The organism is Acidovorax soli, assembly GCF_014207955.1.
Classification (GTDB): Bacteria; Pseudomonadota; Gammaproteobacteria; order Burkholderiales; family Burkholderiaceae_C; genus Acidovorax; species Acidovorax soli_A.
Genome location: NZ_JACHLK010000003.1, coordinates 111,811 through 225,586 on the forward strand (window position 1 = coordinate 111,811; position 113,776 = coordinate 225,586).

The following is a 113,776-nucleotide window of genomic DNA, read 5'->3' on the forward strand; positions in this document are numbered from 1 at the left end:
GCATCCCGTCGGGCACGCTGCCATCGTCGGGCGTGAGCAACTCGAAGGCAAAGGCCTGCAGCGCGTCGCCGGCCAAAAGGGCCTGGGCCTCGCCGAACTGCACGTGCACCGTGGGCTTGCCGCGGCGCAGCACGTCGTTGTCCATGCACGGCATGTCGTCGTGCACCAGGGAATAGGCATGGATCAGCTCGACGGCACACGCGGCCCGAAGGGCCGCCCCGTCGGACACGGCATGCGCAGACGCCTCGACCTCGGCACCGCTGCAGACGGCCTCCTCGGCCGCCAGCACCAGCAGCGGGCGCAGGCGCTTGCCGCCATCGAGCACCGCATAGCGCATGGCCTCGCCCAGGCCGGCCGGCGCACCTTCGCCCACCCAGCGCGACAGGGCATGCTCCACCCGGGCCAGGTGGCGCTGGCTCCAGCCGGCCAGGTCAAAAGAAGAAGAAGAGGGGGTATTCACGGAAGGCGCGGCGCTCATTCGGGGGCCCAGGCGTTCAGGCCCGTCTCGTCAAGCACCTTGATCTGGTCCTGCACGGCATCGAGCCGCTTGCGGCAAAAGGCCAGCAAGGCAGCACCACGCTGGTAGCCCGCAAGCATCTGGTCCAGCGGCAGCTGGCCCGATTCGATGCGGCCCACGAGCTGCTCCAGCTCTTCCAGCGCCGCTTCGTAGCTGGCAGGTTCTGCAGGGGGCGCGGCGGTGGCGGAGGCCTTGGGCATGGGTGGAGGCGGTGCACAGGCACCGCGAATGGAAAAACCGCTGATTTTAGGCCCAGCGCATGGCGTCCCTGCGCACGGCTTTCCGGTTTGGAGAGCGCAGCCGGTCACCGCGGCAGCGGCGACACAGACCACCCTGCCCCATCCGGGTGCGGGCCGCAGCCCAGGCGCCAATACACGCAGGGGGGGTGCGGGAATGGGGGGCAGCGAATAACCCCATTGGCTATAATCCCATTCTCGTCCAGCCGGCCTATGAGCCGGTTTCTTTTTTCTCCAGATGTGCCAAGCGTGGCACACCTCCCTGTGGGGAGTCTTTAGGTCAGGTCATCCATGTCTGATTTAAGTCTTCAACTGCAGCAGGCCGCAAGCCAACTACCAGTTTCAAGCTATTTTGACCAGGCGCTGTTCCAGCGCGAGCTGGACACCATCTTCCAGCGCGGGCCCCGCTATGTGGGGCACCAACTGTCCGTGCCCCATGCGGGCGACTACCACACCCTGCCCCACGAGGCCGAGGGCCGCGCGCTGGTGCGCAATGCCCAGGGCGGGGTGGAGCTCGTCTCCAACGTCTGCCGCCACCGCCAGGCCGTGATGCTCAAGGGCCGTGGCTCGCTGCACACCCAGCAAAAGGGCAGTGCCGGCGGCAACATCGTGTGCCCGCTGCACCGCTGGACCTACAACGCCAAGGGCGAGCTGCTGGGTGCGCCGCACTTTGCCGACGACCCCTGCCTGAACCTCAACAACTACCCGCTGCGCGAGTGGAACGGCCTGCTGTTCGAAGACAACGGCTACGACGTGGCCGCCGACCTCGACGCCATGGGCCCGCGCGCCGACCTCGACTTCGAGGGCTATGTGCTCGACCACGTGGAGCTGCACGAGTGCAACTACAACTGGAAGACCTTCATCGAGGTCTACCTCGAGGACTACCACGTGGGCCCCTTCCACCCGGGCCTGGGCAGCTTCGTGACCTGCGACGACCTGCGCTGGGAGTTCGGCAAGAACTACTCGGTGCAGACCGTGGGCGTGGCCAACCGCCTGGGCAAGGCCGGCAGCCCCGTGTACGAGCGCTGGCACGAGGCCCTGCTGAACTACCGCGAAGGCAAGCCGCCCAAGCACGGCGCCATCTGGCTCACGCTGTACCCGCACATCATGGTGGAGTGGTACCCGCATGTGCTCACCGTGTCCACACTGCACCCCATCAGCCCGACCAAGACGCTGAACATGGTGGAGTTCTACTACCCCGAGGAGATCGCCGCCTTCGAGCGCGAATTCGTCGAGGCACAGAAGGCCGCGTACATGGAGACCTGCATCGAGGACGACGAGATCGGCGAGCGCATGGACGCCGGCCGCAAGGCCCTGCTGGCGCGCGGCGACAATGAAGTGGGCCCTTACCAGAGCCCCATGGAAGACGGCATGCAGCATTTCCACGAGTGGTACCGCTCTGCGATGGGTGACGCCGTGCCAAAACGCTGAACAGGGACACAAAGCCGCCCGAGTAATCGGGTTCGCCTGAAATGCTCTCATTACAATAGCTGCCAGTGCTTGTTTTTCAGGCACGGCAGCTATTTTCACTTTCGACTCCCGATTTCCCCATGCAAGCCCTCTGGATGGTGTTGGCCGCGTTCCTCTTTGCGAGCATGGGGGTGTGCGTGAAGATCGCTTCGGCCCATTTCAACTCGGCCGAACTGGTCTGCTACCGCGGCCTCATCGGCATGGCCATCCTGTGGCTGCTGGCACGTTCGCAGAAGGTCACGCTGGGCACGGCCTACCCGGGCATGCACGCCTGGCGCAGCCTGGTGGGCGTGGCCTCGCTGGGTGCCTGGTTTTATGCCATCGCCCACCTGCCGCTGGCCACGGCCATGACGCTCAACTACATGAGCAGCGTGTGGATCGCGGCCTTCCTGGTCGGCGGCACCTTGCTGGCCTGGCGCCCTTCGGCCGCCACGCCGCGCCCGGCCCTGCAGGGCACGCTGATCGTCACGGTGCTGGCAGGCTTCGTGGGCGTCGTGATGATGCTGCGCCCCAGCCTGGACCAGAACCAGGCCTTCGCGGGCATGATCGGCCTGCTCTCAGGCCTGTCGGCAGCGTTCGCCTACATGCAGGTCGTGGCCCTGTCGCGCCTGGGCGAGCCCGAGTCGCGCACCGTGTTCTACTTCGCACTGGGCTCGGCCGTGGCCGGCGGCGGCGCCCTGCTGTTCACCGGCGTGTCGGCCTGGCCGGGCTGGCAGGCGCTGTGGCTGCTGCCCATCGGCATCCTGGCCGCCGGCGGCCAGCTGTGCATGACCAAGGCCTACGCCAGCGCCAAGACGCAGCGCGGCACCCTGGTGGTGGCCAACCTGCAGTACTCGGGCATCGTCTTCGCGGCCCTGTACAGCGTGCTGCTGTTCGGCGACGTGCTGCCGCCCATCGCCTGGGCGGGCATGGTGCTCATCGTGGGCAGTGGCATCGCCGCCACCGTTTTGCGTGCCCGCGCAGCCCCCGGAACCCCGGCAGAAGAACATTGATACGACTGTGGGCACCCACCACGGACACAATGCAAGGCATCCCTTCCGTCGATTGACCATCCGCTGCCATGACCTACACCACCCTGATCTCTGCCACCGAACTGCAATCCCTGGTCGCCAGCGGCCAGCGGCTGATGGTGTTCGACTGCAGCTTCGACCTGATGCAATCGACGGCCGGCGCACAGCAGTACGCACAGGCCCACATCTCCGGCGCGGTGTATGCCGACCTCAACGAGAACCTGAGCGCCAAGCATGGCGTGCCTGGCGCCTCGGGCACGGTGACCGCCCAGGAGGCCGACAAGCCCGCATCGGGCGGCCGCCACCCCCTGCCCAGCCGCGAGCGCTTTGCGATCTGGCTGTCCAGCGTGGGCTTTGCCAACGACATGCAGGCCGTGGTGTACGACCGCCAGGGCGCCAACTACTGCGGCCGCCTGTGGTGGATGCTCAAGTGGGCCGGCCACGATGCCGTCGCCGTGCTCGACGGCGGCCTGCAGGCCTGGCAGGCCGCGGGTGGCGCGGTGGCCAGCGGCGAGGAGCCTGCGCACTTCCAGTCCAACTTCGAGCTCCGGGAGCCGCTGCGCCGTCTGGCCACGGCCAGCGATGTGCTTGCCCACCTGCAGCAGCCTGGCCAGACGGTGGTGGATGCCCGGGCCGCGCCGCGCTACCGCGGCGAGGTGGAGCCGCTGGACCCGGTGGCCGGCCACATCCCTGGCGCGCTGAACCGCCCCTTCGTGGACAACATCGGCCCGGACGGCAAATTCAAGCCCGCTGCGGTGCTGCGCGCCGAGTTCGACACCCTGCTGCAAGGCCGCGATCCGGCCACCGTGGTGCACCAGTGCGGCAGCGGCGTCAGCGCCCTGCCGAACCTGATCGCAATGGAGGTCGCCGGCCTGGGCAAAAGCGCCCTGTTTGCCGGCAGCTGGAGCGAATGGGTGAGCGATTCTTCGCGCCCGGTGGAACGCGGCTGACCTGCTCCGGCACGCCCGGTTGCTGCTTTTTGCAGCAGGCCTCTCGCTCTGGTGGGTAGTACCGCGCCTTCGGTTTTTGTAAGGCAAATTCCTACACGGACTGCCCCTGAACCAGACACGCTGCACAGAGCAGCGCCGACTTAATTTCTGATTGGCCTGGTTTCACAATCCATTTCAACGGATCACGCAAAACATGCAACCCGCATGGCAAGGCGAAGACCCGGGAACTGGAACAAAGGAACCCTGCCATGACGAACGAACAGCTGCTCGCCGAAATCCGCGAAGCCAACCTGACCTACCTGATGCTGGCGCAGAACCTGATTCGCCATGACAAGGCAGAAGCAGTGTTCCGCCTGGGCATGAACGAAGACGCTGCCGATATTCTGGCATCGCTGTCGGCCGCCCAAGTGCTGAAACTGGCCTCCAGAAACACGCTTCTTTGCAGCTTCCGCGTGGACGACAACCTGGTCTGGAGCTTGCTGACCAACCACACGGCCAAGAAGGTAGGCAACGAAGCCACCAACACCCTGCACGCCAACATCCTGATGGCCAGCCGCGTGTCGGAAGTGCTCTGAACACCCCGCCCTGGTCCTCTGTTCCGTTCCGTCGCCTGTCCACCGTTTCCCTCGAAAGCCTGCCATGACCACCACGACTGCCGCCGCCAAAGCCCCAGCCAAGAGCGTCCTCAACGAATCCAAGCAGATCGAGCGCGCCGCGATGCTGATCGGCATGGGCGCCCGCATGCAGGTCTTGGAGTCGGAAACCACCCTGTCCTACGAACGCCTGATCCGCCTGTACAAGGAGATCGCCGGCAAGTCGCCGTCCAAGGGCCAACTGCCCTTCTCGACCGACTGGTTCCTGACCTGGCAGGAAAACATCCACAGCTCGCTGTTTTTGAACATCTACGAGTACCTGTCCAAGGGCGTGGACCTGGATTCGGTGGAACTGCTGACCAAGGCCTACCGCCTGTACAGCGAGCAGGTCACCACCGCCGAGATCGAACCCCTGCTGTCCTTCACCCGCGCCTGGCGCCTGGTGAAGTTCGTGGACGCCGGCATGCTCACCCGCACCCAGTGCGCCGACTGCAAGGGCCACTTCGTGACCGAACTCTATGAAAACCGCCACTACACCTGCGGCCTGTGCAACCCGCCCGCCCGTGCCGGCAAGAGCAAGAACGCTGGCGCCTTGATGTTGCACTGATCCCCTGCCCAGAAACAAGCACCCGGGTCGCCCAAGAACACCAAAGCCCCGCCGGCTATGCCGCGCGGGGCTTTTTTGCTTCGGCAAGCGCAACGGATCTACCTTGCCGCGAGCAGCGAGCGCACGTTCTCGTCGATGGGCATCGCATAGTCGTGCGCAGCCACCACGGTGTTGCCCACGGGGTTCACGATCTTGAGGCTGATGAACAGCGTGGTGGTCGATGCCGCGTACGTGCCCACCACCACGGCCTGCGCGTCGTGCGCGCGGCTCACCTCGCGCACCTCGCGCGAGAGCAGCAGCTCGCCCGTGCCGCGCTGCATGGCCACGCTTTCGCGCAGCTTGAGCTCGGTCACGCGCAGGCCGCGCTGCACCAGGCGCGAGCCGATCTGCTCGGAGAAGATGCGCCCCAGGCGCGAGGATTCGTTCAGCCGGTCCACATTCACCAGCGTGGCCACCAGCACGGCATGGCTGGGGTCCAGCGGGGCCTGCTGCAGCAAGGCATCGGCCGCGCGGTGGTTGCGCTCGATGCTGCTGGGCGTGATCAGGTCCATGAGCCCGCCGCCGCTGCCGCCAGCCTTGTCGCCGTAGTAGTACGAGGCACAGCCCGAGAGGGCCAGCACAGGCGCCAGTACCGCTGCAGCGCGCAACACGGTGCGCCGCCTCATGGTGCACCCCACAGCGCAGGGGGTGGGCTCACCACCTGCCAGGTCTTGACCGGGGTGGGCGGTGGCGGCGGAGGGGGCGGTGGCGGCGGTTGCTGCACCTGGTAGAGCACGGCATCGTCCTGGTCGATGTAGTACACGTCGGAAGTGCGCGCCAGGTAGCGATCGCCGCTTTCCAGCGAGGTCGTGATGAGCACCTCGGTGCGGGTGGGCCCGCCCGCGGCCGGGCCATCGGTCGTGTACTGCGCGACATCGGCGAGCGCCCCGATCGCGGTCATGCCCGCGACCACCGAGGTGGCACTCGGAGCACGGTGCACCCAGTCGCGCGCCACCCCCACCCCCAGGGCCAGGCGGGTCAAGGGCATGGGCAGGCTGTTGGAGACACGGGCCGGGTGCTGCACCAGCTGGGTTTCGAAGGCCAGGGTCACGGCCGAGGGCTGGTTGGAGACCACCACGCCCCGGTCCAGCAGGCGGGTGATCAAGAGCTTGCGAAAGCCGTTGTTGAAGCTCGTGTCGCCCGAGGCAGACACGTAGATCGGGTGCTCACCTGCGGGCCAGTGGCGGATCTTGTCGGTGATGCGCGTGGCCACGTCGTCGGCCAGCACATCCCAGTGGTGCACGGCGCGCGCCTTCTTCTGGTTCGATGCCGGGTAGTTGTCGGCGCGCGGAACGTCCAGCGACGAACAGCCGGCGCCCAGCAGCGAGGCCACGGCCAGCAGCGGCACGACCACGCGGTGCACGACGGGCCGGGCGCGGGCCTCGCACTCGGGCGCCACCATCGTGCCGGGCGGGGCCACCGGCAGACGCGGTTCAAAGGGACTCGGCGGCAGACCGCCGGGCAATGGTTCGACTTGCATGCTGCCATGCTAGCCCTCCGGCCGCTGCACCATCACGCGAATAGCAAGGCGTTTGCGTTGCATTTGCGCGGCACATGCCGGGGCCGGCCGCGCCTTGGCACCGCCACCTACACAACATTTGCTCACAGTGCGTGACAATCGCCCGCATGACCGCCGTGCCCGCCCCCGCAAGCCCCACCGCCCCGTCCACCCCCCTGCCGCCCGAGACACCCGTGGCCGCACCCGTGGTCGCCGTGGGCGCAGGCGTGGCCTCCGGCGATCCGCAGGCCGAGGCATCACCACCACCGCAACCGGAGCCCGACCCAGACCACCCGGCCACGCCAGACACCGCCGCCGCACCGGTTGCAACGCCGCCCCCTGCGCCCCTGATGCTGCACATGCCGGTGGACGTGCGCAACCTGTCCCTGGCGCTGCTGGCCCTGTTCGCCAGCGTGGCCCTGCTGCACTGGGCCAGCGCGGTCTTCATTCCCCTGATGCTCAGCATCTTGCTGACCACGGCGCTGCGCCCTGCCGTCAACATGCTGCGCCGCTGGCACATCCCCCGCCCGCTCGGTGCCGCCGTGCTGCTGATCGCCCTGGTGGGCGGGCTGGCCAGCACGGCCTGGTCGCTGAGCGACGGGGCGGTGCAGCTCGTCGACTCGCTGCCCGTGGCGGCCAAGAAGGTGCGCGACAACCTGCGTGCGCGCGCCGGCATGCCCAGCACGCTGGACACCATGCAGAAGGCCGCCGCCCAGATCGAGCAGGCCGCCGCCGAGAACAGCACGGCCGCGCCCGCCCGGCGCGGCGTGCAGCGCGTGGTGGTGGAGCGCCCGCCCTTCAACATCCGCGACTACCTGTGGAGTGGCACCATGGGCCTGGTGTCGGCCCTGGGGCAGCTCACGGTGGTGGTGTTCCTGACCTACTTCGCGCTGGCCTCGGGCAACCTGTTCCGCCAGAAGCTGGTGCGCATCGCCGGCAGCAGCCTGGAGCGGCGCAACATCACCATGCAGGTGCTCGACGACATCACCGGGCAGATCCAGCGCTACCTGCTGGTGCAGGTATTCACCAGCATCCTGGTGGGCCTGGCCACGGGCCTCGCCTACTGGGCACTGGGCCTGGAGAACGCCGCCGTCTGGGGCGTAGTGGCCGGTGTGCTCAACCTCGCGCCCTACATCGGCTCGGCCCTGACGGCCGGCGCCTCGGCCCTGGTGGCCTTCCTGCAGTTCGGCACCATCGACATGGCGCTGGCCATCGGCGGCGCCTCGCTGGTCATCCACACCCTCATCGGCAACCTGCTCACGCCCTGGCTCACCAGCCGCACCAGCAGCATGAGCCCCGTGGCCGTGTTCGTCAGCGTGCTCGCCTGGGGCTGGCTCTGGGGGTTGTGGGGCCTGCTGCTGGGCATCCCGGTCATGATGGCCGTGAAGGCCATCTGCGACCGGGTGGAAGACCTCAAGGCGGTGGGCGAACTGCTCGGGGATTGAGGCGCGCGGCGAGGTGCGCCGTCATGCGGCCTGGGCGGTGGCGCTGGCCGCGCAGCGCTGCACAAAGGCGGGCAGATCCTCGGCCGCCATGGCGCGGCCGTAGTACCAGCCCTGCACCTGCAGGTCCATGTCGCCGGGCAGCAGCTGCAACTGCTCCGCCGTCTCCACCCCTTCGACCACGATGCCCACCTCCAGGCTCCGGCAGAAGTGCAGCAGGCCCTGCAGCAGCCGTGCCCCCCGCGGGTCGGCGCTGGCCACGACGAAGCTGCGGTCGATCTTGATCGTGTCCACCGCAAAGGCGTGCAGGTAGCTGAGCGAGGAATAGCCCGTGCCGAAGTCGTCGATGGCCACCTGGGCGCCCACGGCGTGGATGCGGGCGATGGCGTCGCGCATCTGGTCCACGTCCGCGGCCAGCGCATCCTCGGTGAGCTCGACGCTGATGCTGCCGGCCGCGGGCGCGATCAAGGCCACCAGCCGCCGGCAATGCTCGGCCGACATCAGCGTGGGCCCCGTGACATTGATGGAGATGGGCAGCACAAAGCCCGCGCTGCGCCAGCGCTGGTGCTGCTGCAGGGCGGCCCCGGCCACCCACAGGTCGACATCCTTCATGAGCCCGGCCTCGGTCAGCCAGGCCAGGAAGGCCCCCGGGGACTGCGTGCGCCCGCGCGCATCGCGGGCCCGCAGCAGCGCCTCGCAGCCCACGCATTCGCCCGTGCGTGGCGACACCTGGGGCTGGTATTCCAGGAAGAATTCGTACTCGCCCATGCGGCGCACCTGGGCCAGCAGCTCCTCGCGGCCGGCCTGGCGCTGCTGCGCCAGCACCACCGGGTCGCTGGCGTACAGGCGGCCCTGCTCCTGCAGGCGCGAAAACGTGGTGTCCAGGCCCGGCAGGTGCACCGTGGTGGCGTTGTGGCGCTCCAGTGCCCGCACCGCCGGTGCGTAGATGCAGGCCCCGAGCAGCACCAGCGCCAGCTGCAGCGCCACGGCCGGCCAGGCGCCCTGGGTGCTGGCATAGGCGTTGAAGAGCACCGGGGCATTGAGCGGCATCGCCATGGTGGCCACCGGCACCCAGCCCGCCTGCACGGCCGCGAGCGCCAGGCTGGCGTTGACGGCCGGCACCAGGATGAACGGCAGCAGCAGGCGCGGATTGAGGATCAGCGGAATGCCGAACAGCAGCAGCTCGTTCACGTTCAGCAACGCCATGGGCAGGCTGGCCAGGGCCAGCAGGCGCAGGCCGGGGCTGCGCGCGCGCCACAGCACGGCCACCACCAGCGACAGCGTGCCCCCCGCGCCGCCGATGAAGGCGAAGGCCCCGAGCAGGCCGGCGTTGAGCAGGTAGGGGGGCGGCTGGTCTGCCAGCACCTCGAGGGCGTTCCAGCCCACGGCCATCTCCAGCACCTGGAACAGGGGCTGCAGGGCATGGTAGCCATGGATGCCGAAGAACCACAGCAGCGAATTCATGCCCGTGATCACCACGGCATTCAGGTAGGGCCGGTCCGGGTCCACCACATCCAGCGGCAGGCTCCAGTGCGCCAGACCCTGCCATTGCTGCAGCAGGGTCAGCACCACCACCAGCAGCCCCGCCGTCAGCACACCGGGCAGCACCATGTTCATGGCGTCTTCCACGTTGTCGCTGACCAGGGAGCCGCGCGACAGCTGCAGCCAGCGCACCCGCATGAGCCGCGCCATGAGGGGCACGTTGACGATGGGCGAGGCGATGGCGATGAACAGCACCAGCGTGGCGGCGGCGCGCGGCTGCCCGCGCAGCAGGTAGGCGGCCAGCGCCACGTAGACAAAGCACAGGAAGGCCACGGGCAGGCGCGGCAGGCTGTGGCGTATGGCCAGCATGTAGCCGATGGAAGCGGCGATCAGCAGCGGCAGGATGCGGCTGATCTCGGCATGCAGGCCGGCCAGCAGGTCGGTGGTCTCCGTGGGCAGGCCCAGCATGCGCGCGAGCACCGACGACACCAGGAACACCGCCGACACCATGAGGCAGGGCAGCACCCACAGCAGCCCCTCGCGGATGGCGCGCATGGAATCCGCGCGCGCCACGGCCTGCAGCCGCAGCGACAGCCGCACCTTCAGGGCTGCAACATCAATGCCCACACCATGCCCTCCCGGCGCCCATGCTAGCAGGCGGGCAGCGGGATGGCAAAGCGGCGCAACCGACTCAGCCCGTGTTGCGCAGGCCAGCGGCGATGCCGTTGATGGAGATGTGGATGCCGGTCTGCACGCGCTCGTCGCCCTGGCCCGCGCGCCAGCGGCGCACCAGCTCGACCTGCAGGTGGTGCAGCGGGTCGATGTAGGGGAAGCGGTGCTTGATGGAGCGCGCCAGCGCCGCGTTGTGCGTCAGGCGCTGCTTGTCGCCGGTGATGCGCGTGAGCGCGTCGGCCGTGTTCTGCCATTCGGCCTCGATGGCGGTGAAGACCTTCTTGCGCAGGCGCGCATCGGTCACCAGCTCGCTGTAGCGCGAGGCCAGCGCCAGGTCGCTCTTGGCCAGCACCATGTCCATGTTGGACAGCAGGGTGCGGAAGAAGGGCCACTGGCGGTACATCTTCTGAAGCAGGGCCAGTTGCGCCTTGGGGTCCTTGCCCTCGGTGTTGATGAAGGCATCGACCGCCGCGCCGAAGCCGAACCAGCCCGGCAGCGTGAGGCGGCACTGGCCCCAGCTGAAGCCCCAGGGGATGGCGCGCAGGTCTTCGATCTTCTGGCTGGCCTTGCGCGAGGCCGGGCGCGAGCCGATGTTGAGCTCGGCGATCTCGCGGATCGGCGTGGAATTGAAGAAGTAGTCGGTGAAGCCCGGGGTCTCGTAGACCAGCGCGCGGTAGGCCGCCATGCTGGCCAGCGAAAGCTGAGCGGCTGCCTCCAGGAAGGCCTTGGTCGCGGGCTTGGTGGGCTGCAGCAGCGTGGCCTCCAGCGTGGCGGCGACCAGGGTCTCCAGGTTGCGCCGGCCGATCTCCGGGTTGGCGTACTTGGAGGCGATGACCTCGCCCTGCTCCGTCAGGCGGATCTGGCCGCGCACGGTGCCCGGGGGCTGGGCCAGGATGGCCTGGTAGCTCGGACCGCCGCCGCGGCCCACGGTGCCACCGCGGCCATGGAACATGCGCAGCTGGATGCCGTGGTTGGTGGCCAGCTCGTCGAACAGCTCCACCAGCGCGATCTCGGCACGGTACAGCTCCCAGTTGCTGGTGAAGATGCCGCCGTCCTTGTTGCTGTCGGAGTAGCCGAGCATGATGTCCTGCTCGCCGCCGCTGCGCTGCATGAGCGCCGCCACGCCGGGCAGGGCATAGAACTCGCGCATGATGGGCGCGGCATTGCGCAGGTCTTCGATGGTCTCGAACAGCGGCACCACGATCAGGTGGTTCCTCGACTCGGCGTCGAGCGTGCCGTTCAGAAGGCCCACCTCCTTTTGCAGCAGCAGCACTTCGAGCAGGTCGCTCACCGTCTCGGTGTGGCTGATGATGTAGTGGCGGATGGCCTCGTGGCCATAGCGCTGGCGCATCACGCGCGCGGCCTCGAAGATCGCCAGCTCGCCCTGGGCATGGGCCGAGTAGCTGGCGCCCACCACGCGCAGCGGCCGCGCATCGTTGAGCAGCTTGATCAACAGCGCGCGCTTGGCCGCCTCCTGCAGCTGCGCGTAGGCCGGCTCGATGCGCGCCGTGGCCAGCAGTTCGGCCACCACCTCCTCGTGCTTGTCGGAGCTTTGGCGCAGGTCCACCGTGGCCAGGTGGAAACCGAAGACCTGCACCGCGCGGATCAGCGGGTGCAGGCGCTCGGCGGCCAGGGTCTCGCCATGGTGGGACTTGAGCGATGCCTGGATGATGCGCAGATCGTCCAGGAACTCCTCGGCGCTGGCATAGGGGTTCTGCGGCGCCACGGCATGGCGTGCCGCGTCGCCGCCGGTCAGCTCCTTGAGCGAGGCGGCCAGGCGCGCATAGATGCCCGTGAGCGCTCGGCGGTAGGGCTCGTCCTGGCGGTGCTCGTTGGTGTCGGGCGAGCGCGCGGCCAGGGCCTCCATCTCGGCCGAGACCTGCACCAGGCGCGCCGACAGCGACAGCTCGCCGCCCAGGTAGTGCACCTCGGTCAGGTAGTGGCGCAGGGCCACTTCGGCCTGGCGGCCCAGGGCGTACTGCAGGGTCTGCGCGGTCACGTTGGGGTTGCCGTCGCGGTCGCCACCGATCCACTGGCCCATGCGCAGGAAGCTGTGCACCGGGTACTGGCCCAGTTCGCTCTCCAGGTCGGCATAGATCTTGGGGATCTCGCGCAGGAAGGTGGCCTCGTAGTACGACAGCGCGTTCTCGATCTCGTCGGCCACGGTGAGCTTGCTGTAGCGCAACAGGCGCGTCTGCCACAGCTGGGCCACGCGGGCGCGCAGTTGGGCCTCGTTGGCGGCCAGCTCGCGCGGGGTGAGCGCGTCCTTGGCGGTGTTGTAGAGCTGGGCGCGCACCTGGATGTCGTCGCGCGCGGCCAGCAGCTGGGCGATGTCGCGCTCGGCGTCCAGAATGCTCTTGCGCTGCACCTCGGTCGGGTGGGCGGTGAGCACCGGCGCCACATAGCTGCCGGCCAGGGTCTGCGAGATCGTCTTGGGCGCAATGCCGGCCCAGCGCAGGCGCGACAGGGCGACCTCGATGCTGCCCTCCTGCGTGTCGCCCGCGCGCTCGTGCACGGCGCGGCGGCGAATGTGGTGGCGGTCCTCGGCCAGATTGGCCAGGTGGCTGAAGTAGGTGAAGGCGCGGATCACGCTCACCGTCTGGTCGCCCGACAGGGACTTGAGCAGCTTCTTGAGCGCGCGGTCGGCCTCCTGGTCGGCGTCGCGGCGGAAGGCCACGGACAGCTTGCGCACCTGCTCCACGAGCTCGTAGGCGGCCACGCCCTCCTGGTCCCGGATCACGTCGCCCAGAATGCGGCCGAGCAGGCGGATGTCGTCAATCAGGGGCTGGTCCTTGTCGGATCGTCTCATGCGTTGGGTCTCCGGGAATGGGGAAGGCCACTGCAGGCGTCCCCCTGCACCGGCCACGAGTGCGGGCGCATGCTAGCATCCAGCGCCCCTGAATGATTACAAACAGGTTACGAATCTTGAGCTCCGCCGCGCCCTCCCTGACCCATCCCATCGTCATCGCCACGCGCGAAAGCCGCCTGGCCCTGTGGCAGGCCGAGCATGTGCAGGCCCTGCTGCAGGCCCGCGGCCACCAGGTGGAACTGCTGGGCATGACGACCAAGGGCGACCAGATCCTGGACCGCTCCCTGTCCAAGGTGGGCGGCAAGGGCCTGTTCGTAAAGGAGCTCGAAGTGGCGCTGGAAGAAGGCCGCGCCCACATCGCCGTGCACTCGCTCAAGGACGTGCCCATGGAGCTGCCCGAGGGCTTTGCCCTGGCCTGCGTGATGGAGCGCGAGGACCCGCGCGACGCCTTCGTCTCGCCGCGCTACGCATCTCTCGACGAACTGCCCCAGGGCGCCGTGGTCGGCACCTCCAGCCTGCGCCGCCAGGTGCTGCTGCAGGCCCTGCGGCCCGATCTGAAGATCGAACCGCTGCGCGGCAACCTCGATACCCGCCTGCGCAAGCTCGATGAAGGCCAGTACGACGGCATCGTGCTCGCGGCCGCCGGCCTCAAGCGCCTGGGGCTGGAAGCACGCATCCGCACGGCCTTCGACGCCGCCACCATGCTGCCCGCCGCCGGCCAGGGTGCCCTGGGCATCGAGGTGCGCAGCGACCGGCAGGACCTGATCGCCGCACTCGCGCCCCTGGCCCACCAGGCCACCTGGCTCACCGTGGCCGCCGAACGCGCCGTGAGCCGCGCCATGGGGGGCAGTTGCTCCATGCCGCTGGCAGCGCACGGCCGCCTGGGTGCCGACGGTACCCTGCAGCTTGACGCCGCCTGGGGAGACCCCGAGGATGCGCGCGCCCCGCTGGTGCGCGCCCAGGCAAGCGCCCCCGTGGCCACCCTGGCCCAGGCCGAAGCCCTGGGCGACGAGATCGCCCGGCGCCTGCGCGCAGGCGGCGCGCGCGGCATCGATCCCGCCTCTGCCAACCCCTGAGATGGCCACCACCCCGCCCAGGGTGATCGTCACGCGGCCCGAGCGCGAGGCGGTCCAGTGGGTGGCCCAGCTCAGCGCACGCGGTCTGGCGGCCACGGCCCTGCCGCTGATCGCCATCGGCCCCTGCTCCGACCCCGCAGCCCGGCAGGGCGTGGCCGCCGCGCACGCGCGCCTGGCCCAGGCCCCCGGCTACCGCGCGTTGATGTTCGTGAGCAGCAATGCCGCCCTGTATTTCCTGCCCGGGGCCCCACCCCTGCCGGCCGGCACCCGCGCCTGGGCCCCCGGCCCGGGCACCGCGCGGGCCCTGGTGGAGATGGGCGTGCCGCCCGCCGCCATCGACGGCCCCGCGGCCGATGCGCCGCAATTCGACTCCGAATCGCTCTGGCAGCAGGTCGGCGCCCAGGTGCGGGCGGGAGACCGCGTGCTCATCGTGCGCGGCCGCTCGGCCGGGGTGCATGAATCGTCCGAGGGCTCGGGCCGCGACTGGCTGGCGCGCCAGGTGCTCGCTGCAGGCGGCCAGGTGGACTGGGCCGTGGCCTATGAGCGCGGCGCCCCCCGCTTCACCCCCGACCAGGGTGCACTGGCCCGGGCCGCCGCCCAGGATGGGTCGCTGTGGCTGCTGAGCAGCTCCGAGGCCGTGGCCCACCTGGCCGAGGCCCTGCCCGGCCAGTCCTTTGCCGCGGCGCGGGCGCTGGCCACGCACCCGCGCATCGCGCAGACCGCACGGGCCATGGGCTTTGGCCATGTAAGCGAGTGTCGTCCAGCGCTGGAAGACGTGGTGGCCTCGATAGAATCGGCCCCATGAGTTCCGCGCCTCCCCACGACCTGCCCGCCGCAGCCCCTTCCAGCCCCGCCGCCACGGCGCACCAGCCCCCGGTGGTGGTGCGCGGCAGCAGCCTGCCCACCCTGCTGGCGGGCGTGCTGGCGGTGGCGGCCGTGGCCAGCAGCGGCCTGCTGTGGCAAAAGCTCAGCGTGATCCAGGAACAGCTGGCGCGCCAGTCGGCCGACTCCGGGGCCCTGGCCATCGAGGCGCGCACCATGGCGCGCCAGGCCGAAGAGCTGGTGCGCGAGACCGCGGCCCGCCTCTCGGTGACCGAAGCCCGCGTGGCCGAAGTGGCGCTGCAGCGCAGCCAGCTCGAAGAGCTGATGCAGAGCCTGTCGCGTTCGCGCGACGAAACCCTGGTGGTAGACATCGAATCGGCGCTGCGCCTGGCGCAGCAGCAGGCCCAGCTCACCGGCAGCCTGGACCCGCTGCTGGCCGCCCTCAAGACCGCCGAGCAGCGCATCGAGCGCGCCGCCCAGCCGCGCCTGACCCCCGTGCAGCGCGCCATCGGCCGCGACATCGAACGCATCAACCGCGCCCAGGTGACCGACACGGCCGGCCTGCTGGCCCGGCTGGACGACCTGGTGCGCCAGGTGGACGAGCTGCCCGTGCTCAACGCCGTGGCCCAGGCCGCGGCCAGCAAGCGCTTGATCGCAACAGCCCCGAGCGGCGCCGCGCCCAGTGCGGATACGCCCTGGTGGCAGGCCACGCTGCAGCGCAGCTGGGAGGTGGTGCGCGACGAGGCCCGCAGCCTGGTGCGCGTGAGCCGTGTGGACCAGCCCGAAGCCGTGCTGCTCGCGCCCGAGCAGACCTTCTTCCTACGCGAGAACCTCAAGCTCAAGCTGCTCAATGCGCGCCTGGGCGTGCTGGCCCGCCAGTTCGACTCGGCCCGCGCCGACCTGGCCGCCGCCACCACCGCCGTCAACAAGTACTTCGACCCGGCCTCGCGCCGCACGCAGACGGCGGCCACGGTGCTGCAGCAGGCCCAAGCCGGCATGAAGGCGGCCGAGCTGCCGCGCCCCGATGAAACCCTCTCTGCCCTGGCCACGGCCGCGGCGGGGCGCTGAGGCAAAGGGGCAGCACGCATGCGCGCAGCACTCTGGCTCCTGGCGTTGTTTGGCGTGGCCGTGGCGGCTGCGCTGTTTGCGGGCAACAACCAGGGCACCGTCACCCTCTACTGGCCCCCGTACCGGGTCGACCTGTCGCTGAACCTGGTGGTGCTGGTGCTCGTGGGCGGCTTCGTCACCGTGTATGCCGCGCTGCGTGCGCTGGCCGCACTGCTGGAGCTGCCGCACCAGGCACGCCGCTGGCGCGTGCAGCAAAAGGAACGCGCCATGCACAGCGCGCTGCTGGACGCCATGACGCACCTGCTGGGCGGGCGCTTCATTCGCTCACGCAAGGCTGCCGTGGCCGCGCTGGCCCAGGAAAACGCCCTGGCCGCCGCGGGCGAAACGGTGCCGCACAGCCACCAGCTGCGCTCCCTGGCCCACCTGGTGGCAGCCGAGGGCTCGCACGCCCTGCAGGACACCGCCACGCGCGACAGCCACCTGCAGCGCGCACTCGAAGACGCGCCCGCACGCGGTACCGCGCTGGAGCAGGAGCTGCGCGAAGGCGCCCAGATGCGCGCCGCGCGCTGGACCCTGGACGACCGCGATGCCGAGGCCACCCTCGAATGGCTCGCCGCCCTGCCCCAGGGCGCGGCCCGGCGCACGCTGGCGCTGCGCATCAAGCTCAAGGCTACACGCCTGGCCCGCCACACCCAGGAGGCGCTGGACACGGCCCGCCTGCTGGCCAAGCACCGGGCCTTCTCGCCAGCCGCCGCACAGAGCATCGTGCGCGGCCTGGCCACCGAACTGATCCAGAGCGCCCACGACACGGCGCAGCTGCGCCGCGTCTGGGACGACCTGGAGGCCGCCGAGCGCAAGATGCCCGAGCTGGCCATCCAGGCCGCGCAGCGCATGGCTGCCCTGGGTGGCGATGCGAGCCAGGTGCGCGCCTGGCTGCTGCCGGTGTGGGAGCGCATGCTGGAGTTGCCCGACGCCCTGGCCGAGCAGCATGCGCTCAAGCTGGTGCGCGCGCTCGAATCCGGCCTGGACACCGTGGACGCGCCCTGGCTGGCACGCATCGAGGCGGCCCAGCAGGCCAACCCGCGCGACGCACGCCTGCAGTACCTGGCCGGCATGGCCTGCCTCAAGCGCCAGCTCTGGGGCAAGGCCCAGCAACTGCTGACCCAGGCCGCCCAGCAGCTCTCCGACGCCAGCCTGCGCGCCAGCGCCTGGCGCTACCTGGCCGAGCTGGCCGAGCAGCGCGGCGATGAACCCGCCGCCGCCGAGGCCTGGAAGAAGGCCGCGCTCGCACGCTGAGCGGCCCGCGTCCCGGAGGGAGGGCGCAGCGACGCGCTCAGGGCCTGCGGCCTGCGGCCCCCGCGCTGGCGGATTTGGCCGCGCGCTCCAGCTTGGCAAGCACGCTCTTGGGCACCAGGTCGGCCAGGGTACCTCCTTCACGGTCTACCACGTCGATGCGCGCGCCCTGCGCGACCAGGCGCTCGGCGCAGTCGCGGATGCGCTCGCGGTGCACCTTGTCCTCCACCCAGTTGGCGGAATGGGGTGTTGAAGCCAGCAGGTAGTGCAGTGCGGGAACGCCCTTGGCGTCGAGCGCATTGAGGTCCAGCGGCGTGTGCTCCACGAGGTACTGCAGCGTCTCCACGCTGCCATGCCGTGCGGCCATGTGCAGCAGGCCCAGGCCGCCTTCGGTGCGGGCATCCAGGGAGGCGCCCAGGCCCGCCAGGCGGCGCAGCATGTCCAGCCGGTTGTAGAGCGCGGCCCACAGCAAGGGGGTGCTGGCGCCCAGGCCGTCCTGCTCCTGCGCCGACAGGCCTTCGAGGGAGGGCTCGCAGGCAAGTACCCGTTCCAGGCCGGGAGCGTCGCCCTGCTCGATGGCGTGAAAAAGGGCCAGGGGATAGCGGCCCGCCCGCGCGCCATGGTGGCGCAACAGCTCGGCCATGGCGGGGTCGAAGGCCAAGTCCAGCGGTTGTGCGCCTTCATCGTTCTCCGCGTTGGGCATGGCGCCGCCCAGCAGCAGCATGTCGACCAGCGCGCGGTAGTCGGCCTCCACCACGGACTGGGCTTCGGAGCTGCCCGCGGGCTCCGAGTACAGGGCCGCACGCAGCACGGTGTGCAACGGCGTTTCTCTCCAGGTGCCACCCTTGTGGTTGAGTGTGGCGCTGCCCAGTTCCAGCAGCCGCGCCACCAGCGGCTGGTAGGCCGCCACCCGCGGGCGCTCCGCAGTGTCATAGCGGCTGCGGCGCGTGGCGTCGAGCAGGCGGTGCAGCGTGCTTCTCTGGCTGTCGTAGTCGTCCTCGCTGATGTACTCGGCATCGGCGCTGTCGGCGCTTGCCAGCAACTGTGCAATGCCATCGAGTTCGGCCTGGGTCTTGCCCACCTCCTTGCACTGCATGTACAGGGCCGCACCCAGTGCTGACCGGGCGGCCTGGGCTTTCGGCTTGGGCTTGGCCTTCCCGGACAAGAGGCCGGCCAGGCCATGGATCCAGCTGCGGCGCTCGTCCTGCGCCGCCTGCTGCTTCGCGGTAGAAGGCTGCGGCTGCGCGGGCGCCCGGTCCGGGCGCTTCATGGCCTCGACCAGCATGGCGATGGCCTGCGGATCCTTGCACATCGCCAGCGGTGTCGCGCCAGGGGCCGGCTGGGCATGGGGATCCGCCCCATGGCGCAGCAGCGCGGCAATGGTGTCGAGCATGCCCTGCCGCCGTGCGGCCTGGGCACCGTCCTCCTCGTCTGCACGGGGGCTTGCGCACCGGCCCAGGCCCTCCACCGCAGAATGCAGCGCCGTCAGGTACTGCGTGTTGCGTCCCGCCACATCGGCTCCGCGCGCCACCAGCAGGTCGACCATCGCGGCGCTGCGGCATTGCTGCAAGGGGAAGCTGAAGAAATCGAAGGGGCCGTCCTTGCCGATGCCGTTGGGCGAGGCCCCGTGGTCCAGCAACGCAGTGCACAGGGCCAGGTCGTCTTTCCCCACGGCTTCGTACAGCGCGGTGCTCTGGCTGGAATCGACCAGCACATTGGGGTCGGCGCCCTGCTCCAGCAGGTAGCGCGCCACGTCGCCGTGGCCGTTCTCCAGCGCCACGTACAGCGGGGTGTGGGTCTGCTGGATGATCACGGTCTCGCTGCCCTTGGCGTTCAGGTTCGCCTTGTGCTCCACCAGGCAGCGCACGATGTCGAGATCGCCCGTCTGCGCAGCCCAGTGCAGCGGCGTGAAGCTGTAGACGTTGCGCGCACTGGGCTTGGCCTTGGCGGCCAGCAAGGCCTGCACGGTGGCCAGGCTGCCGCTGCCGGCCGCCTTGTGCAGGGGCCGGTTGCCGCGCCGGCCGGCCAGCTCGGGGTCCACGCCATGCGCCAGCAGGGCGCGCACGATGTCGGCGGCCCCCTTGTCGGCATACACATGCAGGCTGTGGTCGCCACTCTTGAATGCCACGTCCCAGGCCATGCCGGGGCAGTGCGCGCGCATGTGCTGGAACAGTGCCAGGCTGGTGACCAGGTCCACCGGGCGGTAGCCGTTCTGGGTTGGCAGGTCGGGGGCCAGGCCGGTGCGCTCGCGCACCATGTCGTACAGCCCCAGATCGTTGGAGCGGGCCGCCCAGTGCAGGCAGGTGATGCCCTCCTGGCTCGTGTGGTCGAGGGTGTGGCCCGCATCAAGGAAACGCTGCACCCAGGCCATGTCGCCGCAAGCCAGCACCCGGTCGAACACGCGCACGCCCGTGTGGCTGGCCGCATGCGGCGAAGCGCCGGCATCGAGCAGCACCTGGGCCAGTGCCAGATTGCGCTGTTCCAGGGCCTTGGCGAGGGCCGTGGCACCGTGGGTACCAGGGCGGTCCACCGGCGCCCCCGCCGCCAGCAGGCATTGCGCAATCTCCAGGGCCTGGGTGCCCGCCAGCGCCGCCGCCTGCACCAGCGGCGGATCCAGGTCCCCCTTGTGGGCGCCCCCGGCATCCAGCAGCCCGGGCAGGTGGGCGGCATTCCGGTCCAGGAAGCGCCGCACGGCGGGCAGGTCGGCTTTGCCGATGTGGCGGTTCAGGTCGATCTGGCGTTGGACGGTTTCGCTCATGGAGTTCAGGGGCTTTCACAAAGGGAATGGTGCGGCGTGCACGAACCCGGCACGCTCCCATGGCACGGAAGGAGTCCGGCCCGGGTGCAGCGGGGCATTGTCAGCCGGTCACCGCGGTCGCCTGCAACCGTGGTGCGGAAAACCGGAAAAAATGCCGCTTTGGGGCGATGCACGAACCCATTCTGCGGTGGCTCCAAGGGGGAATTCAACCGCTGAGCGCCAGCCTTCGACCGCCTGTCCATTTGCGCAGATTTTTTCCAACATTGGGGAACTTTGAGCGCACAGGCCCTATCGATTCAGTTTTTTTGAATTGAAGCATCAATCCTGCTGAAGCCGAAGGCCCTGTCCGCTTTCTACACTGCGCTCACGGCGAGCCCCATGTGCCCACGGCACAGCGGGAACGGCGTGCCCATACCCCCACCGCCCACGACCACCATGCCCTCGCCCACACCGCCCACCGCCAGCCGACCGGCCCGCTACACCCGCACCGCCATGCTGATGCACTGGGTTCTGGGCCTGGCCCTGATCGGCGCCTTCTGCGTCGGCCTGTACATGACCAGCCTGCCCTTCTCGCCCGCGCGCCTGAAGCTCTACAACTGGCACAAGTGGGCCGGCATCACCATCCTCGCGCTGTCCGTGCTGCGCCTCCTGTGGCGCGCCACACACCGCCCGCCGGCCCTGCCGGCCGCCATGGTGCAGGCCATGCCGCGCTGGCAGACCCTGGCGCACCACGCCACGCACGGCCTGCTGTATGTGCTGTTCCTGGCCGTGCCGCTGATCGGCTGGGCCTACAGCTCGGCTGCGGGCTTTCCCATCGTCTTCCTGGGCCTGTGGCAGTTGCCCGACTTCGTGCCCGTGGACAAGGAGCTGGCCGAGGCCATCAAGCCCTGGCACCTGTACAGCGCCTGCACCATGGCCGCCCTCGTGGTGCTGCATGTGGCTGCCGCGCTCAAGCACCAGTTCATCGACCGCGACGGCCTGATCGCCCGCATGCTGCCCGGCCCGCGCTGAGCGCGCCCCACTCCCTCCGTATCCGTATCCGCACATCCCCTTTTCCAGGAGCCTTCATGAACGCATCTTCCTTCGTCTCGAGCCTCGTGCTGGGCGCCGCCGTGCTGGCCGCGCCGGCCGCCTTCGCACAGCAGCAACTGGTGCCTGCACAAAGCGAGCTGCAGTTCACCGCGCGCCAGATGGGCGTGCCGCTCGAAGGCCATTTCAAGAAGTTCGATGCCAAGGTGGCCTTCGACCCCGCCAAGCCCGACACCAGCAAGATCAGCTTCACCGTGGACACCGGCAGCGCCACGCTGGGCTCGCGCGAGACCGACGCCGAGCTGCCCAAGCCCACCTGGTTCAACGTGCCCAAGTTCCCGCAGGCCGCGTTCGAGTCCACCACCATCAAGGCGCTGGGCGGCGGCAAGTTCGAGGTGGCCGGCAAGCTCACCATCAAGGGCAATGCACAGAACGTGGTCGTGCCCGTGACGCTGGCCCAGAGCGGCGCCACCACCACGGCCACCGGCACCCTACCCATCAAGCGCCTGGCCTTCAAGATCGGCGAGAACGAGTGGGCCGACACCTCCATGGTGGCCGACGACGTGACCGTCAAGTTCAAGCTCGCGCTGACCGGCGTGGCCAAGCTCTGATCACCCCCTTTCCTTTCGCGTTCCCTTTCCTTTGACCCTTCCTTTTTCAGGAGTTGTTTACATGCGCAAGTCTTCGTTCGCCCTGCTCGCCCTGGCCGCAGCCGCCGTTCTGTCCACGGGCGCAGCCCAGGCCCAGAGCGCCGCGTACGCCATCGATCCGACGCACACCTTCGTGACCTTCGAGATCGGCCACTTCGGCGCCACGACCAACCGCGGCCGCTTCGACAAGAAGGAAGGCACCGTGCAGTTCGACCGCGCCGGCAAGACCGGCAAGGTGGAGATCACCGTGGACACCACCTCCATCAACTCCGGCACGCCTCCGTTCGACAAGCACCTGCAGAGCGCTGACCTGTTCAACGCCGCCAAGTACCCGACCATCAAGTTCGTGTCCGACAAGTTCAGCTTCAATGGCGACAAGGTCAGCGAAGTGTCCGGCCAGCTGACGCTGCTGGACAAGACCAACCCCGTGACCCTGAAGGCCACGCAGTTCAACTGCTACCAGAGCCCCATGCTCAAGCGCGAAGTCTGCGGCGGCGACTTCGAAGCCACCATCGACCGCACCCAGTGGGGCCTGGACTACGGCGTGCAGTACGGCTTCCCCAAGAACGTGCGCCTGGTGGTGCAGATCGAAGCCATCAAGCAGTAAGCCATCCATCTGCACGGGCCCGCCCGTTCGCACCAGCCACCCGCGGCACAGCCCCGGGTGGCTTTTTTCATTCCAGGCGGGCATCCAGCCGCCAGCCATCGGCCCGCCATGCCCAGACATGGGTCGGCGCCAGGGCCGACAGGAAATGCAGATCGTGCGAGACCACCAGCAGCGCACCGCCAAAGCCCTGCAAGGCCGACTGCAGGGCCTCGACCGAGGCCAGGTCCAGGTGGTTGGTGGGCTCGTCCAGCAACAGCATCTGCGCGGGCTCGCCGCCCCACAGGGCGCAGGCCAGCGCAGCCTTGATGCGCTCGCCACCGCTGAGCACACCCGCGGGCCGCTGCACACGGTCCGCATCCAGGCCCAGCTGCGCCAGGCGCATGCGCAAGGTGGATTCGGGCAGGGGTGAGCCGAGCTGGGCCAGGCGCTGCAGCACGCTGGCCTGCGGCGGCAGCAGCTGCGCGTTGTGCTGGTCCAGCCAGGCCGCGCGCACCCCGCGCACCACACGGCCGGCCGCCGGTGCCAGCTGACCGGCCACCAGGCGCAGCAGGCTGCTCTTGCCGCAGCCATTGGGCCCCGTGATGGCGATGCGCACCGGGCCGCTCCAGACCCCGTCCAGCGCAGGCAGCCCGGGCGGCGCAAACGGGGCCCGCACCTGCTCCAGCGCCAGCACCTGCTTGCCCGCAGGCACGGTGCTGTCCGGCAAGGCCAGCGCCACAGCGGCCTGCGCCGGCGCATGGCGCGCGGCTTCGCGCACGGCGGCGTCGAGCTGGTCGCGTGCCTCCTGCTGGCGTTCGTGCTCACGCCCGGCATGGGCCTCGGCACTGTTCTTCATGCGGCCCAGCAGAATGGGGGCGAGGTTGGCCGTGCGCCCCACACGGCGGCCCTGCGCAGCGCGGCGTTGCTGTGCGTCATGTTCGCGCTGCAAGGCCTTGCGGCCCCGCTCGCGCGCGGTGCGCGCATGCTCCAGCGCGGCCTGCGCCGCGGCCCGCTCCTGGTCCCGTTGCGCGGCGTACAAGCTCCAGTTTCCACCGTAGCGCCGCAGCCCGGCGGGCGAGAGCTCCACGATGGCATCGACTGCGCCCAGCAGTTCACGGTCGTGGCTGGCCACGACCACGCCGCCCTGGCGCGCGGCCATCTGGTCCAGCAGCCAGCGGCGTGCACTGCGGTCCAGGTGGTTGGTGGGCTCATCGAGCACCAGCACGTCCGCGTCGGAGACAAAGGCCCCGGCCAGCGCCACACGCATGCGCTCGCCACCGCTCAGGCGCGCCGCATCGCCGTCGCCTGGCACATGCCCCAAACCCAGCGCCTGCAGGGCACGCTGCCAGCGTGCGGGCAGGTCCCACTGGCCATCGGCCAGCAGGAGGTCGTCGGGCAGGCCCTGGCCTGCCTCCAGGCGCTCCAACGCACGCAGAACCGGTGCCAGGCCCGCCAGGTCGGCCACGGTGCAGCCCGGGGCGCCCTGCACCTCCTGTGCCACGGCACGCAGGCGCGCGCTGCACCGCACATGGCCCGTGGCCGGCTGGAGCCGGCCCAGCAGCAACTGCAGGAACACGCTCTTGCCCGCGCCATTGGCGCCCACGATGCCCGTGGCTCCAGGGTCCAGCGACAGGCTCAAGGGCGCATGCCACAGCGGCTGGCCATCGGGCAGCCGCCAGCTGACATCCTGGAACTGAAGGAAAAGAGAAGAAGAAGCGGCAGCCTTGCTGTCGCCGGAATGAAAAGCGGAAGCAGCCCTGCTGCCTCCACGGGCGCGCTGGCCCGAAGAATCGTTGGTCGTCGCCATGCCTGAAGCACTCCACGGTCACCACACAGCCGCACCTGCGCACAGGCAAGGGCGGAACGGCGTGAAAGCGGGCTTACAGGCGCATGGGTGAAGACACCTCGGGGTGGTTGGCGAGGGCCGCAATGTACCGCAAATACCCACGCCCTCAAAATTCCCTTTACGTAAATTGATTACGAATAGTAGAATTTCACCATCGACACGCACCGACCCAAGGAGACAAGCGCATGAATGCCGTTCTGAAGCCCGACCTCGCCAGCCTGCCCGCCCCCGCCGCCGTCCAGCAGCTGCACCACTACGCCTACAAGGCACGCGATGCGGAAGAGACGCGCCAGTTCTACGAAGACATCCTGGGCCTGCCGCTGTACCACATCATCCAGAGCGACTACGTGCCCAGCACGGGCGAGTACTGCCCCTACACGCACTTCTTCTTCCGCCTGAAGGACGGCTCCTTCATCGCCTTCTTCGACCTGGGCGACGACGTGAAGGCCGAGCCTTCGCCCAACACGCCCCTGTGGGTCAACCACATCGCGTTCCGCGTGGACACGGTGCAGGAACTGGAGAACACCAAGGCGCGCCTGGAGGCCTTCGGCATCGAGGTGCTGGGCGTGACCGACCACCACATCTTCAAGAGCATTTATTTCTTCGACCCCAACGGCATCCGCCTGGAGCTGACTGCGCAACTGGCCGATGCCCAGGCCATGGAAAAGGACAGTACCGTGGCCCATGCGCGCCTTAAGGAATGGACGGCGCGCAAGGAACAGTGGCGCAAGGAACGCGCCGAGGGCAAGACCGATACGCTGCTCAAGCCCCAGACCAATGACCGGCCGGAGTACGTGAAGGGCTGAGAACTTTCCTCCCCCCAAGAACAAAGGGGCGCCACCCGCGGGTAGCGCCCCTTCGCTTTTGCGCCGCGCCAGCGGCTACGCAGCGTCCAGCTCGGCCAGCAGATCGCTGGTGGTGGCCGCTTCCAGCAGCGCCTTCGTATAGGCCTGCTGCGGCCGGTCGAAGATATCGGCCACGCTGCCCTCTTCGACGATGCGGCCGTTTTCCATCACCACGATGCGGTCGGCGATCTCGGACACGACGGCCAGGTTGTGCGAGATGAACAGGCAGCCGAAGCCGCGCTCGGCCTGCAGGCGCTTGAGCAGGTCCAGCACCTGTTTCTGGATGGTCATGTCCAGGGCCGACACCGGTTCATCGGCCACCACGAAGGCCGGCTTGCGCACCAGCGCGCGCGCAATCGCCACGCGCTGGCGCTGCCCGCCCGAGAGGGCATGCGGGTATCGCTCGCCAAAGCCCGCCAGCCCCACCTCGGCCAGCATGGCATCCACCGTGGATCGCAGGGCCTCGCGCGTGCGCGGCGGGCCGTGGCGCAGCGGCTCGGCCACGATGTCGAAGACACGCTGGCGCGGGTCGAGCGAGGAATAAGGGTCCTGGAACACCAGCTGGCAGGCCAGGCGGAATTCGCGCCGGCCCGCGGCATCGGCGCTGCCCAGCGGCGTGCCGCGAAAGCACACGTCGCCGCCCGCCACGGGCAACAGGCCGATCATGGCGCGGCCCAGCGTGGTCTTGCCCGAGCCCGAGCCGCCCACCACCGCCACCACCTCGCCCGGCTGGATGGCCAGCGACACCCCGCGCACCGCCAGCTTGGGCGCGGCCCGGGACAGCCAGCCCTGGCGCGCGCCCGGAAAGCTCACCTGCACTTCGCGGGCCTCGATCAGCGGCGCCTGCACGGGCCGCGCCGGGCGCTGGGCGCTGCGCTGGGGCAAGGCATCGATCAGGCTCCTGGTGTAGGCCTCGCGCGGCGCGGTGAGCACGCTGCGCACGGGGCCGGTCTCCACCAGGCGGCCTTTTTCCAGCACCACCACCGACTGCGCGTAGCGCGCCACCAGGCCCAGGTCGTGCGTGATGAGCAGCACGGCCGTGCCCTCGGTGCGCGTGAGCTCGGCCATGATCTCCATCACCTCGCGCTGGCTCAGCGAGTCGAGCGCGGTGGTGGGCTCGTCGGCGATCAACAGGCGCGGCTTGAGCAGCATGACCGAGGCCAGCATGATGCGCTGGCGCATGCCGCCCGAGAACTGGTGCGGGTACGAGGCCAGGCAGCGCTCGGGGTCGGCGATCTGCACGCGGCGCAGCATGGCGATGGCGCGCTCGCGCGCCTGGGCCGTGCTGACCTTCTCGTGCAGGCGCAGGCCCTCGAAGAGCTGCTCGGCAATGGTCATGGCCGGGTTGAGCGAGACCATGGGCTCCTGGAACACCATGCCCACGTCGCAGCCGCGCAGGGCGCGCAGCGACTGGGCCGACAGCGTGCCCACGTCGCGGCCCTGCAGCAGCACGCTGCCGCCGCTCTGGCGCACCTGGGGCGGCAGCAGGCCGAGCACGGCGCGCCCGGCCATGGTCTTGCCGCTGCCCGATTCGCCCACCAGGGCCACCACGCCGCCCGCGGGCACGTCGAAGGAGACGGCGTCCAGCAGCGGGCGGGCCAGCGGGCCGTGCACCGTGAGTTCGCGCACGGACAGCAAGGGCAGCGGGTTCTTCTCGGTCGTCATGTCGTTTCTTTCCGCCATGGGGTAGGTGGAGGGGCGCATCAGTGGTGCTCCATGCGCGGGTCGAGCCAGTCGCGCAGCGCATCGCCCAGCAGGTTCACGCCGAGCAGGGTGAGCGCGATGCAGGCGCCGGGCGCAATGCCCAGCCAGGCGGCGGTCTCGATGTAGGGCCGGCCCGAGGCCAGCATATTGCCCCAGGTGGGCGCCGGCGGCGGCACGCCCAGGCCCAGGAAGCTCAGCGCGCTCTCGGCCAGGATGACCCAGCCGAACATGGACGTGGCCAGCACCACCAGGGGCGCCACGCAGTTGGGCAGGATGTGGGCGAACACCGTGCGCAGGCCGGAGTTGCCGATGACCGTGGAGGCCTCGATGTACTCCTTCTCGCGCAGCGAGAGCACCGAGCCGCGCACCACGCGCACCGCCGTGGGCGCATAGGCCAGGCCCAGCGCGACGATGATGCCCCACTGGTTGGCGCCCACGATGACCATCACCCCGAGCGCCAGCAAGATGCCGGGGAAGGCCAGCAGCGCATCGTTGAAGACCATCAGCACCCGGTCCAGCCAGCCGCGGAAGTAGCCCGCCACCAGGCCGATCACCACCCCCAGCACCAGGGCCAGGGCCACGGTGAGCGCGGCCACCACCAGGCTGGTGCCGGCCCCGGCCATCAGGCGCGAGAGGATGTCGCGGCCAAATTCATCGGTGCCCAGCAGGTAGGTGCCCGAGGGCGGCTGCAGCCGCTGGCGCAGCGCCACGCCCATGGGGTTGTAGGGCGTCCAGACCATGGACAGCAGGGCCATCAGCCCCACCAGGCCGACCAGCAGGCCGCCGACCAGCGCATTCGCCCGCAGGCGTTTCATCAAGCGTTTCACCACCATCATGATGCGGACACCCGGGGATCGAAGAGGGGATAGCACAGGTCCACCACGAGGTTGACCAGCACGTAGATGGCGGCCGTGAACAGCAGGCAGCCCTGCACCACGGGGTAGTCGCGCGCAAAGATCGCATCCACCAGCAACCGGCCCAGGCCGGGCAGCGTGAACACCGTCTCCAGCACGGCGATGCCGCCCAGCAGGTTGCCCAGCACCAGGCCGATCATGGTCCAGGTGGGCGCAAAGGCATTGGGCAGCACGTGGCGCAGCAGCACGCGGCGCTCGGCCAGGCCCTTGGCGCGGGCATGCGTCACGTACTCCAGGCGCAGCACCTCCACGGCGCTGGCGCGCGCCATGCGGGTGAGGATGCCCAGCTCGATCAACGCCAGCGTGATGGTCGGCAGGATCAGGAAGGTCAGCGCCGAGCGCCAGTCCTCGCTGAACGGCACATAGCCCACCACCGGCACCAGGCCGAGCTTGAGCCCCACGAAGAGCAGCAGCAAGAGGCCGAGCCAGAAGCTCGGGATGGACAGGAAGAACGTGGCGGCCGCCACGACCATGGTGTCGAGCACGCTGTTCTGCTTCCATGCAGCCAGCAGGCCCGCCGGCACGGCCAGCAATGCGGCCAGCGCCACGGCCACGAGCACGATGGCGGCACTCACCTGGAAGCGTTCGAGCAGCAGCGGCAGCACGGCCTCGCCGCTGGTGATGGACTGGCCCAGGTCGCCCTGCAGCACCCGGCCGAGCCAGAGCGTGAACTGCACGGGGATGGGCCGGTCGAGCCCGAACTGCGCATGCAGGTCGGCCAGTTGCTCGGGCGTGGCGCTGTCGCCCAGGATGAGCAGCGCCGGGTCGCCCGGCACCAGGCGCATGAGCACGAAGACCATCAGGCTCACGAGGAAGAGGGTGGGCAGCGTCCACAAAAGGCGCCGGCCCAGGTAGGCAGGAAAGGAGGAACCCATGGTGTATCTGGATCGTCAGTTCGGCAGTGCCATGCCCATCATGGTGCACGCAGCGCCACACCCCAGGCGCGCGGCGTGCCCAGGGCCCAGCCCTTGTAGCCCTTGGCGTACGAGCGGGCGGCGCTGGTGTTCACGGCCGAGTACATGAAGATCGCGGGCACGTCCTCGCGCATGCGCGCCTCCAGCTTGTCGAACAGGGCCTGGCGCTGGGCCACGTCGCTGGTCTCCATGCTCTTGGCCAGCAGCTCGTGGGCCAGGGGGTCGTCCCACACCTTGCGCGGCTGCTTGTCCTTGGGGCCCGTGACCATCTCGTACGACAGGGCCGGGTCCAGCCGCGCCGAGAAGGTGAAGCCCATGGCCTGGTAGTTGCCCTTGTTGTAGCGGTCCAGCAGCGTGGCCCAGTCGAGCACCTCGACCTCGGCCTTGATGCCCACCTCCTGCACCATGGCCTGGGTCAGCACGGCGATGTTGAAGACGCTGTTGTAGCGCTTGGTGGCCAGGATCTTGATGGGCTCGCCCTTGTAGCCGGCCTCGGCCAGCAGCTTCCTGGCCTGCGCCAGGTTGCGCGCGGGCAGCGCGGCCTGCGGCTTCTTGTAGAAGGCACTGGGCGTGGGCACCACGGAGCGGCTGGGGGGCGCATTGCCCGAGGTGACCGCGGCCACCAGCTCGGGCATGTCCAGCGCCAGCGCGATGGCGCGGCGGATGCGTGCGTCCTTGAGCAGCGGGTCGCGCGTCTGGAACAGCAGGCCCTGCACATTCATCGTGGCCTGGGTTTCCATGAGGATGTCCTTGCGGCCCTTGTACTCGGCCATGTCCTCGTCGTTGATGTCGTAGTTCAGGTCGATCCCGCCCGAGAACAGCGCCGCCTTGGCGGCCGAGGCGTCGGGAATGACGATGAAGCGCACCTTGGGCGTCTCGGCGATCTTGGCGCCGGTGTTGCCGTCGCGCGGGCCGGGCAGCGCAGCATAGGCGTCGTTGCGCAAGAGCTCGATGTACTGGCCGCGCTTCCACTCCCCGAGCTTGTAGGGCCCGGTGGCCACGGGTTCGCGCCACTTGCCGTCGGCCTCCAGCGAGCTGCGGTGGTAGATGCCGGTGCCGCCGCAGTCCACGCGCGCCAGCGTGGCCAGGAACAGGGCCGAGGGCTTGTCCAGCGTGTAGACCACGGTGGCCGCGTCGGGCGCCTCCACCTTCACCACCTTGGCCAGGCCGCGCCCGTCGAACTCGGCCAGGCAGCGCCAGTTGTTGGCGGGCAGCATGTAGCGGTTCCAGGCAAAGAGCACATCGTCGGCCGTGAGCGGCGCGCCGTTGTGGAACTTCACGCCCTGGCGCAGCTTGAAGGTATAGGTCTTGCCGTCGGCCGAGGTGCTGACCGACTGCGCCAGCAGCGGCGCCACGGAGGCATCCTCGCGGTAGGCCACCAGGCCTTCGAGCACATGCATCATCACCGCGTCGGTGTTGTTGTCACGGTTGATGCCGGGGTCGGTGGAGCGGATGTCGGCATTCAGGCGGATGCGCAGCGTATCGGGCTGCGGCTGGGCCTGGGCCAGGCCAACGGAGCAGAAGCCGGCGAGCAGGGCCAGGCCTTGGGACAGCCAGCGCGAGGGGGCGGTAGTCATCTCGGGGTCCTTTCTTCGTGGGGCAAGCGATTCGGGGGACGGTGGGCGCGCTCAGGCCAGCGCCAGGTGGCGTTCCAGGTCCAGGCTGTAGGCCTGGAAGCTGCGGCTCAGCGCGGGCAGCATGGCGACCTCCATCTCGCCCAGGGCCGGCTCCATCACCACCATGGCCACGGTGGCCGACAGGTTGCTGCTGGAGTTGGGGCGTGGCGGGCGGCACACCGACCAGGGCGACTGGAAGTCGTCGAACAGCGCGGTCTTGATGTGCTCGCGCGTGAGCGCACCGATGTGCGGCTCCACCAGTTCGCGCACGCGCAGGTCGCGGTACAGCGAGTCGGGCGTGTTCACGATGCCCATGTCCTTGACCTTGCCCAGCGCGATCGGGCTCTGGAAGTGGTTGGCGTGCACGATGACGCCGCGCTCGGGGTGGATCTGGAAGGTTTCGTCGGGTGCACACTCGAAATCGATGGCCACGCCCGTGGCGTGCGAAACCATCACGTTGTTGGAAGCCGACTTGGGCGTGCAGTACACGATGCGCATGGCCAGGGCCAGCTGCACCTGTTCCAGCGCCTTGCGGCGCAGCAGGGCCAGCGGCACGCCGAGCTGACGGTAGTCCCGGTCGGATTCCAGGTAGTTGGCGGTGATGGAGATGCCTGCAGAATTCATGCCCGAGCGCGCCAGGCCGCCGGCCTCGGTGAAGGTCAGGATGTCGGGGCCATCGTCGCGCAGCACGCGCAGCACGATGGCGGTCTCGGCGCACTCGGCCTTCCAGTCCCAGTTCTGGGCGTGGATCACGCGACCCGAGGCCGTGGCCTGCGGCATGGCAACCACGCCGGTGCAGCCGTCGGGGTCGATCTGCGCGGGCTGGCCCTTGCGGCGGCGGTCGGCCAGCTTGAGGATCTCGGTGCGCGCATTGAGCATGACGATGGCCTCGTACGAGACCCCGGCGCCTTCGGCGATGCCGCGCATCTCGTCGAGGTAGGCCGCCTCGAAGGCTTCAATGGTGGGCTCGAAGGTCTTCACCAGCGTGCCGATCTCGGGCCAGCCGAGTTTGCTGGCTTCGAGCTGGGTGGAGTAATGTTCGATGCCGCGCAGGATGCGCGCCTTGGCCTGTTCGCCATACTGGCGGCCCCGCTCGCGCGGCGCGCCACTGATCTCGACCAGGGGGCAGGAAGGGATGGGCTGGTCGGAGCCCCAGGGGAATGTCTGGTCCATGGCTGTGGGTGGAGTGAGGTGAGCAATCGGTGATCGATGATTTAAATTGTATTTTGTAAAATAAAAAACATCAACCATTTCAAACCATGGCTTCTACATCCTTGCACCTGGAGCTGGCAGACCGCATCAGCCGCCTCATCCACGAAGACGGCCTGGCGGCAGGCGCTCGGCTCAACGAAAACCAGCTGGCCGAGCGGCTGGGCGTCTCGCGCACCCCCGTGCGTGCCGCGCTCGACCACCTCGCGCAGCAGGGCTTTGCCGAGCGCAAGCCGCACCGCGGGGTGGAGCTGCTGCGCCTGCCGCCCCTGCCCTCGGCCGCCCGCGAGGCGCCCGACGACAGCGACCAGCTGCTGCGGCGCATCGCCTACGACCGCCAGCACGGCAACCTGGGCGAGTACGTGTCCGAAAAGGAACTCATGGAGGCCTACGACCTGGGCCGCCCCGCCATCCGCAACGCACTGGAGCGTCTGGCCGACCTGGGCGCCATTGAGCCCAAGCTGGGCTATGGCTGGCGCTTTGCCACCGGCGCCTGGAATGCGGGCGTGCGCCATGAAAGCTACCGCTACCGCATGGTGATCGAGCCCGCGGCCATCCGCGAGCCCGGCTTTGCCCTGCCGCCCGCCTGGGCCCAGGACATGCGCGAGCAGCACGAGGAGTTCCTGCGCACGCTGACCGAGGACTCGTCGAGCATCGCCTTCTTCGAGATGAACGCGGCCTTCCACGAAGGGGTGGCGGCCGCCTCGGGCAACCGCTTCTTCCACATGGACATCCAGCGCCAGAACCGCCTGCGCCGCCTGTCCAACTACGACTGGAAGTACGGCCGCGAGCGCATGGAAGTGAACTGCCGCGAGCACCTGGAGATGCTGGACCGCATGCAGGCGGGCGACCAGGAACTGGCCGCGCTGCTGATGCTGCGCCACCTCGACGTGGCCAGCCGCTTAAGACCACCGGCCAAGACCTGACGGCGGGAGCCATCGCTTTCGCGGCCGCGTGGTTATTTGATTTTTGTTTAAACAAAAAACATAATGATGGGAATTGCAGCCCTCACCGAAAGCCCCATGACCTCTGCCGCCCTCTCCAGCGCCCCCAACGACACCGCCTTCTGGCTCCCCTTCACCGCCCAGCGCCAGTTCCAGCAGCAGCCCATGCTGTTCACCGCAGCGCAGGGCATGCACTACACCACCGAGGACGGCCGCCAGGTGCTGGACGCCATGGCCGGCCTGTGGTGCTGCAATGCCGGCCATGGCCAGCCGCGCATCACCGAGGCGATCCGCGAGGCCGCGGGGCGCCTGGATTTCGTCTCTTCGTTCAAGATGAGCCACCCGGCGGCGTTCACGCTGGCCCAGCGCATCGCAGCCCTGGCGCCCGAGGGCATGGACCATGTGTTCTTCACCAACTCGGGCTCCGAGGCGGTGGACACGGCCCTCAAGATCGCCCGCGCCTACCACCAGGCCCGCGGCGACGCGCGCCGCACCCTCTTGGTGGGCCGCGCCAAGGGCTACCACGGCATGGGCTTTGGTGGCCTGTCGGTGGCGGGCCTGGGGCGGCACAAGCGCGACTTCGGCCCGCTGCTGCCCGACACCACCCACCTGCCCCTGCCCTACGATGCCGACGCCCGCTTCTCGCACGGCCAGCCCGCCACGGGCGCGCACTACGCCAATGCGCTGGAGCAGCTGTTCGTGGTGCACGACCCGGCCACCATCGCGGCCGTGATCGTCGAACCCGTGACCGGCTCGGGCGGCGTGTACCCACCGCCCGTGGGCTACCTGCAGCGCCTGCGCGAGCTGTGCACGCAGCACGGCATCCTGTTGATCTTCGACGAGGTGATCACCGGCTTTTCGCGCGTGGGTGCGCCGTTCGCGGCCCAGGCCTTCGGCGTCACGCCGGACCTGATGTCCTGCGCCAAGGGCATGACCAACGGCGCCGTGCCCATGGGCGGCGTGATCGTCGGCAACACCGTGTATGACGCTTTCATGCAGGGCTCGGCCAACGTGATCGAGCTGTTCCACGGCTACACCTACTCGGCCCACCCGCTGGCCTGCGCCGCCGGCCTGGCCACGCTGGACGTGCACGAGGAACTGGGCCTGGCCGCGCGCGTGCAGGCCATCGCCCCAGTGTGGGAGGCCGCGCTGCATGCACTGCGCGATGCACCCCACGTGGTGGACGTGCGCAACGTCGGCCTCTTGGGCGCCGTGGACCTGGCGCCGCGCCCGGGTGCCGCTGGCGCGCGTGCCCAGGCCGTGCACACCGCCTGCTTCGAGGCCGGCGTGCTGGTGCGCAACTCGGGCGACACGCTGGTGCTCTCACCCCCGCTGGTGATCAGCGAAGCGCAGATCGGCGAGATGGCGCACAGCATCCGCACGGCCCTGCAGCACATCGCCTGAGCCCGCGCCATGCAGGAACACCTCAATTTCTACATCGATGGCGCCTGGGTGCCCGCCCAGGGCACGCGCACGCAGGACGTGATCGACCCGTTCACCGAGCAGCCCGTGGCACGCATCGCCCTGGGCGATGCGCGCGACCTGGACCGGGCCGTGGCCGCCGCGCGGCGGGCCTTCCCCGCGTGGGCCGCGCAAAGCCGGGAGCAGCGCCTGGCCGTGCTGCAGGCCGTGATCGCCGCCTATGAAGCGCGCATGGACGCCATCGCCATGGCGGTCTCGCTGGAGATGGGCGCCCCGCTCACGCTGGCGCGCCAGGCCCATGCCGTGGCCGGCCTGTCGCACCTCAAGCAGGCGGCCCAGGTGCTGGCCGGCTACGCCTTCGACGAGGTGCTCAACCGCACGCGCATCACGCGCGAGCCGATTGGCGTGTGCGGCCTGATCACGCCCTGGAACTGGCCCCTGAACCAGATCGCCTGCAAGGTGGGGCCGGCCCTGGCCGCGGGCTGCACCGTGGTGCTCAAGCCCAGCGAGACGGCGCCGCTGTCGGCCCTGCTGTTCGCCCAGGTGCTGCACGAAGCGGGCGTGCCGCCGGGGGTGTTCAACCTGGTCAACGGCGACGGGCCGGGCGTGGGCGCGGCCATGGCGGCGCATGCGGACATCGACATGCTGTCCTTCACCGGCTCCACCAGGGCCGGCGTGGCCGTGGCCAAGGCGGCGGCCGACACGGTCAAGCGCGTCGCGCAGGAGCTGGGCGGCAAGTCGCCCCACCTCCTCATCGACGGCGTGGACCTGGCGTCCGCCGTGCGCCAGGCGGCGCTGCAGTGCTTTCGCAACAGCGGCCAGTCGTGCAACGCACCCACGCGCCTCTTGGTGCCCGCACACCTGCACGCTGCCGCCACAGCCATCGCGGTGGAGGCAGCGCAGTCGCTGCGCCCGGGCGACCCGCGCGACGCCGCCACCACGCTCGGGCCGGTGGCCAATGCCGTGCAGTACGCCAAGGTGCGCGAGTGCATCGCCACCGGCCTGCGCGAGGGCGCACAGCTCGCCACTGGTGGCCTGGAGCGGCCCGAGGGCCTGGCCCAGGGCTACTTCGTGCAGCCCACGGTCTTTGCCCACGTGAGCAACACCATGGCGGTTGCGCGCGAGGAGATCTTCGGGCCCGTGCTCTGCATCCTGCCCTATGGCAGCGAGGAAGAGGCCATCGCCATGGCCAACGACACGGTCTACGGCCTGTCGGCCTATGTGAGCGCGCCCGACCTGGCCCATGCGCGGCGCATCGCACGGCGGCTGCGCGCCGGCATGGTGCACCTCAATGGCGCACGGGCCGACCATGCGGCGCCATTCGGTGGCTACCGCCAGTCGGGCAACGGGCGCGAATGGGGGCGCATGGGTTTCGAGGAATTCCTCGAGGCCAAATCCATGTTCGGCTACGAGGAAGAGCAGCAGCAGGCCGCCTGAAGCGGCCTGCTGTCATCATTCCGTGGGCGCGGGCACCGAGTGCAGCAGCACCGGGTGGTTGCCGTAGGCGTCCACACTTTCGATCTGCACGCCAAAGCCCCACAGGCGCGCCACGTGGCGCAGCACCTCCTGCGTGTCCTCGCCCAACGGCCGGCCCTTGTACTGGGTGTGGCGCAGGGTCAGGCTGCGGTCGCCGCGCAGGTTCACGTTCCAGACCTGGATGTTGGGCTCGCGCGTGCCCAGGTCGTACTGCTGCGACAGGATCTGGCGCAGGCTGCGGTAACCGTTCTCGTCGTGGATCTCGCTGACAACCAGCTCGCTCAGGGCCGGGTCGTCGTGCAGGGCGAACAGGCGCATCTCGCGCATCAGGTGCGGGCTCAGGTACTGGCCGATGAAACTCTCGTCCTTGAAGTTGCGCATGGCATGGTCGAGCGTGGGCAGCCAGGGCGCGCCCGCGATGTCGGGGAACCAGCGCTTGTCTTCGGGCGTGGGGTTCTGGCAGATGCGCTGGATGTCGCGGTACATGGCAAACCCCAGCGCATAGGGGTTGATGCCGCTGTAGGCGCGGTGCCCCACCGGGGGCTGGAAGATCACATTGGTGTGCGAGCCCAGCCACTCGACCATCACCCCGTCGCTCAGGTAGCCCTCGTCGTAGAGCGTGCTCAGCAGGGTGTAGTGCCAGAAGGTGGCCCAGCCCTCGTTCATCACCTGGCTCTGGCGCTGGGGGTAGAAATACTGCGCGATCTTGCGCACGATGCGCACCACCTCGCGCTGCCAGGGCTCCAGCAGCGGGGCGTTCTTCTCGATGAAGTACAGGATGTTCTCCTGCGGCTCCCTGGGAAAGCGGTTGTTCTCCAGCGCCGCCCCCTCCTTGCCGGGGCGCGTGGGCAGGGTGCGCCACAGCTCATTGACCTGTTGCTGGGCGTAGGACTCGCGCTGCTCGCGTTCCTGGCGCTCGCGCGCCAGGTTCTTCTTGGAGGGGCGCCGGTAGCGGTCCACCCCGAAATTGGCCAGCGCATGGCAGGAGTCCATGAGCCGCTCCACCTCGTCGAAGCCGTAGCGCTCCTCGCACTGGGCCACGTAGTCCTTGGCATAGACCAGGTAGTCGATGATGGACGAGGCATCCGTCCACATGCGGAACAGGTAGTTGCCCTTGAAGAAGCTGTTGTGCCCATAGGCCGCATGGGCGATCACCAGCGCCTGCATGGCGGTGGTGTTCTCCTCCATCAGGTAGCTGATGCAGGGGTTGGAGTTGATCACGATCTCGTAGGCCAGGCCCATGTGGCCGCGCCGGTAGCGCCGCTCGGTGGCCAGAAATTCCTTGCCGTAGCTCCAGTGGCGGTAGTTCACGGGCATGCCCACACTGGAGTAGGCATCCATCATCTGCTCGGCGGTGATGACTTCGAGCTGGTTGGGGTAGGTATCCAGGCCGAAGCGCTCGGCCGTGGCCGCTATCGCGGCGTGGTAGCGCTCGATCAGGTCGAAAGTCCAGTCGCTCGGGTCAGGCAGCGGCTCGGCGGGCCGCGCCCCGGCAGGCAGCGGCTGCTCGGGCACGGTGCGGTGGCGGCGCTCGCCGACGATGGCGGTCTTCCAGGGGTTGTCGCGCATGCGGCGCTCCAGCACCGGGTATTGGGCCATGGGGTTGTTCATACCTGCACCCCCTCCTTCTTGAAGAGGTCGCGGAACACGGGGTAGATATCCCCCGGCTCGGACACCTTGCGCATCGCGAAATGGGGGTACAGCGGCACCAGCTGGCTGTATTCCTCCCACAGGTTCTGCTCTTCCTGGGCCACCTGCACATAGGCGAAATGGCGTGCCAGCGGCAGGATGCGGTCCACCAGCAGGTTGCGGCAGTTGCCGCTGTCATTGGTGAAGTTGTCGCCATCGCTGGCCTGGGCCACGTAGATGTTCCAGTCGCCCGCGGGGTAGCGCGCGCGGATGATCTGGTCGAGCAGCACCAGCGCGCTGCTGACCACCGTACCGCCGCTCTCGGTGGAGTGGAAGAACTGCTCCTCGTTCACCTCGGCCGCCTGGGTGTGGTGGCGGATGAAGACGATGTCGATCTTCTCGTAGTGCCGCGTGAGGAACAGGTACAGCAGGATGAAGAAGCGCTTGGCCAGGTCCTTGCGCGCCTGGTCCATGGAGCCCGAGACGTCCATCACGCAGAACATCACGGCCTGGCTGTTGGGCACGGGCACCTGCACCCGGGCGCGAAAGCGCAGGTCGATGGGGTCCAGGTAGGGAATGCGGCCGGTGCGCGCCTGCAGTTCGTCGATGCGCAGCCGCAGCACGGCGGCCTCTTCGCTGGCGCCATCGCCGCGCTGCACCAGGGCCTCGAGCTGCACCTGCAGCGCCGCCAGCTCCCGGTGCGCCGACTGCCCCAGCGCAATGCGCCGCCCCAGCGCGCCGCGCATGGTGCGCAGCACCGCCAGGTTGTTGGGAATGCCGTTCTGGCTGTAGCCGGCGCGGCGCGGCTTGTACTTGGGGGTCTCGCCGATGTGCGTGCGCAGCAGGTTGGGCAGCGCCAGGTCCTCGAAGAAGAGCTGCATGAACTCTTCCTTGGTCAGCGTGAAGGTGAAGTCGTCCTCGCCCTCGCCGCTGTCACTGGCCTGCGAGCCGCCACCGCCCCCACCGCCGCCCTGGGGCCGCTGGATGCGGTCGCCGCGCACATGGTCGGCATTGCCCGGGTGCACCCGGTCATGGATGCCGCCGCGCCCATGGTGGAACACGGGCTCGCCGATGTCCTTCCTGGGGATGGTGATGTTCTCGGCCTGCTCGATGTTGCGGATGTCGCGCTGCGACACCGCACGGCGCACGCCCTCGGCGATCTGCTCCTTGAAGCGCCGCACAAAGCGTTCGCGGTTGCCGACCGATTTGTTCTTGCCGGCGAGCCTGCGGTCGATGATTTGCAATGCCATCCCTTGCCCCCATGCGTGGGCCAGCGCCCCCGGTGGGATGCCCTGGCCAAACCTTCAAGCGCGTCCCTTGCCGCTGCGCTGCCTAGCTGCTCTTGCGCACACGCAGGTACCACTCGCACAGCAGGCGCACCTGCTTGGGCGTGTAGCCCTTCTCCACCATGCGGGTGACAAAGTCCTCGTGCTTGCGCGCCTCCTCGGCGCTGCCCTTGGCATTGAAGCTGATCACGGGCAGCAGCTCCTCGGTGTTGGAGAACATCTTCTTCTCGATCACCAGGCGCAGCTTCTCGTAGCTGGTCCAGCTCGGGTTGTTGCCCTGGTTGTTGGCACGCGCGCGCAGCACGAAGTTGACGATCTCGTTGCGGAAATCCTTGGGGTTGGCAATGCCCGCGGGTTTCTCGATCTTCTCGAGCTCGGCATTGAGCGCGCTGCGGTCGAACACCTCGCCGGTGTCGGTGTCGCGGTACTCGTTGTCCTGGATCCAGTAGTCGGCGTAGGTGACGTAGCGGTCGAAGATGTTCTGCCCGTACTCGCTGTAGCTCTCAAGATACGCGGTCTGGATCTCCTTGCCGATGAACTCGGCATAGCGCGGCGACAGGAACTCCTTGATATAGCTGGTGTACTTGGTCTCCAGCTCGGCCGGGAACTGCTCGCGCTCGATCTGCTGCTCCAGCACATACATCAGGTGCACGGGGTTGGCCGCCACCTCGGCACTGTCGAAGTTGAACACCTTGGACAGGATCTTGAAGGCAAAGCGCGTGGAGATGCCGGTCATGCCCTCGTCCACACCGGCATAGTCACGGTACTCCTGGTAGCTCTTGGCACGCGGGTCGGTGTCCTTGAGGCTCTCGCCGTCATAGACCTGCATCTTGCTGAAGATGCTGGAATTCTCGGGCTCCTTCAGGCGCGTGAGGATGGCGAACTGCGACATCATCTTGAGCGTGCCCGGCGCGCACACCGCGTTGCCCAGCGAGGACTCACGGATCAGCTTGTCGTAGATGCGGATCTCCTCGCTCACGCGCAGGCAGTAGGGCACCTTGACGATGTAGATGCGGTCGAGGAAGGCCTCGTTGTTCTTGTTGTTGCGAAACGCCTTCCATTCGCTCTCGTTGCTGTGGGCCAGCACCACGCCGTCGAAGGGAATGGCGCCAAAGCCTTCCGTGCCCTTGTAGTTGCCCTCCTGCGTGGCCGTGAGCAGCGGGTGCAGCACCTTGATGGGCGCCTTGAACATTTCCACGAATTCGAGCAGACCCTGGTTGGCCAGGCACAGGCCGCCGCTGTAGCTGTAGGCGTCGGTGTCGTCCTGGGCAAAGGTCTCGAGCTTGCGGATGTCGACCTTGCCCACCAGGCTCGATATGTCCTGGTTGTTCTCGTCGCCCGGCTCGGTCTTGGCGATGCCCACCTGCTTGAGGATGCTGGGGTAGCGCTTGACCACCTTGAACTGGCGGATGTCGCCGCCATACTCCTCCAGCCGCTTGACCGCCCAGGGCGAGAGCACGCGCTGCAGGTAGCGCCGCGGAATGCCGAACTGCTCCTCGAGCACCGCGCCGTCCTCCACCGCGTCGAACAGGCCGAGCGGCGACTCGTTCACCGGCGAACCCTTGAGCGCATAGAAGGGCACCTTCTGCATCAGGTATTTCAGGCGTTCGGCGATGGAGCTCTTGCCACCGCCCACGGGCCCGAGCAGGTAGAGGATCTGCTTGCGCTCTTCCAGGCCCTGCGCGGCATGGCGGAAGAAGCTCACCACCTGCTCGATGGCATCTTCCATGCCATAGAACTCGGCAAACGCCGGGTAGCGTTTGATCACCTTGTTGGCGAAGATGCGCGACAGGCGCGGGTCGTTGCGCGTGTCCACCATCTCGGGGTCGCCGATGGCGGCCAGCATGCGCTGGGCGGCCGTCGCATAGACCATGGGATCGCGCTTGCATTCGGCGAGGTATTCGTCGATCGACATTTCCTCTTCGCGGCTACGGGCGTAACGCGAGGCGAAACTGCTGATGGCATCCATACGTCCTCCTGTGGTGGCACCCTCCGCATGGGCGCCACGGTTTGCAGTGGGAATCGCTACCGGTTCAGCCCTGTTGTAGCACCACCGCCTGTCTTTGAACAGGGAATTCGTGTAGGCGCGCAACGCTTTTCCACGCGACCTGCACACGCTCCGGTAGAGCGTGGCACACTGCGGAAAGTTCGCTGGCAATTACAAATTGAGGAGCAGGACGCCCAGCAGGCACCTGCCACGGCGCGCGCAGCTGCTGTTTCGGGCTGCGCCGGGATGGGCTTTTCGCACGCCGGGCCGAGCCCCCTGGCGGGGCCGGTTCGGGGGCCTGGCGCCCCCGGGAAATCCCCCGTGCCCGTCAGCCTTCGTTCTGGTGCGCGCGCATGATCTGGTGGCGCTGCCAGTAGTGGCCCACGGTGGCGTTGAAGTCGTCCTTTTCCTTCTTGAGGCCCGCCAGCTTGATCTTGCTGGTCTTGGCCCCCAGGCCCAGGGCATTTTTCTCGGGATGGGTCACGACGAGCGCATTGCCGAAACTGCTTTCCTTGAATTCCAGTGCCTTGATGGCGTCCCAGAACACCGTGGTGCCATCGGCCGAGGTGCTGATGCCCTCGATGCTCACCGTCACCGTGTCGCTGCCTTTCAGGGCGAACTGCACGGGTGGAAAGTACTGCAGCACCAGCGCGCGCTCCTCGTCGGTGGCCGGCTCGTAGCGGTAGGCCAGGCTGCGCTCGTGGTCGGCGGCAAAGGCCTCTTCGTAGGCGCCCCACATGCGCTGCTCGATGGCATCGGCCGTGAGGATCTGCTGCACCCAGGTGGCGGCCGGCGGGCGCACGACGATGGCGCCATAGGCGCTCTCGGGCAGGTTCACGCCCACGGCGCGCATGCGCTCGGTCATGGCCGGGTGCGAGTCGAAGGGGTGCGGCACATTGGCCGTCTTCATCTCGGCCAGGAAATCGGCCGACGCAGCATAGGGCGGCAGGCCCTGCGCCACATAGCCCGCGATGCCCAGCGCGGCCGACTCGTGCCGGCGGTTCTGGCCGAAGAGCTCGTGCTCGATCTTGGCGCGGTACTGCGCATAGGCCGCGATCTTCACCAGCGAGCGCGCAATCGCGTCGGGCGAGATCAGCTTGGCGGCGATGCGGTCGGCCTTGAACTCGCGCTCGCGGCTCTCGCGTGCCAGGGCGACCTCGAAGATCATGCGGTAGAGGTCGAGCAGCGGCGAGACCACGGCCGACAGGCCGCCCGTGCGCATGGCATGGCGGTAGTGGTCGTACTGGCTGATCTTGGGGCCCAGCAAGGCGCTGCTCTTGGTGTCGCCGCCGCGCAGGTGGGCCAGCTCATGGCCGAAGACGGCGTCGGCCTCGGACTGGTCCAGCAGGCGCAGCAGCGGAATGCTCACGAACAGGGTGCGCCCGGTGAGCGTCTTGCCGCCCACGGTGAGCGGCGCCTCGGTCACGAAGAAGTTGGCATCGATGCCGGCCACGATGTGCCGGGGCGGCTCGGTCTTGAGGCGCTCGGCCATGTGGCGGATGCGCTTCCACAGGAGCGGTGCATCGGCCTCGGCCACGAGCTCGCCGTCCACGCCATTGTTCAGCCGCACGCGCGTGAAGATGCTCTTGATGGCCATGAACACGCCGATGGCCACGGCGATGCCCACGAAGATGATGAGCTTGGGCGAGTATTTGTGGAAGAAGAAGGCTGTGAGCCAGAACGACAGCCACACCGCCAGCGCGCCCTGCACGATCAGCGAGGCGGCACTGGACCAGGTGGTCAGGTGCCAGCCGGTGACGAAGCTGGTGTACTGCATCTTGCGGTCCACGAAGGCCAGGGCACCCAGGCCCAGCACCGAGGCCAGCAGCAGCACGCCGGCGACCAGGGTCCAGGCCGAGGCCTTGCGCACCAGGTTGAACTGCCACAGCTCGCCGTACTGCTCGCACACGGCCTCGCGGTATTCCTGCACCTCGGGCGAGGGGTTGGTGCAGACCCTGGAGGGCGGGTTGGCGCGGTAGAAATCCTTGCGCGCCTGCTTCTCGGCCGCGGGCATGCCCTTTTCGGCGTCGATGCGCTGGCTCACCCGGGCGACGAACTGGGTGTCCTCATCGCGCTGGGCATAGCCGGTGAACAGGAAGGCGGCCAGCGGAATCAGGAACAGCGAGAGCAGCGAATAGGCGAAGACCTTGGCCAGGCCCAGGCGCAGGGCGGATGGAATGTTCATACGAAGGCGGACAGACGGTTGGAATGTTTTTTGATCTGGCGAGCACAAAGGGGCCCAGGCACGCCCGCAGCGCACCCTTCCTCACCCCTTTGCGCCGGATTATCGGAAAACACCCGCTCTGCGCCAGCCCGTACAAGGTAACAATTGGATAAGTGGCGGCCGTGCCTGTCCGAATGGCACCGCGCCCACGCGCCGCACCGGGGCACCTGCGTCGCATAAAATGGTGGGTTCCACCCTCTCGACAGCAGAGGCGCCCCGCCAGGGCCGCCTCTCCACCCTGCCCCACCCATGAGCACGCCCCTGCAACAACCCGGCCTCGACAGCCTGTCCAAATCGTTTGAACCCGCCGCCCTGGAAGCCCAATGGGGCCCCGAATGGGAACGCCGAGGCTACGGTGTAGCAGGCTTTCGCGGCACCGGCGTGGCACAGGCGGGCGAGCCGGCCTTCTCCATCCAGCTGCCACCGCCCAATGTGACGGGCACGCTGCACATGGGCCATGCGTTCAACCAGACGATCATGGACAGCCTGACGCGCTACCACCGCATGCGCGGCCACAACACGGCCTGGATCCCCGGCACCGACCACGCCGGCATCGCCACGCAGATCGTGGTGGAGCGCCAGCTGCAGGAGCAGGGCATCAGCCGCCACGACATGGGCCCCACGCCGCCCGAGGCGCGCAAGAACTTCGTTGCCAAGGTCTGGGAGTGGAAGGAAAAGAGCGGCAACACCATCACCACGCAGATGCGCCGCATGGGCGACAGCGTGGACTGGAGCCGCGAGTACTTCACCATGGACGACAAGCTCTCCAAGGTGGTGACCGACACCTTCGTCAAGCTCTACCAGCAGGGCCTGATCTACCGCGGCAAGCGCCTGGTGAACTGGGACCCCAAGCTGCAGTCCGCCGTGTCCGACCTCGAAGTCGAAAGCGAAGAAAAAGACGGCTCGCTCTGGCACATCGCCTACCCGCTGGCCGATGGCTCGGGCAGCCTCACCGTGGCCACCACCCGCCCCGAGACCATGCTGGGCGACGTGGCGCTGATGGTGCACCCCGAGGATGCGCGCTACACCCACCTGATCGGCAAGAACGTGGTGCTGCCCCTGGTGGGCCGCGAGATCCCCATCATCGCCGACGACTATGTGGACAAGGAGTTCGGCACCGGCGTGGTCAAGGTCACGCCCGCGCACGACCCCAATGACTATGCCGTGGGCCAGCGCCACCAGTTGCCCATGATCGTGGTGCTCACGCTGCAGGCCACCGTCAACGACAACGCCCCCGAGAAGTACCGCGGCCTGGACCGCTTCGTGGCGCGCAAGGCCATCGTGGCCGACCTGGAAGCCTCGGGCGCCCTGGTGGAGACCAAGAAGCACAAGCTCATGGTGCCCATCTGCACGCGCACCGGCCAGGTGGTCGAGCCCATGCTCACGGACCAATGGTTCGTGGCCATGAGCAAGGTGAGCGAGCAGGACCCCACGGGCAAGAGCATCGCGCAAAAGGCCATCGACGCCGTGGCCAGCGGCGAGGTGCAGTTCGTGCCCGAGAACTGGGTGAACACCTACAACCAGTGGATGAACAACATCCAGGACTGGTGCATCAGCCGCCAGCTGTGGTGGGGCCACCAGATCCCCGCCTGGTACGACGAAGAGGGCAACGTGATCGTGGCCCGCAGCGAAGCCGAAGCCCAGGCCCAGGCTCCGGGCAAGACGCTGCGCCGCGACGAGGACGTGCTCGATACCTGGTACTCCTCGGCCCTGGTGCCCTTCAGCACCATGGGCTGGCCCGAGCAAGGCGACGGCCCGACCGACGACTACAACCTGTACCTGCCCAGCAGCGTGCTGGTGACCGGCTACGACATCATCTTCTTCTGGGTTGCCCGGATGATCATGATGACCACGCACTTCACGGGCCGCGTGCCGTTCAAGCATGTCTACATCCACGGCCTGGTGCGTGACGCGCAGGGCAAGAAGATGAGCAAGTCCGAGGGCAACGTGCTCGACCCGGTGGACCTGATCGACGGCATTGCGCTGGACCCGCTGCTGGACAAGCGCACCACCGGCCTGCGCAAGCCCGAGACTGCGCCCACGGTGCGCAAGAACACGCAGAAGGAATTCCCCGAGGGCATCCCCGCCTACGGCGCCGATGCGCTGCGCTTCACCTTCGCGGCGCTGGCCAGCCTGGGCCGCAGCATCAACTTCGACAGCAAGCGCTGCGAGGGCTACCGCAACTTCTGCAACAAGCTGTGGAACGCCAGCCGCTTCGTGCTGATGAACTGCGAGGGCCAGGACTGCGGCCTCAAGGAGCACACCAAGGAAGAATGCCAGCCCGGCGGCCCGGCCCACGGCTACATGCAATTCAGCCAGGCCGACCGCTGGATCGCCTCGCTGCTGCAGAAGACCGAGGCCGAAGTCGCCAAGGGCTTTGCCGAGTTCCGCCTGGACAACGTGGCCAACACGATCTATGACTTCGTGTGGAACGAGTTCTGCGACTGGTACCTGGAGATCGCCAAGGTGCAGATCCAGACCGGCACCGAGGCCGAGCAGCGCGCCACGCGCCGCACACTGATCCGCACGCTCGAAGCCATCCTGCGCCTGGCCCACCCCATCATCCCCTTCATCACCGAAGCCCTGTGGCAGACGGTGGCGCCTGTGGCCGGCCTGCCCGGCCAGTCGGTCAGCATCGCCCGCTACCCCGAAGCGCAGCCGAGCAAGATCGACGAGGCCGCCATTGCGCACATGGAGCGCATCAAGGGCCTGGTCGACGCCTGCCGCACGCTGCGCGGCGAGATGAACGTCTCGCCCTCGACACGCCTGCCGCTGTACACCGTGGGCGACAGCGACTTCATGCGCGGCGTGGCCCCGGTGCTGCAGGCCCTGGCCAAGCTGAGCGAAGTCAAGGTGTTCGACGACGAGGCCGCCTGGGCCGCCGCCGCACAGGCAGCGCCCGTGGTCGTGGTGGGCGAGGCGCGCATGTGCCTGCACATGGAGATCGACGTGGCCGCCGAAAAGGCCCGCATTGCCAAGGAAGTCGCCCGCCTGGAAGGCGAAGTGGCCAAGGCCAATGCCAAGCTGGGCAACGAGGCCTTCGTGGCCAAGGCGCCACCCGCCGTGATCGAGCAGGAAAAGAAGCGCATTGCCGATTTCACCGCCACGCTCTCGCGTTTGCGCGATCAGCTTACACGCCTGGGCTGAAAACCCCGCGATACTGAGGGCAGATGCGCCCGGCTGCTGCAGGCCGGGCCCTGCCCTTTTTCTCTGTCACCATTCTTGCCAGGAGCCCCATGACCGCTGCATCCGCCATCCGCAAAGCCGTTTTTCCCGTTGCCGGCCTGGGCACGCGCTTTCTGCCGGCCACCAAGGCATCGCCCAAGGAGATGCTGCCGGTGGTGGACAAGCCGCTGATCCAGTACGCCGTGGAAGAGGCCTATGCCGCCGGCATCCGCCACATGATCTTCGTCACGGGCCGCAGCAAGCGCGCCATCGAGGACCATTTCGACACGGCCTACGAGCTGGAGAACGAGCTCGAAGCCGCCGGCAAGGCCGAGCTGCTCAAGCTCGTGCGCTCGGTGCAGCCCGACGACATGGACTGCGCCTTCGTGCGCCAGCCGCGCTCGCTGGGCCTGGGCCATGCCGTGCTGTGCGCCGAGCCCCTGGTGGGCAAGGAGCCGTTTGCCGTGCTGCTGGCCGACGACCTGATGGTTGGCCCCCGCGGCGGCCAGCCCGTGCTGGCGCAGATGGCTGCGGCCTTTCGCCAGCAGGGCCGCTCGGTCATCGCCGTGCAGGAGGTGCCCGAGGACCAGGTGCACAAGTACGGCATCGTGGCCGGTGAGCCCGCCGGTGGCCCGCTGATCCGCATCGACCGCATCGTCGAGAAGCCCAAGGCCGACGTGGCGCCCTCGCGCATGGGTGTGGCGGGCCGCTACATCCTCACGCCCGGCGTGTTTGACGAGATCCGCAACCAGCCGCGCGGCGTGGGCGGCGAGATCCAGCTCACCGACGGCATCGCCCGCCTGATGCAGCACGAGGCCGTCTACGCCTTCCAGTACGAAGGCAAGCGCTACGACTGCGGCAGCAAGGAAGGCTTTCTCGAAGCCACGGTGGAACTGGCCTTGCAGCACCCGCAGGTGGGCGCCCACTTCCGCGAATACCTCAAGGGCCTGAGCCTGTAAGCCTTCTGGCGGCGCACTCCACCAGCAAAAAAGTCCTCCCGCGGTGCGAGCCGCCGGAGGACTTTTTGGCTTTCAGGCAGGCACACCGCCCGCCAGCCGGCCACTCAGCGGCGGCGCAGGACGTGAACGAACTCCTTGGCTTCGTCGGTGCCCGAGCTCGTCTGCTCCACCAACTCGTTGCCGGTCTGCTTGGCAAAGGCCTGGAAGTCGCGCACCGAGCCCACGTCGGTGGCTACCACCTTGAGCAGTTGGCCGCTGGCCAGGTCGGCCAGGGCCTTCTTGGCCTTCAAGATGGGCAGGGGGCAATTCAGGCCGCGCGTGTCGATTTCTTTGTGGATGTCCATGGTCGTCAGTCCTTTGGCGGCAGGTCCAGGCCGCGGCGCCGCTCGGCATTTTCCTCGGCAGTGAAGAACACCGGCTCGTGCCCGCGTGTGCGCAGCCAGTCGGCCAGCGCGTAGCCGGTGCCGGCGGGCCAGCATTTGAGGTCTGCCAGATCGTACATGCGGTAGTCCACCAGCTCGGGCGAGAGCTTCACCTCGCCCTCTGCCACCACATGGTAGGCGATGATGACCTGGTTCATGCGCAGGAATTCGTACGCCCCCACCAGCGTGGTGGCGGTCACGTCGAGATTCGTCTCTTCCTTGACCTCGCGCGCGATGCCTTCCATCGGCGATTCACCGGCTTCCATGAAGCCGGTGATCAGCGCGAACATCTTGGCCGGCCAGGCTGCGTTGCGGGCCAGCAGCACCTGCCCGTTCACCTCCACGATGGCGGCCAGCACCGGCGTGGGGTTGTTCCAGTGCGTCCAGCCGCAGGCCGGGCAGCGCTGGCGCTGCTTGTCGCCGCCATCTTCGGCCACGGTGATCAGGGCCAGCGGCGTGCCGCAGTGGGTGCAGTAACGGGTTTCGTAGTGCATTGTGCTCTTGATTTTATAGCATCAGCCGCCAAGGCCGCGGGGCGGCTGGCGCGGGTGCTTCATCGTAAGGGAAAGGCCGCGCCAACGCTGTCAGGCCGGGAACACCCCGGTGGAGAGGTACCGGTCGCCCCGGTCGCAGACCACGAAAACAATGGTCGCATTGCTCACGCGCTGCGACAGCTGTAGCGCCGCCCAGCAGGCGCCTGCGGCCGAGATGCCGCCGAAGATGCCCTCTTCGCGCGCCAGGCGCCGGGCCATGTCCTCGGCGTCGTCCTGGCTCACGTTCACGGTTTCGTCCACGGCACGCGGGTCGAAGATCTTGGGCAGGTACTCCTGCGGCCACTTGCGGATGCCGGGGATGCGCGAGCCCTCCTGCGGCTGCGCGCCGATGATCTGGATGCCAGCGTTCTTTTCCTTCAAAAAGCGCGACACGCCGGTGATGGTGCCCGTGGTGCCCATGGCGCTCACGAAGTGGGTGATGCGCCCATCGGTCTGCTCCCACAGCTCGGGGCCCGTGGTCTCGTAGTGGATGCGCGGGTTGTCGGCATTGGCGAACTGGTCGAGCACCTTGCCCTCGCCGCGCTTTTGCATGGCCTCGGCCAGGTCGCGCGCATGCTCCATGCCGCCGCTCTTGGGCGTGAGCACCAGGTCGGCGCCAAAGGCCTTCATGGTCTGGGCACGCTCCACCGACAGGTCTTCGGGCATCACCAGCACCATGCGGTAGCCCTTGATCGCCGCCGCCATGGCCAGCGCAATGCCGGTGTTGCCCGAGGTCGCCTCGATCAGCGTGTCCCCAGGGCGGATGTCGCCGCGTTCTTCCGCGCGGCGGATCATGGACAGCGCCGGCCGGTCCTTCACCGAGCCTGCCGGGTTGTTGCCTTCGAGCTTGCCCAGGATCACGTTGCCACGCGCGGCATTGTCGGCCGCCCCAATGCGCTGCAGCGCCACCAGCGGCGTCTTGCCAATCGCGTCTTCAATCGTCGGATATTTCATGCGCCCTACTGTGCCATAATTTGAGTCTTCACGAATTCCCTGCCCGGGTGGTGAAATTGGTAGACGCAGGGGACTCAAAATCCCCCGCCGCAAGGCGTGCCGGTTCGATTCCGGCCCCGGGCACCATAGTTTCTTTGCTATGGTTTTTGACTGAAAAGGCACATCGTTGGCGCAATGCCTTCGGTTGTCGCCTGCTGACGGACGTGATGCTCTGGGTGCTTTGCCCTGCGCCCACCAGGGCCCGTGCGCCATCCCACTCCATTTTTTGGCCATTGATCGCCTGCAGTGGGTGCTGCTGGCGCATGCCCCTCGTCCCATCGCAGCATGCACCTGAGGAAATGCCACAGATACCGAGGCGATCCTCCGAAGCCCCCACGTCCCGGGCCTCCGCCATGAGCGCTCACTGCCTCGGGCAATAATCCGCAGCAGGAGGGAAAACCCATGCACTGGATTGCGGCCATCGCTATGCTCATACCCTTCACCGCATCGGCGTGCCTTGCCCATGCACAGCCGTCCGGCGGGATGGGACTGGCCAACCTGTTGGGCGTGCTGGTGGCGAACTGTGTTGTGGGATGGGCGACCTATCGGATCGCAATGTCTTCGGGCAAGCGCGGGCCAGCGGCGGCCGCGAAGATCACCGCAGTTGCAAGCCTGTTCGGTGGCCCGCTGCTGTGGTTCCTCCTCACGCACACCCAAGCCTCCTGAACACTGAAGCCTGCAGATTGCTTACTCCTGCTGAAAGACCGTCCAACCACAAGATCGGGGAAGGCCATCCGACCCCACTCCCGGCCTTTGCACCCGCCGCAGGGGGCTGCTACAGTCCTGATTGCGACAGACGCCCCGCCCCCTGCAACGCCAGACCAGGGCCCGAGGCGTCCCCCTTCTTGACTTGAATGCTGCTGTGGCGCCGCGAAGCCGGCTACCGGGAGGTCCTTCAATGTTCGAAACAGGCCGATGGAATGTGACCGACCCGACCGGGAAACACGTGGGTGTGGTCGAGGGCGACGAGTACGTGCGCGATGGCGAGCACCTGCTCTACCGCATCGATGGCAATGAGCTCTACTCTGCCGGCCCCGAGGGGCGGCTGTATGGCTTCATCGAGGGTGACTTGGTGATCGCGCCCGCGACCAGTGCGCTGCTGCTGCGCTTCGTCCAGGAATAAATAAGCCAGCGCCCCGCTACGCCTGGTGCTCCATGCTGCGGAGCACGTTTTCCCCCGCCTTCTGCACATGCGCGGCCGACAGCTTGGCCGCGGACTCGCCATCGCCGCGCTCTATAGCCGCCACCATGGCGTTGAGCTCCTGCAGCGTATGGGGCAGCCGCTCGGGCTGGGCCATGGAGATGCGGCGCAGCACAGTCACGCGGTTGTTGAGCTGGCGCAGCATCTGGCCGGCGACCAGGTTGCCGCAGCCGTCGACGAGGATCTCGTAGAACTGGTTTTTCACCTGGAGCAGCCGGGCCCGGTCTTGCGCGAGGGCGGGTTTGGCCAGTTCATTGAGCTTGGCGCGCAGCGCGCGCACCTGCTCGGGCAAGGCGTGTTGGGCAAAGGCCCTGGCGGCCAGGCTTTCGAGGTGGGCGCGCACCTCGTAGATGTCGCGCACCTCCTTGGGCGATATGGTGGTCACCTCGGGGCCGCGGTGCGGGACGATGGTGATGAGCCCTTCGGCCTGCAGGTGCTGCAAGGACTCGCGCACGCAGGAGCGGCTGACCTCCAGGCTTTCGCACAGTTCGCGCTCCGAGAGCTTCTGGCCGGGCGAGAACACCCCGTCCAGGATGGCCTGGCGCAGCGCGCTGGTGGCGCGCTCGCGCAGGGAGGTCTCTTCACGGGGCACACGGAGCATGGCGGTCATGGCTTGATCCTAGCGGATCCCTCCTGCAAACAGATTGTCAGACACGCAGACGAAGCTTGCCATCAACCCTAGGCACGCCATATGATTGTCTGACAATCTTATTGTATTTTCATTACAGCGCTTTACTGCGCTGCTTTTCCATCCAACGTTATCTACCCACCAGGAGCTTCCATGACCCGCGCCCTCGCCCCCAAGAACCCCGCCCTGTTCGACCAGGGCCTGTCCACGCGACGCGAGGTGCTGGGCGCCGAGTATGTGGACGCCGCGGTCCGCAACGCGACCGACTTCAATATCGACATGCAGGAGATGGTGACCCAGTACTGCTGGGGCGATGTGTGGAACCGCCCGGGGCTGGACCGCAAGACGCGCTCCTTCCTGAACCTGGCGATGCTGACGGCGCTGAACCGGCCGCACGAACTCAAGCTGCACGTGCGCGGCGCCATCAACAACGGCCTGACGCGCGACGAGATCAAGGAGGTGTTTTTGCAGACCGCGATCTACTGCGGCGTGCCTGCAGCGATCGACTCCTTCCGCACGGCGGCGGAGGTGTTCAAGGAAATGGATGCATGAGGTGAAGCCCCCCCCGAGGCGCTTCGCGCCTCGGTGCCACCGCCAGAGGCGATGGCTCTTCGGGCACGTCCAAGCCTGCGCAGGCAGGCTTGGAGCCGCGGCCCTCAGCCCCCAGCGCGGCGGGGCGGCCCTTGCGCGGGGGCACTGGCCTAGGGTGCGCCGGTCTCATACGCCGTGGATAACGCGCAGCGCGATGAATAGTTGAACTCGCCCGCCCGGTAGCCGGGCAAAGGTCAGGGTTTGCGGGTGCCTGAGGCGATCTCATCCAGCGCCTGCATGGCCTCTTCGCGGGTGTCCCAGCCATTGTGGGTCACGGGCGTGTTGTGGCCGTCAATCACCAGGCTGCTGCAGTAGAAGCGGCCGGCCTGCTCGCGCAGGGTGGCCGAGTAGGTCGAACCGTCGTGTTCGCCGAACACATTCTCTTCTTGCGGGTCTGATGGCATCGGGCAGCACCTCCTGGTGCTGCCATTGTGCACAAGCCGGCCATGACCGCATGCAGGCGCGCAATACGCACCCCGGCAGCAGGCAGAAAGGAAGCGCCTGGGGGAGCCCCAGGCCATGTCGCCGTCAGTTGTTTTGCCGGCGCACCAGATGGCGGCCGGTGTCGGTGATGGTCACCTGACCGGACGCGTTCTTCGCAATGAGGCCATGCTCGTACAAGCGCCCGGACATGTGCTCCTTCAACGCCGACGTGACGCTGATGTTTTCCATCTCCAGGTGCTTCAGGGTGGCGAGTTCGTCCACCGTGGGCTCGAAATGGGGGGCATGGTAGGTGGCGTTGTAGTTGGCATTCAACAGCATGGCGGCTCCTTGGTGAAATAGTGAAGGTATGAGGTGCCTGCAATTCCTCCAGGGCTGCTGCCTTGGGGGCTTGCACTGGGTATGACACCGCAGCACCGCAGTTGTTCCGTTCCACTTTTCTCTTCGGGCTGTAGGACCAGGCTGCCCGCACTGGTCGACCGCCCCTGCCACCAGCGTAGACCTGTCCGGGTGCGTGCGCAAGCGGGCCCGCCCTGCCAATGCCTCAATGCCCCTGCGCCGCCTCCTGCAGCCACCGGGAAAAGGCCGCCAGCACCGGGGACTGGGTGTGCGCCGGCCTGACGAGGTAGTAGCCGCGCTCGCCCTGCAGCGGCCGGTTGCAGGCCACGACCAGTTCGCCCCGGGCCAGCTCGGCCTCGATGAGCAGGGGCGGGATCAGTGCCACGCCCATGCCGCAGGTGGCGGCCACGGCCAGCATGGAGAACAGCTCGTAGCGCGGGCCATCGAGCGCATGGGGCGCGTCCACGCCCATGGCCTCGAACCACTGGCGCCAACCATAGGGGCGCGTGCTCTGCTGCAGCAGGGGCAGCTCGGTCAGCACCTGGGGGGCCACAGGCTGGTAGGCACGGCCCAGGCCGCGCTGGGCCGCCGCTTCGAGCAGGCGCGGGCTGCACACGGGCACCACGTCTTCGTGCATGAGCAATTGCGCGGTGATGCCGGGCCAGTTGGCCACCTGCTCGGCCGTGCCGGCGTACAGCGCGGCGTCAAACGGCGCATCGGCAAACAGAAAGGGCCGGGTCTGCGTCTCGATGTGGACCACGATGTCGGGGTGCTGCTGCGCCAGCTGCGGCAGGCGCGGAATCAGCCAGCGCGTGGCAAAGGTGGGCACCGCCGCCAGCGACAGCGTGCCGCCCTGGCCCTGGTGGGCCATCACGTCCAGGGTGTCGCGCTCCAGCCCCTGCAGCCAGCGCGCCACCTGGCGGCCGTAGTGGGCGCCAGCCGGGGTGAGCACCACGCCGTGGCGCGTGCGCCGGAACAGGGCCACGCCCAAAAACTCCTCCAGCGCCTGGATCTGGCGCGACACGGCACTTTGCGTGAGCGACAGCTCCTGCGCGGCGCGGGTATAGCTTTCGTGCCGGGCGGCGACTTCGAAACAGGCCAGGGCCTGGGTGGAGGGGATGTTACGGCGCATGCTGAAAAGGAACTTTTAGACACTTCCAAGGCAGTTCTGCACAGTGGATTCCTGGGCATCCAGTATTCCATACATTCCAAAAATGCATTTCTGGATGAAAAGAACTCGCTTGCGGCCAGACCGGTGCAGGCCTACGATGGCTTCCATTCGCAGCACGGCCCCGTACCGTGCCCTCCTCTTTCATCTGCATCTTCACGGAGACACGCACCATGGCCAAAAACGCCGCTTTCCATTGGGACGACCCCTTTCTTCTCGACCAGCAACTGAGCGATGACGAGCGCATGGTCCGCGACGCAGCGGCCGCCTACTGCCAGGACCGGCTGGCACCGCGCGTGCTTGAGGCCTTTCGCCACGAGAAGATGGATGTGAGCATCTTCCGCGAGATGGGCGAAGTGGGCCTTCTGGGCCCCACCATCCCCGAGCAGTACGGCGGCCCCGGCCTGAACTACGTGGCCTACGGCCTGATCGCCCGCGAAGTCGAGCGCGTGGACTCGGGCTACCGCTCCATGGCCAGTGTGCAGAGCTCGCTGGTGATGGTGCCCATCTATGAATTCGGCACCGAAGCCCAGCGCCAGAAGTATTTGCCCAAGCTGGCCAGCGGCGAGTGGATCGGCTGTTTCGGCCTGACCGAACCCGACCACGGCTCCGACCCCGGCAGCATGGCCACGCGTGCCTACAAGGTGGACGGCGGCTACAAGCTCAAGGGCAGCAAGATGTGGATCACCAACAGCCCCGTGGCCGACGTGTTCGTGGTCTGGGCCAAGGAAGTGTCCGAAGGCGGCGCCGTGGGCCCGATCCGCGGCTTCGTGCTGGAAAAGGGCATGAAGGGCCTGACGGCCCCCGCCATCCACGGCAAGGTGGGCCTGCGCGCCAGCGTGACGGGAGAGATCGTGATGGACGACGTGTTCGTGCCCGAAGAGAACGCCTTCCCCGAAGTGCAGGGCCTGAAGGGCCCCTTCACCTGCCTGAACAGCGCACGCTACGGCATCGCCTGGGGCGCGCTGGGTGCGGCCGAGTTCTGCTGGCACACCTCGCGCCAGTACACGCTGGACCGCAAGCAGTTCGGCCGCCCCCTGGCCGCCAACCAGCTGATCCAGAAGAAGCTGGCCGACATGCAGACCGAAATCGCCATCGGCCTGCAGGCCTGCCTGCGCCTGGGCCGCATGAAGGACGAAGGCACGGCCGCCGTGGAAGCCACCTCCATCATCAAGCGCAACAGCTGCGGCAAGGCGCTCGATATCGCCCGCCTGGCCCGCGACATGATGGGCGGCAACGGCATCAGCGACGAGTTCGGCGTGGCCCGCCATCTGGTGAACCTGGAAGTGGTGAACACCTACGAAGGCACGCACGATGTGCACGCCCTCATTCTGGGCCGCGCCCAGACCGGCATCGCCGCCTTCAGCAACTAAGACAAGGGCGCTCAAGCGCCCCTTGCCCCCCTCGCGGCCGCTGCACCCCGTGCGGTGGCCGTCTGTCCTTTCACGATTTGCATTTCCTGATCGAATCCTATGACCACCACCCCTGTCGGCGCCCTCGATGGCATCAAAGTCCTGGACCTCTCGCGCGTGCTGGCGGGCCCGTGGTGCACGCAGATCCTGGCAGACCTGGGGGCCGACGTGGTCAAGGTGGAGCGCCCCGGCGCGGGCGACGACACGCGCCACTGGGGCCCTCCGTTCCTCAAGGACGCTGAAGGCAACGACACCAACCAGGCCAGCTACTTCACGGCCTGCAACCGCAACAAGCGCTCGGTCACCATCGACATGGCGACGCCCGAGGGGCAGCAGCTGATCCGCGACATGGCGCTGCAAAGCGACATCGTGGTGGAGAACTTCAAGGTGGGCGGCCTCAAGCAGTACGGGCTGGACCATGCCAGCCTGCGCGCGCTGAACCCGCGCCTGATCTACTGCTCGGTCACCGGCTTCGGGCAGGACGGGCCGTATGCCGAGCGCGCGGGCTATGACCTGATGATCCAGGCCATGACCGGCATGATGAGCATCACCGGCAAGGCCGACAGCGAGCCCGGCGGCGGCCCGTTGCGCGTGGGCGTGGCGCTGACCGACCTGTTCACGGGCGTGTATGCGAGCACGGCCATCGTCGCCGCGCTCAATGTGCGCCACCGCACGGGCGAGGGCCAGCACATCGACATGTCGCTCTTGGACGTGGGCATGGCCATCCTGGCCAACCAGGCCTCGGGCTTTCTGGCCACGGGCGACGCGCCCACACGCCAGGGCAACACCCACCCCAGCCTGGCGCCCTACCAGGACTTCCCCACGGCGGACGGCTCCATGCTGCTGGCCATTGGCAACGACGGGCAGTTCGCCCGCTTCTGCGCCGCTGCCGGCCAGCCCCAGTGGGCCAGCGATGAGCGCTTTGCCAGCAACACGCTGCGCGTGAAGCACCGCGCCGCGCTGATCCCCGCCATGGAGACCGTGACGCGCACGCGCACCACGGCCGACTGGGTCACCCTGCTCGAAGACAAGGCCGTGCCCTGCGGCCCCATCAACACCATTGCCCAGGCCTTCGACGATGCGCAGGTGAAGGCCCGCGGTCTGGCCGTGGCCCTGCCGCGCTGGAAGGAGGGCGAGGCCGGCGACGGCGTGGCCACCATCACCGGCGTGGCCAGCCCGCTGCGCCTGTCGGCCAACCCGCCCATGCTGCGCAATGCGCCACCGGCACTGGGGCAACACACCGACGAGGTAATGGCCGAGCTGGGGCTGGATGCGGCACGCATTGCGCAGCTGCGCGCCAGCGGCGTTCTGTAAACCCCAGCCCCCACCTCCAGGCCTGGCCTTTCACGCCAGGCCTTTTTTCATCACGGCGGGCCATACCGCCCGTCGGCCGGGCTCCAAAAAAGTCGGACACAAAGATTTACAACGCCCATAATGCGATGGAGCGCTCCGGCGTCCCCATGCGCATGGGGAGCCCATGCCCCTGCTGTGGTGATCTGTGGAATCCAAGGAGTCCCGCCATGAAGCTCAGCCTCAAACTCCCCCTGGCCTTTACCGCGTCGCTGCTGCTGCTGTTTGCAGCCGCCATGTTCGGCATCAGCCGCCTGAACCAGGCCCTCGACACCTACCAGACCGCTGTGGCGCAAAGCTTCCAGCATGAGCGCATGGCCTCGGACGCGCTCAACGGCTTCAAGGTGCAGGTGCAGGAATGGAAGAACGTGCTGATCCGCGGCAAGGACCCGGCCCAGCTCACGCGCTACTGGGGCGCTTTCGAGAAGCAGGAGAAATCCGTCAACGACCAGGCGCAGAAGCTGCTGGCCGCCCTGCCTCCGGGCGAAGGCCGCGAGCATGTGGCGAAGTTCGTGCAGGCGCACGAGCGCATGGGGGCCGCCTACCGCAAGGGCTTCGAGGCCTTCAAGGCCGCCGGGCACGACGTGGAGGCCGGCGACAAGGCCGTGCAGGGCATGGACCGCGAGCCCTCGCAGTTGCTCGACAAGGCGGGCGAGCTGATCGGAAAGGCCAGCACCGAGGTCGCCGACCGCGCGGCCGCGACCGCGTCGCGCGCCACCAGCATCAGCCTGGTGGTGATGCTGGTGGTGTGCACTCTGGGCATAGGCGGGGCCATCGTGTTCAGCCGCACGGTGACGCAGCCGCTGGGCAATGCCGTGCTGGTGTCACAGGCCGTGGCCGGTGGCGACCTCACGGTGGCCACCGAGGTGAGCGGCCGGGACGAGATCGCCCAGTTGCTCAACGCCCTGCACGCCATGCAGGGCAGCCTGTCGCGCGTGGTGAGCAATGTGCGCACCAACGCCGACAGCGTGGCCCTGGCCAGCGCCGAGATTGCCCAGGGCAACAACGACCTGTCGGCGCGCACCGAGCAGCAGGCCAGCGCACTCGAAGAGACCTCGGCCTCGATGGAAGAGCTCAACTCCACCGTGCAGGCCAATGCCGACAACGCCCGCCAGGCGAATCAGCTCGCGCTCAATGCCTCGACCGTGGCCGTGCAGGGCGGCGACGTGGTCTCCGAAGTGGTGCAGACCATGAAGGGCATCAACGACAGCAGCAAGAAGATCGCCGACATCATCTCGGTGATTGACGGCATCGCCTTCCAGACCAACATCCTGGCGCTGAACGCGGCCGTGGAAGCAGCCCGCGCCGGCGAGCAGGGCCGCGGCTTTGCCGTGGTGGCCAGCGAGGTGCGCAACCTGGCCCAGCGCAGCGCCGAGGCGGCCAAGGAAATCAAGAGCCTGATCACCGCCAGCGTGGAGCGGGTCGAGCAGGGCACCACCCTGGTTGACAAGGCCGGTGCCACCATGACCGAGGTGGTCAGCGCCATCCGCCGCGTGACCGACATCGTCGGCGAGATCAGCGCCGCCAGCAGCGAGCAGAGTGCGGGCGTGTCCCAGGTGGGCGAAGCCATCACGCAGATGGACCAGGCCACGCAGCAGAACGCGGCGCTGGTGGAGGAAAGCGCGGCCGCGGCGGACAGCCTGAAAAACCAGGCCCAGCAACTGGTGCAGGCCGTGGCGGTGTTCCGCCTGCACCCGGGTGCCGCGCAGGCCCCGGGCGAGAGCGCACCCGCAGCACCCCGGCACCAGGTGCCCCGGCTGGCGGCGGGCTGAGCACAGGGCGGCTGCAGCCCGCCCTGCCCTGCTCAATCCCCGTGGGCGGGTTCCAGGGCGCGCAGATGGGACATGGTGGCCAGGCAGGCCTGGGCCACCTCCGTGCCCTTCTTCACGAAGTGCTCGCGGAAGAAGCGCACATGCTCTTCATGCTCATGGAAGTCGCGCGGCGTGAGCACGGCGCTCATCACGGGCACCTCGGTATCGAGCTGCACGCGCATCATGCCGTCGATGACGGCGGTGGTCACGAACTCGTGGCGGTAGATGCCGCCGTTGACCACCAGGGCGCAGCCCACGATGGCGTCGTAGCGGCCGCTCTTGGCCAGCTTCTTGGCCAGGAGCGGGATCTCGAACGCACCGGGCACGTCGAAGTGCTCGATCTGGCTGGACGCCAGACCGCCGCGGGCGAATTCCGCCACGGCCGCATCGCGGGCCTGGTGGACGATGTCCCGGTGCCAGCTGGCGCAGATCACCGCAACGCGTTCGCCGCGCGGGGCGCCGCTGCCGGCAATGGCCGTGACTGCTTGGGGAGGGAGAGGCTGATTCATGGATTTTCTCGAAACGAAGAAAAGGATTACCAGAATCAGGGCGCGCGCGAACGAACAAGGCGGCTGCACACGGCGCTGCGCACGCGCGAGCCCCCGTCCACAGCGCCCGCCGACCCGAAGGCCGGCCGCACCGAAGCGGCAATGCATCCACGCGGGCGCCCACACCGGCGGCAGGGGCCCATGGTTTCGCGATCTCTTTCATCCGGACTGTGACCGTCGGCTCTGGCATCGCACCAGATCTGCTGACCCCGCAGCGGCATGTGCCGCAGCGGGCGCTCGCGGGCTCCTGCGCCGCGCCGGATGGCCCAGCACTGCACAGATACCGCCGGTGGGGAATTGCACCCCGCCCTGAGAACGCTGCCGGACCGAAGGTTTTCAGTCCGACGAAGCCATTCTAGGGCAAACCCTGAGACCTTGCAGTCGCCCGCAAGACGCCGGCTCCGTCAGCGTGGCTTCTCAAAACCTGCCTCGGCCCAGGCCGTGGCGCTGGCCACGGTGAGCTTGAAGCTGGGCGACACCGGCACACGCGCGATCTCCTCACCCAGTTCGTCCTCGGCGCGCAGCGTGGCCGTGGCGCCCTCCTCGTCGGGCACGATGGCCAGCGCCACGCGCAGGCGCTGGCCCTGCGACGTGGTGATGCGGACGTTCTTGTTGAGCTGGGCATAGAGCTGCTGCTCATGGCGGCGCAGCACCTCACTGGCCGTCTTCACCAGGGTGTTGAAGGCCGAGACGTCGAGCGGCTTGGGGTTCTTCTTGTCGCGCCCCATGGTCCACGGGCCCACCAGCGCGGGCTCGGCCTCGCCATGCAGGGTCATGGACACGGCCCAGCCATCATCGTCTTCGTTCTTGATGACGCGCGCCATCCAACGCTCGTCGCTCCACAGGCGTGCTTCGTTGATGGGTTCGGGGATGTCCTGGTGGTCTGGCATGGGGGAGGTCCCGCAAGGATTCAATGGGAGAAAGGGCGCAGAGCATACCGGCCGGCGGCAGCGGCCCATTTCCAATAACCTTCTGTTATCGATGGAGCGCTTTGGGCACTGCGGGCGGCTCGTTCACGGAGCAGCCTCGGTGGGCAGCGCAGCCACTGCGCGCAACACGTCGATGAAGGCCTGCGCGGCGGGCGTCGGCGGCTCGCCCAGCCGCGTGATGAGGCCATAGTCCGGCATGCGGTCCGGCAGCTCCACGGGGATGCGCGCCAGCAACCCCTTATGGATGTAGCGTTCGACCAGTGCCGCGGGCTGCAGGGACAGCATGTCGGTCGCCTGCATCATCTCCAGCGCGAACAGGAAGGACGGGGTCTCGACCACTCCCGAGGCGAGCGCCAGCCCGTTGCGCCCGAAGATGTCGTCGGACACCTTGCGCAAGGCCGTCGACGGGGGGTAGAGGATCCAGGGCCAGTGGGACAGCTCCGCCATGCCCTGCTCGCGCGCACCACGCAGCGGGTGGTGCACGCCCGCCACCACCTGCAGCGGTTCGCTGGACAGGCGCTCGTACTGGAACTGCGTTCGCTGCGCGTCGTCGGTGAAGCGGCCGATCATGAGGTCGATCTTGCGCTCTGCGAGCCAATCGATGAGCTGGTCGCTGCTTTGCTCCAGCACCTTGAGCACCAGCAGCGGGCGCAGCCGCTGGATCTCGGCCACGGAGGCGATCAGCACATGCGCTGCAGACCCGGTGATGGCGCCGATCGTGAGGTGGCCATGGCCTCCTTGCTTGAGCGCATTGAATTCCTCGACGAACTTGCGGTGCCCTGCCAGCGAGGCAGCGGCATAGCGCAGGGTGAACAGGCCCAGCTCGTTGGGCCGCATGCCGCGCGAGAGGCGCTCGAACAGCCGCGATTCCAGGATCTCCTCGATGTCCATCAGGATCTTGGTGGCCGCGGGCTGCGTGATGTGCATCTGCTCGGCCGTCAGGCGCAGGTTGCGCGTCTGGCCCAGGATGTCCAGGAACTGCAGGTGCCGGAAACGCAGCCGTGCGCAGGCCTGGGCCAGGGACAGGGGTTTACCCGGAAAAGGACCTGAAGTCATAAGCATCTGGAATGGATGCTAGCAAAAAAGTGAGTGGACCGGCAGCGGCCCGAAACCTACTCTCTGCCTGCGTTCACGAGGATCCACCAGAGATCCGAGGGCGCCGACGGGCCCGCCCGGCGTGTCCAGCCATTCCATATTTGGAGACAAACATGACATTCAAAGCACTGGCCCTGGCGGCCACGATCCTGGCCGCCGTGGCCACCCCGGCTGCGGCCCAGACCAAGGAGCATGTGTTCAAGGTCGGCATTGGCCTCAACGACGACCACCCCCAGGCACTGGCCGTCAAGCACTTTGCCGAGCAGTTGGCGGCCAAGAGCGGTGGCAAGCTGGTGGCCCGGCTGTATGCCAGCGGTGCCCTGGGCAACGACGTGACCATGACCTCGGCGCTGCGCGGCGGCACGCTGGAGATGACGGTGCCCGACAGTTCCACCCTGATGTCGCTGATCAAGCCCTTCGGCGTGCTGAACCTGCCCCTGACCTTCAACAACGAGCAGGAGGCCGATGCGGTGCTCGATGGCCCCTTCGGCCAGAAGCTGCTCGCCAAGCTGCCCGAAAAAGGCCTGGTGGGCCTGGGATTCTGGGAGAACGGTTTTCGCCACGTCACCAATTCGCGCCGCCCCATCACCAAGGCCGACGATCTGGCCGGCCTGAAGCTGCGCGTGATCCAGAGCCCGCTGTTCCTGGACACCTTCAACGCCCTGGGTGCCAACGCCACGCCCATGCCCTTCACCGAGCTGTACTCAGCGATGGAGCAGGCGGCCGTGGACGGCCAGGAGAACCCGCCCGCGACCATCCTGTCGAGCAAGTTCTACGAGGTGCAAAAGCACCTGGTGCTGTCGCGCCACATGTACAGCGCCTGGGTGCTGCTGATCTCCAAGAAGGCCTGGGACGGGCTCTCGGCCCAGGAGCAGAAGATCATGCAGGAGGCCGCGCGCGAGGCCACCCTGTTCGAGCGCAAGACCATCCGCGCCTTCGGCGACAAGGCCCTGGGCGAGCTCAGAAAGGCGGGCATGCAGGTGACCGAGCTGCCCCCGGCCGAACAGGCCCGCATGCGCGCCAAGCTGCAGCCGGTGCTGGCCAAGTACGGCAAGGAGTTCGGTGAGGAGACCACGGGCGAGCTGAACGCCGAACTGGCCAAGGTGCGCGGCACCGCCAAGTGATCCGGCGCGGCGCGGATTCTGCTCCGCGCTGGCGCGAAGCCTCTTTTCTCCTTTCAAGCCCCACCATGGACAAGACACCCCGTCGCCCGTTCCGCTCGCGCGAGTGGTTCGCTGCTCCCGAGCGCTCGGACATGACCGCGCTCTACCTCGAACGCTTCATGAACTACGGGCTCACGCCCGAGGAACTGCGCTCGGGCCGCCCCATCATCGGCATTGCCCAGAGCGGCAGCGATCTCTCGCCCTGCAACCGCATCCATGTGGACCTGGCGCGGCGCGTGCGCGACGGCATCCGCGATGCCGGCGGCATTCCGATGGAATTCCCGGTGCACCCGATCTTCGAGAACTGCCGCCGCCCCACGGCTGCGCTGGACCGCAACCTGGCCTACCTGGGCCTGGTCGAGATCCTGTACGGCTACCCCATCGATGCCGTGGTGCTGACCACGGGCTGCGACAAGACCACGCCGGCCGGCGTCATGGCGGCCAGCACCGTGGACATCCCGGCCATCGTGCTCTCGGGCGGCCCCATGCTGGACGGCTGGCACGACGGCGAGCTCGTGGGCTCAGGCACCGTGATCTGGCGCAGCCGGCGCCAGCTGGCGGCCGGAGAGATCGGCGAAGAGGAATTTCTGCAGCGTGCCTGCAGCAGCGCCCCGTCGGCGGGCCACTGCAACACCATGGGCACGGCCTCCACCATGAATGCCGTGGCCGAGGCCTTGGGCCTGTCGCTGCCGGGCTGCGCCGCCATCCCCGCGCCCTACCGCGAGCGCGGCCAGATGGCCTACGAGACCGGGCGGCGCATTGTCGAGATGGCCTTCGAGGACCTGCGGCCCTCGCGCATCCTGAGCCGCGACAGCTTTCTCAACGCGCTGTCGGTGGTCAGCGTGGCCGGTGGCTCCAGCAACGCGCAGGTGCACATCATGGCCATGGCGCGGCATGCCGGCGTGGACCTGCGGGCCGAGGACTGGACCGAGCACGCCTACGACCTGCCGCTGCTGCTCAACATGCAGCCGGCCGGCAAGTACCTGGGCGAGCGCTTCTTCCGCGCGGGCGGTGTTCCGGCCCTGATGTGGGAGCTGCAGCAGGCCGGGCGCCTGCGCGGCGGCTGCCTGAGCGTGACCGGCAAGAGCGTGGCCGAGAACCTGCAGGGCCGCGAGACCAGCGACCGCGAGGTGATCTTTCCCTTCGAGGCACCGCTGATGCACCAGGCCGGCTTCCTGGTGCTCCGGGGCAATCTGTTCGACTTCGGCATCATGAAGACCTCGGTGATTTCCGAGGCCTTTCGCCAACGCTATTTGAGCCGGCCCGGTGCCGAAGGCATCTTCGAGGCCCGCGCCGTGGTGTTCGAGGGCGCCGACGACTACCACGCGCGCATCAACGACCCGGCACTGGGCATCGATGAGGGCTGCATCCTGGTGATGCGCGGCGCCGGCCCCATCGGCTGGCCGGGCTCGGCCGAGGTGGTCAACATGCAGCCGCCCGACGCCCTGATCCGCCGGGGCATCACCACCCTGCCCACCCTGGGGGATGGGCGCCAGTCAGGCACGGCCGACAGCCCCTCGATCCTCAACGCCTCGCCCGAAAGCGCGGTGGGCGGAGGCCTGTGCTGGCTGCAGAGCGGCGACACCCTGCGCATCGACCTCGCGGCGGGCCGCTGCGATGCGCTGGTGGCACCCGAAGAGATCGCACGCCGCCGCCGCGAACTGCCGCCCCCTCCGGTGCCCCGCAGCCAGTCGCCCTGGGAGGCGCTGTACCGCGAGAAGACCGGCCAGTTGGTCGATGGCGCCACGCTGGACTTTGCCCTCGACTACCGCCGCATTGCCGAGAACACACCGCGCCACAACCACTGAGCAGCCACCGGGGGTGGGCGGCACCGATTTCGAACCTTCAAGGACTTTCCGATGAGTGACAAGACAACAGCGGCCGCCGTGGCCGGTGCGGCATCGCACGCCCCTGCCCTGCCCCACGATGGCCTGGCAGGCACCCTGGTGGGCCGCGCCTGGGTGGACGGCAGCCCCGCCGGCCCCGCCGTGGTGGCGCTGCGCGAGCAGGGCGTCTACGACCTGAGCCAGCGCTATCCCACCATGAGCACGCTGCTGGACATGCCAGATCCCGCCGAGGCGGCACGGACCACTCCGGGCCAGTACCTGTGCAGCGTGTCCGAGCTGCTGGCCCACAGCCAGCCCGGCCAGCGCGACACAGCCCGACCCTGGCTGCTGGCACCCTGCGACCTGCAGGTCGTCAAGGCCGCCGGCGTGACTTTCGCAGCGAGCCTGATCGAGCGGGTGATCGAAGAGCAGGCGCGTGGCGACGCCAGCCGGGCCCAGGGCCTGCGCAGCCAGGTGATCGGCCTGATCGGCGAAAGCCTGGCCGACATCCGGCCGGGCTCGGAACAGGCCATGGCCTTGAAGGCCTTGCTGCAGCAAAAGGGCCTGTGGTCGCAGTACCTCGAAGTGGGCATTGGCCCCGATGCCGAGGTCTTCACCAAGGCCCCGGTGCTGGCCGCGGTGGGCACGGGCGAGGACATCGGCATCCGCGCCGATTCGGCCTGGAACAACCCCGAGCCCGAGGTGGTGCTGGCGGTCAACAGCCGCGGCGACATCGTGGGCGCCACCCTGGGCAATGACGTCAACCTGCGCGACATCGAGGGCCGCAGCGCGCTGCTGCTGGGCAAGGCCAAGGACAACAATGCCTCCTGCGCCATCGGCCCCTTCTTGCGCCTGTTCGATGCCGGCTTCGGCATGGACCAGGTGCGCAGCGAGACCGTGCACCTGCGCGTGGAGGGCAGGGATGGCTTCGATTTGCGCGGCATCAACACCATGGCCAGCATCAGCCGCGACCCGGCCGACCTGGTGGCCCAGACCCTGGCCGCGCACCAGTACCCCGATGGCTTCATGCTGTTCCTGGGCACGCTGTTCGCCCCCACCGAAGACCGCGGTGAACCCGGCGGCGGCTTCACGCACCACCTGGGCGACGTGGTCACCATCCACAGCGCCTGGCTCGGCGCCCTGCACAACACCGTGACCCACAGCGAGACGGCACCGCCCTGGCGCTTCGGGATCCGGGCCTTCATCGCCAACCTGGCGGCGCGCGGCCTGCTGCACGCAACGCAGCTCTGACGCCCAGCCCACAAGGAGCCAAGCATGCTCGACCGCTTCATCGACCGCTACGTGCGGGCCATCAACCTGCTCATCGCGCTGGCGCTTGCCGTGATGGTGGTGCTGGTCTTCGGCAACGTGGTGCTGCGCTACGTTTTCAACTCCGGCATCACGGTCAGCGAAGAGTTGTCGCGCTGGCTGTTCATCTGGATCACCTTCCTGGGCGCGGTGGCGGCCCTCAGGGAGAACGCCCACCTGGGCACGGACATGCTGGTGTCCCGCCTGCCGGTGAAGGGCAAGAAAGTCTGCATGGTGCTCGGGCAGGTGCTGATGCTCTACCTCACCTGGCTCTTCCTGGCCGGCAGCTACAAGCAGATGCTGATCAACTGGGACGTGGAGGCACCGGTCACCGGGGCCTCGATGGCCTTTTTCTACGCCAGCGGCGTGGTGTTCTCGGTGTGCGCGGGCTTTCTGCTGGTGCTGCAGTTGCTGCGCGTGCTGAGCGGCCAGGTCCGCGAAAGCGACCTGGTGATGGTCAAGGAGTCCGAAGAGCAGGCCGAGCTGGAGGCCCTGCAGGCCGAACTGGCGCGCGAGAACGCCGCCACCCAACAACCTGGGGCAAGAACATGACCGTGCTGATTTTCCTGGGCAGCCTGCTCGGCGCCATGGCCCTGGGCATTCCCATCGCCTACGCGCTGCTGGCCGCAGGCGTCGGCCTGATGTGGCACCTCGACCTGTTTGACGCCCAGATCCTGGCGCAGAACTTCATCAACGGCGCAGACAGCTTTCCGCTGCTGGCCGTGCCCTTCTTCATGCTGGCCGGCGAGATCATGAACGTGGGCGGTCTGTCGCAGCGCATCGTGAACTTCGCGCTGGCACTGGTGGGGCATGTCAAGGGCGGCCTCGGGTACGTGGTGATCCTGGCCGCCTGCCTGCTGTCCTCGCTGTCGGGCTCGGCCGTGGCCGACGCCGCGGCCCTGACGGCGCTGCTGCTGCCCATGATGGTCAAGGCCGGGCACAGGAAGGAGGTGTCGGGCGGGCTGATCGCGGCCTCGGGCGTCATCGGCCCCATCATTCCGCCGAGCATCGGCTTTGTGATTTTCGGCGTGGCGGCCAATGTGTCGATCAGCAAGCTGTTCATTGCAGGCATCGTTCCCGGCATCATGATCGGCCTGGGCCTGGCGGCCACCTGGTGGTGGGTGGGGCGCAAGGAGACTCTCGCCCTGCCCGAGAAAAAGAGCGCGGCCGAACTCTGGCGCGCGGCCCGTGAATCGGTCTGGGCGCTGACACTGCCGGTGTTCATCCTGGTGGGCCTGCGCATGGGCGTGTTCACGCCGACCGAGGCTGCCGTGGTGGCGGCGGTGTACTCGCTGTTCGTGGCCAGCGTCATCTACCGCGAGCTGCCGCTGTCCGCCCTGCTGCCGATCCTCACCACCGCCGCCAAGACCACGGCCGTGGTGATGTTCCTCGTGGCGGCAGCCATGGTGTCGTCCTGGCTGATCACGGTGGCCAACCTGCCGGCGCAGATGGTGGAACTGCTCAAGCCCTTCATGGGCAACCAGACCCTGCTCTTGATCGCGATCATGGTGCTGGTGATGCTGGTGGGCACCGCCATGGACATGACCCCCACCATCCTGATCCTGACCCCGGTGCTGATGCCCGTCATCAAGGCGGCAGGCATCGATCCGGTCTACTTCGGCGTGCTCTTCATCATCAACAACTCCATCGGCCTGGTCACCCCGCCGGTGGGCACCATCCTGAACGTGGTGGCCGGCGTGGGGCGCATGAAGATGGACGAGGTGACGCGCGGCGTGCTGCCCTTCATGGCAGCCCAGTTCGCCGTGATGTTCATCATGGTGCTGTTTCCGCAGACGGTGCTGGCGCCGCTGCGCTGGCTCACGGGCTAGGACCGGGGATTGCCAGAATTTTCTGGATACGGACCGGCTTTTGGCTTGCAATCCCTTCTCCTGCCACAACCAAGCCACCCGGAGGTACGCGCCATGCCCGATTTCCACCTGCCCTTGTCCGGCCCCGTGAACCAGGCCTTCCAGTACTGGACCAAGATGACGATGGGCCAGGTGGGCCTGGTCAACATCAACATGGGCAAGTCCTCGGACCCCGCCCTCGAGCAGAAGATCATCGAGGACGTGGGCAGCTACGGCCGCCAGATCGGCCAGTTGAGCGATGCGCTCATGGCCGTGCTGCAGCACATGAAGACCGACTCCTGGGACCCCGAGTGCAAGGAGGCCGTGGAGGCCTTTCGGCAGCAGGTGAAGGAGGTGGCGAAGCTCAAGGAGCGCCACCAACGGGTCAACGGGTAGTGGACTGCGCCGGCTCCAGCGGGGGCAGCCGGTAGGCCAACACCTTGAGCGAGCGCTCTTCGGATACATCGCCAAACACCGCCGGATTGGCCACACGCTCCACGAATTCCAGCTCCGGCGCGATCTCGCGCATCTGGTCCTTGAGGAAGGCCGTGTCCAGCTCGGGCGCGTTCAGGCACAGCAGGGCATGGCCGCCCGGGATCAGCAGGTCGGGCAGGCGGCGCATCAGGCGCGCGTAGTCCTTGGTGGCAACAAAGCTGCCGCGCTGGAAGCTCGGCGGGTCCACGATCACCAGACCATAGGGCCCGCCGCGCGTGATCTTGCCCCAGGTAGAGAAGATATCGTGCGCGAGAAAGCTCGCGCCCGTGGTGAGGCCGTTGAGCTGGTGGTTCTGCTGGCCGATGGCGATGGCACCCTGGGCCATGTCCACATTGACCACCTGTTTGGCGCCCGCCTGCAGGGCCACCACCGAGAAGGCGCAGGTGTAGGCGAACAGGTTGAGCACCTTGAGGCCATAGCGGTCGGAGCTGCGCGCAGCGGCGTAGTCACGCACCCAGCGGCGGCCTTCGGCCATGTCGAGAAACAGCCCGTGGTTCTGGCCGCGCGACACATGCACGCGAAAGCGCGCGCCCTGCTCGCTCACCACATGCGGGTCGGGCACGCTGCCGGCCATCAGCCGGGTCTCGCTGCGGCCCTCGTGCCGGGTCTGGAAGACCCAGTGGAGCGGCTCGCCCGGGTGCAGTTGCTCCCAGCGCGCAGCCAAGGCGGCGCCGACCGTGGCCAGGTCGTCTTCGGCCACAGGCTGGAAGCTGGTGAGCACCCACACGGGCGGGAACACGTCGAGCACCCAGTGCTCGCAGCCCGGGTAGAGGCCGCCGCGGCCATGGAAGATGCGCTGGGCATCGGTGGGCAGGGGGGCCATCGTGGCGATGGCGTTCAACAGGGCGTGCATCGAAAGGAAGGGGAAAACGGGAGCAGGGAGTGTATGCACTGCGCCCTCCGCCCTTCCCCTGCTATTCCGGCTAAATAAAGTCGTAAACACCGGCCAAGCACTGACGCGGCTTTGCGGACTGATCAGGCACTAGGCTGCCATCCGAAAGTCGTAAAGCCCCCAAAGATGATCTTGCCACTCTTGAACCGAACTTTTACAGCTGCCCCGAGATTAGGGCATGCGTCCACGATCCGGGTTTGAAGACCACAACGCGCTTCGGATACCAAGGCATGGATGGATACCAACTGACGGAAAAAATCTTTCGACTCCCACCTTCGGGCCAGATATCCAGAAGGGAAGACAGCGCAGGCTCGATTGGGCTGAGCAGTACGTCCTCAGCCAGGTGGATCGTCAAACCGTAGCCGGTCAACGTCCAGCCCCCGGGAGAAGTGCCAGTGGCGGCATGATAAGCGCCACTGCGCCGAAGCTCTGGCACTAGCTTCGCAATGATCGTGTTGGCTACAAGCAACTTCTCGGTGGAGATCGCCTTCATATCAAGCGGCACTCAAATCCTAAAAGTCGTCGGTCGGCATGGTGCTTTCCTTGCTTAGAACCCTCAAACGCAAAAGATCGACATCCTTGGACGTCAATCTAGCCTTGACGGCGGCTTATTCATGACGCAGCCCACAGGGTTCTTCTCCGTCACAAGGCGGCCGCCTGACTTGGTCATCTCGAAGACCCCATTGCCTACCTCACGCAGGAAGCCAAGGATCGCCGCATCGAGCGCGGCGACGAAGCTTGCCCACTTGCAACCTCAACTACTGCGGCCTTTGATCTCGCGAAGGGGTCAACAACACCCGTCACATCATTGGCATTCCGGTGAATCAAAGTCGTAATCGTGGGATAGCGCACTCGCCGGCGGCGCGACGTGCGCTAAGGCAGTTTAAAGAATCCAAGTCGTAACACCCATCAAAAAATCACTGCGGACGCCTTGGCATCGGGGATGTGTTTACATCTTCAGATTCGAATCGGCCGTCAAACCAAGATGAAGTTCTTGCAGGTACGGCGAAAGCTGAGGCACATGATCGGTGAGTGCATTCAACATCAGGAGCTCTATTTCCCTATCCTGCATCGCCTTCGACCATGCTCTAAACCAGTCGACGCATGCGATTGCGCACATGCTCTCGTCCTCCTTTCCCACCTGCATTCTGAAGCAGAGCAGAAGTAGGCACAGAGCATCTATGTGAGTGCATGCCGTGAGGTTTTCGAGCTCGCCTGGTATGCCAAAGACCGCCCACCTGGACAGAGGCCGAACCGACCGCGCTATCAAGTGCGAACTTTGTGCTTTCAGAGAGAACCTCTTTAGTGCGCGCGAATCACCCTTCATCTGCAAGAGAACGAAGAGTGGAGATTCGTACGTTGAGCGAAACAAGTCCGAGCGTTTCATCGACCATGTCAAGCGATCCCGACCTTCTCTAGATTTCGGTGTCTCCCCACGGGAGTAACGCCTGAATCGATTGGGAACCCGCAGCATCTCTTCGTACTTTTTCGGATCCGTCTCGCGCAGATAACTCTTGCTGAGTTGATAGTAGGAAAGGCCGGTGTCTTGTCGCAGAGCACGGAACGCCAGCGCTGCTCGAAGTCGCTCACCGGATGGCGTTTTGTGTCTTCCCACGCTCCCACCTCCCTTCGCTCTAACGCCCCCAAACTGGCGTCGTGAAAACTTGCACTACGACGCATTTTGCGCGCCTAGATTTTTTTATCAAGTCGTTCGAAGATCGACTAGCTATTGGCCAGGCAGACATGTACCCACATGACCAGCGCTAGCTTCATGCTGCGGGCACAACACGACAACCACAACCGTTTGGGATGCACAGCTGGTGAGTGAACTTGAGCATCAATGCTTCGGCGCACTGATTTTTGACCTGCGCCAAAAACTAGGTATGAGCCAGCGCGAGTTGGCTCTACGCGCGAGGGTGCCGCCCTCCGTAGTCTGCGAGCTGGAGAACTCCAGGCGATTGCCGCCCAACGACCGCACGGTAAACGCGCTAGCCCACGCTCTGCAGGCCAAGCCTCTTGAAGCCCAGAAGCTGACGGAGGCCGCCTCGCGCGAACGTGCGGCAATTGGCCTCAAAGTCGCAAAAGCCACACCCCGTCATGTCGCAGAGTTGCTGCGAGATATTGCCGCTCTAGGCAACCAACTTTCACATGCACAGACTCGCACGCTTCGTGCCGCACTACAGGAGGTAGCCATGAAATAGAAACGGCAGGACCCCTTTTCAGAAGCCCCGCCGCCCGGGTGCTCAGACCTAAGTCTTCGCGTTTCGCATCCCGAGACTACCAGATCTGACGCACGGGTGCCGGATTTGTTCGCGCCTCACAGGCGAACACCCGAAAGTCAGACCGATGAACACTGCCAACCGCTGCCCCAATAGGGCGGCTAGCACCAACTCGCCCTCACGCCACATCTACAACCGGCGCATCCCAGGAAAACCGAGATGGGATAGCACGGCAATGCAGCGCACTCGAAGAGAGCGTCAGCAACTGACCCGCGACACGCCAGAAGATCTCTGGAGACGGCCCTTGCGCACCTCGGTGCTTGTGAGGTTGCCATGAGAACCGAAAAGCGCTTCACGCCAGCGCTGCTGAACCGGTACCTCCGCGAAGGGCGCGGTACAGGCACACACGCCGACTATATACCCTGGCATCGCGTTTCTCGCTCCGACCCAGCAAGCTGCGGCAGGTCGCATCTCATACTTTGGCGAGAACGTCAGCGAGAGCTTTTGTCAGATGGCGAGTGGACTGGTCTCAACTTCGCGGTGATGCTCGGCAACGTCGTCGACTTGGCAGAGCAGTTTCCGTTGAGTCATGTATTTGCACCAACCGAACTGTCGCGCTGGGACATCCGTGCAGGCACAGAACTTTTCCCAGGAACAGTGGCGCTGGCCAAACATCTAGGCATCAAACATCCCACTGCCAAAGAGAAGGAAGACGTCACCCTCTGGACTGGTACCACAGACCTGCTCTTGGTTCTGACGAATGGGAGTAGACCGCTGACTTTGCTGGCGATTTCCTGCAAACCTGACACGATTGACAACCTATCCAAGAGAGCCCACGAACTACTTTCACTAGAGAAATCTTACTGGGATGCAAGGGGAGTGCGATGGCTTTTGATCACACCAGAGCTGTATGAGAAATCGGTGGGGCTAACGCTGCGGCGTACCGCCTGTTGGGGACTCGCAGAAGTTGCTCCGGAAGCTCACACTGCTTTGGCCTGCCGAACCGCTCGGCTCATGTCCGCCTCATCAGAGTCGGACGTCATTCAAGCCATCGCCGAGACCCTGATGGGTGAAGACCAACAATATCTGGCCCAGTGCGCTTTATGGCAATCAATTTGGCAGGGCAAGTTGCCCGTCGACTTACGCCGCGGCTGGCGCCCTCATCAACCGCTCAGGCTGATCCCTGAAGAAGCGTTCCTCTCCTTGAATCCGATCGGCTCAGGGAGATCGGCGTGGAAATAGCACACAACCAACCCTTTCATCTGCATACGTCCACATATGGGCTTCTCGCAGGGAGGTACCGCGTCATCCTGGATCTTCCCGAACAAGACACGGTGGTTTGCGTGCTGCTTCACCCAGAGGAACTCATCGCGAAAAAGCGAGGGGGGCGGCCAAAGCTAGAGAAAACCAAACGGAGCCACCCTCCACATCAGGCGCCTCAGGTCGGTGCCCTTTGCTGGGTAAATCGGAGCGCGCTCAAAGAACTCTACGACAGCCATGACCTGGTTCTGATTAGCCTGGAACTCCACGCCGTCTACTACAGCCCTATTGACACCTCGAAAGAAAAAGAGGCGTTTGAGCAACGCTGCAAAGTCATGAGCCAGTTCCTGGACTATGAGTCACTGAAAGAAGGGATCTTGGTGCATGGAAACCTTGGCGGCCTGATCAGGCAAGCAATGGCCGCGAACAATGTCTCCGAGGCCCATGTTCGCAACCTTTGGTCTGCCCTATGCAAGTACGGTCTAACCAGTACCAGCCTAAGGACCCGGTGGGACAAGTGCGGCGGAAATGGGAAACGGCGAGACACGTCGGAAGATCGGCCAAGAAAGAAAGCTGGTCGAAAGACACTCGCCCAACGCCTTTACATGCAGCTGTACGGCGTTTGGGGTGAGCCCATACAACCAGGCATGACTAGCAACTGGCGCGCTCAAATCATGGCCGCCGACAAAAGGATTCCTCAGCCCAAACCACCGATGCGGGATAGATACAACCGGATCATCGCAAGCCACTTTGAGACGGGAATGCGATATGGCAAGGATGATCAGATCGAGACGGTAAAACTTCAACTTGGGCAGTACCCAAACTATCAACAAGTCAAGCGCGTTCTAACCGTTGAAACCAGTTGGCTTCAGAAAATTCTGGAGAAGACCAGTGCCGGTCATTTCAAACGCACTCTTCGAGGGCTAAATGCCAAAGACTGGCAAGGCGTGAGCGGCCCCGGGCACACCTACGCCATTGACTCGACCATTGGAGATGTATACCTACGGTCCTCGATCAATCCGGCGTGGATCGTTGGTCGTCCGATCGTGTACATCATTGTCGATGTTTGGTCGACCGCTATCGTTGGCTTCTACGTCTGCCTCACAGGCCCCAGCTGGGACACCGCCCAGATCAGCCTCTTCAACGCCGTTGCACCTTCTCAGTTGATGGACGTCCTGTGGGACTACGAGATGTCGCAATCTCTATTTCCAGCGCCGACTCTGCCATACGCCTTCATGTGCGACAGAGGTGAATATCTCTCCAAACGCGCAAAGGCAACGGGCATGAAGCTAAAGATTCGAAGCCTCAGCTACGCGCCGCCATTCCGCCCCGATTTGAAAGGCATCGTGGAAGTCATGCACCGCATTGTGAAGAATGTTCAATACAACTTCCTGCCAGGCGCCATGGATGCTCGGCGCGCTGAGTACGACCTTCGCCGATCCAATCCCGCTGAGGCGACGATGACGGTACAGCGCTACATGCAGTACCTTCACGAAGTTTTCTTCCGCTACAACTTGACGGCCGATCGAAAGCACCGGGTCGATGCTCATATGGCAGCTGCAGGTGTATTTCCCAGCCCTGCAGGGCTATGGAACTGGGGATTTTCAAAGGGCGTAGGCTTCAGGCGTGCGACGGCAATGTCTGAGCTGATTGGAAACTTGCTCCCCTCGGGAGAGGGTCGAGTCTCGCGCCACGGCATCAAATTCGAAGGCGACTACTACGAGTCCCCTGTGGTTGAGCGTGAGCAATGGTCCACCCTCGCACGAAGCTCACACGGAGGTTGGGGCATTCCCGTGAACAGCTACCCTGGTTCCAGCACTCTGATTTGGACCCCCAACGTAGCAGGCGAAGGGATGCTCGAACTTAAGATTTCCGACCAGGCATTGACTGCGCCCGGAGTGAGCCGCGATGAAAAGGCGGACGCATTTGCTTACCAGATGCTCCATGCCGCAGACGTCCAGCACGAACGCGTCCTTCAGGCCGTAGCTTCGCTCAAGCGCGTTGAAGCGATCAAGGCCCGCTCCATCGAAGAGACGCGAGCTGCGGTGGAAAAGGCACGTGGTCGCCAGCCCACGATAACTGAAGCACGCCTGATGGAGTTGGGTCTGGCCAGTACTGTAGAAGTCTCGACGATCTACGGCTCCAAAGAGCTTCGCTCCGAAGCCTCAGAGATCTACGAGGAATTGATGCGCGAGGTTTTGCAAAGTAGGAATGGGGCGCCGGACGATGAAACCTAAAGTTACGCAACACGACCCATACGCGGGAAACGTCTTGATCCGAGAACTTGGCGAAATACACCCACGTTCAAAAATCGCCAAACTTCACCTGGAGCTTCCACCGCTGCCGCCGTCGAACATCGCGACGATCCCTCGACACATCAGGCTGCATATGCTCATGGCCCTGCGACGCTTTCACGTGCCGAGCTTGGAAGGACTTCGACTGCACGAATCTGTGGATCTCATGATGAGACAGAACTACTCCTACATTGATCCATCGTCACCCAACACATGGAGCCTGGTCAGCGGTGAACCTTCCTTGCTATTGAAACGATCCAAGTCTCCAACCTTTGCAGCCGCTGTTGAAGGAGTTTCTGGCTCCGGCAAGACACAGGCAGTCTTGCGATGCCTGGAGACCTACCCTCAGCAATGGATCCACCACTCAACGTTCGTCAGAATGACAGGGGGTCACTATCAGATGGCCTGGTTGTCTGCTGATGTCCCTCCAAGCGGGCATTCCGCACCTCTCGCGGCCGCATTGATGACCAACTGGAAGAGAGTAACTGGCAGTTCCCGCTTCGACAAAACGCTGGAAGGAAACTGGCGCAACGGGGCAAAGATGTTGGAGGAATGGAGGCAGGTTGCATCAGCGCACTTCCTCGGTCTACTTCATCTCGATGAGATTCAGAATTTCTTCAAGATCTCCACTCTGAGCCGCCGCAAGAGACAGAAATCTGGCGACGCCCCGCCAGAGCTCAGCATTGTTGAGGACCAGTGTCTCAAATGGATTTTGGATCTTATGAACAACTGGCAAATTCCACTTCTGGTTTCGGGAACGCCAGATGGAATTGGAGCTCTGACGAATCGCCTAAGCAACACGGGCCGCTTCGTTTCTTCAGGCTACCACGCATTCAAGCACTTCACTGCAGCGTCCGATCCGGCCTTTCGGGACATATTTTTCGCCCAGTTGATACCCTATCAATATGTAGCCAACCCACTACCCGCCTCTGATGGACTTGCGCAGCTCATCATTGAGAAAACAGCGGGTGTCCAACGGCTAATCATCGCACTTTGGATTGCCGCTCACCGAGTAGCGTTCGAGCGCTCAAAATCAGATGAGCTTCGCCTCGATGATTTCCTTGTGGCCGCAGACACATTTCTCGCTCCTGTGGCTCCTGCAGTTGCTGCCCTTCGGAGCAACGATCCCAATCGTATGCGCCGCTATGAAGATCTCACATCAAGAGACCAAACGTTCTGGACTCAGTTCTGGGGTGAGGTTGCAAGCGACTAGTAGAGCCGTTGTCAGCACCTACGCTGAGGCATCGATCTCCATGGAGGCTTCGGTCATAGGCACTCTGCCTGCGAGGGTGCTCTTGGCTGGCCTCGGGCGTAGCTTGCCATGGGGATCCATCATTACCAACGCCTTCGCCATGTTGGGTCCACAGCCTCGTATGAGTGACTCGAAACGGCGTTCAGACATTCCAGAAGCCGCCGCGCTTTCTGAGACGGAGCGTTTGCTGACATAGAAGCTCACCAATCCAGCGTGACGACCCGAAACTTCAGAACTCCCGTTGCGGGGGAGATTGGGGAGACCGAGCCCCGTCAATACACGCTTGACCACGAAGATGGGCCGACCCAAGACTTTCGCCACTTCGCTGTGAACTCCTGCAGCATTGACATAGTGCTGAAGCAGGGCGTCTTGACTTGGGAGCTGGTGCCGCCTTTTCTCTCGTAGAGTTGCAACTTGAAGCCTGCCACTGTTTGCGGCATCTAGTTGGTTAATCGCCTCGTCGGGACTGTCAAATAGGACTCCCAGTACAAGCAAATAGGCTGCCACCGACGATGAGGATGTGCGCAGATACAACGCCCCGTCGATCTGATGCATGAACGATCCAGGGGTTCGTTCAGCAAGTTCACGGAAAACCGTTCCCAACCATTCCCGCGGATAAACCGACTGGATCCGGTCACTCACCAACGCCGCCTTCACTGCGCCTGCGTGTGCCTGAAACCCCTGAGATTTGGCTGTAGCGCGCAGGACAGGGACGATGAGCGGAACGCTCAAAGGAAGTTCTCGCTCATACAGCGCCGCAGCAAGCTCCAGATAGCGCTGGACATAGGGGTTGCCTTGAGCAGCCTGAACCCATCCCCTTGGCACAGCTTCGCACTGCCCCAAAAATTGCGCGGGTGAGCAAGAGAATGCTTCAGTAGTGGTCGTGAAATGCAACGCCGAACAGTGTTTGGGACACCATAACTGCCCGGGTGTCTGATGATCCCGTCGCCAGTAGCTCACACCGTGGAATCGGATGTCGGCCTTGACACATTCTTCGCAGAAGAATGCCACCGAGAGCATGCTTTGCATTGTGGTGGTACGCATCACTGTACTGCGCTCCATGCTGCCATGGCGCAGTTCCGGAAGGTACGACGTGATTCCTCTCCGCAATGGAAGCGTTGTGTGATTCTGAGCAAACTGTTCGGAAGACATAGCTGCCATCCGGCACAACAGTTCGTGCACATTCAAATCTCTGCGCTTTCGCCCCTCCTCACCGAAATGGACCTCCATCGCAGCCCTGGTCTCTTTGGGAGTGAGGTATCCGTTGATTCGCATGATTCGGCCAAGGTAACCACTATCGACCTCTTCAGGTAAAGGTGCTGGCTGGACGAGCATCTTCGGACACCTCCTTTTGATGGACTCAGGTACCGGTAGTCGGTTTCAAAACGGCCAATGAGCGAATCACGGATGCCAAGGCTTTTGCATGGGAAGCAGACCCGTCCCAGGTGACTTGAAGTGCATCAATCAGGTCGGGATTGGCTCGTATCAACTCTGGCGTAACCCCTTCTTCAAATCGCTCCACAAACAGGCAAACCTCTTCGAACAGGCGGGACATCCGAGTACTTCCACCACTCAGGATACGGCTGACCTGGGATTGGCTTGCTCCCACATGCGCAGCGATGTCCGCTTGCGAAATTCCATGCATCTGACAAATACGACGCGCCTTCTCGGCCCGAGTTTTTAGCTCCGCAATCATCATGCATTAAGCATACCTCAATACATATACGCATATCAAGCATGCAGTTTGAGTGTGTAGACCTTTTTTGATCAAGCGAGGAGGTCGCTCATTCCTGGGTGACGGTCACCAATGGACCGCTGTATTGCCAGTCTCGTTAGTGGCAGCGCATTCAGATGCCGCCGCTTGGCGTGCAACTGAGGAACCAGCGGATAAAGCTGGTTGACGTGCTTGAGATGCTCACCACGCTCTTGCAGCACAAGGCAAGCCTGCTCAATCGCAACGCTCAGTTGCTCATCTCGCGCTTTCCAATCGACGCATGCCGTACAGGGACGACGATGAGATGGATTCGGGCACGGACTGTGCTCGGCCAGCCATAAGTGATCGTTGCGATACAGCCAAGCGTAAGTGGCCGGCTCAATAGTTCGCATCCATTTGACCCCAACGGGACCCGAGGTCTTGAGCAGTCTGGCCCAGGCCTTCCTCGCTCGGTCGCGAGTTCTCCTGAGCCTCGCCTCCGTCCATGCTTGCTGAAGACCGACCTCTGTCCACAGCAATCGCGATATAGTTTGTATGGACACGCCCACCTCGGTAGCGACTGCAGACTTCTCCGCGCCACGACGCAGCCGTTTGACCGCGAGCTTGCGCAAGTCTGGGAGCAAAATCTTAGGTCGTCGTTGTACCGCTATGCCCAGCTTCGCCGCCCAAATCAGCGCGGTTTGCGGATCTATTCCAATGCTTGAAGCTGCAGCCTTTGGCGAAAATTTCTTCTCGCGTACCAACGCATCGAACTCTTTCTTGCGCGCATCCACTTCACCCTCTGCACGCAGCTGAGTCAAGCCGACCTCCATAGCAGTCTGCATGGCCACATACTTAGACTGCGAAAATCGCTCCCATGTTCCAAACAGCCAGTGAATCATCATGAGATGACGAAATGGATGTGTTTTGGTTCTCGGAGAATTGAAAAGTCGCCCCAGTTGCAATGAGGCTTGCCGAAGTGTCATGGGAAAGCCAGCAAACTCTTCAAGGAACTGAAACGGTTGTACGTGATTCAGGAACGAAGTAGCGATAGCGTTGAGACGCATATGGCCGAGCGCGGACAACCATCCACGGCTCATAAATTCCGCGCGATAGTGTTCATAAAACCGGTCAACCTCAAACTTCGATAGAGTGCCCGCCAACACAACCGCATCAATCAGCTCCGCAAAGCTGGCCAAGGCATCAAGGCTAAGAGTGATCGATCGAGCAGATTCATTGAGGCTATCGTGAAGTTCATCCAACCTGGGCAGCACCCACTGAAATCGGCCAACCCCGGTTGATTTGGATTGCAGGAGAGGCACACCGTGCATGATGCAAACCCAAACCCCGGGATACTGATGCTTGAGATGCCAGTAAGCCCAGCCGGTGCCAACTAAGTCCTCCCGCATGCAGACGGGACAAGCCTTCAGAGGATGGTTGGCACCGAATCGGCTCGTAAGTACTCCAAGCTTGAGTCGCAGGAGCGCGATGCGGCCATGGGAGAGGCATTCGATGGCATCACTCACACCCTCTTGGGACAGGAACGGTTGATAAAACTTCAGCAGGGTGAGGTTGAGCGCGACCTCCCGGGCATTTCCATAGACGCCACCAGTGCGATCGACGAAGACTTGGAGGCGATTGGGGAAGTCATGCTGCGCACCGTTTCGAGGATGGCAGAAGAACTGATTGCTGGTCGTGGATGAGATCGCATTTCCCCAGAGAAAGTGATGACGGCTCACCAAACTGAAGAGAGATTCATCTGGCAACGGGATCAACAGTGACACCGACGGATAAAGGTCGAGATGCTCCGCCATGCGAGCTCCTCAGAAGGCAATAAGGTACTGATGATCAGCACCGTAAGGGAAAGCGTCGTCAGTTGACCAGGGTGGGCTGAACGAGGACGTGTGCGACTCGGGCCAGGCCGTCGCCTTCGAGGCTTGCCACCCGACGCCTCGTCCTTGAGAAGCTCCAACGCGAGGGCATCAGCGGGATGAACACCTCTGATCTCACCGGCGTGCAACTAGTAGGTGAAGTTTCCATCTTCCATAGCCGATTTTGGTTGCTCATACCGCTGCCGGCACAGCCTTCGACTCCTCAGGCTTTAGGTTCTGGAGGATGCTCGATTGTTGGCTCATCTTTGAGGAGCTCCAAGGCAAGGGCATCGGTGGGATAGGTCACTCGTATGATGCCGTTGACCATTCCGGTCACCGGGATTCCCGCGCGAAGGTTTTCCCTCGCCGCCTCACGCGTAGCACGCCGCACCAGTTCTGCCCATTCGGAGACACTCAAGCCGAGGATGACGGGGCCGCTCTCTAACATAAATAGAAGGCTATGACCGTTTCGCCCCCTGGTCAAGGGCCCGATAGCGAGCGACTCAGCTACTGACATGGAAGTGTCAATAGACATTCCAGATCCTTGGCTTCGACAGTTCTCCAGTGCGCATCGCGCCCCAAAGAGTCGCTCGTCAGCCTGTGCGCCATCAGTTGCCTGACAGGTCAGCCCTCCGAGAAGACTGCTAGGCTGCGCAACTTGATCGCAGGGTTTCTTGCGTCCCTGCCAAGGCTCTCCCAGCGCTCTTTGGAGATGGTTGGAACCTTCGTCATGTCGATCACGATGTCGGGCTTCTTCCTGTTCGCAGCGTCTCCAGTGCGCTGCCGCTCCAGTTCAGACAGTCTCTCCAGGAGCTGCTTGCGAATGGTCGAGGAAGATTTCATGGCACGCGCCAAAGAGTTCTACGCGCGCCGAGATTCACGGCCCCAGATAGCGGAAAGCCTCCTTGCGGAGGCCTTCACACTCTGTACACCGGGGCGCCCATTTCTGGGTGAGCCGGTCGGCGCGTTACTGTGGATTGTAATAGATCACGAACTTTGCGACGAACGCACGTTGTTCCATGCGTCTGCACTTGAGCTCAAGTAGATTCAAGAACAACTTGGAAAACCGACCAGTTGCCTTCGGCCATTTCATTGCGGCAAGCATCAAGGATCGAGGCTTGCCCCTCATGGCTACCTGCGCAGGTGTAGCGCAGGAAGCGCGATAGGGTCAGAGCTCAAATGGCGAAGGAGTCAACGACCAATCAAGCCGCTCGGCAGTCTTGGCAATGATCCACCTGCTTTGATCAGCTGTGCACCAGTTCTTTTTCAGCAGCCCCTGAAACGCCGCCCGCAATGTCGCGGTCTGGTCTCCATTGCGCTCGGTGAGCTTGCGCTGACAGTACGGCACCATCTGCGTCACCAAGTCCTCACAAACATCAAAGGCTTGTGCAACCTCGGAGGGCGATGTTCCCGTTGCGTAGAACTTTCCACCCTCCTCGACCAACCCGATCTTGGGATGTGCACCTGCCAGCGCTCCCGGTATTTCGGCGATTGGGAAGTCGGCAGGAATGCCGGGGTAGTTGGCACGGTCGACTGGCATAGACACTCCTTGCAGTGGCAGGCAAGAACATAGTCTCTCTGGACCAAGACATCAAGGGCAGGAGGGTTTCAGACGCAATCGGCGCGCTTCACGCTATCTTCTGCACCTGCCCAGTACCGCAGCGCAACGGAGGTCACCATGGAGCTTTACTTCGCCATCGACCGCCCAGCGCCTGATGTGGCGTCGCAGCCTAAGGTCGATCTACACCACTGGCGAATTCTGCAACTGGGCTGCGGGTCCCTGCACATCGCTGCCCAGTTGGACTCCGGGTCGTTTCGGGTTACGACTGCGCTTCTCGCCGTTGATATTGCCAGCAGGGTCGTCAAGACCGAGTCAGGTCGCAGTTACCACCTGGACGCACCGCCAGAGGAAGATGCGATGTTGGTAGCGCTGATGATTGCCAATGTCGCGTGTGACCCGGTGGCGATCACGAACGATGTGAGTGACGCTGTGTGGCGCGCCATGGAGTCTAGTGCGTGGTCCAGCGACGGTACGAGCTTGATCCCTGCGCTGCAGTAAAGGTTACGCGTCGAAAGCACCTCAGACTTTGGGCTCTCGCGAGATTTCGGTCGCTGGATCGTCTTTGAGAAGTTCCAATGCGAGGGCATCGGTTGAGTGGATCTCCCCAATCACGCCGTCGACCATGCCGGTCACCGGTATTCCTGCACGAAGATTCTCCCTCACCGCTTCGCGAGTGGCACGTCGCGCGAGGCTTGCAAACTCGGCAACACTCAGGCCGAAGATGAAGGGGCCGGATTCAGACATGGTTGCAGACTATGAGGGTTTGGTGGCGAGGTCAAGGCAGAGGACATGTGGAGCTCTCGCTTTCCACCAAACTCGGTGCTCATCCATTCAGCTCGGCAATGGGTTCTGTACTTCGCACGCCTAGCCGATAACCAATCTGCATGCAGTTGCGCATCGCTGAGCAGCAACCGGGTGATCGTCTCTACGGAGACACTGGCACGGGTGGCCACGCGCGATTTGTCGGCTCCTTTGCGTAGGTCTCGGATTGCCTTCGTCCGCACATCGTCCGTCAGCTTCTGAGGGCGACGTGGCAGGTCGATGCCGCTGCTTGCCGCCCAAACCAACGCGGTTTGAGTGTCAACTCCAACCCAGCTTGCCGCCTTGCGCAGTAAATGCCCATGCTTTCGTATGCGGTTACACAGTTGGCCCTTTCGCGGGTCATCTGCTGGAAATACGGGCTGAGCCCGGTGCTGCCGGCCCCCTGTGCTGACGGTTCCTGCGTCTCTCATTGCACGTTCTAAGTGCCGAGCATCGCCAAACAGCCAATGGATGATCCGCAGGTGCCTGAGTGGATGGGCTCCCAAACGAGGTGGACGCAGCAAGCGACCTAACCGCGCCTCCATACAAGCTGGGTCTTCTGACAATGCCGCAAGTTCCGGAATGTGCCTCAAGGGCCGGCAATGACAGAGGAATGCTTATGCGATCTGCGGCGTGCGTAGATTGCCTGCAGCGGTCCCCCATCCACGCCGCTGCCCGAGGCTTGTTGTGAAGTCGTGTTTGACCCTCGCAATCTGCTCCATGCTTTCGAACGCTCTCCGCATTCAGGAAGAATGCATCGAGTCTCGCATCACTCCGCTCAATGCCGCCGACTGACGTTGCAAGCTCCCGGCCGAGGCACCGCTGCACTCCACCAACTCGGCATTTCGCTGTGCGAGCCCTTCCAATTGCAGGATTGCTTGCCCCACTTCGACGATGGTAGCGCTTTGATCGGTAGTAGACGCATGAATCTCTCCGATCACCCCAACCACCTGCCGCACTGCGGAAACCATCTCGCGAATGGTGGATCCAGCACTGTGGACCAAGTCAGCGCCATCGTTTACAAGGCCAACGGAGGACGAGATAAGCCCTCTGATTTCTCGGGCGGCCTGAGCACTGCGCTGCGCCAGTTGACGCACCTCTGCCGCTACAACGGCAAAGCCGCGCCCCTGTTCGCCAGCACGAGCCGCCTCGACCGCAGCGTTGAGTGCCAGGATATTGGTCTGAAACGCAATGCCGTCAATGACGCCGATGATGTCCGCGATCCTCTTCGAGGCTGCGCTGATCTGGTCCATGGTCTGCACAGCCTGATCCACCACTATGCCTCCATGGTCTGCAATATCTGATGCCCGAGTGACCAGCAGCTTTGCTTTGTGTGTTGCATCGGTATTGGCCCGCACAGCTACAGTGAGCTGCTGCATCGATCCAGATATTTCCTCGAGGCCGGACACCGTGAGTACTGTGCGGTGACTGAGGTCCTGATTGCCAATCGCAATCTCCTCTGCCGCAACCCGCACGGATGCGCTGGCATCGTGGATGCGAGACAGAACTACAGCCTGCTGGTCGGCAAATGCATTGAAGCTGGCCGCGATGTCCGCCAGTTCATCTCCGCCGCGCGCATCCATGTGGCGTGAGCGGTGAACCTCGCCTTCGCGTGATACCACCTCGCGCATTGCATCGCGCAGTTGCCCCAACCGTGCCAAGCGGTGTGCAATAAAGCCGCCCAGCAAAGCGGCAGTGGACAACAGCACCAGGATGCTCACGATGACGGAGGCGGTCAGCATCGCAGTGATTGGCTCCAGCGCTTGGGCTTCGTGCAGCAGCACGGCCAAACGCCAGTCGGTGCCCTCCACGGGCACCACCACCAACAAGTAGTTTATTCCTCCTCGCTGCACTGGTAGCAAGGAACCACCAGCGGCAGCTAGGCTCAGCGTTTGCAGCGTGAGGTCGGTAGAGACCTCTGTTGCCCGCTTGAGAAGCAGTAGGCCCTCGGAGTGGGCAATGATCACGCCATCCGCATTGATCAAAAACGCCTCGCTGTCGGGTGTAGGACGGATGGAGGCCACATTGGCCACCACCGCGTCCATGGAGGCATCCGCCGTACCCACGCTGGTAACTGCAGACTTTGGCCCTACCGGCGCCGCGAATGTGATGAGCAATGGCCCGTCAGAACCTGCCGCACGGTAAGGCGAGGTCACCACAGGCTGGGCCGTTTGCAACGCCTGCTCGTAGCCCGGTTTTGGCGGAATCTGGCCGGACTGGTCAGAAGACGATGCTGCGGTGCTTATGTAATCGAAAGATGTCCCCACAAACTGCCCAGCATCGCGCAACATGAGGAGCGATTTGGAAGGCTCCGGGTCCTGGGTCGCGGCTTGCACGAGGCTGAGCTTAGACTGGACCCACTCGGAGATGCCCTTGGCATGGCTCTTCGCGAGCGCAAGGTTCTGCTCAGCCAAGCCCTCATAGGCGCGCTCCCGCGCTGTGAAGTAGTTGGTGAGCGTAATGGCAAGTACTCCCAGGGCCAAGCACAGCAACGACGTAAGGACGATCTGCGTCTTGAGTGATTTCAGCATGGCAGCACACCTTGAGAAGTTTTGGAAGGCGTGCGAGGACACGCCTCCCGGCAAGAGCGGGATGACAAAAAGGATCGAGAAATGTAGCGAGTGGTCTTGCCCGCAGCGTTGCTGCGAGAAAGCACCCCTCAGTCCAGCTGCCCCTGGCACACGTACTTTGTGTGCAGGTAGTCATCCAGTCCATGCGTGGAACCTTCGCGACCGTAGCCCGATTCCTTCACACCGCCGAACGGCGCGGCCTCTGCCGCGAGGGCGCCTTCGTTGATGCCCACGATGCCCGTCTGCAGCGCATCGGCCACGCGCCAGATGCGGCGGAGGCTCTCGCTGTAGAAGTACGCTGCCAGCCCAAACGGGGTGTCGTTGGCCGCAGCTATCACCTCGGATTCATCGTCAAACACAGTTAGCGGTGCTACGGGGCCGAAGGTCTCCTCGCAGGCACAGGCCATGGAGGCGTCCGCACCCGCCAGCACGGTGGGGGCGTAGTAAGTAGCCCCCAGCTCCGGCAAGCGCCTGCCGCCGGCGAGCACCTTGGCGCCTCTGGCCACGGCGTCGGTGACATGACGTTCGATCTTCTCGACCGCGCGGTCATTGATCATGGGTCCGATCTGCGAGGAGGGGTCGCTGGCCGGGCCGACCTTGAGCGCAGAGACCTTGGCGGCCAGCTTGTCCGCAAAGGCTTCGAACACCTGACGGTGCACAAACACGCGGTTGGGGCTCACGCAGGTCTGACCGCCGTTGCGGAACTTGGCAGCCATGAAGCCCTGCACGGCCGCGTCGATGTCGGCGTCTTCGAACACAATGAAGGGCGCGTTGCCGCCCAGTTCCAGCGAGAGCTTTTTGAGCGTGTCAGCGCTGCGGCGGGCCAGGTGCTTGCCGACTGGCGTGGAGCCGGTGAAAGTAATCTTGCGTACGCGGGGGTCGTCCAACCACACATCCACAACTTCGGGTGTCTTCTCACGCGAGGCGGTCACGATGTTAAGCACACCTGCAGGTACACCCGCCTCCTGGGCCAACTGCACCAATGCCAGCGATGTCAGCGGCGTGTCTTCAGCCGGCTTGCACACCACCGTGCAGCCCGCGGCCAGCGCCGGGGCGATCTTGCGAGCGATCATCGCAGCGGGGAAGTTCCATGGCGTGATGGCGGCCACCACGCCCACGGGCTCTTTCAGGGCAAACATGCGGCGGCCCGGCACAGGGGCTGGGATGACCTCGCCATTCATGCGCGTAGCTTCTTCGCCAAACCATTCGATGTAGCTGGCGGCATAGGCCACCTCGCCCTTTCCCTCTGCCAGGGGCTTGCCTTGCTCCAGCGAGATTAGCGCACCCAGGTCATCGCCATGGGCCACTACCAGGTCGTTCCAGCGCTTGATGATGGCTGCTCGCTGCTTGGCGGGCACCTTGCGCCAGGTGGGGAAGGCAGCATACGCGGCCTCGAGAGCGGCGCGAGCTTCCTGAGCGCCAGAGTCGGGTACCGAGGTGATGACGGCGCCGGTGGCAGGGTTGGTCACGTCCAGCCTAGCGGCGGTGTCTGCGACCCAGGCGCCGTTGATAAAGTTGGCGGTGCGAATGAGGTCGTTGCGGGTGAGGTCCAGAGACATGGCGGTTCTTTCCAAAAGTTGTATATCAAACTAGCTGTTGTCGCTCGAAACTAAAGCGCGACCAGCTATCAAATGAGGCACATTTGCCGACAGCTGCTCAGCTTCTCACCACCCGCGCCGCAATCGCCTCACCCACTTGCGTGGTGCTGGCCGTTCCGCCCAAGTCCGGCGTGCGCGGGCCGCTCTTGATCACTTCTTCGATGGCGTTGACGATGGCATCGTGTGCGGCGCGGCCGGCGCCCTGGCCTTGGGTGAGAAAGTCCAGCATCAGCGCGCCCGACCAGATCATGGCGATGGGGTTGGCGATGTTCTTGCCGTAGATGTCGGGCGCCGAGCCGTGCACGGGCTCGAACAGCGAGGGGAAGGTGCGGTCCGGGTTCAGGTTGGCCGACGGGGCCAGGCCGATGGTGCCCGTGGTCGCGGGCCCCAGGTCCGACAGGATGTCGCCGAACAGGTTGGTCGCGGCCACCACGTCGAAGCGGCCGGGCTGCAGCACGAAGCGCGCGCTCAGGATGTCGATGTGCTGCTTGTCCAGCGTGATCTCCGGGTAGCTCTTGGCGACTTCTTCGGCGCGCTTGTCCCACCAGGGCATGCTGATGGCGATGCCGTTGCTCTTGGTGGCCAGGGTCACGTGCTTGCGCGGGCGGCTCTGGGCCAGGTCGAAGGCGAACTTGAGCAGGCGCTCGGCGCCCTTGCGCGAGTAGACCGACTCCTGGATCACGATCTCGCGGTCCGTGCCCTCGTACATGATGCCGCCCAGCGAGGTGTATTCACCCTCGGTGTTCTCGCGCACCACGTAGTAGTCGATGTCGCCGGGCTTGCGGCCGGCCAGCGGGCAGGGCACGCCCTCGAACAGGCGCACCGGGCGCAGGTTGATGTACTGGTCGAACTCGCGGCGAAACTTGAGCAGCGAACCCCACAGCGACACATGGTCGGGCACGGTGGCGGGCCAGCCCACAGCGCCGAAGAAGATCGCATCCATGCCCGCAAGCTGGGCCTTCCAGTCGTCGGGCATCATCTGGCCGTGCTCGGCATAGTAATCGCAGCTGGCCCAGTCGAACGTGTGCAGTTGCAGCTCAAAGTCAAAGCGAGCGGCTGCCGCCTGCACCACCCGCAGGCCCTCGGGCATGACTTCCTTGCCGATGCCGTCTCCGGGCAGGACTGCGATGCGGAAAATAGGGATCATGACGGGGTGCTCCTTTCTGCATTCATTCACAGTGCGGCGCTCAAGCGGCACAGGCCACTGACTCAGTCGCAGGGGAGACCTGCCGGTCGCGCTCTTCCAGCCAGCCCTGACGCAGCTCGGGCACGGAGGCGGCCAGCAGTTCGTAGTAGGGATGGTGCGGGCCACGGTCAAAGTTGGCACGCGCCACATGGTCGAGCTTGCGCCCGTGCTGCATCACGATGATCTCGTCGCACACAGCGCGCACGGTGTGCAGGTCGTGGCTGATGAACAAGTAAGACACGCCTAGTTCGCGGCGCAGGTCGGCCATCAGGTCCAGCACTGCGGCGCCCACCACGGTGTCCAGCGCCGAGGTCACTTCGTCGCACAGGATCAGGTCGGGCTCGGCAGCAAGCGCGCGCGCAAGGTTCACGCGCTGCTTTTGTCCGCCTGAGAGCCCACCTGGCAAGCGCTGCGCCACCGAGTGAGGCAGCCGCACCAGGTCCAGCAATTCATGGATGCGCCGTTGCAGCGCGGTGCCTTGCAACCCTTTGTAGAACTGCAGCGGCCGCGCCAGGATGCGTTCGATGGTTTGCGAGGGATTCAGCGCCGTGTCCGCCATCTGGAACACGATTTGGATCTGTCGCAAATCCTCCTTGCTGCGCTGCCGCAGGTCAGGCCGCAGCGCGTGGCCCTTGAACAGCATGCTGCCCTTGCTGGGTGCGATCAACCCGGCCACCGCCCGCGCCAAAGTGGTCTTGCCCGAACCGGATTCACCGATCACCCCAACGGCCTGGCCACGGTACAGCTTGAAATTGATGTCTTCCAGGATCATCGCGGCAGGCTGTCCCTGCGCGTTGACTGGCCCATAGCCGGCCGAAAGCTCGCGAACTTCCAGCAGCAGTTCGCCCTCGCCCTTGCAGTGCTCCGTGGCGCGAGGCGCGGGACGGGCTGCGGCCAGCAAGCTCTGGGTGTACTCGTGCGCGGGCCTCGCCAGGATCTGGGCGGTGGAGTTCACCTCCTGCATCTGCCCACCACGCAGCACCAGAATGTGGTCCGCCATCTGCGCCACTACGGCCAGATCGTGGCTCACGTACACAGCTGTGGCGCGGCGCTCGCGCACCACACGTCGGAATGCCCTCAGCACCTCGATCTGCGTGGTCACATCCAGCGCAGTAGTGGGCTCGTCCAGAATCACCAGCTCTGGGTCGGTGATAAGTGCCATCGCTGCCATCAGGCGCTGCAGCTGCCCGCCCGACACTTGGTGTGGATATCGCTGGCCGATGGACTCGGGGTTGGGCAGTGCCAACTCACGGAACAGCTGGACAGCCTTTGCCTCGGCCTCGGCGCGGGGCATCGTGCTGTGGATGCGCGTGGGCTCTACCACCTGGTCCATGATGGTGCGCGAGGGGTTGAACGACGCGGCCGCGCTCTGCGCGATGTACGACACCGTGCGACCGCGCAGCGCCCGCTGGCCGGCTGCGGACAGGCCCAGCACATCGATGTCGCCAATTCGCACGCTGCCGCCCGCGATGGCGCAGCCATGCCGCGCATAGCCCATCAGGGCCAGCGCCGTGGTGGTCTTGCCCGACCCGGATTCGCCGATGAGTGCCAGCACCTCGCCGGGCTCGATGGCAAAGCTCAGGTGGTCCACCAGGGTTTGATCGCCTGCGGTGATGTGCAGGCCTTCCACAATAACTGACGCGCCCATGTTCAATGTCCTTGGCGTTCGCGGGCCGCACGGCCCGGCAAGTTGTCGATGACCAGATTGACCGCGATGGTCAGGCTGGCGATGGCCAGGGCCGGTGCAATCACCGCGGCGCCGCCGTCGGCCAACGCGTCAACGTTCTCCCGCACCAGCGAGCCCCAGTCAGCGTCGGGCGGCTGAATGCCCAGGCCCAGAAAACTCAGGCTGGCCAGCAGCAGCACCACATACACAAAGCGCAACCCGAGGTCCGCCAGGATGGGGCCGACGATGTTGGGCAGGATCTCGCGCAGCATGATGTACAGCGTGCCTTCGCCCCGCGTGCGGGCCACGGTCACATAGTCCAGCGCGTTGATGTTCACGGCCAGCGAGCGAGCAATGCGAAAGGCGCCCGGCACGTACAGCAGCGCTGCGGTGAACACCAGCATGCCGATGGAAGAGCCAAAGCTGGCCACCAGCACCAGCGCGAACATCTTGCTGGGGATGGAGGTCAGCGTGTCCAGCAGCCGGCTCAGGAACGCATCCAACCAGGAGCCGGTGGCTGCCGCCAGCAACGCCAGCACCGTACCCGTGCTGCTCGCAATCAGGGTGGCCACCAGAGCCACGCCGACGGTGTAGCGCGCACCCTGTACAACACGCACCAGCATGTCACGGCCCAGGTAGTCCGTGCCCAGCCAATGCTGCGCGTCGATGGGCGCATAAACCACCGAGGCTTGCAGGTCCACCAGGTGGCGGGGCAGCAACGACGGTCCCAGCAGGGCGGTGAGCAACCAGAACACCAGGATCACCAGCCCGACCAGGCCGGAAAGTCCGAAGCCCGCAAGCCAGCGCAGTGCCCCGCCATGCCCGGGGGAAGGCGCCAACGAAGAAGCGCTCGAAGTCGAAGAAGAAGGAGGAAGCGAATGCATCAGAAATTCTCCAGATTGATGGGCTTCAGCGGTGGCGCAGACGCGGGTTTGCCAGGATTCCGCACAGGTCAGCCAGCGTGACTAGCAGCAGATATCCGGCACAGAAAATCATGGCGCAGGTCTGCACCAGCGGCATGTCGCGTTGAATCACGCCGTCCACCATCAACTTGGCAATTCCGGGGTAGTTGAAGATCGTCTCGATCACGATCACACCGCCTAGCAGGTACGACAGCGACAGCGCCACCGCATTGGCAATCGGTCCCACCGCATTGGGCAATGCATGGGCCAGCACCATGCGCAGGGGCGACGCACCTTTGAGCCGCACCATCTCGATGTAGGGCGCTTCGAGCTGGTCGATCACGGCTGCGCGTGTCATGCGCATCATCTGCGCCACGATCACACAGCACAGACTGAGCACTGGCATGGCATAGGCGCGCAACATCTGTCCCATCGATTCGATGTCGTTCACGTACGAGAGCGCAGGCAGCCAACGCAGTTGAACGGCAAACACCAGCACAGCCAGCGTGGCCACCAGAAACTCAGGCACAGACACCACCGCCACCGACAGGCTGGAAGCAATGCGGTCCAGCCACGAGCCGCGCAGCACCGCCGACAGGATGCCGAAGAGCAGAGCGATCGGCACCGAGAAAAGGGCCGTCACGGCGGCCAGCTGCAGCGAGTTGGGCAGTCGGCTGGCCACGAGTTCGGCCACCGGCAGCTGCGTGATGATGGACCGCCCGAGGTCACCCTGCACCACACCCCACAGCCACTTTGCGTAACGCTCGGGCGCGGGCACATTGAGGCCCATTTGCGCGCGCAGGGCCGCCAGCGCCTCCGGGGTTGCATCCTGACCCAGCTGCTCCTGCGCCGCGTCGCCCGGCAGCACGGCAGTGATCGAAAACACGATGGCCGAGACCACAAGCAGCGACACGCAAGCTAGCGCAACCCGTTTGATCAGCAATGACAAAATGACGTGGTTCATGGTTTTTCTTGTCTCATATTCTTGGAATTTGGTCTTCAGGTGTCCACCCAGACATGCTCGGCGAAGGCATTGCCCATAAGCCCGCCGAGGGGAATTGATTGCAGGCCTTTGAGACGGCTGGCATGCCCGTCAATGCTGGCCAGAAACAACGGAATGCCGACACCTGCTTCATGGTGAATCATCGTCTGCATGTCGGCATACATCTGCTTGCGCTTGCCAACATTGAGTTCTGCCCGTGCTGCCAGCAGCAGCTGATCGAAACGCTCAGACTTCCAGCGTGATTCATTCCAGGCTGAATCCGATTTGAAGAACTGGGTGAGGATGGCATCAGCCGTGGGACGAGTATTGATGTTGCCAAACCCCACCGCGCTATGCAGCCAGTGCTTAGACCAATAGCCGTCGGCCGGCACCTGCTGCACATCCAGCGTCATACCGATCAACTGACCGAACTGCTGTAGCACGAGCGCCATGTCCATTGAGTACATCGCGGCCCGCGAGACCACCACCGGTACCTGCCCCGCCACACCTGACTTCTTCCAATGGAACCGTGCCTTGTCCAAATCGAAAGATCGCTGTGGCAACCCGTCGAAGTGGAAACGACTGGCGGGTCCGATGGGCTGGTCATTGGCGATCAAGGCGTGGTCCAGCGCCACGATCTTGCGCATCTGCTCACGGTTCATCAGGTACTTCATCGCAAGTACGAAGTCAGCATTCGCACCAGGCCCGGTATCCCTACGCATGACGAGGTCGGTGTAGTGCGAACCCTGTGTGGTGAAAATGGCGTAACCCTTGGTGCTCTTGACGCGGCCCACCGAGCGCGGGTCAATGCCCGCCACCAGGTCGAAATCGCCATGCAGAAGGGCGCTGACTCGCGCCTTTTCGTCAGCGATGCCGGTGAACTCAATCTCGTCGAGGTAGGGCCGGCCAGGCTTCCAGTAGCGCTCGTTGCGTACCACCACCGAGCGTCCGCCGGGCGTGAATTCCTTGAGCTTGAACGGCCCGGTGCCGATGCCCTTGGAGAAATCGGTCGTTCCCGCCCTGACGATATGAAAGTGAAACGTCCCGAGAATCGCCGGCAAATCCACATTCGGCGATGTGAGTTCCAGCGTCACCTCGGCGGGGCCGGTTGCGCGCACCGAGTCGATCTGCTCGGCCAGCGCCTTAACCTTGGAGCTCGTGGCCGGATCCTTGTGGCGCAGCAGCGAGAACACCACGTCTGCAGGCAAAAGCGCCTTGCCGTCATGGAACTCCACGCCCTTGCGCAGGGTAAAGACCCAGGTCTTCGCATCCAGTGTGGAAAAAGATTCGGCAAGCGCAGGCTGGGGATTGAGCGATCCATCGAGCGCCGTCAGCCCGTTGTAGAGCATGTGGCCGCGTGCGTAGTCCATCTGGTTGGCCTGCTTGGCCGGGTCCAGCGTCTCTGCAGCCGTGGTCGTGGTGCCCGCCACACGGATGCGGCCGCCGCGCCGGGGCGTGTTGGCATGGGCGGTTGCCGCCAAAGAGGCCATGCCGCCCGCGGCCCCCGCCTGCATGCCGGCGGCCATGAGCATCGCTACCACGTCCCTGCGCGTGGCGCCGCGTGCGAAGGCCTGCAGTGCCCGCGCGCGGTCGCGCGGGTCCAGCGGGCTCAGGGTCAGAGATTCTGCGCTCATGGCCGATCCGTTCAAGGGCAAAGGGGCGTGCGGGGGGCCGGCGCGGCTCAAGCGTCCAACCACACGTTCTCGGCAAACATGTAGCCCATCAGCCCGCCCACCGGGATGGGCGACAAGCCCTTGAGCTTGGTGCTGTGTCCGTCAATGCTGGCCAGGAACATGGGGATGCCGATCCCGGCATCGCTGTGGATCATGGTCTGCATGTCGGCATACATCTGCTTGCGCTTGGCCAGGTCGATTTCAGAGCGGGCCGCCTGCAGCAGTTGGTCGAATTGCGCGCTCTTCCAGCGCGACTCGTTCCACGGGGCATCGGACTTGAAGAACTGCGTCAGGAGGGTGTCGGCGTTGGGGCGCGGATTGACATTGCCAAACCCGACCGGGCTGTTGAGCCAATGGTTCGACCAATATCCGTCGACCGGCATGCGCTTGACGTCCAGATCCAGGCCGATGCGCTGGCCTGTCTGTTGTAGCAGTAGCGCGATCTCCACCGAATACATGGCGGCAGGCGATGTGACCACGGGGATCTTGCCCGTCACGCCGGACTTTTGCAGGTGGAACTTGGCCTTGTCCAGGTCGAACGGGCGCTGCGGCAGGTCCTTGAAGTAGAAGCGGTTGGTGGGGTCGATGGGCTGGTCGTTGCCTACCACGGCATTGTCCAGCGCGATGGTCTTCTTCATCTGCTCGCGGTCGAACATGTACTTCATGGCCATCACGAAATCGGGGTTCATGCCTGGCCCCATGTCCTTGCGCAGGATGAGATCGGTGTACTGGCCCGACTGGGTGGTCATGATGGTAAAACCCGGCGTGCCCTTGACGCGCGCCACGGAGCGCGGGTTGATGACGCCCACCAGGTCGATGCCGCCCGACAGCAGCGCGTTGACGCGTGCGTTTTCATCACCGATACCCACGAACTCGATCTCGTCCAGATAGGGCTTTCCGGGCTTCCAGTAAGCATCGTTGCGCACGGTGACAGAGCGCACACCGGGCTTGAACTCCTTGAGCTTGTAGGGGCCTGTGCCGATGCCGGCGCTGAAATCGGTGGTCCCGTCCTTGACGATCTGGAAGTGCGAGGTGCCCAGGATCACCGGCAGGTCGGCGTTGGGGGCCGACAGCACGACGGTCACTTCGTTCGGGCCGCTGGCACGCACGGCCTCAATCTGCTCGGCCAGCACCTTGGCTTTGGACGCCGTGGCCGGGTCCTTGTGGCGCAGGATGGAAAACACCACGTCGGCCGGCGACAACGCCTTGCCATCGTGGAACACCACCCCTTTGCGCAGTGTGAACACCCAGGTCTTGGCGTCCTGCGTGTTGAACGACTCTGCCAGCGCGGGTTGGGGCGAGAGCTTGGCGTCCAGCACGGTCAGCCCGTTGTAGAGCATGTTGCAGCGCGAATAGTCGGTCTGGTTGGACTGCTTGGCCGGGTCCAGGGTGTCGGTAGCCGACGCAAACGCGCCAGCCACACGAATGCGCCCGCCACGCTTTGGCGTCTGTGCATGGGCGCTGGTGGCCAGACTGGCAATACCGCCCGCCACCGTGGCCTGCATGCCGCACGCGGTCAGCATGGCCAGTACGTCGCGCCGGGTGGCGCCGCGCTTGAGCGAACTCATAACGCGAAGGCTCTCGCTCGGACCGACAAGTTGCTCGAACTGTTTTTGGCTATCGCTCATGGTCATGCTCCTGGTTGAAAAAGGGATCGCGGGTTGAGTTGTCAAAAATGTAAAAAGCGTGGCAGCACGCTAGTACCACCTTCAGGCCAGCCGGTCCTTGAGCCGGAAGTACAGACCCACTGCCGGCAGGAACCAGGGGGGGCCGAAATGGCCCGGGATAGCCGGCCAGCGCCGGTCCTTCCAGGGGTTGGCTGCGGCATCGCCCGCCATCACCTCGGCCATGCGCTGGCCCATGTGCACCGACATCTGCGTGCCGTGACCGCTGTAGCCCATCGAATAGAAAACGCCGTCGCGCTCGCCCGCCTGGGGAAGGCGGTCCTGCGTCACATCCACCAGGCCGCCCCAGCAGTAGTCCAGGCGCACCGGGCCCAGCTGCGGAAAGGTCTCGGCCAGGCCCGCACGCAGGATCTCGCCGCTGGCGGCGTCCGATTGCGGGCTGGAGATGGCAAACCGCGCGCGCCCGCCAAACACCAGCCGGTGGTCCGGCGTGAGGCGAAAGTAGTGGTGGATGTTGGCGATGGTGGTGTAGGTGCGGCGCTCGCGCAGCAGGGCGTTCGCACGTTCGGCGCCCAGAGGCTCCGTCACTACGATGAAGCTGCCGATCGGAACGATGCGCCGGCGCAGCCAGCCAAAGCTGCCGTAGCCGCCGTGGCGCGAGGCGCCCGTGGCCAGCAGCACCTGGTCGGCCGCCACCACACCGTGGCTGGTATGCAGGCGGTGCGCATGGCCCTGCACGCGCTCCAGGCGGTCTACCCTCGTGCCGGTGCAGATCTGGGCGCCCTGGCGCTGCGCGGCAAGGGCCAACCCCTGGGCGAAGCGGCCCATGTGCATCTGGGCACTGCGCTTGTACAGCAAGCCCCCGTGGAAGCGTTCGCTTTGCACCTCGCCGCGGACGCGGGCGGCGTCGAGGATTTCCACATCCGTATCCACGCCATCGGCCACCAGCCGTTCGGCGCTGCGCTGCAGCGCCTCCAATTGATAGGGCCGGGTGGCCAGCTTGAGCTTGCCATGGCGCAGGAAGTCGCAGTCGATGCGCTCCTGTGCCACCAGCCGGTCTACGGTGTCCACCGCATCGTCGTAGGCACGGTACCAGGCGCGGGCCTGGGGCACGCCTACCCGCGCGGCCACATCCGCATAGTCCACGGCCAGGCCGTTGTTCACATGGCCGCCGTTGCGGCCCGAGGCTTCGGGCGCCACCGTGGTCCCGGCCTCCAGCACCACCACGCGCGCACCCCGGCGGGCCAGCGCCAGCGCCGCCGACAGGCCGGTGAAGCCGCCACCCACGATGGCCACATCCACCTTGGCCGGCAAGCTGCCCACGGCGGGGGACTGCCAGACGGGCATGCCTTCTTTCCAGTACGAATCGAGCTTCATGGTGATGGACACGTAATTGACAGGTTGCAAGGTGAGACGGCTTGTGCCGGATCAGAGCCTCACCATCGTTGGTCGCACCGTGGAATTACGGTTTGCGACAAGATGATGTCGATGAGATTGGAGCACTCCACAACGCAGAACGTGTTGGGAAATGCCCCCCATGCACGCGACAAAATTGCGCATTGCGTGGGGTGCTTTGGCATGTCGTGTGGCGCGCACAGCATGGGTGCAAAACCGCACCATTAGTGCGCCGCAGCAAAGTCGACCAGCACACTCTTGAAGCGCAGATTGGCCTCCACCGCCTGCCGCCCCAGGTCCTTGCCGATGCCCGATTGGTGGTAGCCACCGGTGGGGATGACAAAGTCCGCGCTGCGGCCATAGCGGTTGATCCATACTGTGCCGGCGGAGATGCCGCGCATGCAGCGCAATGCCCGGCCAATATCCGCCGTGTGCACACCTGCCGCCAGGCCGTAGTGGGCGTGCGTCGCGAGCGCCAGGCCCTCTTCTTCGGTGTCGAAGCTCTGCACCGTGAGTACGGGGCCGAAGATCTCCTCTTGCACCGCGGGGTTGTCGACCGACACGTCCTGCAACAAGGTGGGCTGGAAGTAGGCGCCGCCCGCCCCCCCCTCGAACAGGCCGCCGCCGCAGCGCACCTGGGCGCCCACGCTGCGTGCGCGCTCCACGATGTCCTGCATCCGCGCCGCCTGCGGGGCAGAGATGATGGGCGGCAGCGTGGCCTGCTCATCCCAGGTGGCGCCGGGGCGCAGCGCCGCAAAGCGCTGCACGATGCGCTCCACCAGCGCATCGGCAATGCCACGCTGCACGATGAGCCGCGAGCCCGCCACGCACACCTGGCCAGCGTTGCCGGTGATGGCGCCGGCAATGATGCCGGCCAGGCGGTCCAGGTCGGGAGCGTCGTCAAACACCAGCTGCGGGCTCTTGCCACCCAGCTCCAGCGTCACGGGCTTGGGGCCCTGCAATGCACAGCTGGCCATGATGGCGGCACCGGTGCGCGTGGAGCCGGTGAACGTCATCTTGGAAATGAGGGGGTGGCGCGTGAGCGCATCGCCCGTGGTGCGGCCGTCGCCCTGCACGATGTTGAAGATGCCTGGCGGCACGCCTGCCTCAATGGCCAGCTGCGCCAGGCGCACGGCGGAAAACGGCGTCATTTCGGAAGGCTTGAGCACCACGGCGTTGCCTGCAGCCAGCGCCGCGCCCACCTTCCAGGACACCATCACGAGCGGAAAATTCCAGGGCGTGATCGCCCCCACCACTCCATAGGGCTCCGCCACCACCAGGCCCAGATGGTCATGCCGCGTGGCGGCCACCTCGCCCCCCAGCTTGTCGGCGTATTCGGCAAAGAAGCGCAGGCCTTCGGCGGTGAAGGGAACATCCCACGCCATGGCGTCGCGCACGGGCCGGGTGGAACACACCGCCTCCAGCGGGGCCATCTGCGGCGCATCGGCTTCGATCAGGTCCGCCCAGCGGCGCAGCACGCGGGCACGCTCGCGCGGTGCCCGGCGGGCCCAGTCGGAAGTACGCCAGGCGCGCCATGCATCCTGCACTGCGGCATCGACGGTCGAAGCATCCGCCACCGGCAGTTCGGTGTGCACCTGCCCGTCAGAAGGGCGCAGCACCGCAAGGCGCGCGGTATCAGAAACTAATTTGCCGCCGATGAAATGGCCGGAGGCAACCGTGATGGTTTGGGGGTCGAAAAGTGGCATGGCAAAGGGGTTCCCGCAGGTCCGGGCAGGGAGTGGAAAAGGATGGTTGATGCTAGGCACTAAGGCCCAGCATTTGTGTCCATAACGCCCCGCCAGGCCGCAGCAAATTGCAAAACCTATGCCCCCTGCAGACGATGCTTGCAAGTTGCGGGCAAACCCCGATTCAGCACTGGTGCAACACGGGGATGTCGTCCAAGATAAGCACCAATTTCCATTGCCAGAGGTGCTTCCCATGCCGCCAAAATCAGCTGCTTTTCTTTCGCAGGCCGCCAGCGCCGTCGCCGACGACGGGGTCGTGCTGCGCACCATGACCGCCGACGATCTGCCCGAAGCACAGGCGCTGTCGGCCGAGATGCGCTGGCCCCACCGCCCGGTGGACTGGGAGCAGGTGTTTACGCACAGCGAAGGCCTGGTGGCCGAGCGCGACGGGAAGATCGTGGCCACCGCCCAGCGCTGGCTCTGGGGCGAGCACCACGCCACCATCGGCCTCGTGATCGTGTCGCCCGCATGCCAGGGCCGGCGCATCGGCCACCGGCTGATGTGCACACTTCTGGAGGGCCTGGACGATCGCACAGTGCTGCTGCAGGCCACGGCCGAGGGCCGGGGACTGTACGAGCGGCTGGGTTTTGTGCGCACTGGCGAGATCCGCCAACACCAGGGCGTGGCGCAACCCACCCCGCTGATCGCGCTGCCTGCCGGCTGGCGCCTGCGGCCTGCGGGCCTGAACGAAGCCCAGGCCCTTCACCAACTGGATGAGGGTGCGCGCGGCATGCCGCGGACCGCACTTATCGACGAACTGATTGCCCAGGCCGACGCTTGCGTGGTCCTAGACCACGAGGGCACGCAGAAGGGCTTTGCCATCCTGCGCCGCTTTGGGCGTGGACATGCCATCGGCCCGGTGGTCGCTCCTGACGCGGTGAGCGCCAAGGCCCTGATTGCCCACCTGGCGGGCATGAACGCCGGCCGCTTCACTCGCATCGATATAGATTTCGAGTCGGGCCTAGCCGAGTGGTTGGAGAGCATTGGCCTCTTGCGTGTCGATGCACCCACCACGATGGTCCGCGGCGCGCCGCTGCAGCACCCCGCCGGGGCACCACAGCTGTATGCCATCGTGACCCAGGCGCTCTGCTGATCCACCGCCCCCCATGGACCGGTCACGACAACGGCAGGCAACAGGAGACATTACATGAGCCAACGATTTGTCCGTCTGGCAGAGGAAACCCGCACCCGCGTGCGCATCTTGATCGATGGGGAGATGGCCGCTGTACTGGCTGGCGACACCCTGATGGTCGCATTGCTCAACAACACGCGGCACCTGCGCGAGTCTGAATTCGGCGATGGGAAACGCGCCGGCTTCTGCCTGATGGGAGCCTGCCAGGACTGCTGGGTGTGGACCGCTGACGGCCACCGGCTGCGCGCCTGCACCACGGCAGTGGAAGAAGGCATGCACATCGTGACCCACCAACCGGAGGCAACATGGCCCAACCGCCACGCGTAGTCATTATCGGAGCCGGCCCTGCAGGGGTGCGCTGCGCGCAGACCCTGGTCGCTGCTGGCCTGCGCCCCACGGTAGTGGACGAGAACCGGCGCGACGGTGGACAGATCTACCGTCGCCAGCCCGACAACTTCTCACGCTCCTACGCCACGTTGTATGGCACCGAAGCCGAGCGCGCACAGGCGCTGCACGCAAGCTTCGATGCGCTGCGGGACCAGATCGACTACCACCCCCACACGTTGGCCTGGAACATTGCCGACCAGCAGGTGCATGTGGCGTGCGACGAACGTGCCTCAGCCCTGCCCTTTGATGCGCTGGTGATCTGCGCGGGCGCGACCGACCGGCTGATGCCGGTGAAGGGGTGGCAACTGGCGGGCACCTATAGCCTGGGTGCGGCGCAGATCGCGTTGAAAGCGCAGGCCTGCGCCATCGGCCGCCGGATCGTCTTCATGGGAACTGGGCCCTTGCTCTACTTGGTGGCGTCGCAGTACATCAAAGCAGGAGCCAACGTGGCCGCCGTGCTGGACACCTCGCCCCTAGCGGGGCGTGTGGCCGCCCTGCCCAAACTGCTGGCTCGGCCCTCTGTGCTGCTCAACGGCATTGCCTTGGTGGCCAGTATCAAGCGTGCAGGCGTGCTGGTCCTGACGGGAATCACGCCGATGGAGATCACGGGCGACGCAGATACCGGCGTTCAAGGCGTCACGGTGAGCGACGCCGGCGGCGGCACCCATACCTTCGCCTGCGACGCGGTGGCTACTGGCTACCACCTTCGCCCCGAAACCCAGCTGGCAGACTTGGCACGATGCGCATTCCACTTCGATCAGGAAACGCGCCAGTGGCTGCCCGAGGTGAGCGAGGAGGGCCGCACCTCGGTGCCCAATGTCTACCTGGCGGGCGATGGCATGCGGGTACTGGGCGCGGATGCCGCCGAGATCGCAGGGCGCCTGGCCGCGATGGCGGTGCTCAAGGACTTGCACCTGAACGTAGATGATGTGCAGGCCAAGCAGCTGCGTATCCAGCGGGCCACGATGGAGCGCTTCCGAAAGGGCCTGGCGCAAGCCTTTCCGTGGCCTGCGCAGCAAGTTGCTCAATTGCCCGACGAGACCATCGTCTGTCGATGCGAGGCCATCACCGCTGGTGAGCTGCGCCGCGCGGTGTGCGAAATGGGCGCGCATGAAGCAAACCGCGCCAAGGCCTTCAGTCGGGTGGGGATGGGGCGCTGCCAGGGGCGTTACTGCGGGCACGCTGGCGCTGAGGTGATCGCCAGCGCGGCCGGAGTACCTGTGGAACAGGTCGGCCGCCTGCGCGGCCAGGCGCCGGTCAAACCGCTGCCCATCGCAGCGCGTGAGGAGAAAGCAGCATGAGCGCGTTGAAAGCCGATGTCATTGTCGTCGGTGGCGGCTTCATGGGGGCAGCCAGCGCATTTTTTCTGCGCCAACGCGGTGCATCTGTGATCTTGCTGGAGCGCGGCCTGATCGGCCAGCAGGCCAGCGGCGTGAACTTTGGCAACGTACGCCGCCAGGGCCGCGCCATCGAGCAATTGCCATTGGCCAACCGATCGCGCGAGATCTGGGGCCGGCTCAAGGAACTGATTGGCGAGGACGTGGAGCTGATGCTCAGCGGCCACCTGCGCATTGGCTACCGCTCAGAACATGCCGAGCGCCTGGAAACCTACGCGCGCGATGCCCAGCCCTACGGCCTGGGCCTGCAGATGCTCACAGCCCAGGCGTTACGCGAGCGCTTTCCGTTCTTGGGGCCCGAGGTCACAGCCGGCTGCTACGCCCCGCACGACGGCCACGCCAACCCGCGACTGGCAGCGCCAGCCTTTGGGCGCGCTGCAGTGCGCGCGGGCGCCCAGGTGTTTGAAAACACCGAGATCCTCCATATCGAAAAAGCGGGAGAGGACTTTGTGGTGCAGGCCGCAGATGGCCGCCAGTTTGCCGCGCCCGCTGTGCTGATCACCGCCGGCGCCTGGGGCGACCGCATCAGCGCCGCTTTTGGCGAGCCCGTGCCGCTGCAGGTCAAGGGCCCGCAGATGTGCGTGACCGAACCCGTGCCCTACGCCATCGCGCCGACGATTGGCCTCGCCACCGACGTGCCCGAGGAAGTTGTCTACTTCCGCCAGGTGGCGCGGGGCAACATTGTGATTGGCGGCGGCGGCCATGAGCCCGTGGACATGGAAAACCGACGCGCCTACGTTCACCCCCGCCGCACACTCATGACGCTGGCGCAGCTTCCGCGGGTGGTGCCGGCATTCAACCGCCTGAACATCATCCGCGTGTGGAGCGGGATTGAGGGCTATATGCAGGACAACCGCCCTGTGATGGGGCCCAGCGCTCGCGTGCCTGGCCTGTACTACGCGTTCGGATTCTCAGGCCACGGCTTTCAGCTGGGGCCTGGGGTGGGCGATGTCATGGCCGAGTTAATCAAGACCGGCGCTACTAGCACCCCCATTGGTCAGTACCACATCGGGCGCTTTGCCGCGTCAGCGGTGCAGGCGGCATAGCCCATTTGCGCTCCTTCTTTTCCATTCTTCTATTCCAAACCAGCATGTCCAACCTGCAGCCTGCACTGACCCCCGCAACCCCTGCGTCTACCGTGCGCTCTTTCGTCGATCTACGGGCGTTTGCGCTCGATGGCCGCCAAGGCGTCACCGTGGCGTCTTCGGCCGGGGACGACCCCTTTCTTGCCAATCGCCGCATACTGGACTGGGCGCCCGATGGCCCAGTGACTGCGGGTGTCATCACCCTCGCCACTGGCAGCGGAGCGGTGCTCGCCTTGCCTGCGGATGAGTTCATCATCGTTCACGAAGGCCGCTTCACGCTTGCACAACAAGGCCAGCGCCAGAGCACCACCCTCACTCTGGAGGCCGGTCAGAGCGCCGTGATTCCGCATGGAGCAGCGTTCACTTGGACGGCAAGAGGACCGGTATCGCTGGTCTTCACCCGCTACAGCCGGAGCCAGCTCGGTAGCGGCACTATCGTGCCCATTCAGCAGTCACCCGACCTAAAGCCCTCTGGCACGCCGCCTGTGGACCTGCTGACCACCGCCGCTCCATCCTGTCGCAACTTCACCGACTATCAGTCGGCCGATGGCGAGTTCATGTGCGGCACTTGGGATTCCACGCCCTACGCACGCCGGCCGCTGTTCTACAAGCACTTCGAGCTGATGTACCTGCTGCAAGGCAGCGTGGATTTTGTCGACGAAGCAGGCAGCAGCGCCACGTTCTCGAAGGGTGACGTCTTCCTCGTCGAGCAAGGCGCGCGCTGCACCTGGGACAGCCGCGAGCAGGTGGCGAAGGTTTACGTGATCTACCGACCCAAGTAAGCCCCCATGAGCTTTGTCTACAAGGCTGACCCCACCCGCGGCGCAGTGTGGGCCCAGCGGTTTGCTCAGCAATTGCCGGATCTGCCGTTTCGCACGTGGCCCGACGTTCCGGACCCACACGAGGTGCGCTACCTCGCCGCCTGGGAACCACCCTCGGACTTGGCCACCCGGTTCCCGAATCTGGAGGTGCTGTTTTCCACCGGCGCCGGGGTCGACCAGTTCGACTTCTCGGTCATTCCCGAGACGCTGCCGGTGGTGCGCATGGTCGAGTCCGGAATAGTCCATGGCATGGTCGAGTACACCACGCTGGCCGTGCTGTCCCTGCACCGCGACTGGCACACCTACGCCCAACAGCAGCAGCAACGCCGCTGGCAGGCCCGCCGGGTGTATCCCGCCTCGTCGCGACGCGTCGGTGTGCTGGGCCTGGGCATGCTGGGCCGGGCCGTGCTGGAGAAGCTGCGGGGCTTCGGCTTTGACTGCGCAGGCTGGAGCCGGTCGGCGCGGCGGATCGACGGCATTGAGTGCCACGCGGGCGAAAAGGGTTTGCAGGCGTTCCTGGCCCGCACCGACATCATGATCTGCCTGCTGCCCCTGACCGACAGCACGCGCGGCATTCTCTGCAAGCCGATGTTCGACCAGTTGCCACGGGGGGCCGCACTGATCAATGTGGGCCGTGGCGGACATCTGGTGCAGCAAGACCTGCTGCAGGCGCTAGACGAGGGACAGCTCTCGCGCGCGGTCCTCGACGTCTGCGAGCCCGAACCGCCGCCGCCCGAGCACCCGTTCTGGCACCACCCCAAGGTGGTGGTGACGCCCCACATTGCCAGCATGACGCAGCCAGAAACTGCGGTGGAGGCGGTGATCGAAAACCTGCGCCGCCACCGTGTGGGGTTGCCCATGGAGGGCTTGGTGGACAGGGCGCGAGGTTACTGAATCTGGATGAATTGGGAGACCAGCACATGAGAACACTGTTGCTGAAGAAAGAAGATGTTCGCGGATTGATTGCCACGGAAGAAGTGATCGCCGCCGTTGAAGTAGCCTACAAAGGCTTCAACAGCGACCAGGTGGTGCAGCCGGACTACATCGGCATTGACCTCCACCCGCCGCGTGGGGACATCGACTTCAAGCTGGGCTACTACAAGGGCAACGAGATCATCTCGATGAAAGCCTCGTCCGGCGGCTTTCCCAACAACCCGACCACACACGGCGTGCCCAGCGGGATGGGGACCATTCTGCTGTTCGATGCTCGCACCTGTGCGCTGGTGTGCGTGATGGATGGTAGCCTGATCACGGGTCTGCGGACTGGGGCGGCCGGGGCCGTGTCGGTGAAGGCCTTGGCCAGGAGAGATGCCAAACGCGTCGCCTCAATCGGAACCGGGAATCAGGCCCGCATGCAGATCCGTGCGATCAGCCAAGTCATGAAAATCGAGGAGTTGCATGCGTGGGATCACCACGCCGATTCGATGGCCAGCTTCAAGGCCGATATCGAACTCGAGCTCGGCATCCCGGTGTTTCTGGCGAACTCCAAGCAGGCAGCGGTTGAACAGGCCGACATCCTGATCACCACCACCCGAGGCAAAGGCTCAGTGGTAGAGGGTGGCTGGGTCCAACCTGGTACGCACATCGTGGCAATTGGCACCGACGCCAAGGGCAAGCAGGAGTTTGATCCTGAAATCTTTCGGCACGCCAAGACCGTTGTGGACTCCATCCTGCAGTGCAGCGAAAAGGGCGAAATACAGCATGCGCTGCGCCTGAATATTCTCTCCAGGGACCGCATCCATGCGGAGATCGGTGAGGTCTTGCTGGGCAAGAAGTCTGGGCGCACGAGCGACGAGGAGATCACGATCTTCGATTCCACGGGCATGGCCATACAGGACAACACGACCGCCCACAAGATCTACCAGAACGCGCTGGCCCACGGCGTCGGTACTTTTTTTGAGTTCATTGAATGACCACCTTGCTTGAATACCCCACCCTCGCGGACATCCTCCAGGCCCGTGAACGGCTGAAGCCTCACATAAAGCGCACGCCGATACTGCGTGCGGAAAAAATCGAGAAGGCCGTTGGTTGCGAGCTCTATCTGAAGCCCGAGACCTTGCAAGTCACCGGCGCATTCAAGATCAGAGGGGCACTGAACAAGGCGCTGTCATTTACCAGAGAGCAACTCGGTAGCGGCCTCATTGCGACGTCCTCCGGCAACCACGCCCAAGGCATCGCTTATGCCGCCAGGATGCTGGGTGTCAAGGCCACCATCGTCGTGCCGGTGACTACACCCAGGATCAAGATCGAGAACACCCAGGCCCTGGGGGCGGAAGTCATTCTGTTCGACGGCGACACGGCCGCCCGCTGGAAGCGGGTGTGCGAGATTGCAGCAGAGAACAACTACACAGCGGTGCACGGCTTCGAGGACCCCATGGTCATGGCTGGCCAGGGCACCATCGGCTGCGAGATCCTAGAGGACCTGGACGGCGTGGACACCGTCATCGTTCCCCTGGGTGGTGGTGGTCTGATTTCCGGCATTGCCACCGCCATCAAGGAAACCAGGCCATCCGTGCGGGTCATCGGCGCGGAACCGTCCTTGACGCCCAAGTACCACCAAAGTCGGATCAACCAAGAGCGCACCACGCTACCGCTGAAGGACACCATTGCGGACGGAGTGCGTATCAGCGTACCGGGGCAGAACCCATTCCCCATCATCGAGAAGTACGTGGACGAGATCGTGCTGGTCGACGACGAGTACATTGTCGCGGCCATGCGCGCTCTGGCCAAGGAGGCGAAGCTGATCGCGGAACCGGCGGCGTCCATCGGCCTGGGTGCCCTGCTGGCGGGTAGCGTGAAGGTACGGCCCGACGAGAAGGTCTGTCTCGTGCTGAGCGGTGGCAATTGGAATCTGAGCGATCTCGCGGAGATCTACAAATAGCGTCTCGTGCGTGCACTGAGGCGTCGACGAACCGGCTCCTGAACAGCGCCCCTTCGGGTCTATGGTCAAGTCGAAAAGTTCGCAGGCTGAATACGGAATTTGGTTCCGTAGCAACGAGCCACAACCGCATATTCCATGGGCAGTTCTTCCTACAATTTTTTGCATCAACCCGCAAAAAGGCAGCCCATGAAATCACCCGACCAGCCGGAGAAAAAACAGCAGCCACCGATGCGTCGCAGCGCCCGCTGGTTCCGCAAGAACGACTTGCCGGGCTTCATCCACCGCTCGACACTCGCGGCCGATGGCTGGACGCGGGAAGACCTGATCGAGCGGCCCATTGTCGGCATTCTCGATACCTGGTCCGACCTCAACCCCTGCAACCTGAACCTGCGTGCGCTGGCGCAGAAAGTCCGCGAAGGGGTGCTGGAAGCGGGCGGGATTCCGTTTGAGATTCCGCTGATGTCGATCAGTGAAAACCTGGTCAAACCCAGCGCCTTTCCGTTTCGCAATCTGCTGGCGATGGATGCCGAGGAAAGCATCCGGGGCTATCCCCTCGATGCCGTGGTGTTGATGGGTGGCTGCGACAAAACCCAGCCGGGTTTGCTCATGGGAGCCGCCAGCGCCAACGTGCCTGCCATCGTGCTCAACAGCGGTCCTGGCACGCCACGGTCCTCCACCGGAGGCCCGCTGGCCACGGCCAACGGTGTGTGGCGCTTTGTAGATCAGCTGCGCGCCGGCTGCCTGTCCATCCAGGCTTTCGAGAATTTCGAACGCCAGACCATGGGTACCCCTGGCCACTGCAGCGAGATGGGCACCGCCTCGACGATGTCGACTCTCAGCGAAGCATTGGGCATGGCCCTTCCGGGAAGCAGTCTGGTCCCGTCCAGCGACGGGCGGCGCAGCCAGATCGCGAAGGCCGTGGGGCGGCGCAGCGTGGCCATGGCACAGGGTGGTCCCGCCCCGTCGGACATCCTGGATGCCCGCGCGTTCGACAACGCGATTACGCTGCTGTGCGCGGTCGGCGGCTCCACCAACGCCATCATCCACCTGCTGGCGCTGGCGGGACGCGTGGGCGTGCCGCTGACGCTGGACCGCTTCGATGAAATTGCCCGCCGGGTGCCCCTGATTGCGAATGTGCAACCCGCAGGCGACCACCTGACCGAGCGCCTGATGAATGCCGGCGGTGTACCGGCCCTGTTGCATGTGCTGCGGCCGCTGCTGCACTTGGACGCGCGCACGGTGGACGGGCGAACCATCGGCCAGATTGCGGACGAGGCGCAGGTGTTCGATGCCGAGGTCATCCGGCCGCTGGATACTCCCGTTAAGCCAGGCGCCAGCATCGTGGTGGTCAAGGGCAACCTGGCGCCGGACGGTGCGGTGATCAAGAGCTGCGCCGCGTCGCCGAAACTGTTCCAACACAGGGGCAGGGCCGTCGTTTTCGACGACGTGCAGACCCTGGCCGACACGATTGACGACCCGGCCCTGGACGTTGACGCCCACAGCGTGCTCATCCTGCGCAACATCGGCCCGGTGGGTGCGGCCATGCCGGAGTGGGGCATGCTGCCCTTGCCGCGCCGCCTGATGGAGCAAGGGGTGACGGACATGCTGCGCATTTCCGACGGGCGCATGAGCGGCACAGCCTATGGCACCTCGGTCTTGCATGTGTCGCCCGAGGCGGCCGTGGGGGGGCCGTTGTCACTCGTGCGCACAGGAGACATGATCGAGCTCGACGTATCCGAGCGCCGGCTCGAATTGCTGGTCAGTGACGAGGTCCTGGCCCAGCGCCGCTGCGAGGCCCCTCCGCAGGCGCCATCACCTCATGTTCGCGGCTACCGGCATTTGTATGGCCGCGAGGTCGAACAGGCCCATCAAGGGTGCGACTTCGGATTCCTGCGGGGCGCCAACGCCGATGTCCTGCCCGAAGGGCTGTTCGACGGCTGGGTCGGCGGCTGGTGATCGGGAGCGCAACGATGAAAGTCCTTTACCGCTCCGATGTTGCCCGCGGACCCGCATGGCAGCAACTGTTTTCCCAGCACGCGCCAGACGTGGATTTCCGTGTCTGGCCCGATGCAGGCAACCTTGACGAAATCGAATACCTGATCGCCTGGCAAGTGCCGCCCGACTTCATCGCTGCGCTGCCGCGGCTGAAAGTGCTGTTCTCCTCTGGTGCGGGCGTGGACCACATCGACACCTCGGCCTTACCTTCCCACGTCGCGATTGTGCGGATGGTCGAGCCCGGCATCATCAATGGCATGCTGGAGTACGTGACCATGTCGGTGCTGGCCTTGCACCGGCACCTGTTTGACTATCAGGAACTCCAGCGGCAGGAGCTCTGGCAGCCCATTGAGGTCTACCCACCATCGACCTGCTCGGTGGGTGTGATGGGTCTGGGGGTGCTGGGTCAGGCGGTGCTGGAGCGCCTGGGCATCTTCGGGTTCCAGCGGCTGGGCTGGAACCGGTCGCCCAGGGCATTGCCCGGTGTCCGCTGCTTTGACGGCGATGGGAGTTTGAACGAGTTCCTTGGCCAATGCGACATCCTGATCTGCCTGCTTCCGCTGACAGTCGCGACCCGCGGCATTCTCGGCGCACGCCTGTTCGCGGCGCTCCCCGCCGGCAGCTCCCTGCTACATGTGGGGCGGGGTGGCCATCTGGACCAGGAAGCCCTGCTGGACGCTCTCGACAGCGGCCAACTCGGACGCGCCGTTCTGGATGTCTGCGATCCGGAGCCACTGCCCGCCGGCCATCCGCTATGGCGACATCCTCGCGTCGTGCTCACCCCCCATGTGGCCAGCATGACCCAGCCAGAGACTGCTGTACCGATTCTGATTCAGAACCTGCGTCGCCACCAACGGGGCGAGGCGCTGCTGGACGAGATCGATCGCAGAAACGGCTATTGATCGAGAGATCGATATTGACCAGGCGGCGCCGCCCCGGGGGCAGCCTGGATGGTTTCATTCCCCCCCAACGAAAGGCCTCCCATGTCCATTGTTTTCAAACCCAAGTACATCAGCTTCGACTGCTACGGCACGCTGACCAACTTCCAGATGGCCCCCTGGGCCCGCAGGCTTTTTGCCGACCGAATCAAACCCGAGGAGATGGACCAGTTCTGCAGGGACTTCGCGGCCTATCGCCTGGACGAAGTACTGGGCGACTGGCAGCCCTACTACGACGTCGTATATAACTCGGTCCTGCGCACCGCCAACCGCTGGGGTGTGCCATTCCGCGAAGCCGATGTCGCTGAGATCTATGCGGCCGTGCCGACCTGGGGCCCGCACCCGGACGTGACCGCCGGCCTGGCCAAGATCGCGGACAAGATTCCGCTGGTGATCATCTCCAATGCCATGGACCATCAACTGGTGCACAACGTGGAAAAGCTGGGCGTTCCCTTCCATCGTGTCTACACGGCACAGCAAGCCAAGGCGTACAAGCCGCGGCTGCGCGCTTTTGAGTACATGATCGGCCAGCTCAACGCCAAGCCGGAAGACTTCCTGCACGTCTCCTCCAGCATGCGGTACGACCACATGTCGGCACGCGACGTCGGCATCAAAGACAAGGCTTTCGTCAATCGCGGGCACGAGCCCGGCGTACCGGCCTACGGCACCGTCGAGATCCCGGACATCGGCGGTCTTGCTGCGCTGGTGGGCCTGTAATCCAGCGAGCGGCTGCAGCTGTTGCAGCCGCTCGCTCCACACGCTGCGGGAGCCGGCCAGCGAGCTCGTCCATCACAGCCTAAAAATCGGCTACCTTGCCCCATGCCGAGCCGCTGAACCGCTCCGGCCGGAAGGGTGCGGGATCAAAGATGGGCTGGGCACCGCTGGCCAAATCTGCGATCAGGTGGCCGGCACCGGGGCCGATGCCAAAGCCGTGTCCGGAAAAGCCTGCAGCCAGGATGAAACCCGGCACGTCGCCGATGCCGGGCACTCCGTCCGGCGTGCTGTCGATACACCCTGCCCAGGTGTGGGTGATCGGCGCGTCACGAAGCTGGGGCAGTAGTTCGACGGCGCGGCGCTGGATCTTCCGGATCATGGATACATTGGGCTTCGGGTCGAGGATGCGCACCCGCTCCATGGGCGTGGGCGCGTCGAGCCGCCAACGCATTGGCGTTTCATGGCCGCCGCGAATCCCTTCCAGGCCTCCCGGGCGGATGTTGCGCCAAGGCTTTGCGAACATCGGCAGGAACTGAGGCGCGAAGCGCAATAACTGCCAGGCGGGATCCACATGCCCTCTGCCGCTTATGGCAAATGCATAGCGTCCGTCGCTGCGGCGCGTCACGGACACGTCGGCGCTGACCACGACATCCGGCAACCGGTGTTCCACGGGAGACACGCTCAGGATGGACTGGCGGACAGTGGCCTGGGGAAAGCGGATACCCAGCTGGCGGCAGAACGATGATGCCCAGGCACCGCCGGCAAGCACGGCCGTTCGGGTCTTGATGACGCCGACTTCGGTGATCACGCCGCTGACGCGCCCGCCCTCCAGCTCGATGCCGCGGGCCGCGCAATTCTGGTGGACGCTGCCGCCGAGCTTGACGAGCGCCGTGCCCACCGCAAGAGCCGCCCTGCCCGGGTCGGCGGTGCCATCGGTGGGTGAGATGACGCCACCTTTCCAAGTACGGCCGGTTGCCCGACGACGCTCGCTGGCCTCGCGGCCGCTCAGCATCTGGGTGGTCACGCCAGCGGTCCTGGCGAAATCGCGCCAACTGGCCCAACGCGATATCACGGCTTCGTCGTTGCTCAGGTACAAGAGCCCGCAGCGATGAAACCCCGTGTCTTCGCCACTCTCGGCGACAAATTGATCCCGCAGGTCCAGGCTCTTGCTCGCTATGGGCATTTCTCGAGCGTCGCGGCTCTGCTGGCGGCACCAGCCCCAGTTGCGGTTCGATTGCTCGGCCCCGATCCGGCCCTTTTCAGCCAGGGCGACCGACACGCCGCGCTTGGCCAGGTAGTAGGCGGTGAAGACAACGTGATGCCGCCGCCGATCACGACGACGTCGGCGGAGGCCGGCAGCTTGGTTGAAGTCTGGATGTGTTGCAGCGGAGGGCGCAAGGCGGATCTCATTCGTCAACCACGGGGTTGGATCACCAAAAGTCCAGGCCGCATGTCGCTTGCGTCCATGCCGTATTGAGGGCCTTTGCAAAGCGGGCTGCGATTGTGTAAGTACCTGCCGACAGATCCTGCCGTAATACTGTCGCTCCCGGGCCTCATTCCCAGCGCTTGCGGCTCGCGATGATGTTCAACGGGTATTCGCGCCGGTTCAGCGGCTGGCGCAAGACGATCCGGCTGGCGAAACGTTCGATACCCATGTCATCTTCCAGCATCTTGTCCATCAGCGCCTGGAAATAGCCGATGCCCGGCGCCACGATCTTCAGCAGGTAGTCGTAGCCGCCGCTGACGTTGTAGCACTCGATGATTTCCTCGTGTTTCGCGGCGGATTCCTCGAACTTTCGGAAGTCCTGGGGCGTGTGGCTGCCGAGGGTGATCTCCGAGAACACAACGACATGGTCACCCAGCTTCTCCAATGCGATGTCGGCGCCATAGCTGCGAATCAGCCCCACCGCCTGCATGCGCTTGGTGCGCAGCAGGCACGGGCTGGGACTCAGGCCCACGGCATTTGCCAGGTCGACGTTCGAACAGCGCCCTTCGCGCTGAAGACGCTCAAGGATCTTGAGGTCAAACCGGTCAAACGGAACTGCGGATGTCATGGCGCCATGGTACCGTCAGGCCGATCTGGGCGACGCGGCTTCCGCCTCGGTCAGCGACTGGTCTAGCGCCTCGACCACCATGCCGGCCTGCTCCTCCGACAGCACCAGCGGCGGGCGGATCTTGAGCACGTTGTGGCCCTGGGCACAGGCGCTGAGCAGCACGCCTTTATCGCGCATCAGGTTGACCACCCGGCTCGTGAGGCCACGATCCGCCGCCCGCGTCCTGCGGTCCGACACGAGCTCGACGCCCACAAAGAGCCCCGCCCCGCGCGCGTCGCCAATGGCTTCGTGCTTGGCGGCGAGCCCGCCAATGCCGTCGAGCAGCAACTTGCCGACCTTGGCGGCGTGCGGCACCAGCTGCTCTCGTTCGATGGTCTGCAGCACCGCCAGGGCCGCAGCGCACGAGACGGTGTTGCCGGCGAAGGTATTGAAGTAGCGAGAATACTCCCCGAACTCCGCCAGGGCATCGGCGGTGGCCAACAGACCGGCAATGGGCTGGCCATTGCCCATGGGCTTGCCCAGGGTGACGATATCGGGTTTGAGGCCGTGGCGCTGGAAGCCCCACATATGCCCGCCGGTACGGCCGAAGCCAGGCTGTACTTCGTCGGCGATGAACAGGCCGCCAGCACGTTGGATCGCCTCGACCGCCCCCTTCAGAAAACCCGCAGGCTCGGGCAGGATGCCGTCGCTGGTGAAGAGCGAATCGACGATCAGCGCGGCAGGCTTGATGCCATGGCGCTGCAGATCGGCAACGGCGGCCTGCACATCGCGCGTGAAGCGCTCGCCCAAGTCGGCTTCCTCGGCGTGGTACTGGCGGGGCGCCGGCACCACGCGCACGTGCGGCCCGAGGTCGACCGTGGGACCCAGCGAAGGCGAAAACTGCGACACGGCGTCGGTGATGCCGTGGTAGGCCGTGTCGGTGACGATCACGCCCGTCCCGCCCGTGCGCACCTTGGCGATGCGGTAGGCCAGGTCATTCGCTTCGCTGCCGGTGCAGGTCAGCATCATGTGGGCCAGATCGGTGCCTGGCACGCTGGCTAGCAGGCGCTCGGCCAGTTCAAGGATGGTGTCGTGCAGGTAGCGGGTATTGGTGGCAAGCGTCTGCACCTGGCGGCAGATGGCGTCGGCCACCGCCGGATGGCAGTGCCCAAGCGATGTGACGTTGTTGTACGCGTCCAGGTAGCGGCGGCCTTGCGGGTCGATCAGCCACGCACCTTCGCCGCGCACGATATGCAGGGGGTGTTCGTACATCAACCGGTACGCCGGGCCGAGTAGTGCATTGCGCCGCGTGATCATGGCTTCGGTGGCGGGATCGACATTGGCACGCCCGGGAATGTAGGCGTTGACCATGTTGAAGTCGGCGGTGGCTTTCATGAAGGGGTTCCTTGGTGTGAGGGCGTCAGCAAACGGTCGCGCACTTCGTGTCGGGGCAGGTCCGCAAGCTGCGAAAGCGCCTCCCAGGCTGCGGGGTTGTGGCGCATGATGTAGGCCCGGTTTTCGGGGTAGCGCAGCACGCGCCACTCGGATATCAGGGCGGTGATGAGGTGGCGCGTCGCCATGAGGTCGCCCACGATGTCCTGCTCTGCCTCGGTCAGCGGCAGCATGGACTGGTAGGCGCTGACGAACTGTGCCGGGCCCTCGAACGGATTGGCGTTGCCGGTCATGTGGAAGGCCGCAGCGGTGGCCACCTCGCCGACCAGTGGCGCGTAGAGCATGTCGCCGAAGTCGATGATGCCGGTGATGCGCGCCTGGTCATCGGGCGCGACCAGCACGTTGTAGAGGTGGTAGTCGTTGTGGATCACCTGCGCCCTGAGAGAACCCAGGCGGGGCAGCACGTGTTCGGTGAAGCGGTCCATGAAGGCTTGCGCCAGCTTGCGCCTGGGCCCACTGGGCAGGCTGCCCAGTTGCACGGTGAGCCGGTGCGCAGCCGACACGTTCCACAGCAGGTCGTGCGCGGCCGCGGAATGTTTGAAGCCTTGCAGGGCCAGGTTCAACTCGGCCAGTGTGCGTCCCATCGCCACGCGCTGCGCGGCGGTGCGCGGTGTCTCCCGGATCTGGGTGCCCTCCAGATAGGTGAGCATGCGCACCGAGGTCCGAGCGCCGTCGGCGAGCACCACGGTGTCGCGCGTCTGGCCGTTCAGCGTGCGCAGCACGCGGGGCACCGGCAAGCCAGGCGAGGTGCGGGCCATGTGCTCCAGCGCGGCGATCTGGAAGTCGACAAGCGGCACGGGCTCGGAGGCGTTGCTGATCTTGAACACGTAGCGCGAGCCATCGGCCGTCTCCACGGCACAGTTTTGGTCGCGCTCGCCAGCCAGCGGCCTGACTGTGGTGCCGTCGATGCCGTAGAGGCGCGCCACCAGTGCCTGCACCTCGCTCGCTGCGAGATTCGGCGCCGCGGTGCTCAGCTCCGCAGCGTCGTTCGGGCGTTCCGGCGCCGCCGCCTCGGGCGGTCCACGGTGTGCGTCAGCGCTCAGCATCAGAGACCCAGCAGCGCAGGCAGCTGACGAACGTCGGTGAGGCGGTTCACCCCGTAGTCGGTCGACGTGGGCTCATGACCGCGGTCGATGAAGGCCTTGGCCATGAAGCCCAGGTCGGACGCCGTCATCAGGTCGTACCGGAAGCTGGACGAGACATGCATCATCTGCTCGGGGCCGCAGCCCAGCTGGTCGAACATGTACTCGAAGGTCTGCGCGCGCGGCTTGTAGGCGCGCGCTTCCTCGGCGGTGTAGACCTTGTGGAAAGGAGCCTTGAGGTGCGCGACGCTGTGGGGAATGAGGTCCACCATCGAGTTGGAAAGGATCACCAGGGGCACGTGCGGTGCGATGGTCTCCAACACCTCCACGACGTTCGGGTGGGGCTGAAAGGTCGGCACTGCCGCGTACAGGGCGGCTCCATCCGATGGCAGGCATTCGATGCCATGCTTCTTGCACGCGCGCTGAATTGAGTTCTCCACCACGTCATAGAACGGCTTCCAGTCGCCCAGCACCTCGTCGAGGCGATAGGCCCGGAAGCTGTCCAGAAACGCTGGCATGCGCTCGGCCGGGACCCGGTCCTTGAACAGCACCTTGGCCGTCGGCCCCATCTCGAAGTTGATGAGGGTGCCGTAGCAATCGAAGCTGATGAATTTGGGTTTGAAAGTCATGGTGCGATCCGGTGAGTTGGGACGAAAGAAGTCTAGGGTCGCCCCCCATTCAAGTGATGCCATATCGCTGCGGTCTGCGCGCAGATTCGTTGTCAATCTGCGGGTTGTCCGGCACTTTTTGCCAAGGCTGTTCGGAGCCGCCTTACATCACGCGGCACACGGACACTCTCGAAATGCCGCAGCCAAACGATGTGCTGTCTGGGCCTCAACAACCACACTCTGCTGCGTTCGCGCCCCTAAAAGCAGCACCAACTTGAGCCGCGCTCCTCCTAAGCTTGGGCACATAAAGAAGAGAGGAGCGTGCAGTCGCACTGCCGCTTGCTTCTAGTCTCCTGTTACCAACGGATGCCGCCATGACCCACTCCGAAGCCCTCCCCCAGATCGCTGCACTTGACGCGCTGGACCGCGCCCACCTTATCCATCCTGTAGCGCCCTGGCGCATGCACGAGGCGCGCGGCCCCAACATCCTGACCGGCGCACAAGGCATCTGGCTCACCGATGGCCGCGGCCACCAACTTCTGGATGCCTTTGCGGGCCTGTGGTGCGTGAACGTGGGTTATGGGCAAGAAAGCGTGGTGCAGGCCGCCGCGGAGCAAATGCGCAAGCTGCCCTACGCCACAGGCTACTTTCACTTCAGTAGCGAACCCGCCATTCGCTTAGCCGACAAGCTGGTGCAGATCACACCTGCATCGCTTCAGCACGTGTACCTCACGCTGGGAGGATCCGAATCCATTGATGCTGCCGTGCGCTTTATCGTGCAGTACTACAACGCCATCGGCAAGCCCGGCAAGAAGCACTTCATTGCGCTGGAGCGCGGCTACCACGGCTCGTCGTCCACCGGCGCGGGGCTTACGGCGCTGCCCGTGTTCCATCGAGGGTTTGACCTGCCTCTGCCTACGCAGCACTACATTCCCTCGCCCAACCCCTACCGCGCCGCCAACCCTGGCGACGACCAGGCCATCATCGACGCATCGGTCGCAGCCTTGAAGGCCAAAGTGGCCGAGCTGGGGGCTGATAGCGTGGCGGCGTTCTTCTGCGAGCCCATCCAGGGCTCGGGCGGAGTCATCGTTCCACCGCAAGGCTGGCTCAAGGCCATGCGCGAAGCTGCACGAGCGCTCGATATTCTGTTCGTAGTGGACGAGGTCATCACCGGCTTCGGGCGTACTGGCCCCATGTTTGCGTGCGATGCCGAAGGCGT

Annotated in this window: 98 protein-coding genes, 1 tRNA gene, 3 pseudogenes and 1 riboswitch (2 of these 103 running past the window's edge); of the genes and pseudogenes, 49 read left to right on the forward strand and 53 right to left on the reverse strand. The window is 65.6% G+C overall.

Going from position 1 to position 113,776, the window contains the following annotated elements; all coding sequences use genetic code 11:
- Positions 1-478 carry the 5' portion of a polyprenyl synthetase family protein gene (locus HNP48_RS09295; protein ID WP_184856640.1) on the reverse strand. It extends 479 nt beyond the left edge of the window, so only the first 478 of its 957 coding nucleotides appear in the window; it begins with the start codon at positions 476-478; the stop codon falls past the left edge of the window.
- A complete protein-coding gene (xseB, locus tag HNP48_RS09300; protein ID WP_184856641.1) occupies positions 475-717 on the reverse strand; it encodes an exodeoxyribonuclease VII small subunit in 243 nt (80 codons plus the stop codon). The genes HNP48_RS09295 and xseB overlap by 4 nt, the downstream gene beginning before the upstream one ends.
- Positions 718-1,044: 327 nt before the next feature.
- Between xseB and HNP48_RS09305 the strand changes: the two genes are divergently transcribed.
- From HNP48_RS09305 to flhC, 5 genes are all read left to right on the forward strand, one after another.
- Positions 1,045-2,184, forward strand: coding sequence for an aromatic ring-hydroxylating dioxygenase subunit alpha (locus HNP48_RS09305; protein WP_184856642.1), 1,140 nt, complete (start codon positions 1,045-1,047; stop codon positions 2,182-2,184).
- A gap of 119 nt (positions 2,185-2,303) precedes the next feature.
- The gene (locus tag HNP48_RS09310; RefSeq protein ID WP_184856643.1) at positions 2,304-3,215 is read left to right on the forward strand and encodes a DMT family transporter; all 912 of its coding nucleotides are present in this window, start codon (positions 2,304-2,306) and stop codon (positions 3,213-3,215) included.
- A 68-nt stretch (positions 3,216-3,283) separates the two neighbouring features.
- On the forward strand, positions 3,284-4,183 hold the full coding sequence (locus HNP48_RS09315) for a sulfurtransferase (protein ID WP_184856644.1): 900 nt from the start codon (positions 3,284-3,286) through the stop codon (positions 4,181-4,183).
- 248 nt (positions 4,184-4,431) lie between these two features.
- A complete protein-coding gene (gene flhD / locus HNP48_RS09320; protein WP_007853391.1) occupies positions 4,432-4,758 on the forward strand; it encodes a flagellar transcriptional regulator FlhD in 327 nt (108 codons plus the stop codon).
- A gap of 64 nt (positions 4,759-4,822) precedes the next feature.
- Complete coding sequence (flhC, locus tag HNP48_RS09325) at positions 4,823-5,383, forward strand: flagellar transcriptional regulator FlhC (protein WP_184856645.1); 561 nt, start codon at positions 4,823-4,825, stop codon at positions 5,381-5,383.
- 98 nt (positions 5,384-5,481) lie between these two features.
- Here flhC and HNP48_RS09330 read toward each other — a convergent pair whose 3' ends face one another.
- A complete protein-coding gene (locus HNP48_RS09330; protein WP_184856646.1) occupies positions 5,482-6,048 on the reverse strand; it encodes a FlgO family outer membrane protein in 567 nt (188 codons plus the stop codon).
- Positions 6,045-6,902, reverse strand: coding sequence for a hypothetical protein (locus HNP48_RS09335; RefSeq protein WP_311773819.1), 858 nt, complete (start codon positions 6,900-6,902; stop codon positions 6,045-6,047). The genes HNP48_RS09330 and HNP48_RS09335 overlap by 4 nt, the downstream gene beginning before the upstream one ends.
- 146 nt (positions 6,903-7,048) lie before the next feature.
- On the opposite strand from HNP48_RS09335, the gene HNP48_RS09340 reads away from it, so the two are divergent.
- The gene (locus HNP48_RS09340) at positions 7,049-8,365 is read left to right on the forward strand and encodes an AI-2E family transporter (RefSeq protein WP_260420171.1); all 1,317 of its coding nucleotides are present in this window, start codon (positions 7,049-7,051) and stop codon (positions 8,363-8,365) included.
- A 21-nt stretch (positions 8,366-8,386) separates the two neighbouring features.
- Here HNP48_RS09340 and HNP48_RS09345 read toward each other — a convergent pair whose 3' ends face one another.
- Complete coding sequence (locus HNP48_RS09345; protein ID WP_260420202.1) at positions 8,387-10,399, reverse strand: EAL domain-containing protein; 2,013 nt, start codon at positions 10,397-10,399, stop codon at positions 8,387-8,389.
- A gap of 136 nt (positions 10,400-10,535) precedes the next feature.
- Positions 10,536-13,325 (reverse strand): phosphoenolpyruvate carboxylase, encoded by a 2,790-nt coding sequence (gene ppc / locus HNP48_RS09350; protein WP_184856647.1) that lies wholly within the window; start codon positions 13,323-13,325, stop codon positions 10,536-10,538.
- A gap of 116 nt (positions 13,326-13,441) precedes the next feature.
- Here ppc and hemC point away from each other — a divergent pair, with 116 nt between their 5' ends.
- The 4 genes from hemC to HNP48_RS09370 are packed head-to-tail and all read left to right on the forward strand — an operon-like array spanning position 13,442 to position 17,587.
- On the forward strand, positions 13,442-14,401 hold the full coding sequence (hemC, locus tag HNP48_RS09355; protein WP_260420172.1) for a hydroxymethylbilane synthase: 960 nt from the start codon (positions 13,442-13,444) through the stop codon (positions 14,399-14,401).
- 1 nt (position 14,402) lies between these two features.
- Entirely contained in the window at positions 14,403-15,206 is an 804-nt protein-coding gene (locus HNP48_RS09360) for a uroporphyrinogen-III synthase (protein ID WP_184856649.1), read from the forward strand.
- Complete coding sequence (locus HNP48_RS09365; protein ID WP_184856650.1) at positions 15,203-16,291, forward strand: uroporphyrinogen-III C-methyltransferase; 1,089 nt, start codon at positions 15,203-15,205, stop codon at positions 16,289-16,291. The genes HNP48_RS09360 and HNP48_RS09365 overlap by 4 nt, the downstream gene beginning before the upstream one ends.
- 18 nt (positions 16,292-16,309) lie before the next feature.
- Positions 16,310-17,587 (forward strand): heme biosynthesis protein HemY, encoded by a 1,278-nt coding sequence (locus tag HNP48_RS09370; protein WP_184856651.1) that lies wholly within the window; start codon positions 16,310-16,312, stop codon positions 17,585-17,587.
- A gap of 37 nt (positions 17,588-17,624) precedes the next feature.
- Here HNP48_RS09370 and HNP48_RS09375 read toward each other — a convergent pair whose 3' ends face one another.
- Complete coding sequence (locus HNP48_RS09375; protein WP_184856652.1) at positions 17,625-20,342, reverse strand: ankyrin repeat domain-containing protein; 2,718 nt, start codon at positions 20,340-20,342, stop codon at positions 17,625-17,627.
- A gap of 435 nt (positions 20,343-20,777) precedes the next feature.
- On the opposite strand from HNP48_RS09375, the gene HNP48_RS09380 reads away from it, so the two are divergent.
- The 3 genes from HNP48_RS09380 to HNP48_RS09390 all read left to right on the forward strand — a co-directional run bounded on the left by HNP48_RS09380 (position 20,778) and on the right by HNP48_RS09390 (position 22,628).
- Positions 20,778-21,353, forward strand: coding sequence for a cytochrome b (locus tag HNP48_RS09380; RefSeq protein ID WP_184856653.1), 576 nt, complete (start codon positions 20,778-20,780; stop codon positions 21,351-21,353).
- 56 nt (positions 21,354-21,409) lie between these two features.
- Positions 21,410-21,982 (forward strand): YceI family protein, encoded by a 573-nt coding sequence (locus HNP48_RS09385; protein WP_184856654.1) that lies wholly within the window; start codon positions 21,410-21,412, stop codon positions 21,980-21,982.
- 61 nt (positions 21,983-22,043) lie between these two features.
- The gene (locus tag HNP48_RS09390; RefSeq protein WP_184856655.1) at positions 22,044-22,628 is read left to right on the forward strand and encodes a YceI family protein; all 585 of its coding nucleotides are present in this window, start codon (positions 22,044-22,046) and stop codon (positions 22,626-22,628) included.
- A 67-nt stretch (positions 22,629-22,695) separates the two neighbouring features.
- Here the strand turns inward: HNP48_RS09390 and HNP48_RS35795 are convergent, their stop codons facing one another.
- Complete coding sequence (locus HNP48_RS35795; RefSeq protein WP_409362546.1) at positions 22,696-23,766, reverse strand: ATP-binding cassette domain-containing protein; 1,071 nt, start codon at positions 23,764-23,766, stop codon at positions 22,696-22,698.
- A 29-nt stretch (positions 23,767-23,795) separates the two neighbouring features.
- A pseudogene (locus HNP48_RS35800) lies at positions 23,796-24,414 on the reverse strand (ATP-binding cassette domain-containing protein); the annotation flags it as partial.
- 224 nt (positions 24,415-24,638) lie between these two features.
- Here HNP48_RS35800 and HNP48_RS09400 point away from each other — a divergent pair.
- Positions 24,639-25,259: a VOC family protein gene (locus HNP48_RS09400; protein ID WP_184856657.1), complete on the forward strand. Its 621-nt coding sequence runs from the start codon at positions 24,639-24,641 to the stop codon at positions 25,257-25,259.
- A 75-nt stretch (positions 25,260-25,334) separates the two neighbouring features.
- Here the strand turns inward: HNP48_RS09400 and HNP48_RS09405 are convergent, their stop codons facing one another.
- The 5 genes from HNP48_RS09405 to HNP48_RS09425 are packed head-to-tail and all read right to left on the reverse strand — an operon-like array spanning position 25,335 to position 31,619.
- Positions 25,335-27,002: an ABC transporter ATP-binding protein gene (locus HNP48_RS09405; RefSeq protein WP_184856658.1), complete on the reverse strand. Its 1,668-nt coding sequence runs from the start codon at positions 27,000-27,002 to the stop codon at positions 25,335-25,337.
- Complete coding sequence (locus HNP48_RS09410; RefSeq protein ID WP_260420173.1) at positions 27,002-27,817, reverse strand: ABC transporter permease; 816 nt, start codon at positions 27,815-27,817, stop codon at positions 27,002-27,004. The genes HNP48_RS09405 and HNP48_RS09410 overlap by 1 nt, the downstream gene beginning before the upstream one ends.
- A gap of 17 nt (positions 27,818-27,834) precedes the next feature.
- On the reverse strand, positions 27,835-28,791 hold the full coding sequence (locus HNP48_RS09415; RefSeq protein WP_184856660.1) for an ABC transporter permease: 957 nt from the start codon (positions 28,789-28,791) through the stop codon (positions 27,835-27,837).
- A 38-nt stretch (positions 28,792-28,829) separates the two neighbouring features.
- On the reverse strand, positions 28,830-30,407 hold the full coding sequence (locus HNP48_RS09420; protein ID WP_184856661.1) for an ABC transporter substrate-binding protein: 1,578 nt from the start codon (positions 30,405-30,407) through the stop codon (positions 28,830-28,832).
- Between the two features lie 51 nt (positions 30,408-30,458).
- Positions 30,459-31,619, reverse strand: a complete 1,161-nt coding sequence (locus tag HNP48_RS09425) for a C45 family peptidase (protein WP_184856662.1) — start codon at positions 31,617-31,619, stop codon at positions 30,459-30,461.
- A gap of 86 nt (positions 31,620-31,705) precedes the next feature.
- Between HNP48_RS09425 and HNP48_RS09430 the strand changes: the two genes are divergently transcribed.
- The 3 genes from HNP48_RS09430 to HNP48_RS09440 all read left to right on the forward strand — a co-directional run bounded on the left by HNP48_RS09430 (position 31,706) and on the right by HNP48_RS09440 (position 35,458).
- Positions 31,706-32,581, forward strand: a complete 876-nt coding sequence (locus HNP48_RS09430; RefSeq protein ID WP_184856663.1) for a GntR family transcriptional regulator — start codon at positions 31,706-31,708, stop codon at positions 32,579-32,581.
- 96 nt (positions 32,582-32,677) lie between these two features.
- Positions 32,678-34,003, forward strand: a complete 1,326-nt coding sequence (locus HNP48_RS09435) for an aspartate aminotransferase family protein (RefSeq protein WP_184856664.1) — start codon at positions 32,678-32,680, stop codon at positions 34,001-34,003.
- Between the two features lie 9 nt (positions 34,004-34,012).
- Positions 34,013-35,458 (forward strand): aldehyde dehydrogenase family protein, encoded by a 1,446-nt coding sequence (locus HNP48_RS09440; protein WP_184856665.1) that lies wholly within the window; start codon positions 34,013-34,015, stop codon positions 35,456-35,458.
- Between the two features lie 15 nt (positions 35,459-35,473).
- Here HNP48_RS09440 and HNP48_RS09445 read toward each other — a convergent pair whose 3' ends face one another.
- The 4 genes from HNP48_RS09445 to HNP48_RS09460 form a co-directional block, all read right to left on the reverse strand.
- A complete protein-coding gene (locus HNP48_RS09445; RefSeq protein ID WP_409362547.1) occupies positions 35,474-37,066 on the reverse strand; it encodes a SpoVR family protein in 1,593 nt (530 codons plus the stop codon).
- A gap of 38 nt (positions 37,067-37,104) precedes the next feature.
- Positions 37,105-38,376: a YeaH/YhbH family protein gene (locus tag HNP48_RS09450; protein ID WP_184856667.1), complete on the reverse strand. Its 1,272-nt coding sequence runs from the start codon at positions 38,374-38,376 to the stop codon at positions 37,105-37,107.
- An 82-nt stretch (positions 38,377-38,458) separates the two neighbouring features.
- A complete protein-coding gene (locus HNP48_RS09455) occupies positions 38,459-40,381 on the reverse strand; it encodes a PrkA family serine protein kinase (protein WP_184856668.1) in 1,923 nt (640 codons plus the stop codon).
- A gap of 346 nt (positions 40,382-40,727) precedes the next feature.
- Positions 40,728-42,584 (reverse strand): M48 family metallopeptidase, encoded by a 1,857-nt coding sequence (locus tag HNP48_RS09460; protein WP_184856669.1) that lies wholly within the window; start codon positions 42,582-42,584, stop codon positions 40,728-40,730.
- Positions 42,585-42,872: 288 nt separating this feature from the next.
- Here HNP48_RS09460 and HNP48_RS09465 point away from each other — a divergent pair, with 288 nt between their 5' ends.
- Both HNP48_RS09465 and galU read left to right on the forward strand, forming a co-directional pair.
- A complete protein-coding gene (locus HNP48_RS09465; protein WP_184856670.1) occupies positions 42,873-45,770 on the forward strand; it encodes a valine--tRNA ligase in 2,898 nt (965 codons plus the stop codon).
- An 89-nt stretch (positions 45,771-45,859) separates the two neighbouring features.
- On the forward strand, positions 45,860-46,747 hold the full coding sequence (gene galU, locus HNP48_RS09470; protein ID WP_184856671.1) for a UTP--glucose-1-phosphate uridylyltransferase GalU: 888 nt from the start codon (positions 45,860-45,862) through the stop codon (positions 46,745-46,747).
- 104 nt (positions 46,748-46,851) lie between these two features.
- Here the strand turns inward: galU and HNP48_RS09475 are convergent, their stop codons facing one another.
- The 3 genes from HNP48_RS09475 to cysM form a co-directional block, all read right to left on the reverse strand.
- Positions 46,852-47,091: a sulfurtransferase TusA family protein gene (locus tag HNP48_RS09475; protein ID WP_184856672.1), complete on the reverse strand. Its 240-nt coding sequence runs from the start codon at positions 47,089-47,091 to the stop codon at positions 46,852-46,854.
- 5 nt (positions 47,092-47,096) lie between these two features.
- On the reverse strand, positions 47,097-47,663 hold the full coding sequence (locus HNP48_RS09480) for an NUDIX domain-containing protein (protein WP_184856673.1): 567 nt from the start codon (positions 47,661-47,663) through the stop codon (positions 47,097-47,099).
- Positions 47,664-47,753: 90 nt separating this feature from the next.
- Complete coding sequence (gene cysM / locus HNP48_RS09485; RefSeq protein ID WP_184856674.1) at positions 47,754-48,656, reverse strand: cysteine synthase CysM; 903 nt, start codon at positions 48,654-48,656, stop codon at positions 47,754-47,756.
- 41 nt (positions 48,657-48,697) lie between these two features.
- On the opposite strand from cysM, the gene HNP48_RS09490 reads away from it, so the two are divergent.
- The 3 genes from HNP48_RS09490 (at position 48,698) to HNP48_RS09500 (ending at position 49,818) form a co-directional block, all read left to right on the forward strand.
- Positions 48,698-48,782: transfer RNA gene (locus tag HNP48_RS09490), tRNA-Leu, on the forward strand.
- A gap of 315 nt (positions 48,783-49,097) precedes the next feature.
- Positions 49,098-49,361 (forward strand): hypothetical protein, encoded by a 264-nt coding sequence (locus HNP48_RS09495; RefSeq protein WP_184856675.1) that lies wholly within the window; start codon positions 49,098-49,100, stop codon positions 49,359-49,361.
- A 232-nt stretch (positions 49,362-49,593) separates the two neighbouring features.
- Positions 49,594-49,818 (forward strand): hypothetical protein, encoded by a 225-nt coding sequence (locus HNP48_RS09500; RefSeq protein ID WP_184856676.1) that lies wholly within the window; start codon positions 49,594-49,596, stop codon positions 49,816-49,818.
- Between the two features lie 16 nt (positions 49,819-49,834).
- Here the strand turns inward: HNP48_RS09500 and HNP48_RS09505 are convergent, their stop codons facing one another.
- Positions 49,835-50,506 carry a GntR family transcriptional regulator gene (locus HNP48_RS09505; RefSeq protein WP_184856677.1) on the reverse strand — a complete coding sequence of 224 codons (672 nt, stop codon included), beginning with the start codon at positions 50,504-50,506 and terminating at the stop codon, positions 49,835-49,837.
- A 171-nt stretch (positions 50,507-50,677) separates the two neighbouring features.
- Between HNP48_RS09505 and pcaC the strand changes: the two genes are divergently transcribed.
- Positions 50,678-51,076 carry a 4-carboxymuconolactone decarboxylase gene (gene pcaC, locus HNP48_RS09510; protein ID WP_184856678.1) on the forward strand — a complete coding sequence of 133 codons (399 nt, stop codon included), beginning with the start codon at positions 50,678-50,680 and terminating at the stop codon, positions 51,074-51,076.
- 233 nt (positions 51,077-51,309) lie between these two features.
- Here pcaC and HNP48_RS09515 read toward each other — a convergent pair whose 3' ends face one another.
- The 3 genes from HNP48_RS09515 to HNP48_RS09525 form a co-directional block, all read right to left on the reverse strand.
- The gene (locus tag HNP48_RS09515; RefSeq protein ID WP_184856679.1) at positions 51,310-51,519 is read right to left on the reverse strand and encodes a hypothetical protein; all 210 of its coding nucleotides are present in this window, start codon (positions 51,517-51,519) and stop codon (positions 51,310-51,312) included.
- Positions 51,520-51,643: 124 nt separating this feature from the next.
- Positions 51,644-51,877, reverse strand: coding sequence for a hypothetical protein (locus HNP48_RS09520; RefSeq protein ID WP_184856680.1), 234 nt, complete (start codon positions 51,875-51,877; stop codon positions 51,644-51,646).
- A 223-nt stretch (positions 51,878-52,100) separates the two neighbouring features.
- Positions 52,101-53,027, reverse strand: coding sequence for a LysR family transcriptional regulator (locus HNP48_RS09525; RefSeq protein WP_184856681.1), 927 nt, complete (start codon positions 53,025-53,027; stop codon positions 52,101-52,103).
- 209 nt (positions 53,028-53,236) lie between these two features.
- Here HNP48_RS09525 and HNP48_RS09530 point away from each other — a divergent pair, with 209 nt between their 5' ends.
- The 3 genes from HNP48_RS09530 to HNP48_RS09540 all read left to right on the forward strand — a co-directional run bounded on the left by HNP48_RS09530 (position 53,237) and on the right by HNP48_RS09540 (position 57,597).
- Positions 53,237-54,436 (forward strand): acyl-CoA dehydrogenase, encoded by a 1,200-nt coding sequence (locus HNP48_RS09530; RefSeq protein ID WP_184856682.1) that lies wholly within the window; start codon positions 53,237-53,239, stop codon positions 54,434-54,436.
- 99 nt (positions 54,437-54,535) lie between these two features.
- Positions 54,536-55,789, forward strand: a complete 1,254-nt coding sequence (locus HNP48_RS09535; protein ID WP_184856683.1) for a CaiB/BaiF CoA-transferase family protein — start codon at positions 54,536-54,538, stop codon at positions 55,787-55,789.
- Positions 55,790-55,995: 206 nt separating this feature from the next.
- Positions 55,996-57,597 carry a methyl-accepting chemotaxis protein gene (locus tag HNP48_RS09540; protein ID WP_184856684.1) on the forward strand — a complete coding sequence of 534 codons (1,602 nt, stop codon included), beginning with the start codon at positions 55,996-55,998 and terminating at the stop codon, positions 57,595-57,597.
- 32 nt (positions 57,598-57,629) lie between these two features.
- Here HNP48_RS09540 and HNP48_RS09545 read toward each other — a convergent pair whose 3' ends face one another.
- From HNP48_RS09545 to HNP48_RS09555, 3 genes are all read right to left on the reverse strand, one after another.
- On the reverse strand, positions 57,630-58,145 hold the full coding sequence (locus HNP48_RS09545; RefSeq protein WP_184856685.1) for a 6,7-dimethyl-8-ribityllumazine synthase: 516 nt from the start codon (positions 58,143-58,145) through the stop codon (positions 57,630-57,632).
- A gap of 186 nt (positions 58,146-58,331) precedes the next feature.
- Positions 58,332-58,505: riboswitch (FMN riboswitch) on the reverse strand.
- Between the two features lie 83 nt (positions 58,506-58,588).
- The gene (locus HNP48_RS09550; protein ID WP_184856686.1) at positions 58,589-59,074 is read right to left on the reverse strand and encodes a hypothetical protein; all 486 of its coding nucleotides are present in this window, start codon (positions 59,072-59,074) and stop codon (positions 58,589-58,591) included.
- Between the two features lie 123 nt (positions 59,075-59,197).
- Positions 59,198-60,175 carry a LysR family transcriptional regulator gene (locus HNP48_RS09555; RefSeq protein WP_184856687.1) on the reverse strand — a complete coding sequence of 326 codons (978 nt, stop codon included), beginning with the start codon at positions 60,173-60,175 and terminating at the stop codon, positions 59,198-59,200.
- A gap of 146 nt (positions 60,176-60,321) precedes the next feature.
- Here HNP48_RS09555 and HNP48_RS09560 point away from each other — a divergent pair, with 146 nt between their 5' ends.
- The 6 genes from HNP48_RS09560 to HNP48_RS09585 all read left to right on the forward strand — a co-directional run bounded on the left by HNP48_RS09560 (position 60,322) and on the right by HNP48_RS09585 (position 66,748).
- Positions 60,322-61,332 carry a TRAP transporter substrate-binding protein gene (locus tag HNP48_RS09560; protein ID WP_184856688.1) on the forward strand — a complete coding sequence of 337 codons (1,011 nt, stop codon included), beginning with the start codon at positions 60,322-60,324 and terminating at the stop codon, positions 61,330-61,332.
- Between the two features lie 65 nt (positions 61,333-61,397).
- A complete protein-coding gene (locus HNP48_RS09565) occupies positions 61,398-63,179 on the forward strand; it encodes an IlvD/Edd family dehydratase (protein WP_184856689.1) in 1,782 nt (593 codons plus the stop codon).
- A 51-nt stretch (positions 63,180-63,230) separates the two neighbouring features.
- Positions 63,231-64,448 carry a fumarylacetoacetate hydrolase family protein gene (locus HNP48_RS09570; protein ID WP_184856690.1) on the forward strand — a complete coding sequence of 406 codons (1,218 nt, stop codon included), beginning with the start codon at positions 63,231-63,233 and terminating at the stop codon, positions 64,446-64,448.
- A gap of 24 nt (positions 64,449-64,472) precedes the next feature.
- Positions 64,473-65,057 carry a TRAP transporter small permease gene (locus tag HNP48_RS09575; RefSeq protein WP_184856691.1) on the forward strand — a complete coding sequence of 195 codons (585 nt, stop codon included), beginning with the start codon at positions 64,473-64,475 and terminating at the stop codon, positions 65,055-65,057.
- Complete coding sequence (locus tag HNP48_RS09580) at positions 65,054-66,334, forward strand: TRAP transporter large permease subunit (protein WP_184856692.1); 1,281 nt, start codon at positions 65,054-65,056, stop codon at positions 66,332-66,334. The genes HNP48_RS09575 and HNP48_RS09580 overlap by 4 nt, the downstream gene beginning before the upstream one ends.
- A 93-nt stretch (positions 66,335-66,427) precedes the next feature.
- Entirely contained in the window at positions 66,428-66,748 is a 321-nt protein-coding gene (locus HNP48_RS09585; RefSeq protein ID WP_184856693.1) for a hypothetical protein, read from the forward strand.
- Here HNP48_RS09585 and HNP48_RS09590 read toward each other — a convergent pair.
- Positions 66,738-67,700, reverse strand: coding sequence for a class I SAM-dependent methyltransferase (locus HNP48_RS09590; RefSeq protein WP_184856694.1), 963 nt, complete (start codon positions 67,698-67,700; stop codon positions 66,738-66,740). The two genes, HNP48_RS09585 and HNP48_RS09590, sit on opposite strands and share 11 nt — an antisense overlap.
- Positions 67,701-67,893: 193 nt before the next feature.
- Entirely contained in the window at positions 67,894-68,232 is a 339-nt protein-coding gene (locus HNP48_RS09595) for a hypothetical protein (RefSeq protein WP_184856695.1), read from the reverse strand.
- A 1,327-nt stretch (positions 68,233-69,559) separates the two neighbouring features.
- On the opposite strand from HNP48_RS09595, the gene HNP48_RS09600 reads away from it, so the two are divergent.
- The 4 genes from HNP48_RS09600 (at position 69,560) to HNP48_RS09615 (ending at position 74,725) form a co-directional block, all read left to right on the forward strand.
- Positions 69,560-69,940 carry a helix-turn-helix domain-containing protein gene (locus tag HNP48_RS09600; protein WP_184856696.1) on the forward strand — a complete coding sequence of 127 codons (381 nt, stop codon included), beginning with the start codon at positions 69,560-69,562 and terminating at the stop codon, positions 69,938-69,940.
- A gap of 351 nt (positions 69,941-70,291) precedes the next feature.
- A complete protein-coding gene (locus tag HNP48_RS09605) occupies positions 70,292-71,200 on the forward strand; it encodes a TnsA endonuclease N-terminal domain-containing protein (RefSeq protein WP_184856697.1) in 909 nt (302 codons plus the stop codon).
- Positions 71,191-73,455, forward strand: a complete 2,265-nt coding sequence (locus HNP48_RS09610) for a transposase (RefSeq protein ID WP_184856698.1) — start codon at positions 71,191-71,193, stop codon at positions 73,453-73,455. The genes HNP48_RS09605 and HNP48_RS09610 overlap by 10 nt, the downstream gene beginning before the upstream one ends.
- A 34-nt stretch (positions 73,456-73,489) precedes the next feature.
- Entirely contained in the window at positions 73,490-74,725 is a 1,236-nt protein-coding gene (locus HNP48_RS09615; protein ID WP_260420174.1) for an AAA family ATPase, read from the forward strand.
- Positions 74,726-74,743: 18 nt separating this feature from the next.
- On the opposite strand, the gene HNP48_RS09620 is transcribed toward HNP48_RS09615, so the two are convergent.
- The 6 genes from HNP48_RS09620 to HNP48_RS09640 all read right to left on the reverse strand — a co-directional run bounded on the left by HNP48_RS09620 (position 74,744) and on the right by HNP48_RS09640 (position 79,868).
- Positions 74,744-76,099, reverse strand: a complete 1,356-nt coding sequence (locus tag HNP48_RS09620) for a TniQ family protein (RefSeq protein ID WP_184856700.1) — start codon at positions 76,097-76,099, stop codon at positions 74,744-74,746.
- 25 nt (positions 76,100-76,124) lie between these two features.
- Positions 76,125-76,463, reverse strand: coding sequence for a helix-turn-helix transcriptional regulator (locus HNP48_RS09625; RefSeq protein WP_184856701.1), 339 nt, complete (start codon positions 76,461-76,463; stop codon positions 76,125-76,127).
- A gap of 68 nt (positions 76,464-76,531) precedes the next feature.
- Positions 76,532-78,271: a TnsD family Tn7-like transposition protein gene (locus tag HNP48_RS09630; protein ID WP_184856702.1), complete on the reverse strand. Its 1,740-nt coding sequence runs from the start codon at positions 78,269-78,271 to the stop codon at positions 76,532-76,534.
- 280 nt (positions 78,272-78,551) lie between these two features.
- Positions 78,552-78,863, reverse strand: coding sequence for a hypothetical protein (locus tag HNP48_RS35170; protein ID WP_221480159.1), 312 nt, complete (start codon positions 78,861-78,863; stop codon positions 78,552-78,554).
- 89 nt (positions 78,864-78,952) lie between these two features.
- Entirely contained in the window at positions 78,953-79,171 is a 219-nt protein-coding gene (locus HNP48_RS09635; protein ID WP_184856703.1) for a hypothetical protein, read from the reverse strand.
- 325 nt (positions 79,172-79,496) lie between these two features.
- Positions 79,497-79,868 carry a hypothetical protein gene (locus HNP48_RS09640; RefSeq protein WP_260420175.1) on the reverse strand — a complete coding sequence of 124 codons (372 nt, stop codon included), beginning with the start codon at positions 79,866-79,868 and terminating at the stop codon, positions 79,497-79,499.
- A gap of 138 nt (positions 79,869-80,006) precedes the next feature.
- Between HNP48_RS09640 and HNP48_RS09645 the strand changes: the two genes are divergently transcribed.
- Entirely contained in the window at positions 80,007-80,387 is a 381-nt protein-coding gene (locus tag HNP48_RS09645; RefSeq protein WP_184856704.1) for a hypothetical protein, read from the forward strand.
- A 21-nt stretch (positions 80,388-80,408) separates the two neighbouring features.
- Here HNP48_RS09645 and HNP48_RS09650 read toward each other — a convergent pair whose 3' ends face one another.
- From HNP48_RS09650 to HNP48_RS09700, 12 genes are all read right to left on the reverse strand, one after another.
- Entirely contained in the window at positions 80,409-80,633 is a 225-nt protein-coding gene (locus HNP48_RS09650; protein ID WP_184856705.1) for a hypothetical protein, read from the reverse strand.
- The gene (locus tag HNP48_RS35805) at positions 80,600-81,235 is read right to left on the reverse strand and encodes a TnsD family Tn7-like transposition protein (protein ID WP_409362548.1); all 636 of its coding nucleotides are present in this window, start codon (positions 81,233-81,235) and stop codon (positions 80,600-80,602) included. The genes HNP48_RS09650 and HNP48_RS35805 overlap by 34 nt, the downstream gene beginning before the upstream one ends.
- 198 nt (positions 81,236-81,433) lie before the next feature.
- Positions 81,434-83,221, reverse strand: coding sequence for a methyl-accepting chemotaxis protein (locus HNP48_RS09655; RefSeq protein ID WP_184856706.1), 1,788 nt, complete (start codon positions 83,219-83,221; stop codon positions 81,434-81,436).
- 128 nt (positions 83,222-83,349) lie between these two features.
- Entirely contained in the window at positions 83,350-84,819 is a 1,470-nt protein-coding gene (locus HNP48_RS09660; RefSeq protein ID WP_184856707.1) for an NAD-dependent succinate-semialdehyde dehydrogenase, read from the reverse strand.
- Between the two features lie 97 nt (positions 84,820-84,916).
- Positions 84,917-86,005 carry a tartrate dehydrogenase gene (locus tag HNP48_RS09665; protein WP_184856708.1) on the reverse strand — a complete coding sequence of 363 codons (1,089 nt, stop codon included), beginning with the start codon at positions 86,003-86,005 and terminating at the stop codon, positions 84,917-84,919.
- A 40-nt stretch (positions 86,006-86,045) separates the two neighbouring features.
- Entirely contained in the window at positions 86,046-87,692 is a 1,647-nt protein-coding gene (locus HNP48_RS09670) for an ABC transporter ATP-binding protein (protein ID WP_184856709.1), read from the reverse strand.
- A 2-nt stretch (positions 87,693-87,694) separates the two neighbouring features.
- Complete coding sequence (locus HNP48_RS09675) at positions 87,695-88,594, reverse strand: ABC transporter permease (protein WP_184856710.1); 900 nt, start codon at positions 88,592-88,594, stop codon at positions 87,695-87,697.
- Positions 88,595-88,619: 25 nt separating this feature from the next.
- Positions 88,620-89,576 carry an ABC transporter permease gene (locus HNP48_RS09680; protein WP_184856711.1) on the reverse strand — a complete coding sequence of 319 codons (957 nt, stop codon included), beginning with the start codon at positions 89,574-89,576 and terminating at the stop codon, positions 88,620-88,622.
- Between the two features lie 35 nt (positions 89,577-89,611).
- Positions 89,612-91,126, reverse strand: a complete 1,515-nt coding sequence (locus tag HNP48_RS09685) for an ABC transporter substrate-binding protein (protein ID WP_409362549.1) — start codon at positions 91,124-91,126, stop codon at positions 89,612-89,614.
- A 149-nt stretch (positions 91,127-91,275) separates the two neighbouring features.
- Positions 91,276-92,895 (reverse strand): ABC transporter substrate-binding protein, encoded by a 1,620-nt coding sequence (locus tag HNP48_RS09690; RefSeq protein ID WP_184856713.1) that lies wholly within the window; start codon positions 92,893-92,895, stop codon positions 91,276-91,278.
- Positions 92,896-92,976: 81 nt separating this feature from the next.
- On the reverse strand, positions 92,977-94,269 hold the full coding sequence (locus HNP48_RS09695) for an FAD-binding oxidoreductase (protein WP_184857087.1): 1,293 nt from the start codon (positions 94,267-94,269) through the stop codon (positions 92,977-92,979).
- Between the two features lie 242 nt (positions 94,270-94,511).
- Positions 94,512-95,993, reverse strand: a complete 1,482-nt coding sequence (locus HNP48_RS09700) for an aldehyde dehydrogenase (protein ID WP_184856714.1) — start codon at positions 95,991-95,993, stop codon at positions 94,512-94,514.
- A gap of 232 nt (positions 95,994-96,225) precedes the next feature.
- Here HNP48_RS09700 and HNP48_RS09705 point away from each other — a divergent pair, with 232 nt between their 5' ends.
- The 11 genes from HNP48_RS09705 (at position 96,226) to HNP48_RS09755 (ending at position 107,385) form a co-directional block, all read left to right on the forward strand.
- Positions 96,226-97,125, forward strand: a complete 900-nt coding sequence (locus tag HNP48_RS09705) for a GNAT family N-acetyltransferase (RefSeq protein ID WP_184856715.1) — start codon at positions 96,226-96,228, stop codon at positions 97,123-97,125.
- Between the two features lie 54 nt (positions 97,126-97,179).
- Positions 97,180-97,491, forward strand: a complete 312-nt coding sequence (locus tag HNP48_RS09710) for a (2Fe-2S)-binding protein (protein WP_184856716.1) — start codon at positions 97,180-97,182, stop codon at positions 97,489-97,491.
- The gene (locus HNP48_RS09715; RefSeq protein ID WP_184856717.1) at positions 97,470-98,852 is read left to right on the forward strand and encodes an NAD(P)/FAD-dependent oxidoreductase; all 1,383 of its coding nucleotides are present in this window, start codon (positions 97,470-97,472) and stop codon (positions 98,850-98,852) included. Before HNP48_RS09710 ends, HNP48_RS09715 begins: the two co-directional genes overlap by 22 nt.
- Positions 98,849-99,994, forward strand: a complete 1,146-nt coding sequence (locus HNP48_RS09720; protein ID WP_184856718.1) for an FAD-binding oxidoreductase — start codon at positions 98,849-98,851, stop codon at positions 99,992-99,994. The genes HNP48_RS09715 and HNP48_RS09720 overlap by 4 nt, the downstream gene beginning before the upstream one ends.
- 44 nt (positions 99,995-100,038) lie before the next feature.
- Positions 100,039-100,815 carry a cupin domain-containing protein gene (locus HNP48_RS09725; RefSeq protein ID WP_184856719.1) on the forward strand — a complete coding sequence of 259 codons (777 nt, stop codon included), beginning with the start codon at positions 100,039-100,041 and terminating at the stop codon, positions 100,813-100,815.
- 6 nt (positions 100,816-100,821) lie between these two features.
- A complete protein-coding gene (locus tag HNP48_RS09730; protein ID WP_184856720.1) occupies positions 100,822-101,748 on the forward strand; it encodes a glyoxylate/hydroxypyruvate reductase A in 927 nt (308 codons plus the stop codon).
- Between the two features lie 38 nt (positions 101,749-101,786).
- Complete coding sequence (locus HNP48_RS09735) at positions 101,787-102,767, forward strand: ornithine cyclodeaminase family protein (protein WP_260420176.1); 981 nt, start codon at positions 101,787-101,789, stop codon at positions 102,765-102,767.
- Positions 102,764-103,735 carry a threonine/serine dehydratase gene (locus HNP48_RS09740; protein WP_260420177.1) on the forward strand — a complete coding sequence of 324 codons (972 nt, stop codon included), beginning with the start codon at positions 102,764-102,766 and terminating at the stop codon, positions 103,733-103,735. Before HNP48_RS09735 ends, HNP48_RS09740 begins: the two co-directional genes overlap by 4 nt.
- 186 nt (positions 103,736-103,921) lie before the next feature.
- On the forward strand, positions 103,922-105,691 hold the full coding sequence (locus tag HNP48_RS09745; protein WP_184856722.1) for a dihydroxy-acid dehydratase: 1,770 nt from the start codon (positions 103,922-103,924) through the stop codon (positions 105,689-105,691).
- 14 nt (positions 105,692-105,705) lie between these two features.
- Complete coding sequence (locus HNP48_RS09750) at positions 105,706-106,632, forward strand: glyoxylate/hydroxypyruvate reductase A (RefSeq protein WP_184856723.1); 927 nt, start codon at positions 105,706-105,708, stop codon at positions 106,630-106,632.
- Positions 106,633-106,713: 81 nt separating this feature from the next.
- The gene (locus HNP48_RS09755; RefSeq protein WP_184856724.1) at positions 106,714-107,385 is read left to right on the forward strand and encodes a haloacid dehalogenase type II; all 672 of its coding nucleotides are present in this window, start codon (positions 106,714-106,716) and stop codon (positions 107,383-107,385) included.
- A gap of 79 nt (positions 107,386-107,464) precedes the next feature.
- Here HNP48_RS09755 and HNP48_RS09760 read toward each other — a convergent pair.
- The 5 genes and pseudogenes from HNP48_RS09760 to HNP48_RS09780 form a co-directional block, all read right to left on the reverse strand.
- Positions 107,465-108,780: pseudogene (locus HNP48_RS09760) on the reverse strand (NAD(P)/FAD-dependent oxidoreductase).
- Positions 108,781-108,935: 155 nt separating this feature from the next.
- Positions 108,936-109,436 (reverse strand): Lrp/AsnC family transcriptional regulator, encoded by a 501-nt coding sequence (locus HNP48_RS09765; RefSeq protein WP_184856725.1) that lies wholly within the window; start codon positions 109,434-109,436, stop codon positions 108,936-108,938.
- Positions 109,437-109,451: 15 nt separating this feature from the next.
- Entirely contained in the window at positions 109,452-110,810 is a 1,359-nt protein-coding gene (locus tag HNP48_RS09770) for an aspartate aminotransferase family protein (protein WP_184856726.1), read from the reverse strand.
- A gap of 272 nt (positions 110,811-111,082) precedes the next feature.
- A pseudogene (locus tag HNP48_RS09775) lies at positions 111,083-111,913 on the reverse strand (phosphotransferase); the annotation flags it as partial.
- Entirely contained in the window at positions 111,913-112,578 is a 666-nt protein-coding gene (locus tag HNP48_RS09780) for a haloacid dehalogenase type II (RefSeq protein ID WP_184856728.1), read from the reverse strand. The gene HNP48_RS09780 and the pseudogene HNP48_RS09775, both read right to left, overlap by 1 nt.
- A gap of 353 nt (positions 112,579-112,931) precedes the next feature.
- On the opposite strand from HNP48_RS09780, the gene HNP48_RS09785 reads away from it, so the two are divergent.
- Positions 112,932-113,776, forward strand: partial view of an aspartate aminotransferase family protein gene (locus HNP48_RS09785; protein ID WP_184856729.1) — the 5' portion only. The gene runs 556 nt beyond the window's last position; only the first 845 of its 1,401 coding nucleotides appear in the window; it begins with the start codon at positions 112,932-112,934; its stop codon lies off the right edge, out of view.

Bases quoted from the DNA above. Each gene is read 5' to 3' on its own strand.
- HNP48_RS09670 (WP_184856709.1), bottom strand. From the start codon at position 87,692: ATGGGCGCGTCAGTTATTGTGGAAGGCCTGCACATCACCGCAGGCGAT.
- HNP48_RS09635 (WP_184856703.1), bottom strand. From the start codon at position 79,171: ATGAAATCTTCCTCGACCATTCGCAAGCAGCTCCTGGAGAGACTGTCT.
- HNP48_RS09730 (WP_184856720.1), top strand. From the start codon at position 100,822: ATGAGCTTTGTCTACAAGGCTGACCCCACCCGCGGCGCAGTGTGGGCC.
- HNP48_RS09530 (WP_184856682.1), top strand. From the start codon at position 53,237: ATGGCCAAAAACGCCGCTTTCCATTGGGACGACCCCTTTCTTCTCGAC.
- HNP48_RS09500 (WP_184856676.1), top strand. From the start codon at position 49,594: ATGTTCGAAACAGGCCGATGGAATGTGACCGACCCGACCGGGAAACAC.
- HNP48_RS09495 (WP_184856675.1), top strand. From the start codon at position 49,098: ATGCACTGGATTGCGGCCATCGCTATGCTCATACCCTTCACCGCATCG.
- HNP48_RS09580 (WP_184856692.1), top strand. From the start codon at position 65,054: ATGACCGTGCTGATTTTCCTGGGCAGCCTGCTCGGCGCCATGGCCCTG.
- HNP48_RS09535 (WP_184856683.1), top strand. From the start codon at position 54,536: ATGACCACCACCCCTGTCGGCGCCCTCGATGGCATCAAAGTCCTGGAC.
- HNP48_RS09700 (WP_184856714.1), bottom strand. From the start codon at position 95,993: ATGCCACTTTTCGACCCCCAAACCATCACGGTTGCCTCCGGCCATTTC.
- HNP48_RS09690 (WP_184856713.1), bottom strand. From the start codon at position 92,895: ATGAGCGATAGCCAAAAACAGTTCGAGCAACTTGTCGGTCCGAGCGAG.
- HNP48_RS09745 (WP_184856722.1), top strand. From the start codon at position 103,922: ATGAAATCACCCGACCAGCCGGAGAAAAAACAGCAGCCACCGATGCGT.
- HNP48_RS09410 (WP_260420173.1), bottom strand. From the start codon at position 27,817: ATGAAACGCCTGCGGGCGAATGCGCTGGTCGGCGGCCTGCTGGTCGGC.
- HNP48_RS09765 (WP_184856725.1), bottom strand. From the start codon at position 109,436: ATGACATCCGCAGTTCCGTTTGACCGGTTTGACCTCAAGATCCTTGAG.
- HNP48_RS09310 (WP_184856643.1), top strand. From the start codon at position 2,304: ATGCAAGCCCTCTGGATGGTGTTGGCCGCGTTCCTCTTTGCGAGCATG.
- xseB (WP_184856641.1), bottom strand. From the start codon at position 717: ATGCCCAAGGCCTCCGCCACCGCCGCGCCCCCTGCAGAACCTGCCAGC.
- HNP48_RS09380 (WP_184856653.1), top strand. From the start codon at position 20,778: ATGCCCTCGCCCACACCGCCCACCGCCAGCCGACCGGCCCGCTACACC.
- HNP48_RS09520 (WP_184856680.1), bottom strand. From the start codon at position 51,877: ATGCTGTTGAATGCCAACTACAACGCCACCTACCATGCCCCCCATTTC.
- HNP48_RS09335 (WP_311773819.1), bottom strand. From the start codon at position 6,902: ATGCAAGTCGAACCATTGCCCGGCGGTCTGCCGCCGAGTCCCTTTGAA.
- HNP48_RS09655 (WP_184856706.1), bottom strand. From the start codon at position 83,221: ATGCTGAAATCACTCAAGACGCAGATCGTCCTTACGTCGTTGCTGTGC.
- HNP48_RS09705 (WP_184856715.1), top strand. From the start codon at position 96,226: ATGCCGCCAAAATCAGCTGCTTTTCTTTCGCAGGCCGCCAGCGCCGTC.
- HNP48_RS09715 (WP_184856717.1), top strand. From the start codon at position 97,470: ATGGCCCAACCGCCACGCGTAGTCATTATCGGAGCCGGCCCTGCAGGG.
- cysM (WP_184856674.1), bottom strand. From the start codon at position 48,656: ATGAAATATCCGACGATTGAAGACGCGATTGGCAAGACGCCGCTGGTG.
- HNP48_RS09315 (WP_184856644.1), top strand. From the start codon at position 3,284: ATGACCTACACCACCCTGATCTCTGCCACCGAACTGCAATCCCTGGTC.
- HNP48_RS09645 (WP_184856704.1), top strand. From the start codon at position 80,007: ATGGAGCTTTACTTCGCCATCGACCGCCCAGCGCCTGATGTGGCGTCG.
- HNP48_RS09390 (WP_184856655.1), top strand. From the start codon at position 22,044: ATGCGCAAGTCTTCGTTCGCCCTGCTCGCCCTGGCCGCAGCCGCCGTT.
- HNP48_RS09570 (WP_184856690.1), top strand. From the start codon at position 63,231: ATGAGTGACAAGACAACAGCGGCCGCCGTGGCCGGTGCGGCATCGCAC.
- HNP48_RS09590 (WP_184856694.1), bottom strand. From the start codon at position 67,700: ATGCACGCCCTGTTGAACGCCATCGCCACGATGGCCCCCCTGCCCACC.
- HNP48_RS09545 (WP_184856685.1), bottom strand. From the start codon at position 58,145: ATGAATCAGCCTCTCCCTCCCCAAGCAGTCACGGCCATTGCCGGCAGC.
- HNP48_RS09605 (WP_184856697.1), top strand. From the start codon at position 70,292: ATGAGAACCGAAAAGCGCTTCACGCCAGCGCTGCTGAACCGGTACCTC.
- HNP48_RS09770 (WP_184856726.1), bottom strand. From the start codon at position 110,810: ATGAAAGCCACCGCCGACTTCAACATGGTCAACGCCTACATTCCCGGG.
- HNP48_RS35170 (WP_221480159.1), bottom strand. From the start codon at position 78,863: ATGTCTATTGACACTTCCATGTCAGTAGCTGAGTCGCTCGCTATCGGG.
- HNP48_RS09505 (WP_184856677.1), bottom strand. From the start codon at position 50,506: ATGACCGCCATGCTCCGTGTGCCCCGTGAAGAGACCTCCCTGCGCGAG.
- HNP48_RS09365 (WP_184856650.1), top strand. From the start codon at position 15,203: ATGAGTTCCGCGCCTCCCCACGACCTGCCCGCCGCAGCCCCTTCCAGC.
- HNP48_RS09650 (WP_184856705.1), bottom strand. From the start codon at position 80,633: ATGTCTGAATCCGGCCCCTTCATCTTCGGCCTGAGTGTTGCCGAGTTT.
- HNP48_RS09330 (WP_184856646.1), bottom strand. From the start codon at position 6,048: ATGAGGCGGCGCACCGTGTTGCGCGCTGCAGCGGTACTGGCGCCTGTG.
- flhD (WP_007853391.1), top strand. From the start codon at position 4,432: ATGACGAACGAACAGCTGCTCGCCGAAATCCGCGAAGCCAACCTGACC.
- HNP48_RS09515 (WP_184856679.1), bottom strand. From the start codon at position 51,519: ATGCCATCAGACCCGCAAGAAGAGAATGTGTTCGGCGAACACGACGGT.
- HNP48_RS09675 (WP_184856710.1), bottom strand. From the start codon at position 88,594: ATGCATTCGCTTCCTCCTTCTTCTTCGACTTCGAGCGCTTCTTCGTTG.
- HNP48_RS09360 (WP_184856649.1), top strand. From the start codon at position 14,403: ATGGCCACCACCCCGCCCAGGGTGATCGTCACGCGGCCCGAGCGCGAG.
- HNP48_RS09680 (WP_184856711.1), bottom strand. From the start codon at position 89,576: ATGAACCACGTCATTTTGTCATTGCTGATCAAACGGGTTGCGCTAGCT.
- HNP48_RS09695 (WP_184857087.1), bottom strand. From the start codon at position 94,269: ATGAAGCTCGATTCGTACTGGAAAGAAGGCATGCCCGTCTGGCAGTCC.
- HNP48_RS09345 (WP_260420202.1), bottom strand. From the start codon at position 10,399: ATGCGCGCCATCCGCGAGGGGCTGCTGTGGGTGCTGCCCTGCCTCATG.
- HNP48_RS09565 (WP_184856689.1), top strand. From the start codon at position 61,398: ATGGACAAGACACCCCGTCGCCCGTTCCGCTCGCGCGAGTGGTTCGCT.
- HNP48_RS09435 (WP_184856664.1), top strand. From the start codon at position 32,678: ATGACCTCTGCCGCCCTCTCCAGCGCCCCCAACGACACCGCCTTCTGG.
- HNP48_RS09560 (WP_184856688.1), top strand. From the start codon at position 60,322: ATGACATTCAAAGCACTGGCCCTGGCGGCCACGATCCTGGCCGCCGTG.
- HNP48_RS09755 (WP_184856724.1), top strand. From the start codon at position 106,714: ATGTCCATTGTTTTCAAACCCAAGTACATCAGCTTCGACTGCTACGGC.
- HNP48_RS09450 (WP_184856667.1), bottom strand. From the start codon at position 38,376: ATGGCATTGCAAATCATCGACCGCAGGCTCGCCGGCAAGAACAAATCG.
- HNP48_RS09430 (WP_184856663.1), top strand. From the start codon at position 31,706: ATGGCTTCTACATCCTTGCACCTGGAGCTGGCAGACCGCATCAGCCGC.
- HNP48_RS09480 (WP_184856673.1), bottom strand. From the start codon at position 47,663: ATGCACTACGAAACCCGTTACTGCACCCACTGCGGCACGCCGCTGGCC.
- HNP48_RS09400 (WP_184856657.1), top strand. From the start codon at position 24,639: ATGAATGCCGTTCTGAAGCCCGACCTCGCCAGCCTGCCCGCCCCCGCC.
- HNP48_RS09305 (WP_184856642.1), top strand. From the start codon at position 1,045: ATGTCTGATTTAAGTCTTCAACTGCAGCAGGCCGCAAGCCAACTACCA.
- HNP48_RS09665 (WP_184856708.1), bottom strand. From the start codon at position 86,005: ATGATCCCTATTTTCCGCATCGCAGTCCTGCCCGGAGACGGCATCGGC.
- HNP48_RS09375 (WP_184856652.1), bottom strand. From the start codon at position 20,342: ATGAGCGAAACCGTCCAACGCCAGATCGACCTGAACCGCCACATCGGC.
- galU (WP_184856671.1), top strand. From the start codon at position 45,860: ATGACCGCTGCATCCGCCATCCGCAAAGCCGTTTTTCCCGTTGCCGGC.
- HNP48_RS09630 (WP_184856702.1), bottom strand. From the start codon at position 78,271: ATGGCGGAGCATCTCGACCTTTATCCGTCGGTGTCACTGTTGATCCCG.
- HNP48_RS09720 (WP_184856718.1), top strand. From the start codon at position 98,849: ATGAGCGCGTTGAAAGCCGATGTCATTGTCGTCGGTGGCGGCTTCATG.
- HNP48_RS09445 (WP_409362547.1), bottom strand. From the start codon at position 37,066: ATGCGCGACAACCCCTGGAAGACCGCCATCGTCGGCGAGCGCCGCCAC.
- HNP48_RS09780 (WP_184856728.1), bottom strand. From the start codon at position 112,578: ATGACTTTCAAACCCAAATTCATCAGCTTCGATTGCTACGGCACCCTC.
- HNP48_RS35805 (WP_409362548.1), bottom strand. From the start codon at position 81,235: ATGGAGGCGCGGTTAGGTCGCTTGCTGCGTCCACCTCGTTTGGGAGCC.
- HNP48_RS09525 (WP_184856681.1), bottom strand. From the start codon at position 53,027: ATGCGCCGTAACATCCCCTCCACCCAGGCCCTGGCCTGTTTCGAAGTC.
- HNP48_RS09740 (WP_260420177.1), top strand. From the start codon at position 102,764: ATGACCACCTTGCTTGAATACCCCACCCTCGCGGACATCCTCCAGGCC.
- HNP48_RS09425 (WP_184856662.1), bottom strand. From the start codon at position 31,619: ATGGACCAGACATTCCCCTGGGGCTCCGACCAGCCCATCCCTTCCTGC.
- HNP48_RS09625 (WP_184856701.1), bottom strand. From the start codon at position 76,463: ATGATGATTGCGGAGCTAAAAACTCGGGCCGAGAAGGCGCGTCGTATT.
- HNP48_RS09585 (WP_184856693.1), top strand. From the start codon at position 66,428: ATGCCCGATTTCCACCTGCCCTTGTCCGGCCCCGTGAACCAGGCCTTC.
- HNP48_RS09710 (WP_184856716.1), top strand. From the start codon at position 97,180: ATGAGCCAACGATTTGTCCGTCTGGCAGAGGAAACCCGCACCCGCGTG.
- HNP48_RS09465 (WP_184856670.1), top strand. From the start codon at position 42,873: ATGAGCACGCCCCTGCAACAACCCGGCCTCGACAGCCTGTCCAAATCG.
- HNP48_RS09415 (WP_184856660.1), bottom strand. From the start codon at position 28,791: ATGGGTTCCTCCTTTCCTGCCTACCTGGGCCGGCGCCTTTTGTGGACG.
- HNP48_RS09340 (WP_260420171.1), top strand. From the start codon at position 7,049: ATGACCGCCGTGCCCGCCCCCGCAAGCCCCACCGCCCCGTCCACCCCC.
- HNP48_RS35795 (WP_409362546.1), bottom strand. From the start codon at position 23,766: ATGGCCGCGCGCCAGGGCGGCGTGGTCGTGGCCAGCCACGACCGTGAA.
- flhC (WP_184856645.1), top strand. From the start codon at position 4,823: ATGACCACCACGACTGCCGCCGCCAAAGCCCCAGCCAAGAGCGTCCTC.
- HNP48_RS09540 (WP_184856684.1), top strand. From the start codon at position 55,996: ATGAAGCTCAGCCTCAAACTCCCCCTGGCCTTTACCGCGTCGCTGCTG.
- pcaC (WP_184856678.1), top strand. From the start codon at position 50,678: ATGACCCGCGCCCTCGCCCCCAAGAACCCCGCCCTGTTCGACCAGGGC.
- ppc (WP_184856647.1), bottom strand. From the start codon at position 13,325: ATGAGACGATCCGACAAGGACCAGCCCCTGATTGACGACATCCGCCTG.
- HNP48_RS09550 (WP_184856686.1), bottom strand. From the start codon at position 59,074: ATGCCAGACCACCAGGACATCCCCGAACCCATCAACGAAGCACGCCTG.
- HNP48_RS09620 (WP_184856700.1), bottom strand. From the start codon at position 76,099: ATGCTCGTCCAGCCAGCACCTTTACCTGAAGAGGTCGATAGTGGTTAC.
- HNP48_RS09555 (WP_184856687.1), bottom strand. From the start codon at position 60,175: ATGCTTATGACTTCAGGTCCTTTTCCGGGTAAACCCCTGTCCCTGGCC.
- HNP48_RS09640 (WP_260420175.1), bottom strand. From the start codon at position 79,868: ATGCCAGTCGACCGTGCCAACTACCCCGGCATTCCTGCCGACTTCCCA.
- HNP48_RS09725 (WP_184856719.1), top strand. From the start codon at position 100,039: ATGTCCAACCTGCAGCCTGCACTGACCCCCGCAACCCCTGCGTCTACC.
- HNP48_RS09455 (WP_184856668.1), bottom strand. From the start codon at position 40,381: ATGGATGCCATCAGCAGTTTCGCCTCGCGTTACGCCCGTAGCCGCGAA.
- HNP48_RS09685 (WP_409362549.1), bottom strand. From the start codon at position 91,126: ATGCTCATGGCCGCCGGCATGCAGGCGGGGGCCGCGGGCGGCATGGCC.
- HNP48_RS09370 (WP_184856651.1), top strand. From the start codon at position 16,310: ATGCGCGCAGCACTCTGGCTCCTGGCGTTGTTTGGCGTGGCCGTGGCG.
- HNP48_RS09750 (WP_184856723.1), top strand. From the start codon at position 105,706: ATGAAAGTCCTTTACCGCTCCGATGTTGCCCGCGGACCCGCATGGCAG.
- HNP48_RS09575 (WP_184856691.1), top strand. From the start codon at position 64,473: ATGCTCGACCGCTTCATCGACCGCTACGTGCGGGCCATCAACCTGCTC.
- HNP48_RS09440 (WP_184856665.1), top strand. From the start codon at position 34,013: ATGCAGGAACACCTCAATTTCTACATCGATGGCGCCTGGGTGCCCGCC.
- HNP48_RS09475 (WP_184856672.1), bottom strand. From the start codon at position 47,091: ATGGACATCCACAAAGAAATCGACACGCGCGGCCTGAATTGCCCCCTG.
- HNP48_RS09660 (WP_184856707.1), bottom strand. From the start codon at position 84,819: ATGTCTCTGGACCTCACCCGCAACGACCTCATTCGCACCGCCAACTTT.
- HNP48_RS09385 (WP_184856654.1), top strand. From the start codon at position 21,410: ATGAACGCATCTTCCTTCGTCTCGAGCCTCGTGCTGGGCGCCGCCGTG.
- HNP48_RS09420 (WP_184856661.1), bottom strand. From the start codon at position 30,407: ATGACTACCGCCCCCTCGCGCTGGCTGTCCCAAGGCCTGGCCCTGCTC.
- HNP48_RS09460 (WP_184856669.1), bottom strand. From the start codon at position 42,584: ATGAACATTCCATCCGCCCTGCGCCTGGGCCTGGCCAAGGTCTTCGCC.
- HNP48_RS09405 (WP_184856658.1), bottom strand. From the start codon at position 27,002: ATGCGCCCCTCCACCTACCCCATGGCGGAAAGAAACGACATGACGACC.
- HNP48_RS09595 (WP_184856695.1), bottom strand. From the start codon at position 68,232: ATGAAGGCGATCTCCACCGAGAAGTTGCTTGTAGCCAACACGATCATT.